Origin of the sequence: Oceanibium sediminis, assembly GCF_003265325.1 — a bacterium.
Taxonomy (GTDB): domain Bacteria; phylum Pseudomonadota; class Alphaproteobacteria; order Rhodobacterales; family Rhodobacteraceae; genus Halovulum; species Halovulum sediminis.
The window spans coordinates 228,857-341,599 of sequence record NZ_QGNX01000003.1 but is presented as its reverse complement, the minus strand read 5'-3'; the positions used below and the strand labels follow the sequence as shown (position 1 = coordinate 341,599).

Sequence of the window (112,743 nt, the reverse complement as noted above, 5' to 3'; positions counted from 1 at the left end):
TGCCTCGGCCTCCTGCCAGCGGCGGAACAGAAGCAGCCCCTCGGCCTGACGCAGGGCCGCGCCGATCTCGCGATAGCGCGCCGCCTGCCGCGCCTGGCGTTCAAGCTGCGACAGCTGCGCGCGCAGGGCTTCCAGCACATCCTCCACCCGGGCGAGGTTCGTCTCCGTCCCCTTCAGCTTCAGCTCCGCCTCGTGCCGGCGCTGGTACAGCCCCGAGATCCCCGCCGCTTCCTCCAAAATACGGCGCCGCGCCTTCGGCTTGGCGTTGATCAACTCGGAGATCTGCCCCTGACGCACCAGTGCGGGGCTATGCGCCCCGGTGGAGGCGTCGGCGAACAGCATCTGCACGTCGCGCGCCCGCGCCTCCTTGCCGTTGGTCTTGTAGGCACTGCCCGCGTCCCGCGTGATGCGGCGCACGATTTCCAGCGTGTCCTGGTCGTTGAACCCGGCGGGGGCCAGCCGGTCCCGGTTGTCCAGATGCAGCGTGACTTCCGCGTAGTTCCGCGCCGGGCGCGAGAATGCGCCGTTGAAGATCACGTCCTCCATCCCGCCGCCGCGCATCGCCGAGGGGCGGTTTTCCCCCATCACCCAGCGCAGCGCTTCGAGCAGGTTGGACTTGCCGCAGCCATTGGGACCGACGACGCCCGTCAGCCCTTGCGCGATCACCAGTTCCGTGGGATCGACAAAGCTCTTGAAGCCGAGAAGTCGCAATTTCGTAAACTGCATGGACCTGCTGACCGCCTAGGGGGACCGATTCCGGACTATCGCGAAGGTTCCGGCACCTGTGGGCCTTGAGTCAAGCCTGTAACCACTAGGATTGGGGTCTTGAGCGGAGTTTTCCACAAGATAAACGATTTTCGACGCAAAACTCGACAGGGCCGCACGCCGTGCCATATGGCTGGCGAAGACCGAGAGGAAACGAATTCATGACTGACACCCTTCGCCTTCTGGGCATCTCCGGCTCGTTGCGCGCGGCTTCGACCAACACGCAACTTGTGCATGAGTGCGTCCGCGCCTTCGGCCCCTGCGACTTCACATTCGGCGATATCCGCTTCCCGCTGTACGACCGGGACCTCGAGGACGCCAAAGGAATCCCCGCAGCGGTGCAGAAGCTGGCCGAACAGGCGCTGGCGTCCGATGCGATCGTGATCTCGACGCCGGAGTACAACAAGAACCTGCCCGGGGTGCTGAAGAACGCGCTCGACTGGCTGAGCCGGACGAAACCGGCCCCGCTGTCGGGCAAACCGATGGCGATCGTGTCCGCCGCCGCCGGGCGCGCGGGGGGCGAGCGGTCGCAATTCTCGCTGCGCCACTGCCTGACGCCGTTCCGCCCGCGCATCCTGCAAGGGCCGGAAGTGATGATCGCGGCCAGCGGCAGCGCCTTCGACGACGACGGGCAGTTGAAGGACGCGAAATCCTTCGAGTTCCTGACCACGCTGATGCAGGACCTGCGCGACGAGGTGATCGCCCGGGCCGGATAACTCGGGCGCGATAACTCAGGCGGGATAGGCGGGCGCGCCCTGCAGGTGATGGGCGACGGTGAAGCTGTCGGGGATGTCCGCCCCGGCACCCTGCAGCATGTCGGCCATCACCTCGCCCACCAGCGGGGCCAGCCCGAAGCCGATCTTGAACCCGCCGAGCGCGGCGAAGACACCGTCGCAGCCGGGCACCGAGCCCAGCATGGGATCCCGCCGCCGCGCCTTGGGGCGCACGGCGGCCCAACGCTCCAGCACGGGCGCGGCGCGCAAGTCGGGCACAAGGCGGCCGGCGGTTTCCATCAGGTGGTCGAGCTGCGCGTCCGTCCCCTCGCCCTGCCCGTAGGCGGGCTCGGAGGTGGACCCGACCGCCACGCTTTCCGGCCCATGGGCGATCACGTAAACGCCGTCGTCAAACAGGATCGGCGCGGCGTCCGGCAGCGTCGCGCGCAGCAGCGCCGCCTGTCCCTTTACCCCAGAGCCGAGCGTCCGGCCCAGACGCTGGCCCAGCAGCTCCAACCCGCCAAGCCCCGCCGCCAGCACGATCCGGGGCGCGTGAAGCGCGCCGTCGGCGGTGACGACCCGCCCCGGCTCGACCGCGCTCACGCCGGTCTGGGGGCGGATCGTGGCCCCCGCCCGGGCTGCCGCCAGGGTCAGCGCGTGACACGCGCGGCGGGGAAACAGTTGCGCGGACAGGGTCTCATGCACCATCGCGGACACGTCCTCACCCGCGCTGACCCAGGGCGCGCTGTCGGCGGGAACCACTCGCCACGCCGCCCGCCCCTGCCAGAGCGTCGCGGCCTGCTCTGCGCGGGCGGCGGCAAGCGCCTCGGCCTCCGGCCCGCGCAGGGGCAGGAGCCGGCCGAGCGCGCGATAGCCGGTCGGCTCGCCGCTCTCGGCCTCCACCCCGGTCCAGTAGTCGCGCGCCATGAGCAGGGATTTCAGCTGGAACTCCTTCTTGGGGTTCCAGTTGTCGGGCACATGCGGGCTGAGCGCGCCGACCACCCCGCCCGAGGCCCCCGCGCCGGGGCTTGCCTGGTCGACCACGGTGACGGCAAGGCCGCGCAGCGCCGCCGCGCGCGCGACCGCCAGCCCGAAGACGCCCGCGCCGACGACGATCACATCCCCGGCGTTGCGATTTGCGATTGTCAAACGGCCCCGCCTTCCTATGCTCTCAGCCCCCGGGGCGCCGTGCCGACGCCCCGCCAGGAGACGGCTTAGCATGCAAGAGCGCCCATCGCCCAGCCTTCTGTGGTCCGATGACACCACCCCCGTGGCCGAGGCCTTCGACGACCCCTATTTCGCCTTCGGCGACGGGGCGGCGGAATCCTCCCATGTGTTCCTGGACGGCAACGGGCTACCGGACCGGGCGCGCGCGGGTTTCAGCATTGCCGAACTGGGCTTCGGCACCGGCTTGAACCTGATCGTGGCCGCGCGCGCCTGCGCGGGCGTCTGCGCCACCTCCGGCGGGCGGATGCGCTTCACCAGTTTCGAGGCGTTCCCGATGCGCAGCCCCGACATGGCCCGCGCGTTGTCGCGCTGGCCCGACCTCGGGCCCTGGGCCGAGCCGCTGGTGGAGCATATCGAACAGGGGCGCGAGGTCTTCCCCCTCGGGCCCTTCGACGTGCGCCTTGTGATCGGCGACGCGCGCGACACGCTGCCCGCCTGGCCCGGCAAGGCGGATGCGTGGTTCCTTGACGGCTTCAGCCCCGCGCGCAACCCCGAGCTTTGGGGCGAGGCGCTGATGCAGGCCGTCGCCGACCACACGACTCCCGGCGGCACCTTCGCCACCTACACGGCCGCGGGCCACGTGCGCCGCGCCCTGGCCACGGCCGGGTTCGAGGTGCAGCGCACGCCCGGTTTCGGGCGCAAGCGTCACATGAGCCGCGGGCAGCTCAGCGGGGTTTGAGCGCCTCGCCAAGGCCGATGGGTCCGGCGCGCCCGTTGATACGCGCGCGGTAGACGTGCAGGCTTTCCATGACGCGCATCACGTAGTTGCGGGTTTCGCGGAAGGGCATGTGCTCGATCCAGTCGATCGGATCGACGCCGGGGCGGCGCGGATCGCCGTAAAGCTCGATCCAGCGCTCGGGGCGGCCCGGCCCGGCGTTGTAGGCCGCCGCGGCCAGCAGGATCGATCCGTCGAAACGCTCGAGCATGTCGGCCAGGTACTGGCTGCCGAGCTGACCGTTGTAGGAGGGGTCCGAGGTCAGCCGCCCCTGCTCGTACGGAAGGCCGAGCTGACCGGCCACCCGTTCGGCGGTGGCCGGCATCACCTGCATCAGCCCGCGCGCGCCCGCCGGGGAAATCGCCCTCGGGTTCAGCTCGCTTTCCTGGCGGGCGATGGACATGGCCAGTTCGGGGGGGATCGCCGTCACCTCGCGGGCGAGCGCGGTCACGGGGTAGTAGGCATCCGGGTAGATGACGCCATCCTCGACCACGCGCTTGGCGATCTTCACCGCCGCCGCGGTCTGCCCGATGTCCAGCGCATGCGCCGCCAGCGCCGCGCTGTCCTGGGGGGACAGGCTTTCCTGCACGTGCAGAAGGAACCGCAGCGCGGTCACCGTGTCGCCCGCCGCTTGCAAGAGTTCCGCCGCGCGGACCGGGGTGCGCTGGCGCAGCGCGCGGGGCACGCCCGGCAGCGCGCCGCTGGTCACGATGCTCTGATCCACCGGCAGGCCGATCCTTTCGGCCGCCAGCTGCCCGTAGAAGGTAGTCTGGAACGTGCCCCCGAAGCCGTAGGCGGCGCGCGCCTCGGCCTGGTTGCCAAGGCGCTCATGCGCCCGCCCCAGCCAATAGCCAGCCCGCCCGAGCGAGATCGGCGTTTCGACCGCGTGGCGGAAATTCTCGAAGTGACGCAGGGCGCGACCGGGGTCCTCAAGATAGGTCAACGCGAGGTAGCCCGAAAGCCATTCCAGATCGGCGTAGTTCGCGCCTTCGCTCAGGTAGTGCCGCGAGGCGATCTCGTAGGCATTGCGCGGCCTCCCGTCGCGCATCGCGCGCCGCGCGATGGCCCGCCGGCTGGAGGCCCAGGCCTCGGGCCGCCCCAACGACGCGGCAGAGGTGGAGCGTTCGCGCAGCAGGCTTTCCGCATCGTCCCAGCGGTCCTTGGCAAGGCGCCAGCGGAACCGGTCGTGGGCGACGCCGGGATCGTCGGCGCGCGACGCCGGGATCGCCGCGATCAGCGCATCGACCCCATTCGCCCTGTCGCTGAGCGCGATCCGCGCGCGGGCCACCGCCGCGTCGGCGGGGCCGAGCAGATCCAGCATCTCTTTCGCGGCGCTGGTGCGCCCCTCCCAGAGCAGGTTGTCGGCGCGCACTGCATGATGGGCGCGCAGGCTCTCAGCGTATTCCCGGCGATAGAAGGCGCGGTCGGACTCGCTCATCGCGATGTCACGCCAGGCGCGGACGCGTTCCGCCGCGCCCGCCTCGCCCCCGAGGGCCGCGGACAGCAGCAGCGCCCCGCGCCCGGACTGCGGCGGGATGGCGGCGAAGAAGGCGCGCACCTCGGCTGGGGGCAGTCCTGCGGGCATCTGCGCCTCGGCCCGGCGCTGCAACAGCGGAAGACCGGGCCAATCGGCGTTGCGGCGAAGGAAATCGACGTATTCGCGCCACGGGGCATCGCCTGCCCGCAGCTTGTGCCAGGTGATGATGTCCGCGGCGATCGGGTCCCCCGATTCCGCGGCAAGGGCCTCGGCGCGCTCGAAGTTGCTGGCGTAGACATAGGTCAGCGCCTCGGTCAGCTTGTCCGCCTGGAACGCCTGCGCCAGCGGGGCCATGGCAAGCCCGGCAAGGGTGGTCAGCGTGAAGATCAGGCGCGGCAGCGCGCGGCCGGGTCGCGCCCGGCGCAGGGGCTTGGTCATGGACTGTGCTGTGTCGTTCGATGGTGGTGGCCGAAGGTGGCACAGAAATCGGATTCTTTGAAGCCGCCGCCGGGGCATCGGCGGCGCTCCGCGCCCGGGCGTGACCGCGCCGCCGCACCCCGCGCCCGCCGCTCTGAAATCGGCCGCCGGGCACGCCGGGGGCCGCCGCCGGCCCTTGAACGGCGGGAATTTCGCCGCTAGGGTCGCGCCGCAGTTTTCAGGGCAAGACGCCCGCCACTTTCATCAAAGGACAGCGACCATGTTCCAGGGTTCCATCCCCGCGCTCATCACCCCGTTTCTGAATGGCAACGTGGATGAGAAAGCGCTGAAAAAACTGGTCGACTGGCACGTGGAAGAAGGCAGCACGGGCATCGTCGCCGCCGGCACCACCGCGGAAAGCCCGACCCTCAGCCACGCCGAGCACCGCCAGTGCATCGAGCTGATCGTCAAGCAGGCCGCCGGGCGCGTGCCGGTGATCGCGGGTGCAGGCTCCAACAGCACCACCGAGTCCATCGGCCTGATCCAGTTCGCCGAAAAGGTGGGCGCTGACGCCGCCTTGGTGGTGACGCCCTATTACAACAAGCCGAACCAGCGCGGGCTCTACCAGCATTTCAAGACGCTGCATGACGCCTGCGAGTTGCCGATCATCATCTACAACATCCCCGGCCGCTCGGTCATCGACATGACGCCCGAAACCATGGGTGAGCTGGCGAAACTGCCGCGCATCATCGGCGTGAAGGACGCGACGGGCGACGTCACCCGCGTTTCCGACCAGCGCGCGACCTGCGGCAAAGACTTCATCCAGCTCTCGGGCGAGGATGGCTCGGCGCTCGGCTTCAACGCCCATGGCGGGGTTGGCTGCATCTCGGTCACGGCGAACATCGCGCCGCGCCTTTGTGCGGAATTCCAGGCCGCGACGCTGCGGGGCGACTACGCCGCCGCGCTGGAGTTGCAGGATCGGCTGATGCCCCTGCACCGCGCCGCCTTTGTCGAGCCGAACCCCTGCCCGACCAAGTACGCCCTGTCCCGCCTTGGCAAATGCACCGAGGAGGTGCGCTCGCCCCTGGTCGGGATCACGGACGAGACGCGCGCGCAGATGGATGCGGCCCTCGCCCATGCCGGGCTGATCAGCTGACCGCCCATGGTCAGCGTCTATGACCTGAAGCCACGCTTTCAGGCGCTGCTGCGCCCGCTCTGCCTTTCGCTGGCCGGGCGCGGCATCACCGCCAACCAGGTCACCGTCGCCGCCTTCGTCCTCAGCCTGTTGCACGGGCTGTGGATCGCCAGCGGCGTGTGGACGATGCTGGCCCTGCTGACGCTGCCCGTCACGCTGTTCCTGCGCATGGCGCTGAACGCCATCGACGGGATGCTGGCGCGGGAGTTCAACCAGAAATCCCGCCTTGGCGCGCTGCTGAACGAGCTGGGCGACATCGCCGCCGACGCCGCCCTCTACCTGCCGCTGATCTGGGTGGCGGGCATGCCCCAGGTGCTGCTGGCCAGCGTCGTGATCCTTGGCCTGCTGGTCGAGGTGGCGGCCATCCTCGGCCCGATGATCGGGGCCAGCCGCCGCTATGACGGGCCCTTCGGCAAAAGCGACCGGGCGCTGTTCTTCAGCCTGTTCGCGGTGCTGGTCGCAACCGGCGTGCTGCAAGGACCGCTGATCACCGCCGCGCTGGCGCTGGGGCTACTGCTCGGCGCCGCCTGCCTCGCACAGCGGATGCGCCGGGCCCTGGCCGAAGCGCCGGGGGACACCCCGTGAGCTGGCTGGAGCGTATCGCCCCCGCCCCCGTCGGCCCCGCGCTGGCAGTGATCTTTGCCGTGCTGATCGCGGCCAGCGTGCTGGTCGCCATCATCGCGCGGCGTCGCCCCTGTGCAAGCAGCGACGAGTTGGCGCTGCGGGTGCGTTCGTGGTGGTTCATGATCTCGATCTTCGCGCTGGCGATCGTGCTTTCGCCCGTGGTGTCGACCGTTTTCCTCGGCTTCGTGTCGTTCCTGGCGTTCAAGGAGTTCATCTCTCTCATCCCGACGCGGCGGGTGGACCGGGTGGTTCTGTTCTTCGCCTACCTGTCGATCCCCGCGCAGTTCACCTTCGCGCACCTGGACTGGTACGGGATGTTCGTTGTCTTCATCCCGGTCTGGGGCGTGCTGTTCCTGGCCATGCTGATGGTGCTGCGCGGGCAGACCGACGGGTTCCTGCGCGCCATCGGCACCTACAGCTGGGGCCTTCTGATCACCGTCTTCGCGTTGAGCCATACGGCCATGCTGCTGGCGGGCGGTCAGGCGTGGAACCCCGGCGGGGGCGGCGCGGGGCTGCTGCTGTTCCTGGTGGGGCTGACGCAGTTCAACGACGTGGCGCAATTCACCTGGGGCAAGCTGCTGGGCCGGCGCAAGATCATCCCCGCCGTCAGCCCCGGCAAGACGGTCGAGGGGTTCCTCGGCGGCGTCGCCACCACGGCGCTGGTCGCCGCGCTGGTCGGCCCTTACCTCACCGGCATGGATTGGCCTTGGTCCCTTGTCGCGGGCGCGATGATCGCCGTGGCGGGTTTCGTGGGGGACGTGACGATCTCCGCCCTGAAGCGGGACCTCGGGGTGAAGGACTCCGGCGGGCTGATCCCGGGGCACGGCGGCATCCTCGACCGGGTGGACAGCCTGACCTACACCGCGCCGGTGTTCCTGCATTTCTACCGCTTCTTCTTCGTGGGCTGAGATGGTACGCCTGCTTCGCCTCGGCTTTTTCGCCCTGATCGTCCGCCCGCTGCTGATGCTGGTGCTCGGCACCAACATCCGCCACCGCGAGCGCCTGCCCGCCAAGGGACCGGCGATCATCGTGGCCAACCACAACTCGCACCTCGATACGCTGGCGCTGATGGCGATGTTCCCGCTGAAGCGGCTGGACGACCTGCGCCCCGTCGCGGCGGTGGACTACTTCGACAAGGGCGGCGCGCTGGCCTGGTTCGCGAAACACATCATCGGCATCATCGGCGTGCGCCGCGGCCAGGGCGGAGAGGGCAACCCCCTCGCCCCGGCCGAGGCGGCGCTGGACGCGGGCCGCATCCTGATCCTGTTCCCCGAGGGCACGCGGGGCGAGCCCGAGCGCCTTGCCCGCTTCAAGAAAGGCGTTGCCCACCTGGCCAAGGCCCGCCCCGATACACCGGTGACCCCTGTGATGCTGCACGGCTTCGGCAAGGCCCTGCCCAAGGGCACGATCCTTTTCGTGCCCTTCAACTGCGACGTGTTCGTGGGCGAGGCCTTCCGCACAGACGGCACCGTGGACGGGTTCATGACCCGCATGGAAAGCGCCTTCGAGACCCTGACGGCCGAGGCCGGCCCGGCGGGCTGGGACTGACCGCCGCCCCCACCCCGTGCGTTACGCCTCGGGGCGGACGGGCTGGGTATCCCCCTCCATCTCGATCCGGGCCAGCCGTTCCCCGGCGATGGTTTGCTCGAAGGCGGCCAGGCGCTTGTAGATCGACATCAGCTCGACGATCGTAGACCAGTTGTGCACGAGGAACTGGAAGCTGTCCTCCACCCGGCCGAAAGCGCGCAGGATTTGCTGCATCACGCCCAGCGTGAAGCCCGCGGTGACGATCGTGGGGCCCAGCGCGATATAGGGCACCATCACCCCGAACTGCAGGTAGCCATAGCGCGCAATGTCGAAATAGAGGTAGTTGATATACAGCCGAAAGTAGTTCTTGCGCACGTTGCCGTAGAGCTCGTTCAGCGTGGGCGGGGCGGAACGCTCGGCATTGTCCTCGCCCAGCACCAGCTCTTTCCGATAAGCCGCCTCGACCCGCTGGTTGCGGAACTCCAGCCCCGGCAGGCGGATGCCCGCAAGGGCCAAGGCCGTGGTGCCGAACACCGACCAGAGGATCGCGGTGAAGACCAACGCCTGGCTGACCTCCCCGATCACGGGCAGTTCCTTCACGTGCACCGACAGCCCCCACAGGATCGGCAGGAAGGCGATCAGCGTCATGATCGCGTCGATGAAGCGGGTGCCCAGCCCCTCCATGATGCGCGCGAAACGCATGGTATCTTCCTGCACCCGCTGGGAAGCGCCCTCGATATGGCGCACGTCCTGCCACATGCCGACGTAGCGGTCGTTCATCGCGGTGCGCCAGCGGAAGACGTAATGCGCCACGAAGAAGTTGTTCAGCACCGCCACGATGATGGCGATCATCACGATGGTCAGGAAAGTGATGAGCTGGGCGTAATACTCGTCCGGCGTCACCGCCGCCGCGTCGCCCAGTGCGACCTGGATCAGGTCATAGAACGTGCCGAACCATTCGTTGATCATCACGTCGATCTGCACCTGGAACCAGACCGTGAAGATGATCAGCGCCGAGCCGGCGATCGACCAGCGCGCCCATGTATGCGCGCTGTAGCGCATCCAGAACGCAACGAAGGCCAGGTAGGACAGGATCATGTACTGCCAGAACCAGATTTCCTGCGCACGCTCGCTGGCGGCGGCGAAGGCGGCGGCGGCCTCCTCGCTGGCGCCCTCGGCCAGGTCTGCGGGAAAGCCCGCCCCGACCAGGTTGCCGAGGGACATGTAAGGGCCCCAGTCCGCGGCGCCGATGAACCACATGGCGATACAGAACACGGCCCACCCCAGGGCCGAGAGAAAGAACAGGCGGGGGTTCGGAAAGAAGGACTCAAACACGCGTCGCACGCTCCTCTGGCAATGTGGTCAGACGATCTAACGCGCAATTTGGGGCCAACGCCAGCGGCGCAAAATGAAATCGCTGTCATGAAGCCGCCACGCACAGCGTCTGGACAGCCCCGCCCCGCCTGATTACATGCCATGCATGGCCAAAGCACCGAACCCCAACGCCCGCACCGTCGCCGAGAACCGCAAGGCGCGCTACAACTACGCGATCGAGGATGACCTCGAATGCGGCATCGTGCTTGAAGGCTCGGAAGTGAAGTCGCTCCGGCGCGGCAACGCGCAGATCACCGAGAGCTACGCCGAGGTGAAGGACGGAGAGCTCTGGCTCATCAACGCCCATATCGAGGGCTACGACAAGGCCAAGACCTTCGGCCACGAGGAACGCCGCCCCCGCAAGCTGCTGGTCAACAAGCGCGAGCTGTCCAAACTCTGGCAGGGCGTCGGGCGCGAAGGCATGACCCTTGTGCCGCTCAGCCTGTATTTCAACGGGCGCGGCATCGCCAAACTGAAGCTCGGCCTTGCCAAGGGCAAGAAGCAGGCCGACAAGCGCGAGACCGTCAAGCAGCGCGACTGGAACCGCCAGAAGCAGCGGCTTCTGCGCGATCGGGGCTAGGGCATGGCGCGCAAGCGGCGCGGATCGGGCAAGCCCACGATCATGGATGTCGCCCGCGAGGCCGGGGTCAGCGCCATCACCGTCAGCCGCGCCTTGCGCACGCCCAAGCAAGTCTCCGACAAGACGCGGACCAAGGTGGACAGCGCGATCCGCGCGCTTGGCTACACCCCAGATCCGGCGGCGAAGGCACTTGCCTCGCACCGCTCGGACATCATCGGGGTGATCCTGCCCTCGGTCACGAACTCCGTCTTCCAGGACACGCTGCGCGGCATCTACGAGGTGGCCGAAACCGCGCCCTACCGCGTGCAGCTGGGCAACACCCAGTACTCCGCTGCCGAGGAGGAGCGCCTGCTGCGCGGGCTGCTCAGCCAGCGCCCAGCGGGGCTGATCCTGACCGGGGTGGACCAGTCCGCCAGCACCGCCGGGCTGCTGCGGGGGGCGGATTTTCCCATCGTGCAGATTACGGAAATCGGCCCTGCCCCGTTCGACATGATGGTCGGCTTTTCCCATTCGCAGGCGGCGCAGCTTGCGGCGGAACACCTGGTCGCGGCGGGCTATCGGCGCATCGCCTTCCTTGGCGCACGGCGGGATGCGCGCTCCACCCGGCGGCTGTCGGGCTTTCGCGCGGTGCTGGAGGCGCACGGGCTCTACGACCCGGGCCGGGTGCTGTTTTCCGAGCAGCCCTCCTCCGTGCCGCTGGGCGCGGCGCAACTGGGCGAGTTGCTGGACATGGACCCGAAGGCGGACGCGGTGCTCTGCAACAACGATGACCTGGCGCTGGGGGCGCTGTTCGAATGCCAGCGGAGCGGCATCGACGTGCCCAACGCCTTCGGCATCTGCGGGTTCAACGATATCGACACGATGGCCGTGACGCACCCCGCGCTCACCTCCGTGCGCACCCCCCGGCGGGAGATCGGGCGCCAGGCGATGACCATGATGCTGGCGCGGCTGGCGGGCGAGGACCCGGGGCCGACCACGCGCAACCTGGGCGTGGACCTGATGCCGCGCGCCAGCACCGCGCGGGCCGCCTGACGGCCCGTCCGCTCAACGCCGCGCTCAGGGAATGGATTTGAAGCTGTTGCGCAAGGCCTCGGACCACGCTTCGGACATCGCCTGGTAGGTGGGGTCGTTCGCCTCGATCCGGGTTTCCTCGATGATCGAGCAGGTGTCGGCGCGAGTGATGACCAGGTCCAGCGGCAGCCCGACGCTGAGGTTCGAGCGCAGGGTCGAATCCATCGACAGGATCGCCGCCTTGCGCGCATCCTCCAGCGAGGTTTCGGGCGTCACCACCCGGTCGAGGATCGGCTTGCCGTACTTGTGCTCGCCGATCTGCATGTAGGGCGTGTCTTCGGTCGCCTCGATGAAATTGCCCTCGGGATAGAGCATGAACAGGCGTTGCGCCCCGCCCTTTCGCTGCCCGCCCACGATCATGGAGGCAGTGGCGTGCTGGCTCATCCGCTCGACCTTGGCAGAGATATCCGCGGTCACGTCGGACAGTACCCGGCCCACGATTTCGGCCACGCCCAGCATCGTCGGGGCGGCCAGGATGTTGTCGGGGTGATTGCTGTCTTCCTGCTCGATCGCCTCGCGCAGCTTCGCGATCACGGTCTGGGTCACCGAAAGCGAGCCCGCCGTCTGGATCACCACCAGCTTCTCGCCCGGCTCGGCGAAGACGAACAGCTTGCGATAGGTCGATATGTTGTCGACACCCGCATTGGTGCGCGTGTCGCTGAGGAAAACCATGCCTTCGTTCAGAAGCAGGCCGACGCAGTATGTCATTGAGCCTCCAGCGGGCGGCCCGTTTATTGCTGCGCCGCCACAGAGACGGATATATCCAACGATTCGTCGCCCGAGCCAAGCGAAATCCCCCGGATCGGGGCAGCATCTTGTGCGTCCATTCCAGAGCAGACCCTGATGTAGCGGTCATCCGGGCAGCATTGGTTGGTGGCGTCAAAGCCCACCCAGCCCAGGTCCGCGACATGGATTTCGGCCCAGGCGTGGCTGGCCTCATGGGAGTTGCCCTCGGCGTCGGCGAAAAGGTAGCCGGTGACGTAGCGCGCCGGCATTCCTAGGATCCGCGCCAGCGTGATCAGCACATGGGTCTGGTCCTGGCAGACGCCCCGGCCTTGCTCCTCGACCTCGGCGGCGGTCATGTCCGCATGGGTCGAGCCGGGCACGTAGGCGATCTCTTCCGCGACAATCCCCATCAGGTCATGGGCCCCCTCAAGCGTACCCGCCTTGCGGGACGAAACACGCTGGGCCAGGGCGCGCAGCCCGATGCCCGGCGCGGTGGTCCAGGTGCTGCGCAGGTAGACGCGGGGCGCCACCACTTCCTTGTGCTTCATCAGGATCCCCGAAGTGTCCTCAGTGGTCACGCTGCCTTTCACGCGGATCGCGATTTCCGACACCGGACCGGGTAGCGTCATAAGGCACACGTTGTCCCCTGCGCCATCGCGGAACCCCGCGCCGAAGCTGGCCCCGTCGACCGAGACATCCCAGTCCGAAACGCTCTGCCCCCCGTTGGAGGCAGGCGTCAGCTTGTGGCTTTGCACCACCCGCATGCGGGGCGATTCAAAGCGGTAGGTGGAGGTATGTTCAACAGTGATCTGCATGGTTTATACCTTTCCGAACAGGTAGCTTTCGGCGATCGCATGGCTGATGGCGGCATTCTTGCGGATGAAGTCGTTCAGGAACTCGTGCAGTCCGTCCTCGATGATCTCTCCGATATCGGCCGCCTTTAGGTCCGCCAGCAGCTCTCCCGCGGTCTGACGCGCCACGGACGGGACGCCCTGCAGGTCGGCCAGCTCGCCCAGCGCATCCTCCGCCTCGTTCACGCAGTGGATCAGCGCGCGCGGGCAGGACCGGTTGAGAATCAGGAAATGCGCGATGTTGCGCGGCGTGTACTCCCCCCCGTAAGTCCAGTGATAGGAGCGGTGCGCCGACAGCGCGCGCAGCAGGGACGTCCACTGGTAGCTGTCCACGCCGCCGCCGACCATGTCGATCGTGGGCAGAAGGACGTAGTATTTCACGTCCAGCAGCCGTGCGGTGTTGTCCGCCCGCTCAAGCATGTAGCCCAGCTCGAAGAAGTTGTAGCCCTCGTTCTCCAGCTGGGTGTTGACGAAGGAGCCACGCACCTGCGCGGAGTGTCCCCGCGTCCACTCGCAGATCCGCGGCAGCGTCAACTCGGAACGCGCCGTGCGCTCAAGCTCGGTGAATTGCAGGTAGGCCTGGTTCAACGCCTCCCACACCTCGGTCGTGACGGCGGTTCGCACGGCGCGGGCGTTGTTGCGCGCCGCGGTCAGGCAGCTTTTTATGCTGGAGGGGTTGGAGGCGTCGAACACCAGGTGGCTGACGGCGCTGTGCTCCACCGGCTCGCCGTATTTCTCGACGAAGCCCGCGTTGGTGCCAGAGGCCGCCAGGATAGAGCCCCATTCCGAGCCGAGCCCGCCGTCCGCAGTCGGAATCATCTGCATGCGGTAGCCCATCTCCAGCAGGCGGGCCATGGAATCGGCGCGCTCCATGTAGCGGGCGGTCCAGTACAGGTTTTCTGCGGTTCTGCTCAGCATGTCATTCTCCCGACACGACCCAGGTGTCCTTCACCCCGCCGCCCTGGCTTGAATTGACCACCAGCGAACCTTCGCGCATCGCCACCCGCGTCAGGCCGCCGGGCGTCAGGTGGATGTCCTTGCCGACAAGGCAGTAGGGGCGCAGGTCCACGTGGCGCGGGGCAAGCCCGCTGTCCACGAAGGTGGGGCTGGTGGACAGGGCCAGCGTCGGCTGGGCGATGAAGTCGGCCGGGTCCGCCTTGATCCGGCTGGCGTAGGCGGCGATTTCCTCCTTGGTGGCGGCGGGGCCGACCAGCATGCCGTAACCGCCCGAGCCGTGCACTTCCTTGACCACCAGGTCCTTGAGGTTTTCCAGCACGTATTTCAGCGAGTCCGCATCCCCGCAGCGCCATGTCGGCACGTTCTGCAGGATCGGCTCCTCGCCCAGGTAGAAGCGGATCATCTCGGGCACGTAGGTGTAGATCGCCTTGTCGTCGGCCACCCCGGCGCCGGGGGCCGAGCAGATCTGCACCCCGCCCGAGCGGTAGACGTTCATCAGCCCCGGCACGCCTAGCATGCTGTCGGGGCGGAAGCACAGCGGGTCGATGAAGGCATCGTCGATGCGGCGGTAGATCACGTCCACCCGCTGCGGGCCCCTGGTGGTGCGCATGTAGACGAAGTCGCCATCTACGAACAGGTCCTGCCCCTCGACAAGTTCCGCGCCCATCTGGTCGGCCAGGAAGGAATGCTCGTAATAGGCCGAGTTGAACGAGCCAGGCGTAAGCACCACCACCGTCGGCGCGCCCTCGCATTTCGCCGGCGCGACCGAGGCCAAAGTGCGGCGTAGCGCGCGGGGGTAGTCATCTACCGGCAGCACGCGGGCGGTGCGGAACAGGTCCGGGTTCAGCCGCATCATGATCTCGCGGTTTTCCAGCATGTAGGACACACCGGACGGGGTGCGGCAGTTGTCCTCCAGCACGAAGAACTCGTCCACGCCGGTGCGCACCAGGTCGATGCCGACGACGTGGCTGTAGACGCCGCGCGCGGGATCCACCCCGATGACGGAGGGTTCGTAGGCTTCGTTGCGATAGACCAGTTCGCCGGGGATGCGGCCCGCGCGGATGATCTCGCGCCGGTGATAGACATCCCAGAGGAAGGCGTTCAGCGCGCGGGCGCGTTGCTTGATGCCGCGCTCCAGCTTGCGCCATTCGCGTTCGGTGAAGACGCGGGGCATCATGTCGAACGGGATCAGGCGCTCGGTCGATCCCTCCGACTCGGAATAGACGGCGAAAGTGATGCCGATGCGGCGGAAGATCGTCTCGGCTTCCGCACGCTTGATGCGGAATTCGTCCTGCGAGTGACTGTCGATCCAGGCCTGCAGATGCTTGTAGGGGACACGGACTTCGCCCCCATCCATCATCTCATTGAAGAAATCCATATGCTTTTCCCTGTTTCGAACAAGGTTTCAGGTTTGACCGGTTTTCGCAACAGTCCAAGGCTGCCGCGTGGTGTGCCCAGGGAAAGCAACGCACTGAACGGCTGTTCAGTTCCGTGCGTAAACATCATCGTATCGGATGATGTCGTCCTCCCCCAGGTAGTCGCCGGACTGCACCTCGATCAGGACCAGCGGGTCCGGGGTCGGGTTGTGCAGCCGGTGTTTCGCCCCCAGCGGGACATAGATGGACTGGTTTTCGCACAGGCGGCGGACGTCTTCATCCACCGTCACCTCCGCCTCGCCCGCGACGACGACCCAGTGCTCTGCCCGGTGGCGGTGACTTTGCAGGCTGAGCAACCCGCCGGGGTTGACGATGATGCGCTTGACCTGGAAGCGCGGGCCCAGCGCCAGTTGCTCGTAAGAGCCCCAGGGGCGGAAGATCTTCTTGTGCTCGCTGGCCTCCACCCGGTCCGCCGCCTTCAGCTGGCCGAGCAACTCCTTCACCGATTCCGTGCGGTGCCGGTCGGTCACCAGCACCGCGTCGCCGGTCGCCACGACCACCACGTCGCGCAGGCCCGACACCGCTACAACCGGCCCCTCGGAGTGGATGTAGCTGCTCTCGCTGTCGTGCAGGAACACGTCGCCCCGGGTCACGTTGCCCGCCTCGTCCTGGTCCCGGACGGCCCAGACCGACGTCCACGAACCGAGGTCGGACCAGGCGAAATCCACTGGCAGGACGGCGGCGAATTCCGTGTGCTCCATCACCGCGTAGTCGATCGACAGGTCCGGGCAGGCCAGCAGCGCCTGTTCGGGCAGGCGAAGGAAATCGAGGTCCGCCTCCATGCCGGCGTGCGCGGCGCGCGCGGCCGCCATCACGGCGGGGGCGTGACGTTCCATCTCGGCGATCATCAGCGCGGCGGGGGCGGCGAAGATCCCGGCGTTCCAGTAGTGCCCTCCCTCGGCCAGGAAACTGGCGGCAGTGGCCTTGTCCGGCTTTTCGCGGAACGCAGCGACTCGCGCCGCATCGCCCGCCAAGGGCGCGCCGCGCTTGATGTAGCCGTAGCCGGTATGCGGCGAATCCGGCGTAATCCCGAAGGTGACGATATGCCCTTCCGAGGCAATCCCCGCCGCTGCGCGCGCCGCGTCGCGGAACGCCCGGGCGTCGGGCAGGTGATGGTCTGCGGGGATCAGCAGCATCACCGTATCCTCGACTTCCTCCGCCGCCAGAAGGGAGGCCAGCGCGGCGGGAAAGGCGGTGTTTCGCGCCAGCGGCTCCAGCACGATGCGCCCCGCATGGCCGCTTTCGCGCAGCTGCTCGGCCACCAAGAAGCGCTGCGCCTCGGCGCAGATGACGGTCAGGCGATCCCCCAGCGGCGCGACCCGGTCCAGCGTGGTGCGCAGCATGGTCTGCTCACCGTGAAGTTTCAGGAACTGCTTGGGATGGGAGGGGCGTGACACAGGCCACAGGCGCGATCCACTGCCCCCGGACAGCACGACGGGGAGTATCCGGTTCAAGGGGCTTCGATCCTTGTTGGTTTATTCGGCCTTGATACTGGCGTCTTTCGCCGCGCGGGAAAAGGCCAAATGCCGTAAAGGGTTCACCCCGGACCGGACCGGGGCATGTTTGCACGGCGAAACGCCACGACTGCGCGAAATTTGCCCAGATCCGAAAGGTTTGGCGCCTTCGCGCCCTCAGCCCTGCGCGGAGGCCCCGCTGCGCGTCCGGCACGGGCCGAAGACGGCGGCCAGCGCCAAGACCAGCCCCGAGACGGTGGCGATCATGCCCGCCGCGGATACCGCGTTGCTGCCGCCGAGCCAGAGCGGCCCGTAGCCGGCCAGAATGAACCCCAGAACGGCGGACAGGATCGCGAACCCCACGCTCCAGGCGATCTGCATTTCCAGGCGGTCGGTCATCAGCCGCGCCGCCGCCGGCGGGCAGATGAACATCGCGATCACGATGATCGAGCCCACCGCGTCGAACGCCGCCACCGCCGCCACGGCGGACACCACGACCAGCGCGATGCCCAGCGTCGCGGTGGGAATGCCCAGCGTGCGCGCAAACCCCTCATCGAAGGTCGAGATCTTCAGCGGCCGCCAGAAGATCAGCGTGAATGCCGCCACCCCGAGGCAGACCGCCGCGATCCGGCCCAGTTCGGGCGGCAGCCCCGCCAGCGCCACCGGATCCCAGAGCGAGGACCAGCCCGTCGCGTCCAGCCAGATCAGGCTTTCCAGGTTGCCGTAAAGCGCATGTTCCACGTCCAGATGCACGGAGGAAGTATCGCTCTGCTCAAGCGCCAGCACCCCGGCGGCGAACATCGCCGTGAAGACGACGCCCATCGCCGCGCCCGGCTCGATCCGGCCCAGGCGACGGACCGCCTCGATCAGCACCACGGCGACCACGGCGGCCCCCGCCGCGCCGATCAGCATCGGCCAGGCCGAAACCACTCCCGTCACCAGGAAGGCGGCCACGATCCCGGGCAGCACCACGTGGCTGATCGCGTCCCCAATCAGGGCCTGGCGGCGCAGCACCAGGAAATTGCCCGGCAAGGCGCAGGTCACCGCCGAGAGTACGCTAATCAGCAGCGGCGACAGGGTCAGCGCGACGAATTCCGCGGTGTTCATGGCTTGACCCCTTTCGGCAGGCCGATCCTTCGGTCGATCTCGGCCACCTGGTCGGGGGTGAGCACGGTCTCGATCTCGCGCAGCCCGTCGTAGAGCGAGGCGGCGACCTCATGCGCCTCCATCGAGCGCAGGACGGTCCAGCGGCGCTCATCGCGCAGGGCCTTCGCGGCGCGGGCGCGCCCGCCGTCGGTCGGCACGCCGTCGGCGCGCACCAATCCCGCGCGGCGCAGAAGGCGCAGCGTCAGGGGTTCGTAGATCGGCTGTTCCTGCGCCAGCGCCAGCAGGCCCTGGCGCATGTGCACCGCGGCCTGGAACCGCCGGTGGCGCAGGAACGAGGAAAGCACGCCCCGCCCCGGCGACAGCATCAGCGACGCCGCGAAGCCCGCGAAGGCCACGAGCACGATGATCGGCCCCGTCGGCAGGTCGGGCGCGGTGGCAGAGATGGCCGCGCCGACATACCCCGCCATGCCGCCAAGCCCGCCCGCGATCATCACCACGTGGTCCGAGCGGTCCGACCAGAACCGCGCGGTGACAGGCGGGATGATGAGCAGCGCCACGATCAGGATCAGCCCGACGATTTTCAGCCCGACGACGGTGACCGCCAGGACCAGCGTCATCATCAGTAGGTCCGTGCGCCGCGTGTCGATGCCGGTGGTTTCGGCAAAGCCGGGATCGAAGGCGACCAGGATCATCGGGCGGCGCAACAGGATCACCAGCCCGAGCGTGATCAAGCCGCCGACCGCGATCACGACAGCGTCGGAATAGAGCATCCCGGCGGTGGAGCCGAGCAGGAAGCTTTCCAGCCCCGCGGCACGGCCCGCGGGGATCGTTTGAATCACCGTCAGCAGCACGATGCCGAAACCGAAGAACACCGACAGCACCGCGCCGATGGCCGCATCCTCACCCAGCCGCGTGGCCCGGCTCAACCATTGCACCAGCCACAGGCCCAGCAGCGCGGTCAGCGCCGAGCCCGCCAGCAGCCCCGGCAGCCAGCGCCCGTCCCCGCCCAGCAGCACCATCAGGATGAAGGCCAGCCCGACGCCCGGCAGCGTCGCGTGGCTGATCGCATCGCTGACCAGCGCGCGTTTGCGCAGGAACAGGAAGGTTCCCGTCACCCCGGCGGCGACCCCCAGTAGCGCCGCGCCGATCGCCACCAGCGTGGCGTTGTAGCCGAGTTGTAGGGTGAGCGCGTCAAGCAGCATAGAGTGGCCCGTCAGGCCCCGGCCAGCGACAGCTGGTCGATCTGCGCCGTGGCCAGCCGCCCGCCGTAGGCCTCTTGCAGGTATTCTGGCACGAAAGCCTCGTCTACAGGACCCTCGGCGATCTTGCGCACGTTCATCAGCACCACCCGCTCGAAGTAGTCGCGCACCGTGGACAGGTCGTGGTGCACCGCGACCACCGTGCGCCCCTCGTCCCGCAGGGTTTTCAGCACCGCGATGATCGCCTTCTCGGTCGCGGCGTCGACCCCGGCGAAGGGCTCGTCTAGCAGGTACAGGTCCGCCCCCTGCGCCAGCGCGCGCGCTAGGAAGACGCGCTGCTGCTGGCCACCGGAAAGCTGGCCGATCTGGCGGGTGGCGAAACCGTCCATGTCCACCCGCTCCAGCGCCGCCATGGCGCGCGCCTTGTGCGCCGCGCCGATCCGGCCGAGCAGGCCAAGCTCTCGGTACAGGCCCATGGTCACCACGTCGATCACGCGGGTCGGAAAGTCCCAGTCAACGGAGGCGCGCTGCGGCACGTAGGCGATACGCCCCCGCGCCTCGGCCAGGGGTTTGCCAAAGACGGTGACGCTGCCCGACAAGGGCTTCACGATGCCGAGGGCCGCCTTCAGCAGCGTCGATTTCCCCGCGCCGTTGGGCCCGATGATCGCTGTCATCGCGCCCGCCGTCACGGTCATGTCCACGGAAAAGACCGCCGGTTTCTCGCCGTAGGACACGGTCAGCCCCCGGATCGCCAGCGGGCTGTGCGCCAGTGCCGCCATCTCTGGCCCGAGGCGCGCGCCGTCCGCACTTGCAAGTGTCAGGTTCATCGCTGTGCCTCCCTAGAATCCGACGCTCAGGCGGCCCAGCCGCCCACGGTCCGGCGGCGTGCCGCCAAGGGCCGCCGCGATCGTCGTCACGTTGTGATCGATCATGCCGAGGTAGCTGCCCTCGTAACTGCCAGCCGGACCCATGGCGTCGGAATACAGTTCTCCGCCGACGCGCACCTCGTGCCCGCGAGCAGCGGCCCCTTCGATCAGGGCGCGGATGTTGCGGTCAGAGACCGAGCTTTCCACGAAGACCGCCCCGATCCGGCGCGCGACCAGCAGCTCGACCAGCTCGGCGATCCGCGCGAGGCCCGCCTCGGACTCGGTCGAGATACCCTGGATGCCCAAAACCTCGAAGTCATAGGCCACGCCGAAATAGCGGAACGCGTCATGTGCGGTGACAAGCACGCGGCGCTCGGCCGGGACGCCGCTGAGCGCGTCCTGCGAATAGTCGTGCAGCGCGACCAGATCCTGCTGGAAGGTTTCGGCGCGCGACGCGATCCCCTCGGCCGCATCGGGTACGAGGGCGCTGAGCGCCTCGGTGATTTCCGCGCTGGCCAGCGACCACAGGCGCGGGTCCATCCAGATATGCGGGTCCTTGCGGGCCGCGTAATCCTCATGCCCGAGCAAGCGGTCCTTCGGCACCGTTTCCGCCACCGCGCGCACCGGCTGCCGGTCTGCGAGGCGCAGCAGGAACTCCTCCATCTGCGCTTCCAGGTAAAGCCCGTGCCACAGCACCAGGTCGGCCCGGGTCAGCGCCAGGATATCCGTGCGCGTCTGGCGATAGGCATGCGGATCGACCCCCGCCCCCATCAGCGCGCGCACCTCGACCGCCGCGCCGCCGATGACGCTGGCAGTATCCCCGATCATCCCCGTCGTCGCCACCACCTGCGCCACCGGCCCGGCCGCCCGAAGCGGCGTTGCGAAAGCGCTAAGCGCCGGAACACAGCCGGCCCCGAGAAGGCTGGCCAGCATCCTGCGGCGGGTCGGCGTCTGAGCGGTCATTCGGGACGGTCCTTTGCGTTTCGGGCGGTCGGTCGTCCGCCTGGGGAAGTCGGTCGGTCGTCTTTCATGTAGGGCGCCGGGGCCCTGTTGCAATTGCTTATGCGAACGATTTGCAACTGTCAATGTTATTGCGAACGACTTGCAACAGCGTCTTGCGCGTGACGAGCGACCGGCTGTACAGTCGCGCCATGAGCAATACCGCGATCAAACACCTGCGTGACATGGAAGACGCCCTGCGTGCCGACGGCATGCGGATCACCCGCCAGCGCGTGGCGATTCTGTCCGTCCTGGCAGAGGCGAACGACCACCCCGACGCGGATGAGGTGCATCGCCGCACCAAACAGGTGGATCCCTCCGTCTCCCTCGCCACGGTCTACCGCACCCTGTCGGTGCTTGAGAACCACGGCGTCGTCCACCGCCTGACCTTCGAAGGCGGCGGCGCACGGTTCGAGACGGCGGACGCGCCGCACCACGATCACATCATCGACGTGGATACCGGCGCGGTGGTCGAGTTCCACTCGGACAAGATCGAAAGGCTCCAGGCCGAGATCGCGGCAGAGCTGGGCTATGACGTCGTGCACCACAAGCTTGAGCTGTACTGCCGCAAGCGCTGAGCAAAGGCGCGCGCCGCTCCGGCATTGGCGTGCCACGCCGGTGATTGCCCACGGGCCGCGCGGGGATTAGACAGGGCCCGCGCGCCGATCCCGCGCGCGATGGCTGAAGGCCCCCGCATGGACTATGACGCAATCATCCTCGGCGCCGGTGGCGCGGGCCTGATGGCCGCGGCCACCGCGGGACAGGCCGGGGCGCGGGTGCTGGTGATCGATCACGCCGACAAGCCGGGAAAGAAGATCCTGATCTCAGGCGGGGGGCGGTGCAATTTCACCAACATGGGCGTGGAGCCGGAATGCTTCCTGTCCAACAACCCCCATTTCGCGAAATCCGCGCTCAGCCGCTACACGCAGTGGGATTTCCTCGCACTCGTGGAAAAGCACGGCATCGCCTGGCACGAAAAGACGCTGGGCCAGCTGTTTTGCGACGGCTCCGCCAGGCAGATCGTGGCCATACTGCTGGACGAATGCGCCAGTGGCGGCGTCGATATCCGCCTGTCCACCGGGATCGGCGACTTTGCCCACCGCGACGGGCGTTTCTACGTGGCGGGCGCGTCCGCTCCGCGGCTGGTGATCGCCACCGGCGGTCCCTCGATCCCAAAGATGGGGGCCAGCGGCGTCGCCTATGACATCGCGCGCCGCTTCGGCCTTGGCGTCGTGACGCCGCGCCCGGCCCTTGTGCCGCTGACCCTGGGTGAGGACGACAAGCTGTTCCGCACGATCTCAGGCGTGGCGTGCCCTTCGATCGCGCGGGTCGGTGGTGTTGCGTTCGAGGAAGCGGCGCTGTTCACCCATCGCGGGCTGTCCGGCCCGGCGATACTGCAAGTCTCCTCCTACTGGTCGCCGGGGGATGCGGTGACGCTGACAGTGCTGAAGGACGCCGCCGACTACCTGCGCGCTGCCAAGCGGGACATGCCGCGCAGCCACCTGAAGGCGGCGCTGGGCCAGGCCCTGCCGAACCGCCTGGCAGAGGCGCTGGCGACCCGCATCGGCATCACCCGCGAGCTTGGCAACGTGCCCGACGCGGAACTGCTCCGCGCGGCAGAGGTTCTGGAAGCGCTGACCTTCCACCCCAACGGCACCGAGGGCTACGCCAAGGCGGAGGTGACCGCGGGCGGTATCGACACTGCCGAGTTGTCTTCGCGCACCATGGAGGCCCGCGCCTGCCCCGGCCTTTACGCCATTGGCGAGGCGGTGGACGTGACCGGCTGGCTGGGTGGGTACAACTTCCAATGGGCCTGGTCCTCGGGCGTGGCGGCGGGCAACGCCATCGCCGAGGCCGTGCGCAAGGGCTGAGCGGGGGCGTCTCCAGCCACCGGCACAGCGGCAGCGCGAAAAACCTTTGGCCAAAACAAGGACCTGACCTAGAAAGGACCGACACGGGCGGCCAGCCCCCCGCGCGCCAAACGGCGCTGAACGCAGCAGATCGGACCGCAATGTCCCTGACCCTCAAACAGCTTCGCTACTTCGTCGCCGCCGCCAACCAGGCCTCGGTCAGCAAGGCCGCGCAGGCGCTGTCGATTTCCCAGAGCGCGGTGACGGAGGCGATCAAGGAACTGGAATCCTACCTCGGCGTGCAGCTGTTCATCCGCCAGCCCCGCGGCATGACGATCACCCCCGAAGGCCAGCAGTTCCTGCGTCACGCGATCTCCATCCTGGCCGAGGTCGCCAACGCCACCCGCGTCGCCTCGGCCGGGGCGCATCGGGTCACGGGGCGGCTGAACCTCGGGGTGACCTCGCTCACCGCGGGCTACGTGCTGTCGGACGTGCTGTCGCGCTACCGGCGGCTGAACCCGGATGTCGATGTCACCGCGGTCGAGGATACGGCCGAATACCTGGAACACCTGATCATCGGGGGCGAGCTGGACGTCGCGGTGATGGTCACCAGCAACCTGCGCAACGCCCAGGCCCTGCAATCGGAGATCCTGGAAGTGTCGTCCTTCCGGCTGTGGCTGCCGATCGATCACCCGCTGAACCGCCAGCAAAGCATCGCCCTGTCCGATGTCGCGGACGAACAGCTTATCGTTCTGGACGTGGACGAAATGGAGCAGGAGGCGGTCAAACTCCTGTCCGCCTTCGGAAAACGCCCCCGTATCGCCTTTCGCACCCGCTCGGTCGAGGCGGTGCGCTCGCTGGTCGCCACCGGCGCGGGCGTGGCGCTGCTGCCCGACCTCGTTTACCGGCCCTGGTCGCTGGAGGGTGACCGGATCCACAGCCGCGACGTGTCCGGCACCCTGCCGGTGGTGCAGGTGGGCCTGATCTGGCGGCGCGGCTCGGCGATTTCAGACGCCGCGCGCGAGTTCGTAGCCGTGGCGCAGGCCCAGCACGAGGTGAAGCAGCGCTAGGGTTTTCGTTCGGAAAAACCGATACCGACCGTTCTGATAATTGAATTTGCGATAATCCCGATTCCTCCGCATCCTTGAACCCGAAGCGCACCAATGCGCCAATTTGGGGAGAGTCCGATGAAATCCGTCCTGAAGTCCTGTACTGCCCTCACACTCGCCGTCGGTATGGCGGTGACCCCGGCCATGGCCCAGATGATGACCGAGATCGGCGAAGGCGAAGGCGCGCTGAACATCGTCGCCTGGCCCGGCTATATCGAGCGGGGCGAGACGATGGCCGAGTTCGACTGGGTCACCGGTTTCGAGGAAGCCACCGGCTGCATGGTCAACGTCAAGACCGCCAACACCTCGGACGAGATGGTGGCGCTGATGAACGAGGGCGGCTTCGACCTCGTGACAGCGTCGGGCGACGCCTCGCTCAGGATGATCGCGGGCAAGCGGGTGCAGCCGGTGAACATCTCGCTCATCCCGAGCTGGGACACCATCGATGACCGCCTGAAGGAAGCGCCCTGGTACTACGTGGACGGGCAGCACTACGGCGTGCCCTACATGTGGGGCCCGAACGTGCTGATGTACAACACCGAGGTTTTCGGCGACAGCCCGCCCACCTCCTGGAACGTGGTGTTCGAGCCGATGAACCTGCCCGACGGGCAGCCGAACGAGGGGCGCGTGCAGGCCTATGACGGGCCGATCCACATCGCCGACGCCGCGCTCTACCTGATGACGCACCAACCCGAGCTTGGCATCGAAAGCCCCTACGAGCTGAACCAGGACCAGTACGATGCCGCGCTGAACCTGTTGCGGACGCAGCGCACGCTGGTCAGCCGCTACTGGCATGACGCCTTCATCCAGATCGACGACTTCAAGAACGAGGGCATGGCCGCCTCCGGCTCCTGGCCGTTCCAGGTCAACCTGCTGAAAGGCGACGGCGCGCCCATCGCCAGCGTCATCCCCGAAGAGGGCGCGACAGGCTGGGCCGACACCACGATGATGCATGTGGACGCGGAAAACCCGAACTGCTCCTACATGTGGATGGAGCACACGCTCACCTCGAACCTGATGTCGGACCTGTCGGTCTGGTTCGGCGCGAACCCCGCCGTGCCCGCCGCCTGCACCGACGGGCGCGGCATGCAGACCGCCGAGGGCTGCACCACCAACGGTTTCGACGATTTCGAGCGGATCAGCTTCTGGCAGACCCCGGTGAGCAGCTGCGAAAGCCAGGGCGAGTGCGTGCCCTACTATCGCTGGGTATCCGACTACATCGGCGTGATCGGCGGCCGCTGATCCAGACCAATGGGCCCGCCCCGCGCCTTTGGCGCGCGCGGCGGGCCGCTACCGGGAAGTTCCATGACAACAGCAGTCGCCTTTCGCAAGGTCTCGCGCCATTACGGCCCCGTGCGCGCCGTGGATGCCGTCAACCTGGAGGTCGCAGAAGGCGAATTCTTCGCCATGCTGGGGCCGTCGGGGTCGGGCAAGACCACCTGCCTGCGCCTGATCGCGGGGTTCGAGAAACCCACCGCGGGCGAGATCGAGATCTTCGGCAAGCCCTCCGCCACGGTACCGCCCTACCGCCGGCCGGTGAACACCGTGTTCCAGGATTACGCGCTGTTTCCCCACCTGAACGTGCGCGACAACGTCGCCTACGGGCTGATGATCGCGGGCATGGGCAAGGCGGAACGCCATGCCGCCGCCGATGCGGCGCTGGAGATGGTGGCGATGCCCGGCTACGCCGAGCGCAAGCCCTCGGCCCTGTCGGGCGGGCAGCGGCAACGCGTGGCGCTGGCCCGCGCGCTGGTCAACAAGCCCAAGGTGCTGCTGCTGGACGAACCCCTGGGCGCGCTTGACCTGAAGCTGCGCGAGCAGATGCAGGTGGAGCTGAAGGGCCTGCAACGCCAGCTCGGCATCACCTTCGTCTTCGTCACCCACGACCAGGGCGAGGCGCTGTCCATGGCCGACCGCGTCGCCGTCTTCAGCGAGGGGCGCATCCAGCAGGTCGGCCGCCCCGAGGATATCTATGACCGCCCCGAAACCCCCTTCGTGGCGGATTTCGTCGGCTCCTCCAACGTGCTGCCCCCCGAGATGGTCGCGCGGCTGACCGGGCGAAAGGCCCACGCCAGCCTGCGCCCCGAGGCGGTGCACCTGCAATCCGAAGGCGGGCTGGAAGCCCGCGTCACCGGGCAGGCCTTCCTTGGCGCGGTGACGCGGCTGACGCTGGACGTGGCGGGCACGCCCCTGTCCGCGCTGCTGCAAAAGGGCCAGCCCGTCCCCGCCACCGGGGACAGCGTGCGCATCGGCTGGGACGAGGACGCGCTGCACCTGATGGAGCGCGGCAATGGCTGACACGGCCCACAGCGGCACGCCTGCGCGGCCCGGCCCAATGGGCCGGATGTCGGACCTGTTGTGGCGCCGCCCGGGCCTGCTGATCCTGCTGCTGATCTTGCCACCTGCGCTGTGGCTCGGGGTCATCTACCTCGGCGCGCTGTTCGCGCTGCTGGCGCAAAGCTTCTTCTCCATTGACCCGTTTTCCGGGCTGATCAGCTACGAGCTGACCCTCAGCACCTATGGAGAGCTGTTCCGCGCGTCCAACATGGACATCATCCTGCGCACCGTCGCCATGGCGGCCAGCGTCACGGCAGCGGCGGCGATCATCGGCTTTCCGGTGGCCTACTACGCGGCCCGCTACGCGCGGGGCCGCTGGAAGGCGCTGTTCTACCTGGGCGTCATGCTGCCCCTGTGGTCGAGCTACCTGGTCAAGGTCTATTCCTGGAAGCTGATCCTGGCCAAGGAGGGCATCCTCAGCTGGCTGTTCGAGACGCTGCACCTGACCTGGCTGCTGGAAGCCTACCTGTCGCTGCCGGTTGTCGGGGGAAACTCGCTTTCGGTCAGCTGGACGGGCACGTTCCTGGTGTTCCTCTATGTCTGGCTGCCGTTCATGATCCTGCCGATCCAGGCCGCGTTGGAGCGTGTGCCGCGCTCCATGCTCGAAGCCTCCGGCGACCTCGGCGCGCGCCCGGCGCAGACGTTTCGCCACGTGCTGCTGCCGCTGGCGCTGCCCGGCGTGGTGGCGGGGTCGATCTTCACCTTCTCGCTGACGCTGGGGGACTACATCATTCCCCAGATCGTGGGCACCTCCGCACGGATGATCGGGCAGGCCGTCTACCAGTTCCAGGGCACGGCGGGGAACATCCCGCTGGCCGCCGCCTTCGCGGTCGTGCCGATCCTGATCATGGGCGTCTACCTGTATGTCGCCCGTCGCATGGGGGCATTCGATGCACTCTGAGCGCGCCTCCCTCGGGTTGAAAATCGCGGCCGCCGCCGGGCTGCTGTTCATGCACCTGCCGATCCTGCTGATCTTCGCCTATGCCTTCACGACTGAGGACAAAAGCTACCAATGGCCGCCCCCCGGTCTGACGCTGAAGTGGTTCGGCGTCACCTGGGCGCGCCCCGACGTCTGGGAGGCATTGTCCCTTTCCCTGCGCGTCGCGGCGATTTCCACGGTGATCGCGCTGATCCTCGGCACGCTGTGCGCAGCCGCGGTGGCGCGCACCCGCTTCTTCGGGCGCGAGGCGATATCGCTGCTGGTGATCCTGCCGATCGCCCTGCCGGGCATCATCACCGGGATTTCGCTGCGCTCGGCCTTCAACCTAGCGGACATTCCGTTCAGCTTCTGGACCATCGTGCTGGGCCACGCGACCTTCTGCGTGGTGGTCGTCTACAACAACGCCGTAGCGCGGTTCCGGCGCACCAGCGGCAGCCTGGTCGAAGCCTCGATGGACCTGGGCGCGAACGCGTTCCAGACCTTCCGCTACGTGATCCTGCCCAATATCTCCACAGCACTTCTGGCGGGCGGGATGCTGGCCTTCGCGCTCAGCTTCGACGAGGTGATCGTGACCACCTTCACCGCCGGGCAGCAGCAGACCCTGCCGATCTGGATGCTCGAAGAACTGGTCCGCCCCCGCCAGCGGCCCGTCACCAACGTGGTGGCGATGGTCGTGGTGCTCGTGACGTTCCTGCCGATCCTCGGCGCCTATTACCTCACCCGCGGCACCGACACGGTCGCCGGCCAGGGCAAGTGACAAAAGGGAGAGACCCATGCAAACCAACATGCTCATCGGCGGCGCGTTCGAGACCGGGACCGACACGGCGGAAAACGTGCTCAACCCCCGCACCGGCGAGGTGATCCTGCAAATGCCCGAGGCCGACCCCGGCCAGATCGAGCGCGCGGTCAGCGCCGCCCGCGCCGCCTTCAAGGGCTGGTCGAAGACCACCCCGGGTGAGCGTTCCGCCCTGCTGCTGGCAATCGCCGACGCGGTCGAGGCGAACCTGGACGAACTGGCCCGGCTGGAGGCGCTGAACTGCGGCAAGCCCATCAACGAGGTCCGGAACGAGGAAATCCCCGCCGTCGCCGATTGCTTCCGCTTCTTTGCCGGGGCGGTGCGCAACATGCACGGGCCGGTGGCGGGCAACTACCTGGCCGGGCACACCAGCATGATCCGGCGCGATCCCATCGGCGTTGTCGCCTCCATCGCGCCGTGGAACTACCCGCTGATGATGATGGCCTGGAAGCTGGCCCCTGCCCTTGCGGGCGGCAACACGGTGGTGATGAAGCCGTCGGAACAGACACCGCTGACCGCGCTGGCCTTTGCGAAGATCCTGGCCGACATCCTGCCCGAAGGCGTGGTCAACGTGATCGTCGGACAGGGCGGCAGTGTCGGCAACACGCTGATCAACCACGCGGGCGTCGACATGATCTCCATTACCGGGGACGTGGCGACGGGGAAAAAGGTGCTTATGGCCGCCTCGAAAAGCGTGAAGCGCACCCACCTGGAACTGGGCGGCAAGGCCCCGGTGATCGTGCTGGACGACGCGGACCTTGGCCGCGTGGTGGAGGGGCTGAAGGCCTTCAGCTTCTACAACGCCGGGCAGGATTGCACCGCCGCCTGCCGCGTCTACGCGGGCGCGGGGATCTACGACAAGCTGGTGGCGGAACTGACCGACGCGGCGGCCAGCATCGTCTATGCCAATGCGGACGACACGTTGAACGAGATCCCGCCCCTGATCTCCCCCCGCCAGCGTGACCGGGTGGACAGTTTCGTGCAGCGCGCCGCCGAGCAGAAGCATATCGAGATCACGACCGGCGGCGCCCAGCACGACGGCGCGGGCTACTACTACAAGCCCACCGTCGTGGCAGGCGCGCTCCAGTCGGACGAGATCGTGCAGCGTGAGGTCTTCGGTCCCGTCGTCTCCGTCACCCGCTTCACGGATGATGATCCGGTGGTGGACTGGGCGAACGACAGCCAGTACGGGCTGGCCTCATCGGTGTGGACCAGCGACATCGGCAAGGCGATGGAATACTCGGCGGCACTGCAATACGGCTGCACCTGGATCAACACGCATTTCATGCTGACCACGGAAATGCCCCACGGCGGGCTGAAGCAGTCCGGCTATGGCAAGGACATGTCCATCTATGCGCTGGAGGACTACACCGCCGTGCGCCACGTGATGATCGCCCACTGATCGCCCACCGATCGCGGTACAGGCCGGCCCCCCAACCGGCCTGCACAGGGCCGCCCGTCCGGGTTCCGCACCCGGACGGGCGGCAAACAGACTCAGGCGCGCCAGTTCAGCACGCGCTTTTCCACCAGTCCGATCAGTCCGCTGACTGTTACCCCCAGCACCGACAGGATGGTGACCCCGGCGAACAAACGCTCAAGGTCATAAAGCGAACCCGCCTGAAGAATGTAGGACCCGACGCCATGGGTCGCGCCCAGCATTTCTGCGGCAACCAGCAGGATGATCCCGATCGCCAGGCTGATCCGCAACCCCGACAGGATGCCGGGCATCGCGCCGGGCAGCACGATCTTGCGCACGATGGACAGCCAGGACAGGCCGAAGCTTTGGCCCATGCGGATCAGTGTGCGGTCCACGTTGTCCACCGCGCCATAGGTCGCCACCACCGTGGGCGTGAAGGTGCCCAGCGCGATCAGCGCGTATTTCGAACCTTCGTCGATGCCGAACCAGATCACGAACAGCGGCAGCAGGGCGATCTTCGGGATCGGGAACAGCGCCGCCACCAAGGGCACCAGCCCCGCGCGGATCAGCGAGAACAGCCCGATCAGGATACCGATGCCCACCCCGGCGGACACGCCGATGGCCGAGCCGACGCTCAGCCGCACCAGCGAAACCGACAGATGCTCCCAGAGCGCGCCGGAGCGGTAGAGCTCGCCAAAGGTCGCCAGCACGTCCGAGGGGCGTGGCAGCGTCAGCGCGGAAATCCAACCCGCGCGCGTGCCCCATTCGACCAGCGCGATCAGCACCACGAACACCCCGAGCCCGACGAAGCGCACCGGGCGGGGGCGGAAACCGCCGCCCCGGAAGGGGACGGCGCGGCTTTTCTCGGGCATTGTCACCTCAGTCATCGAGCAGCTCCTCATCGGCGGCGCGGGCTTCGTCGCGCATGACCTCCCACAGGTGTTTCTGGTGACGCTCCAGCTCCGGGTTGCCGAGGCCGCGTTCCGCGAGCGGGGTGTCGATCTGGACGATCTCGCGAATACGCCCCGGACGGCGCGAGAGCACCACGACCTGGTGGCCAAGGCGCACTGCCTCGGACAGGTTGTGCGTCACGTAAAGCGCCGTGAACGGCTCCCGCGACCAGAGCGAAACGAGGTCGTCCATCAGCAATTCGCGGGTCTGCGCATCCAGCGCGGACAACGGCTCGTCCATCAGCATCACGGCGGGGTTCACCGCCAGCGCGCGGGCGATGGCCACGCGCTGCTTCATGCCGCCCGACAACTGGCGCGGCAGGGCGCGGGCGAAATCCGTCAGCCGCGTGCGTGCCAGCACGTCCGCCACGATTTCCTTCGCACGCTCACGGCGGATGCGGTGATCCTCCAGCACGACGCGGATGTTGCCCTCCACGGTGCGCCAGGGCAGCAGAGCGAAATCCTGGAACACGAAGGTCAGCGGGTTCAGGCACCCCTCCGGCGGGGCGCCGACCTGCAACACCTCGCCCCGGTCCGGGCGTTCCAGCCCGCCGACCATGCGAAGCAGGGTGGACTTGCCGCAGCCCGACGGGCCAACAAGGCAGACGATCTGCCCCGAAGGCACCGTCAGGGAGATGTCCGAGAGCACCTCGGTCGTGCCATAGCTGTGGCTCAGGCCGCGCAGGGACAGGTACATGTGGCCCGCTTCCTTCTTGCTTTTCAGGGGGATGGAAGGGCCGGGGCGGACAAACCCGCCGCCCCGGCGCCGGGTATCACACCGACTCTACGTAGCTGCTGTCGACCACCGTTTCGAAAGCGATGTCCTGGTCCACCAGGTCCTCGGCCTTGAACCAGTCCAGCTGGTCCTTCAGCGAGGCGACGTTCAGCGCCGCGTTCGGGGTCAGCCGCATCGCGCCGTTGATGATCGAGGGCGCGGCCTTCTCATACTCGCGGTCGGTATAGACGTACTGGTGGATCAGGCGCACCATCTCGTCACGGGCGGCGTCGCCTTCAGTGGCATCGACCATGGAGGCGTTGAAATCCGCCACCCCGCGCGAGAAGGCGGAGAGGAAGCTTTCGGTCATCGCCCGCTCGTTCGCCGCGTTCCCGGAAGAGGTGAACACCGTCGTCACCTGGTAGTCGGGGATGTAATCGGCCACGTCGCCGACGATATGGACATCCCCCGACCCTGCCAGCGCCAGTGCGATATGGGGCACGATGGACCAGCCATCGACCTGCCCCGAGCGCAGCGAGCTAATGATGTTACCCACGCTCTGCAGCGGGATGAACTCCAGGTCGATCCCCTCGGCCTTAGCCATTTTCGAGCCCATGTAGTGGAAGGACGAGCCGGCCTGCGAAATCGCGAAGCGACGCCCGGCCAGGGCGGCGGGCGTGGTCACCCCGTCCTGGAAGGCGGCGTCCGATACCAGGTACTTCTGGCCGGTGATGCCGGGTTCTTCCTGCAGGGCCCCGCCGATCACCTTGACCGCCCCGCGATCCGCGAGCGAGATCAGCGCCCCGGTCATCGCGGTGATGCCAAAATCAACGTCGCCCGAGGCGATCGCCACCGCCATCGGCTGCGCGGCGTCAAAGAAGCGCAGCTCCACGTTCAGACCGGCATCGGCGAAATAGCCACGGTCCAGCGCCACGTAGCTGCCCGCATGGCTGGTCAGGCGCAGGGCGCCGACCACCAGCGGCGTGTTGGCAATCGCCGGGGCCGCCAGCCCCGTCGCGGCAGCCGCGGCCCCGCCCATCGCCGCCAGGGCGTGTCGTCTGTTCATAAGCATTCCGGTTCTCCCTTTTTTACCGTCCTTGGGTGCAGTGTCGTCTTCGTTCAGCCGCCGTGGGCCGTTTCGCATGGCAGCAGGTCGCTCAGGATTGCGGCGCGCAAAAGTTCGCGCGCCAGCGCCGTGTCCCGCTCAAGCACCGCCGCCAGCAGCGCGTCCTGGCGCTTGTGGCGGGCCACGAAATCCAGCCGCCCTTCGCGCAGGGCGGCCAGCAGGAAGCGGCGGGACTGGTCGTAAAGCTGCTTTTGTAGGGCGATCATGCGCGGTGAGCGGCAGGCCGAGATCAGCGCCGCGTGGAACGCGCGCAACGCCTCGTCCCATTCCAGCGCCACCTCGTCCGCCGGGGCCTGCTGCACGGCCTGCTCGGCCCGGTAAAGCGCATGGCGCGCGGCCACCACCGTGCCTTCCCAGGCCACGTCGCCCGCGGCCATGGCCCAGCCAAGGCCCATGCACTCGATCTCGGCGCGCAGGCGGATGGTGTCGATCAGGTCGTCCTCCGTGGCCGAGGCGACGCGAAAGCCCCGCTGCGCCTCGGCCGCGACCAGCCCCTCGGAACTGAGCACGCGCAGCGCCTCGCGCAGGGAATGGTTCGAGCCGCCGTAGCGCATCTTCAGCTCGGCCAGCTTCAGCTTCATGTCCGGGGCGAGCACCCCGAACGAGATGTCGCGCCGCAGCGCATTGCCCAGCAGCGCCACGATGGTCTCATCATCGCTGGATTTCCGGCCGAAGATCGACATTGTCGTCCCTTTGCAAAATGTTGGACATTTACGCTGTCTATCGAACGCTTTTGTCAAGCCGTTTCCACCCCCGCCGGGCGTGTCACGACACCCGCGTGGGGGGCTTCATTCCACGGACAGCTCGATGATCTCGGTCGTGGTCTGCGCCTGGCGGGCGCGGGCGTAGTCGCCCCGCAACTCGTCCCGGATCGCGCGGATCGCCCCCCGCGCGCGGGTCATGGACCTGACCCGCGCATCGTTTTCCGCCGCGAAGCCGAGCATCAGCGCCTCGCAGATCTCGGTGAACACGTATTCCTCCACCAGGTTGGAGACGAGGCGCGCAAGCGGCAGCGTGGTCATCGGCGCGTCGGGCAGGGAACGCCGTTCGAAGCGGCGGAAGTCGAAGGGCATCAGCTGGCGCATCGTCAGGCCATGGCGCACACTGTCCGGATCACCGTGCAGGATGCTGACGCGCGCGAACCTGCCCCCGCCCAGAAGCCGGAACACCGCATCGACGACCCGGCTCGCCAGAGCCGGCACCTCGGGCGGGTGGAAGGCCATGTTCGCACTCCAGACCGGGGTGACGCCCCGGCTTTCAAAGGCGGAAACACAGCGCTGCCCGATCAGCAGGAAACGATCCCCCTCGGGCGCGCCCCCCTGCCCGAGGACGGACTCCACGACCCGTTCGTTATAGGCGCCGCAAAACCCCTGCGCCGCCCCGAGCACGATGTGCAGATGCTCCGCCCCCTCTGCCCCGGCCTGCGTGTGCGGCGCGCCGGGCAGAAGCGACAGCGCATCGGCCATGGCGCGCGCCACCGTCTGTTCCTGCGCGCGGATCGCGTCGAGGTGGCGACGCGCCTCCTGCACGTGGGCCGCCGCGATGGCGCGCATGGCCACCACGACGCCCGAGATCTGTTCGACGTGGCCGATCCGTTCCTTGATGGCGTCGGGGCGGCGCATCAGCCCGCCCCCGCGCTGCCGCTGTCGCCACCACGCCCCAGCGCATGGCGCACGCAGCCCAGAAGGTCCGCGCGCTGATCGTCGCTCAACTTCGCCGGGTAAGCGCCGAGCGTGGCCAGCGCGGTTTCGCTGTCGATGGCCCCCGGCAGCCGGGCCTTCAGGGCGGGAAACGCTTCCAGCGGCACGTCGTCGAGCAACCCCTCGCCCAGCGCGGTGAGCAGGGCGATCTGGTCGATGGCGCGCAGGGGCGCGTAGCGGGCCTGTTGCAGCAGCGCGCCGATCCGTTCGCCATGGGCGATACGTTTCCTCAGGCTTGCGTCCGCGAAGCCCCCGAAGCGTGAGAACATCCGCAGCTCAAGATACTGCGCATAGTCCAGCCGCACCCTTCCGGCGACGGATTTCAGCGCCCCGGGCTGGGCCTTGCCCCCGACCCGGCTGACGCTGAGCCCGACATCCACCGCCGGGCGCTGGTTCCCGGCAAACAGCTTGGTGGACAGCACGATCTGCCCGTCCGAGATCGAGATCAGGTTCGTCGGGATATAGGCGGACAGGTCGCCCGCCTCGATCTCGGCAATCGGCAGCGCGGTGAGCGAGCCGCCGCCAAGCGCGGGCGACAGTTTCGCCGATCGTTCCAGCAGGCGGGCGTGCAGAAAGAAGATATCGCCGGGATACGCCTCCCGCCCCGGGGGCTGGCGGGCCAGAAGCGACAGTTCGCGGTGCGTCGCGGCGTGTTTCGTCAGGTCGTCGTAGACGATCAGCGCATGGCCACCCGCGTCGCGGAAATGCTCGGCGATGGTGGTCGCGGCGAAGGGGGCCAACCAGCGCAGGCCCGGTTCCGCCGTCGCCGGGGCCACGACGAAGATGCAGCGGCTGATGTCGCCCTTTTCGCGGACCGCGTCGATCACGCGGGCCACCGCGCTGGCGCGCTGGCCGATGGCGACATAGACGCAGATGACGTCGCTGTCCTTCTGGTTGATGATCGTATCCAGCGCGATGGCGGTCTTGCCCGTGGCCCGGTCACCGATGATCAACTCGCGCTGACCCCGCCCGATGGCGAAGAGCGCATCGACGACCAGCAGCCCGGTTTCCAAGGGCTCGGTGACGAAATCGCGCTCGATGATCGCCGGGGCGGGTTGTTCGGCCAGCCCGTAGTCCGTGGCGGCAATCGCCTCGCCCCCGTCCAGCGGCCGCCCCAGCGGGTCGACGACACGCCCAAGCAGCCCTTCGCCGAGCGGAACGCTGGCCAGTTGGCGCGTGCGCCGCACCGCGGCCCCCGCCTCGATCGCATCGCCGGGGTCCAGTAGCACGGCCTGCAGCACCTCCGGCTCCAGCGTCAGGACGAAGCCGCGCCGCCCCTGCCCGAAGTCCAGGATCTCGCCCAGGCGCGCCGCGCCGAGGCCGGAGACACGGGCCAGCCCGTCGGCGATCCGCGTGACGCGGCCCAGCGCCTCGGACTCGGTGCCGAGGCGGACGTCATCGACGATCTGCTCAAGCCGGCGGAGCGCGGCATCGCCGACGGGCTGTTCGGGGTCAGATCCGGTCATCGCGCACCAGCGCCTCCGCGATACGCTCAAGATCGTGGCTCAGCGAATTGTGGATGACGCCATGGCGTCCGCGCAGCTCAAGCCCGGCAATCAGGGCCGCGTCGGGATCGACCGGCACCGCGCCCGTCGTGTCGAGCGTGGCGCGGATCGCCGCCATCGCCTCTGCCAACTCCGCCGCGTCAAGGGGGCGCGGCGTGACTAGGCGCAGGTGGTCCGCATCCGCGTTCAGCGCCTGGCGTTGTTCGCTGTCCAGCGCCTCCAGCGCGGCCCTGAGGCGGGCGGCATAGCCGCTGACGCGCGCGTCGTCGGGCAGATTGGCCAGCAGCCGCCGGGTGATCGCCACGGCCAGCTCACTCGCGCGCGCGGCGCGGGCCTTGCGCTCTGTTTCCGCATGGTGGGCGGCATCGTCACGGGCGGCGCGCCGGATGTCGGCGGCGGTCTTGTGCGCGGCGTCGAGGATGTCCTTCTTCTGCTGCTCAGCTTCCTTGCGGGCGGCCTCCAGCACCTCCAGCCGGGCCGAAGCGGTCTTGTCCTGCTCCGTCTTCGCGGCGGCCTCGGCCACGACGGCGGCCTGTTTCGCCTTTTCCGCTTCGGCCAGCGCCTGGCTTGTCGCCTCCTGCCGGTCGGCGATGATCCGCGCCACGGGGCGGAACAGGAAGCGGCTGAGAAGCCACATCAGGACGAGGACGTTGATCCCCTGGAACGCGAATGCCCACCAGTCGAAGTGCATGGCCAATGGCCCCCGTCACAAGGTGTAGGGGTTGGCGAACAGCAGCAGCAGCGCGATGACGAGGCAGTAGATCGCCATCGTCTCGATCATGGCGAGCCCGACGAACAGCGTGCGCGAGATGGTGCCGGCCGCCTCGGGCTGGCGGGCGATCGCATCCATCGCCGCCGCCACGGCGCGCCCTTCCGCCAGCGCCGGCCCGATCGCCCCGAAGGAGACCGCCAGCGCGGCGCAGACGATGCTGGCGATTTGCAGATAGTCCATGGTTCAGCTTCCTTTCCCTGTGTCTTGCGTTTTCCCCGGCGGCGCGCCGCCCTCGCCCACCGCCGCCGCGATGAAGACGGTGGATAGCACTGCGAAGATGTAGGCCTGCACCGCGCCCGTCAGCAGATCGAGCGCCATCAGCGGGATCGGCACCAGCAGCCCGGCCAGCGACAGGACGATGCCGATGACGAAGACCCCGCTCATCACGTTGCCGAACAGGCGTACCATCAGCGAGAACGTGCGCGTGATCTGCTCTACGAGGTTCAGCGGGATCATCACCCAGCTCGGCTCGGCGAACGTCTTGAGGTAGCCGAGCACGCCGTTCGCGCGAATCCCGTAATAGATCGTGGCGGCAAAGACGACGCTGGCCAGCGCGGCGTCGGTTTCAAGGTGCGCCGTGGGCGGCTCGACCCCCGGCACCAGCGACGCCCAGTTCGCCGACAGGATCAGGATGAACAGCGTTCCGACCAGCACCCGGTAGGGCGCCGGGTCGTGCTGGATCGCCGCCCTGATCTGCCCATCAAGCGTCGTGACCAGCAGTTCCAGCACTGTCTGCGCCGGGCCCGCATCGACGCGCAGCCGCCGCGTCAGCAGGAAAGCCGCGGCGCAAAGCACGGCCATGATCGCCCATGTGACGACGACCATCTGCGCCACCGGGACCGGGCCCAGCGCGAAGGCGGTTTCCGACGCGAGGGGCGAGCCGTTCATGACGCCCCCTGCGCGCGGGCCAACACGCGCCTGCGCCCCAGCAGCACGCCGCCCGCCCCCGCGATCAGCGGCACCGCGCCAAGCAGCGCCAGCCCGCCGAGCAGGGCGGCCAGCGCCACCAGCCGCAGGAGTTGAAGTAGCACCGCCGAAGGCCGGCCCGCCACGATCCCCCGCGCGACGGTTTCGAGCGTTCGGAAATGCGCAACGCCCCCGGCATAGCCGAGCAGCAGCGCACCGAACGTCAGCAGGGGCCATGGCCCGGAAAGGGCGGCAGGCAGGAATGTTAGCGTATCAGTCATCTTTCCCCGCTCATTGGTCGTGCATCCATCGAAACGCCAGCCACAGGCCCAGCGCGGCCCCCGCCACGGTCAGCGCCGCGGTTAGGGTGATCCCCGTCCCGAGGATCCGGTCAAGCCAGCCGCCGCCCAGAACGCCGAACATCACCGGCACCACGATCATCCACCCCAGCACCCCGATCTGCCCGAAGCGCCGCCCGAGCGACGGCTCGGGGTCGTCCTCAAGCTGGCGGGAGCGGCGCGCGGCCTGCCGCGCCGTATCGCCGAGGGGGTGCTTTTCGGGGTCCTCGCTCATTCGAATGCTCCGTCCAGCACCGATTCTTCGGTCAGCCCGGCGTCCTTTGCGATATGCAGCATGATCTGGCGCACCGCGCGTGCGTGCAGCCGCGCCTGCCCGCTGCGCGCCGCCCGCGCGGCCTCCTCTTTGCGTTGCAACTCGGCCTGCACGCCGTGTTCAAGACGGGCGAGATCCCCGCCCAGCACCCCCTCGCGGCAGGCGATGCGGATGTCGCCGCCCCGCGCGACCGTCAGCACCCCGCCGAGCAGGGTGCAGAAGGACCAGCCCCCCGCCCCGCTCCGCCAACGCACGACGCTGGTGCGCAGGACGCTCAGCAGCGGCAGGTGGCCGGGCAGGATGCCGAACGCGCCGCTTTCATCCTCTGCCCTGAAGGAGCGGATGTCCTCGGCGTGGAAGATGACCTCAAGCGGGGTGGAGATCGTCAGCGTCAGCGGGGCGCTCATGACACCGCCCCCTCGCGGCGTTCGACGCCGCCTGTGCTGCCGGTCTTGGCGCGCGCGGCGTGCTTTTCGCGCGCCTCCTCCAGCGTGCCGATCATATAGAGGTCGCCCTCGTCCCAGTCGTCGCAGCCGCCGTTCAGGATCTCGCGGCAGCCCGCGATGGTGTCCTTCAGGGCAACGCTGCGCCCCTGCTGCCCGGAAAACGCCGCGGCCACGAAGAATGGCTGCGTCAGGAAGCGTTGCAGGCGGCGCGCACGGCCGACGGACAGGCGTTCCTCCCGGCCCAGTTCCTCGACGCCGAGCAGGGCAATGACGTCCTTCAGCTCGATGTAATGCTCGATCACCTCGCGCACCCGGCCCGCCACCTCGGCGTGTTCGGGGCCGACCACCAGCGGGTCCAGCAAGACGGAGGTCGTCGCGATCGGGTCGATGGCGGGATAGATCCCCTCGGACGCCAACTGGCGCGACAGAACCACCATGCTGTCCACGTGGCTGCTGATCGCGCCCACGGCCGGGTCGGTGAAGTCATCCGCCGGGACATAGACCGCCTCTATCGCCGTCACGGATGCGGCCCCGAGCGAGGCGATCCGCTCCTGCAGGTCCGCCACCTCCGTCTCCAGCGTCGGCTGGTAGCCCACGCGCGAAGGCTTGCGCCCGAGCAGCCCCGACACCTCGGCCCCCGCCTGGACGAAGCGGAACACATTGTCCATCAGCAGCAGCACGTTGCGCGCCTGCTCGTCGCGGAAATACTCGGCGATGGTCATGGCGGTCAGCGGTACACGCCAGCGGGTGCCGGGGGGTTCGTTCATCTGGCCATAGACCAGCACCGTCTGGTCCAGCACGCCGGTCGCGCGCATTTCGTTCAGCATTTCATGGCCTTCGCGGCACCGCTCACCCACGCCGGCAAAGACCGAGATTCCGTCATAGCCCGCCACCATGGCGTGGATCAGTTCCATCACCAGGACCGTCTTGCCCACGCCCGCGCCGCCGAACATCGCCGCCTTGCCGCCCTGCGCCAGCGGCGCGAGCAGGTCGATCACCTTGATGCCCGTCTCGAACAACGCGCTCGAGCCGCTCTGCTCGGACATCGCCGGCGCGGCGTGGTGGATGGCGCGGCGCGGAATGTCGGGGGGAAAGGGGGGGCCGTCGTCCGCGGCGTCGCCCATCATGTTGACGAGCCGCCCGAGGACACCGTTGCCCACCGGGGCCATCACCGGCTGGCCGGTCCTGTTCGCGACCGCACCGCGCCACAGGCCCTGCGTCGGCTGCAAGGCGATCGCGCGCACGGTGCGTTCATCGAGGTGGCCCTGCACCTCTGCCGCGACGGTGAGGCCATCACCGCTGACGAGGATCGCCTCGTTCACCTCGGGCAGGGGCGGCTGGAAGGCGATGTCGAGCACCGGGCCGCGCACCGCGACGACCCGGCCGGGCGCGGCGGCGTCCTGCGCCTCTTGCGTGGCGGCATCGCCGGTCATCGCGCCCCCCGGGTGACATCCGGCACCGGCTGCGGCGCGGGGACGGAGCGGGCGGGCGCATGGCTGCGCGGATCATGCATCTGCCTTTGCTCCTTCTGACACGCCCTTGTCCGTCCACCCCGCCGGGGCGTGCCATCGTCGCGCCCGTCACGGGCCCGGGTCTTGAGCAATATCAATCGCGCGCACCTGGGTTCGGCGGCGCGGCACGGCGCGCTAGTCCCCGGTCCGCTCCGTCTCGGGGCTGGCGCTGACGGTGACATGCGCGGGCCGGATCAGACGCGGACCGATGGCGAAACCGGGCCGGTGCAGGAAAAGCACGTGGCCCGGGCGGGCCTCGTCGGTTTCGTGAAGCTGCATCGCTTCGTGCACCGAAGGATCGAACGGCGTGTCCCGCGGTTCGATCATCCGCACGCCGAGCGCCTTCAGCCCGGTTTCGAAAGCCGCCTTGATGTTCTTCAAGCCCTCGATATGGGCGCACATCCGGGGACTGTCGGCCTCGGGATGGCCGCGCGCCGACTCGAGGCCGAGGGCCAGGGCGTCGAACGCGGGGGCCAGCGCCTCGATAGCCATGGCGATGCCGTGTTCGCGCCCGTCCGCGCGGGCAGCGTCGGCGCGTTTGCGCGCGTTTTCCGCGTCGGCCATGGCGCGCTTCCACCTGTCCGTCAGGCGGGCGAGTTCGGCGCTCAGGTCTTCCCCGGACGTTGCCTCCTCCTGCGGATCGCCGCTGGACGCGCCGGTTGCGGCCCCAGCCTTGCCGGGATCCGGCGGGTCATCCTGCGTGTTCTGCGAGTTCGCCATTCCCCCCTCCTTCATCGGAATGCGACCCGCCCCCCACCCGCCGGGCCGGAGCCGGGCAATGACAGGGCGGGCGGCTGAAAGCGCGAAAGGACGGTGGCCGGATCGCCCCGGCCACCGGATGCGTCAGGCTGCCTTGACCGGGATGCGCTTGACCTTCGCCTGCGCCTCGGCCGTTTTTGGCAGGGTCACCGTCAGCACCCCGTTCTTGAAGACCGCGTCGGCCTTGTCGGTATCGAGCCCGGCGGGCAGCGGCACGGTGCGATAGAAGGCACCGTAAGAGCGTTCGGACATGTAGACGCCCTTGCGCTCGTCCTCATGCTCGATCTTCTTTTCGCCCCGGATCGTCATCGCATCCCCCGAGAGGGAGATGTCGATGTCCTCCTCGCTCATGCCCGGCAGCTCCACCGTGACTTCCACGTTGCCTTCGGTTTCGGTCACGTCGGTGCTGGGTCCGAACATGCCCAGTTCGGCGCGGTGTTCGCCCCAGCCGTTTTCGACCCTTTGCCAGAAATCCTCGAAGACGTGGTTGATGTCGCGTTGCAGGGACGCCAGCGGGTTGCCCGCCCGGCCCTCTTCACCGGTGGCGGGCCTGTCCTTGCCGCGGCCCCAGGGAATAAGATCGCTGATCTGCATGATTGGCTTCTCCTCCATTTCGCGTTGATCGGTGGGAAAGGCGGGTCAGGCCGCCTTGACCGAGATTTTCCGCGGCTGCGCTTCAGCCGAGCGCGGCAGCTCCAGCCTGAGCACACCGTTACGGAAGTCGGCGTTGATCCTGGACTGGTCGACGTCGTCCGACAGGGTGAACACGCGGAGGTAGTCGCCTTCGCGGTATTCGGACGACAGCCGGCGATAGCCTTCTGGGACTTCGGGTTTCACCCGGCCCTGAAGCGTCAGCACCTGCCGCTCGAGCGTCACCTCGACATCTTCGGGCGCCACGCCCGGCATGTCGGCGATGATGATCGTCGCATCCCCCTGTTCGAAGATATCGACGGCAGGGGTGAACGTGGGCCCCGCGCCCCCGGCCTCGCCATTACCGCGCGCGACGTCGGGTCCGGCCTGCGGTGCAAGTTCCTGTGCCATGGGTTCCTCCTTTCTGCTGGGGTTTCAGGCTGCTTTGATCTGGATGCGCCTCGGCTTGTCGTCCTCGGGGCGCTGCATTTCGACGGACAGCACGCCGTTCTCGAAGCGGGCCTCGATCCGGTCTGGATCGACGCGGAACGGCAGGTCGATCGAGCGCAGGAAGGTTCCGCCCGCGCGTTCCCGTCGATGCCAGACGATGCCCTCGCCCTCTTCCTCGGCGGGATAGGTTCCGCGGATGGAGACCATCCTGTCCTTGACGGTCAGTTCGATGTCATCCTCGCTCAGGCCCGGCAGTTCAGCGGTCATCACGATGCTGTCCTGCCCGGCCCAGAAGTTGACCGGCGGATAGGTGGCGGGCCGGGTCGGTGTCCGGGTGCCGTCGAACAGCCGGTTCATCGCGGCTTGCATCCGGCGCATGTCCGCGAACGGATCGAGGGCGCCGAAGGATGGAAAGGTTGTCGGTCTCATTGCAATCCTCCTTTTCACAACTGGGTTGGCCACGGGCCCGTCCGGGTTCGGCGCAGCAAGGGGTATGGCCCCGAAAGGGTCCGGACAGGCGTATTCGGTGTGGGAGGTGGTCCGGGATCGTCACCAGGCGCGGAACGCTGAACGATCATGCAGGCGGGCCGGTCCAGTGCAGCGACGACCGCCTGTATGGTAGTCAGAGCGATGGCCGCAAAACGCCTGCCACCTGTCATTCCACTACCCGGAGATCCGGTATTCGCACCTCCTGGCATTGAGTTGGGAAACGGCGGCGCGCCTTTCAAGATCCGCACACCCGCTGGTTGCGCGGCGCAGGGGATCATCCCGACCACCCCGGCGGCGGGGCGCTCATACCCCCGGCGCGGGAAGGATCGGCAAAGGTCACCGCACGGTTTTCCATGGTCGAAAGCCTATCTGGCCCGGACCCGCCCCGGTTTGAGGAATCTCAAGCCCGCGCCGCGTTCCGGCCCGCATATTGCCCTCATCGGCGGGATCCCGCCGGGCGCGAGCGCCAGCAGAGCCGGATTGACCTGCGTCAACACCGGGCCAGCGCATTTCGGCCAGACCTCGGGTGACGGATAACCACCTTCCGGAACGGAGGGGCCCGATCCATGATCGATCGCGACCGCATCAAGGACCATGTCCACCGGCTCAACCCCGCGCCCCGCCCGCCGGGCGACGCCGGGGGGTGCGACCTGCCCGAACGCCTGCGCCCCACGGCCGCCATGCTCGGGCCGATGCCACGCCAGGCGCTGGCCGCGCTGGCGGATCTTGGCCTGAACGACAGCGAAATCGGGCGCTATCACGGCCTGCCGCCGAAGCGTGTGTCGGCCCTGCGCCGGCATTGGCGGATCGACCGCGCGACCTGATGCGCCGTCACTTGACCGTCAGGATGCACCCTTCGCCGTGATGCAGCACCTTCTGGGACACGCTGCCAAGGACCGCGCCGCGGATCGTGCCGAGGCCCCGCGAGCCGATCACGATCATGTCCACCGCATGTTCCTTCGCCGCGTCGAGGATTTCCTCCGCCCGGTCGCCGACGCGCACGTGGGTGGAAACCTCCCTAACCTCCAGCTCCCGCGCACGGTTTTCCGCCCGCGAGAGGATTTCCTCACCCATCGCGGTGATGACGCGCGCGGTCTGCTGATCGTCGAGGGTGGTTTCCAGCAGGTCGAACCGCTCACCCGCGATAAGCGATAGCTGCGGTATGGCGGTCGTGCGGGCCTTGTCGATGATGTGCTCGACCTCGGCCATGCGCATCAGCTCCTTCGGGGGGCTGCCATGCATCAGCACGTGAACGATGAACAGCGCCGCGTCGAGGTTGAGTGCCAGCTCCGACGCCACGTCCAGCGCGCGCTGCGCGTTTTCCGAACCGTCAACGGCGAGAAGGATTTTGTCGATCACTGAGAGCCTCCTTTCGGGGTGGGGTCTCGCGCAGGGAACGCCTGCGAGAGGCGGCAGCGGTAATCCGGCCCGCAACGGGGTCGGACGCCCGCCACTGGCCGGCGTGATGCTGCGCGGCCTGTTCGGGCGGCAGGTAGAGGTAGTCCCGCGTCAGCGGCACGGCGTCGACTTCCCGCGACAGCTGGTACTGGAACACCGCCTGCGTGCCGTGGCGGAACGTCTGTTCGCTGGCGGCAAGGTAGAAGCGCCACATCCGAACGAAGCGCGCATCGTAGAGCGCGCGCACCTCGTCCGCGTGCTGCTCGAAACGCTCGTACCAGTGGTGCAGCGTATAGGCGTAGTGCAGGCGCCAGCACTCGATGTCCGCGGCCCAGAGGCGGGCCCGCTCAACCGCGCTCATCGCTTCCGAGACAGTGGGGATATAGCCGCCGGGAAAGATGTACTTGGCCATCCACGGGTTGGTCCCCTGCGGCGGCGCGGTCCAGCCGATGGTATGGACCAGGGCGATCCCGTCCGGGGACAGCAACTCGCGGATGGTGCGGAAATACTGCGTGAAATGGCGCGGCCCGACATGTTCGAACATGCCGACAGAGACGATCCTGTCGAAGGTCCCCTGCACGTTGCGATAGTCGCACAGCCGGAACTCCACCTGGTCGGACAGCCCCTCTGCCTTCGCGCGCTCTGTCGCGTAGGCGTGCTGCTCGCGCGACAGGGTGATGCCGACGACGCGCGCACAGTGGTCGCGCGCAAGGCTCAGCGCCAGCCCGCCCCAGCCGCAGCCGATGTCGAGCACCCGCATCCCCGGCTCGATCAGCAGCTTGCGCGCGATATGCGCCTTCTTGTCGGCCTGCGCCTGTTCCAGCGTCTCGTGGGGATCGGTGAAATAGGCGCAGGAGTATTGCCGGTCCGTGTCGAGAAACAGGTCATAAAGCTCGCCCGACAGGTCGTAGTGATGTGAAACGTTGCGCCGGGCGCGCGACAACACGTTGTTCTGCGCCACGCCCCGCAACCCCGAGCGTAGCCCCAGAATGATCTTCTGCCACCAGACCCTGTCCTGCAGCGTGCTGCGGTGGACATTGTGAAGGAGCATCGCGAGAAAGCCCTGCAGATCGTCGCCGTCGACGGTCAGGGACTCGTTCATATACGCCTCTCCCAGCGCCAGTTCGGGGTTGAGCGAAAGCCTGCGCAGGGTTGCGGCATCGTGGATTCGCGCGGTCAGCGGCGGGCCGGAGCCGTCGCCGTAGTCGCGCGACGTGCCATCGGGCATCACCACGTGCAGCGCGCCCTTGCGCAAGACTCCGCGCAGCATTCTGTCGAAGGCATTTTTCCAGAACTCATTCATGGCAACCCCCCGTTTCCGGCAGCGCGCGGTCGTCCCCGCCCGGCCAGAGCAGGCGACCCCCGCCATGCGCCCCGGACGTCGCCGGGCGCTCGCCTAGCAGAAACCCTTGATATGGCATGTCAAAGCCTCCGAATTGTCACTCGCGCCCCGAAAATATCCCTCTGCCGGGGTTGCCGCCTGACAAAGATCAAGGACAGGTCGATTGCACCGGCCGGGCCGGTTCGGGGCCTGTCCGGGGCTGGCTGGGGCCCTGCACCGATTGATCTGCCTCAACCGGCCGGTCGGATTCTGGTCCAGACTGGCGCCAGAGTCACAGTCCTCAGGCCGCCCGGGGACAGGTCGGAAGCCAGTGCGGTCGATGCGTTGCGATCCGCACTCTCGCGCTGAAGCGCCACCCCGATGGGAGATCACGCCTCATGAACACGAAACCGCTTGAGCCGAAGCAACAGCGCGCGCGCGCCGGTGCAAGCCCGCCGCCCGGTCCCTGCGACGTGCTGGTCTTCGTGGACGAGCAGCAGAAGGAGTCGCAGGCTATCCGCCACGCCGCCAAGATCGCCGCCGCCTTCGACGGCAAGGTCGTGCTGGTGCATGTCCTGGCGCGGCCGTCGGACGGCAACGGGCCGGTCGATCCGGTGGACTGGGATATCCGGAAGCAGAAATCCCTGACATGGCTCGGCAAGCTGGCGCGCAGCTTCTCGGACAAGGACACCGCCGTGAAAAGCGAGGTCCGCCTACTCGAGGGTCATTGCATCGGCCAGATCCTCGCCACGATGGACGACCGCCAGGACGACATCGCGGCGGCGTTCAGGCCGCGCCATACCCCGGACTGGCAGTTGAGCAAGACCGCCTGCGGCGTCCTGCGCTCACGCAGTGCCGCGATCCTGATGATCCCCGAGGACGCCCCCCTGCCGAGCGACAACCGCTATCACCGGATCCTGGTCCCGCTGGACGGCTCCGCCCGGGCAGAGGCGGCCCTGCCCACGGCGACGATGCTGGCCAGCGCCGAGAATGCCGAGTTGCTCTTGTGCTATGTCCCGCCCGAACCCGGCGTGACCGAGTTCGGCGTCAGGGACCAGGAAGCCGAGCGCCTGCACAGCCTGGTCATGGAGCGCAACGAGCAGGGCGGCAAGGCCCACCTGACGCGGATCAGGAACAGCCTGGCGCAGAGCGGGCTGAAGGTCGCGATCAAGATCGCCGGCGGCACAGATCCGCGCCGGTCGCTGATCGATATCGTCGCGCAGGAATCCGTGGATGTGCTGGTGATGGCGACCCATGGCCAAAGCGGCCACGGCGATGTGCCGGCCGGCGACGTCGCCCGCCATATCCTCGACCGCTCGGAAATCCCGGTTCTGATGGTGCGCCACCGCCGAGGGCGGCCGGGTTCGCATGCCTACCGCGGTGTCGCGTCAACCGGGGTGAGGCAACCGGTCGGCACTGACTGATGGACGACGCGCCGGGCACATCCCCTGACGCCCCGGATCGCCTGGCAAGCGCGGCGCTCGACCATGAGCTCGACCCGCATCCGCCGGACCTGCTGGACATCTACCGCGCGCTGCCCGCCCTCGGCGACTGGTTCGAGGATGTGCGGGCCTGGTGCGCCGATCCCCCCGCCAGCAGCGAGCGGTCGGCGGATTGGATCCTGGACAACGACTACCAGATCAGGCGCGCCCTGCGCCGCCTGGTCGAGGGGCTGCCGCGCCCCTTCTATGCCCAGCTGCCCGCACTGGCCGGGCCGAAAGGCGCGCGCAGGCCCCGCGCCTTCGCGCTGGCGCAGGTTCTGTACGACTTGCTTCAGCCGCAGATAACCCTGTCAGCCCTGACCCGCCTTGTCGCGGACTACCAGCGCCAGGCCCCCCTGACCAACGCGGAACTTTGGGCGCTGCCCCTGCTGCTGCGCCTCGTCGCGTTGGAGCGCCTGATACAGGCGGTCGGGCAGCTCGACGCCGCTCTGCTGCCTCCGGTGACGCTGAGCACGGAAAATCCCGCCCCCGAAAGGCCCGACGTCACCGAACAGATCGCCGGGTCGATCACCAACCTGATCGCCATCGACGGGATCAAATGGGCGGATTTCGTGGACCGGAGCAGTTGCATCGAAGCGGCGCTGAAGCACGATCCCGCCGGCGTCTACGCGGCGATGACCTTCAACACCCGCGACCGCTACCGCAAGGCGGTGGAGAGGCTGGCGCAGCGCTGCGCCGCCACGGAACCCGACATCGCCGCGAAGGCGGTGGACCTGTCGCGAAACGAGGATCCCGCCGGCGCTAGCGCCCATGTCGGCTACTGGCTCATCGGGGCGGGGCTGCCCCGGCTGGAAAGCGCGCTTGGGGCCCGTGTACCGCCGCTGCTGGCCTTGCAACGCCTCCTCGGGCGGTATCGCGGCTGGCTTTACGCCGCCGGGCTGTCGACGCTTGTCCTGGCGGCGATCGCTGTGTCGGTCACCTACCTCTGGATGCTGGGTGCGACGCCGCTGCAATGGGCCGCCGGGATCGCGCTGACGCTGCTGCCCGCGACCGTGCCCAGCGTCTGGGTCGGCCACTGGCTGATCACCCGGCTCAGCCGCCCGAGGGTGCTGCCCGAACTCGACTTCTCCGAGGCGATCTCCCCCGAACACGCCGCCGCCATCGTCCTGCCGGTGATCATCGCAACCGAGGAAGAGGCGACAAGGGTCACCGAGAAGCTGGAGATGCTCTACCTCGCCAACCGCGACCCGGCGCTGCGCTTCGTGATCCTGTCCGACCCCGCAGACGCCACAGCCGAGCATATGCCCGGCGACACACGGATCCGGGCCGCCCTGCGCACCAGGATCGAGGCGCTGAACCGACGCCATGCCGAAGGCGGCGACGGGCCCTTCCTGCTGCTGCATCGCGCGCGCCGCTACAATCCCTGCGAAGGCGTCTGGATGGCCTGGGAACGCAAGCGCGGCAAGCTGGAGCAGTTCAACCGCGCCGTCCTTGACGGGGAAAGCGACGCCTTCGATTTGATGGTGGGGCCGGTCGGCGACCTCGGGCGGATCCGCTACGCGATCACGCTGGACGCCGATACGCAGATGCCCCCCGGCTCGGCCGCGCGGCTCGTGGGGATCATCGCGCATCCGCTGAACCAGCCGGTGATCGACCCGGAAAGCGGGTTGGTCACACAGGGGCACGCCATCGTGCAGCCCCGGATCGAGATCCTGCCGAAACTCGGCAAGGGCACGCATTTCGCCCATCTCTATGGCGGGGACACGGCTGTCGACATCTACAGCCGGGCGGTTTCGGACGTCTACCAGGACCTGTTCGGCACCGGCATCTACGTCGGCAAGGGGATCTACGACATCTCCGCCATGCAGCGCTGCATGGCCGGGCGGATCCCCGAGAACCACATCCTCAGCCACGACCTGTTCGAGGGGCTGCACGGGCGCGCCGGGCTGGCCAGCAACATCGTGCTCTACGAGGACCTGCCCGCCACCTACCCCGAGTTCGCCATGCGCCAGCACCGCTGGATGCGCGGCGACTGGCAACTCGCCCCGTGGCTCGGACGGCGGGTGCTGGGGGGCGATAACGGGCGGGCGCGCACGCCCCTGTCCCCGCTGGACCGCTGGAAGATGCTCGACAACCTGCGCCGCAGCCTGATGCCGCCCGCACTTCTGCTGTTCTTCCTCGGGGCGTGGCTGGCGCTGCCGGGCAGTGCCATCGTGTGGACCGTCCTCGCCCTGGCCGCGCCCGGCAGCTACCTGATCGGAGAGCTGTTCGCCATCGCCACCGGCGGCATCCGGCGCGGCGCGCTCGGCAATGCGGTGCACAAGATCCGGGCGACGGGCGGGCGCTGGTTCCTGTCCATCGTCTTCCTGGTCAGCGACACGCTGATCGCGCTCGACGCGATCCTGCGCACGCTCTGGCGGATGTTCGTCAGCGGCCAGAAGCGGCTGGAATGGACCTCGGCCGCGCATGCTGCCGCGCAGGCGGAAGGACAGGGCATCCGCGGCGCGTCCTGGCGGCTGATGTGGCCGTCTTCGGCGCTTGCGCTGATGCTGGCGCTCTACCTCGTGTTCTTCGACCTGTCCCGGTTCTGGCCCGCCGCCCCGGTGCTGTTCCTGTGGCTGATCGCGCCCGAAATCTCGACCTGGAGCGCGCGGCCGCGGTATTTCCGCAGCGAAACCCTGGACGCGGCGCAGCGCGCCTTCCTCAAGCTGGTGGCGCGGCGTACCTGGCATTTCTTTGAAATTTTCGTCGGCCCGGACGACAACTGGCTGCCGCCCGACAACTACCAGTTCGGCCACCGCGAGGAGGTGGCCCACCGCACGTCCCCCACCAATATCGGGATGTTCCTCGTCTCGGCCTTGGCGGCGCGTGACCTGGGCTTCATCACCACCACCGACCTGCTGGCGCGCTGCCGCAACACGCTGGACACCCTTGGCCGGCTGAAAAGCTATCGCGGCCATATCCTGAACTGGTACGACACCCAGACGCTGACGCCGCTGGAACCGCAGTACGTCTCGACCGTGGACAGCGGCAACCTCGCGGTCTCGCTGGTCACGCTGAAACAGGGCTGCCTTGAGCTGGCCGCGCAGCCCGCGATCGGGCGCGGGTGCTTCGGCTGCCTTTCCACCACGCTTGACCTGCTGCTGATCGCCCTGCGGCAGGTTCCCGGGCACAAGGACAGCCCGCTCACAGGGACGGAGCAGGCGATCCGCGCCGAGATCGACCGGGCCAGGGCATCCTCGCTCAACTGGATCGACAGCCTTTCCGCGCTCGGCGGCCCGCTCTGGCAGGAGCTGGAGACCCGCGCCCATGACACCATCGCCGCTCTCGACGACCCCGCCGACAAGGAGGTCGGCGAGATCACCACCTGGCTGGACCGCTATCATCACGACCTGCACGCGATCCTGCGCGATATCGACACCTACATGCCCTGGCTGCATGTAATCGCCGACGCCCCGCCCGAGGCCAGCGTCGTCGCAGGTGCAATTGCCGAGGCGATCCAGACAACCGACACCCCGGACGTGCCCGCCGCGATCGATGCGTGGAAAGCGGCCCACCCCGCCCCCGGGCCAGAGGAAAAACGCTGGCTCAGCCAGTTGCAGCAGGCGGCGCATGACGGGCTCACCCGCCAGGAAGAGCTGCGCGACGCGCTGGAAAAGCTGGCCGACACCGCCGGGAAGATGGCCTACGGCATGGACTTCGCCTTCCTCTTCGATCCCGGCGTGCGGCTGTTTTCCATCGGCTACAACCAGAGCCTCGGCCAGATGGACCCCAGCCACTACGACCTGCTCGCGACCGAGGCGCGCCTGGCCAGCTATTTCGCCATCGCCAAGCACGACGCGCCCATCGAGCACTGGTTCGCCTTCACCCGGCCGATCACCCGGCTTCAGGGCAAGCCGTCGATCCTGTCCTGGAACGGGTCGATGTTCGAATACCTGATGCCGCCGCTTTTCCTGCCTAGCTACCGCGACACGCTGCTCGGCGAAAGCGAGCTGACGGCGGTGGATTTTCAGCGTGAGTACGCCCGCGCGCGGGGCGTGCCATGGGGGATCTCGGAATCCGCTTTTGGCACGACGGACGCGGACGGGATCTTCCAGTACCGCGCCTTCGGCGTGCCCGGCCTCGGCATCCGCCGGGGCCTGACCGAGGACCTGGTCGTCGCGCCCTACGGCTCGGCGCTGGCGCTTTGCGGCTGGCCGGATTCAGCGGTGCGCAACCTGCAAAAGCTCGACGCGCTTGGCGCGCTGACCAGCTACGGCTTCATCGAGGCGCTGGACTTCACCCCCGACCGCGCCCCGCCCGGCCGGGATTTCGTGCCGGTCACGACCTACATGGCACACCACCAGGGGATGCTTCAGACCGCCGTCGCCAACGCCCTGCTCGACGACATCATGGTGCGCCGCTTCCTGCGCGAAAAGCCGGTGCAGGCGATGGAGCTTCTGTTGCAGGAGCGTGTGCCCTGGGACATCCCACTGGAACGGGGCCGTGCGGACGAATCCTGGGAGCTTCCGCCAGAGCCGCACCCCGCCCCCGAAATCCAGCCCTGGGTGCCCTCGGCGGATTTCATCGTGCCGCAGGTGCACGTCCTCGGCAACGGCAGCATGTCCACGCTGATGACCGAAAGCGGCGGCGGCGGGATCAGCTGGAAGGAAACCGCCCTGACCCGCTGGTGGCCCGACCCCACCTGCCCGACGCATGGCATGTGGATGTACCTTCGGGATGTGCAAAGCGGCGACTTGTGGTCGCTCGGTGCCGCACCGATGGGCCGGGTCGACAGCGACGACGGCACGTCTGAAGTGAAATGCGTCTTTCACCAGCATATGGTCGAACTACTGCGCCGCCACGACGGGATCGTCGCGCGCATGGATGTCACCATCGCCCCCTTCGACGACGTGGAAATCCGGCGCGTCACCCTTGTGAACGAGGGGGACGAGGACAGGACGCTGGACCTGACCAACTACGCCGAGGTGGTCCTCGCGCCGCCTCTCGACGATGAGCGGCACCCCGCCTTCAGCAAGCTGTTCGTGCACAGCACCTTCCTGGAGGACGAAAACGCGCTTCTGTTCACCCGCCGCCCGCGCCGGCCCGAAACGCGGCCCCCCGTCCTGCTGCACAAGCTGGTCACCGACCGCCCCGACGCGGCGATCCGGTCGTGGGAAACCGACCGGCACGCCTTTCTTGGCCGCAATCGCGGCGCCGACTCCCCCGAGGGCCTGCACGACGGGCTGAGCGAAACCGCGGGCTGGACGCTGGACCCGGTGATCGCGCTGCAACTGCGGGTGCGCCTGAAGCCAATGGAACCGCGCGAGATCTTCTTCCTCACCATCGCCGGCCCGTCGCGGGGCGAGGTGGTGCGCGTGGCGCGCCGCTATCCCGCCGGCACCATCGCGCGGACGTTCCGGGAATCGCAGTTCGAGGCGCGCCGCGCGGTCCAGCGCCTCGGGCTCGACCCCGCGCAGCTGCCTGCACTGCAACTCCTGTCGTCGCTGCTCGTCCATGTGAACCGGACCTTCCGCACCCCGCCACCCGAGGACAGCGTAGAAGGGGGCAGCCAGCCGGACCTGTGGCGGTTCGGCATCTCGGGCGATTTTCCGATCCTGGTCCTCAAGCTGTCCGGGCGGGACGAGTCGCCACTGCTCGACGTGCTGCTGCGCGGCCACCGCCTGTGGCGCCAGGCGGGCTTGCGCGCGGACCTGGTCATCCTGCGCGATGCGGCCACCAGCTACGAAGAGCCCTTGCGCGAAAAGGTCCTGTCGATCCTGGGCGACACCAACGCCACCGCCCTGCTCGGGATGCGCGGCGGGGTCCACCTGCTCGCCGGGGACCAGATGACGCCGCAGTTGCGCCGCGGCGTCGAGGCGGCGGCCCATGTCGTGCTGGAGGACGAGGACAGGCCCCTGCGCGACATGCTGGACCGGGTCCTGCAACGGGCGAACCAGTCGCCCCCCTTCGTGCCGGGCCCCGCGCCCGAATACGCGCCTGTGGCGGCGGTGGAACGCCCGCACACCCTTCTGTTCGACAATGAACTCGGCGGGTTCGACCCCGACACCGGCGATTACCTGATCCACCTGCCCCCCGGCCGGCGCACCCCCGCGCCCTGGTGCAACATCCTTGCGAACGAGAGTTTCGGATGCCTGGTCAGCGAGGCGGGCTTCGGCACCACCTGGGCGCTCAACAGCGGCGAGCATCGCCTGACCCCCTGGTCCAACGATCCCGTGACGGACACCCCCGGCGAGGCGCTCTACCTCAGGGATGAGGCCAATGCCGACCTCTGGACCACGACGCCCGCACCGATGGGGCAAAGCGCCGCCTGCCTGGTCCGCCATGGTGCGGGGGTGACGGAATGGCGGCAGAACAGCCACGGGCTGGAACAGACGCTGCAGGTCTTCGTGCCCGTCGATGAGCCGGTCAAGCTGGTGCGCCTGAGGCTTGCGAACCGCTCGGGACAGGCGCGGCGGATTTCTGCGACCTACTATGCCGAATGGCTGCTGGGCGCGCTTGGCAGCGTGGCGCGCCCGCATACGCGCGCCGACTACGATCCGGGGCTTGAGACGATCATCGCGCAGAACGCCTGGAACCCGGAATTCGCGGGGCGGGTCGCGTTTCTGACCGCGACGCTCAGCCCGCACAGCGTTACCGGGGACCGGCACGACTTCCTCGGGCGCAATGGAAGCGTCAGCGCGCCCGAGGGCTTGCGCCGCTGGGACCTTGGCGGGCGCTTCGCGGACGGGGGCGACGCCTGCGCCGCTTACCAGGTTCACCTCGACCTGTCGGTTGACGACACCGCCGAGGTGGTCTTCGCCCTGGGCGAGGTCGAGGGTATCGACGCCCTCGCCCCCGCTGTCGCCCCCTGGAAGGAGCGCGACGCCGCCGAACACGCCCTAAGCGCCCTGCGCGCGCACTGGGCACGGATACTGGGCGCCGTGTCCGTCAAAACCCCCGATCCGGCGTTCGATTTGATGCTGAACCGCTGGCTGCCCTACCAGAACCGGGCCTGCCGGATCATGGCGCGCGCCGGTTTCTACCAGGCCGGGGGCGCCTACGGGTTCCGCGACCAGTTGCAGGACGTGCTCGCCCTTCTGCCGGGCGATCCGGGGCGTGCGCGCCAGCACATCCTGGAAGCCGCCCACCACCAGTTCGAGGCGGGCGACGTGCTGCACTGGTGGCACCCCCCCGCCGGGCGGGGCGTGCGCACCCGCTGCTCGGACGACTACCTCTGGCTGGCCTACGTGACGGCGCGCTATGTCGAGGCGACCGGCAACACCGGCGTCCTTGACACGCCGATCCCGTTCCTGAGCGCCCCCGAGCTGCGCCCCGAGGAGCACGACCGCTACGCGCTGTTCGACACAGGCGCGACGGGCAGCCTCTATGACCACTGCGCCCGGGCGCTGGACCTGATGATGGTGACGGGCGCACATGGGCTGCCGCTGATCGGCACGGGCGACTGGAATGACGGGATGGATCGCGTGGGCGACGCGGGCAGCGGCGAAAGCGTCTGGCTGGCGTGGTTCCAGATCGCCACCGTGGGCCTGTTCGCCCCGCTGGCGCGGGACGCGGGCCGCCCCGACGACGCCGAGCGCTGGGAAACCCACGCCCGCAAGCTGGAACAAGCACTTTCGGATCAGGCGTGGGACGGGGAATGGTACCTCCGCGCCTTCGATGACGACGGGCAGCCTTGGGGCGCCTCGCGCAACGAGGAATGCCGCATCGACCTGATCGCGCAGGCCTGGTCCGTGTTGTCCGGCCTGCCCGCGGACGCGCGCGCGCGTGCCGCGCTGAACGCGGCCGAGGCGGAGCTGGTCGATCCGAAGGCGCGGCTGATCCGGCTGCTGACACCGCCCTTCGACAAGACGGACCGCGATCCGGGCTATATCCACGCCTACCCCCCCGGCATCCGGGAAAACGGCGGCCAGTACACCCACGCCGCCGCCTGGCTCGGGGCGGCCCACGCCGCCCTTGGGGATGGCGAGCGCGCGTGGCGGGTGTTCGACCTCATCAACCCGATCCGGCGCAGCGCCAGCCTGCCCGACGCCACGCATTACCGGCGCGAGCCCTATGTGCTGCCCGGCGACGTGTCCGGCGTCGGCGAGCAGACCGGGCGCGGCGGCTGGTCGTGGTACACCGGCTCCGCCGGCTGGGCCTTTCAGCTTGGGCTTTCGGGAATCCTCGGCATCTCGCCACGGCCCGGCGCCGTGCACATCGCGCCCTGCCTGCCAAGGAAATGGGGCGGCGCGCGGGTGCGCCTGTCGGGCGCGAACGGCTGCCTCGACATCACCATCGAGGACCCCGAGCGTGTCGGCCACGGGACCGTGCGCATCTCGCGCGACGGCAAACCCATGACAGGCGAACAGGTCCCCTACCCCGGCCCGGGCCGGACCAGCGCTGTGCTGGTGCGGCTGGAGCCCTGAAGCAGCGGACGCCCCCCAAAGCCGCCCCAGCCTCAGCGCAGGTAGCGCTCCATCACGATCCGCTCGTAGCCGTTGTCGATGCGCCGGTCGGTTTCCTGCAATCCCTTGCCACGGAAATAGGCCAGGTTCTCGAAGTTCTGTGCGTTGGAATGAAAGATCAGCCGCCGGCAATGGGCGCGCAGTCCCTGCCGGTCCACGTGATCCAGCAGCATCCGACCCGCACCCTTGCGCCGCGCGCGGGCCGCAAGGGCCAGCGCCTCGACATGCACATCCGGGCCGTCGATCCAGTAGCACACGAATCCCCGGACCGCGTTTTCCACGACGTAAACGGAGATATGTTCGGCATCGACCATATCCCGATAGTCCGCTGACATCGGCTCCCTCGGGCCGCTGACGCGGTTCGCATAAGGGGCGAACTGAGTTTGCGCCAGATAGCGGATCTGCTGCAAATCAGATAGCCGGGCGTGACGGATCATACGCGGAATCCCTTGTACTTTAATCTTTATCATGCCAATTCGCGGCGCTCTGCGCTACAGGGAAGCATCATGGCACCGTCCAGACAGAAGAAACCCACATGGGTCGTCGACAAGGAACGCGCCCGCGGCCCCCGCGGGCCTGAGCGCGTATGGCTGTTCGGCATCCACGCCGTGCGGGACGCGCTGCTGAACCCCGCCCGTGAGCGGCACCGCCTGATTGTCACCCTGAACGCCCAGAACCGGCTGGAGGACGCGATCGCCGCAGCCGGGATCACGCCCGAGGTGGTGGACCCGCGCAAATTTTCCGCGCCGATCGATCCGCAGTCGGTGCACCAGGGCGCCGCGCTCGAAGTGTCGCCGCTGGACTGGGGCTCCGTCTCCGAGGTTTGCGCGCCGGGGGATCAGGCCGCGCGCGTGTTGCTGCTGGACCGCGTCACCGACCCGCACAACATCGGCGCGATCCTGCGCTCGGCCGAGGTATTTGGCGCGCGCGCGGTGATCGCGCCGCACCGCCACTCCGCGCCGGAAACCGGGGCGCTGGCGAAAACCGCCTCCGGCGCGTTGGAACGCCAGCCCTATTTGCGGGTGCCGAACCTTGCCAACGCCATGGGGGCGCTGCACCAGATGGGCTACATGATCGTCGGGCTGGACGGCACGGCGGAACAGGACCTGGACGCCGCCCTTGCCGATACCGGCGGCATCCCCGTAGCGCTGGTGCTCGGGGCCGAGGGGCCGGGGATGCGCGAGTTGACCACCAAGAACTGCGACCGGCTTGCGCGGATCCCCGCCGCCGCCGATTTCGGCTCGCTCAACGTCTCGAACGCCGCCGCCGTCGCCCTATATGCTGCCCGTCGGCGATAGCGCCGCCACCCCCGCAACCTGGCCGAGGCGCAATGCCGGACCTGACGAAAATCGCCACGTGCTGCTATTGTGGAACCCGGACCGTGCTGCGCCTGGCGGGCAAGGTGCAGCATGAACTGGCCTGCTCGGCCTGCGGCGCGCGGCTACACACGATGAAGGCGCTGCCCGTGTCGACCGCCGCAAAGCCGAAGGCCCGCTCACCACAACGCCCCGCGCCGCACCGGCCCGCCCCGCGCCAGCACAAGCCCCAGGGCAAGCGGCGCAGCCCCCTCAAACGCTTTGCCGACCTGTTCGAGGACATCCTGGACGAGGTCGAGGATATTTTCGACTGAATCCGCCCCGCCGATGCGCTATGCTCGCCTCCGAGCAGTCACAACGAACGGGCAATCCAATGACCCTTCCTACCCGCCGCCACGCGCTGGCGCTGATCGGCCTTCTTGCCGCCGCTCCGGCGCTCGGTTTCCAGGAACCGGTGTTCCTGAACGGCATGGGCATCGCCATCGCCGGCTATGACCCCGTCACCTACCACGAAAACCAGGAGGCGCGGCGCGGGTCTATCGAGAACGAGCTGGAAACAGACGACGGGCTCTGGTGGTTCGTCAGCGAAGAACACCGCGCGCTGTTCGAGGCAAACCCCGAGAAATACACCCCAGCCTTCGGCGGCTATGACGCCCAAGGCATCGCGAAAGGGTTCAAGCGCCGCTCGGACCCGACGGTCTGGGTTATGATCGACGACCGCATTTACCTGCACTACTCGATTCCCGACCAGAACCTCTGGGCCAAGGACATTCGCGGCAATATCGCCCTTGGAAACGAGAACTGGGAACATTTGCGTGATCAGTGAGCGATCCGGCCCCCCGGCGGCTTGCAACAGGGCAATCGGACCCTAAATCCTATGTCAGCGAGTGCGAGATGGTAACGACGCACTCGGCTTTTTGTCCCTCGTTCCATACCTCGACCCGGGCCATCGGCCCGGGTTTTTTTGTCGCCCTTCGGGGCAAATCCGGTCCAGGGCCGCACATGCGTCAGAAAACCCAGTGCAAAATCGCCCGATATCGCACTAGGATCGCCCAATGAGCGAGGCACCGAACTATTCCGACACCCATCTGCGCACCATCCTTGGGCGTACAAGGACAATTGCGCTCGTAGGCGTGTCGCCGAACCCGGTGCGCCCCTCGAACTACGTGGCGCGCTATCTGTCCACGCGCGGCTACCGGGTGATCCCGGTCAACCCGGGGCACGTAGGCAAAACGATGTTCGGCGCGCCCATCGTCGAAAGCCTGTCGGCCATCCCCGCGTCCGAGGGGCCGATTCACATGGTCGACATCTTCCGCCGCGCCGAGCACGCCGGCGCCGTGGTGGACGAGGCGCTCACCGTGCTGTTGCCGCGCGGATTGCAGACCATCTGGATGCAGATCGGCGTGATCGATACCGAAGCCGCGAAACGCGCCGAAGAAAAGGGCGTGGACGTGGTGATGGACCGTTGCCCCAAGCTCGAGCACCAGCGCCTGCACGGAGAGTTGCGCAAAGCCGGCTTCAACACCGGCCGCATAAGCGCCCGCCTGCCGCGCTGAGTCCCCCGTCCGGGGACAGATTTCCCCGCCATCGCGCCGCCGCGCGAATGGGCATCCTTCAATGCCCGGCGCGCGCTGAATTCCCGCCTTTCCACCCATCCAGCCCGTTGCCCTTGGCAAACCCCACGCATACTGTGCGCGCGATCAGGAAAAAAACGGGGGGACTTCCCATGAGCGACACAAAATCCTACGGCTTCGACACCTTGCAGATCCACGCCGGATCCCAGCCCGACCCGACCACCGGGGCGCGTCAGACGCCGATCTACCAAACCACGTCCTACGTGTTCCGCGATGCCGAGCATGCCGCGGCGCTCTTCAACCTGCAGGAAGTGGGCTACATCTATTCCCGCCTGACCAACCCCACCGTCGCCGTGCTCCAGGAGCGGGTGGCGACGCTTGAGGGCGGCGTCGGCGCAGTCGGCTGCTCGTCCGGGCATGCAGCGCAGATCATGTCGCTGTTCCCGCTGATGCGTCCGGGCGACAACATCATCACCTCGAACCGCCTGTACGGCGGCACCGTCACCCAGTTCAGCCAGACCATCAAGCGTTTCGGCTGGTCGGCCACCTTCGTGGACATCGACGACACCGCCGCGATCGAGGCGGCCGCCGACGAGAACACCAAGGCCATCTTCTGCGAAAGCATCGCCAACCCCGGCGGGCACGTGGCCGACATCGCCGCGGTGGCCGCGGTGGCCAACAAGCTGCAGGTGCCGCTGATCGTGGACAACACCTCCGCCACGCCCTACCTCTGCCGCCCGATCGAGCAGGGCGCGCATCTCGTCGTGCATTCGACCACCAAGTACCTGACCGGCAACGGCACCGTCACCGGGGGCGTCGTGGTGGACTCCGGCAATTTCGACTGGACGGCGGCGGGCAAGCACCCCTCCATGACCGAGCCGGAGCCTGCCTATCACGGCCTGAAGTTCCACGAGACCTTCGGCCCGATGGCCTTCACCTTCCACAGCATCGCCATCGGCCTGCGTGACCTTGGCATGACCATGGCGCCGCAGTCCGCGTTCCAGACGCTGCTCGGGATCGAGACGCTGAGCCTGCGCATGCAGCGCCACGTCGAAAACGCCCAGAAGATCGCGACCTGGCTGGAAAACGACCCGCGCGTCGATTTCGTGACCTATGCGGGGCTGCCCTCCTCACCCTATGCAGAGCGGGTGGCGAAAGCCTATCCGCGCGGTGCGGGCGCGCTGTTCACCTTCGCGGTGAAGGGCGGCTACGAGGCTTGCGTGAAGCTGGTCGACAGTGTCGAGATCTTCAGCCACGTCGCGAACCTCGGGGATACCCGCTCGCTGATCATCCACTCCGCCTCGACCACCCACCGCCAGCTGACGCCCGAGCAGCAGGAAGCGGCGGGAGCGGCCCCGAACGTGGTGCGCCTGTCGATCGGAATCGAGGATCCCGAGGACCTGATCCGCGACCTCGACCAGGCGCTCAGCGCCGCAACCGCCTGAGGCGGCGGCACGATCCCGCGACAAGGGGGCGGAGGCCTGCCGCCGCCCCCTTTCCTGCGCAATCCCTATGGCGTCCGGGCGGTCCGGATACTATGTTTGGGAAAGATCCCGCGCCGCTGACCGGCGCCGGACCAAAGCGGACCGCCAGTACATGACAGACACCCTCAGCCCCGCCGCAGACCACCCCGGATTCGCGCTCGACCTGTCGCGCGAGGGCGCGGCGCTGCTCAGCCGGACGGATGGTGGCTGGTCGGAAATCGCCCGCGAGCCGTTGCAACTGGGCAGCGTCGGCACCAGCATGGCCGCCTTGCGCACCGCCGCGGGCGCGGGGCCCGAGCCGCTGGCGGTGGAACTCTGGCTGCCGGAAGGGCAGATCGCCATCCGCGCCATCGAAACCGGCGGCGTGCCGCCGGTGCCCGCGATGATCGAACAGGCCTTCGCCGATGCCGCGCCCGACGGGCTGGCGGGCGTCCTGCTCGAAGGGCCGCCGCGCCAGGCCGGGCCGCTGTTCATCGCCGCGGGCCTGCCCCGCACGGTGATGGAGGAAGCGATCGCCTTCGTTGCGCCCCACGGGTTCCACGTGCACGCGCTGACCACCGCCGAGCCACCCGCGGGCTTGGATCATGCGCCCGTGTTCATCGCGGAAGCGGCGGCAAAACCGGCGGCCCTGCCCCGGCCCCGCGTGCTGGCGGCGGCCGCGGCCGCCGCCCTGCTGCTCGGCGCGGCCTTCGTGACGGGCATGGTCACCCGCGACGGGCAGGACACCGCGATCAGCGTCACCGACCAGGTGCGCCAGACCAGTATCGCGCCGGACCTCGGCAATGCGCTGCCCATGGGCTTTGAGCCCGCGCGCAGCCCGATCCTGGTGCGCAGCGGCCCCGACGCTCCGCGCGCTACCCAGGTTGCTGAGCCGGTCTTCGCCGCGCCCGATCGCCCCGCGCCACCCGCCTCCGCGCAGGCCGAGATCGCGGTGCTGATGCCGCCGCTCGAAACCTCCACCGACCCCGGCGCCGCGCGGGCGGACACTGCCCCGGTGCGCGGCGCGATCCCCGGCGCGCCCCTGCTGGCCAGCGGCGGCCTGCCCGAGGCGCTTGGCGCGCCAGTGCAAACGGCAGTGCTGCTGCCGCCCAGCCCGGCCGGTTTCGCCCCCGCCCCCGAGGTGACGCGCTCCAGCGCCACGCCCGCCTTCGCGGCGCTGCCCATGCTGCTCGCCTCCAGCGCCGCTGCCGCGCCTGTACCCGCGCCGGACCTTGCCGCCGTACGCAGCCGCCCCGAAGGGCCGGCGCCGCTGGCCCCGGACCTCGACCTGACCTTCATCACCCCGACGGCCAGCGCCGGCCCGCCGGACACGCCGGGCACCCTGAGCGGCGCGCCCGACGGCGCAACGCCGCAAGCCCCCGAACTTGCCACCCGTGGCGCGGCCGACCTGCCCGACCAGCCCCCCGCCCGGCTGAAGATTGTCGCCGCGCGCCCCGCGCTGGTTCCCCCCCTGCGCCCCCGCGCGGAGGGTGAGCCGCAGCCGGAGACCCCGCCGCTGGCCGAGGCCGAAGAACAACAACCCGGCGAAGGGGCCGAGAGCCCCACGGCAACCGCCGAAGCCGGCGCGGCGGAAACCGAAGTGCGCGTCATCGCCGCGCGCCCCGACATCATGCCCCCCATACGCCCGGAAACTGAGGCCGAGCCCGAGGCCGGGATCGCGCCCGAAGACGGTCAAGCCGGGGACGCAGGGCAAAACACGGATACCGGCGAAGACGGCGATGACACCCCCGACGTACGCGTGATCGCCGCGCGGCCCGACGTGATGCCACCCCTGCGCCCCCGTGACGACACGGCCCCGGACTCTGCGCCCGAAACCGTGGACGCCGGGGAAACCAGCGTCATCGCCGCCCTCATCGACGAGGCCGGAGAGGCAGACCTCAGCCCCTCGGAGAACGCGCTCACGCGCCGCGCGCCGCCCCGCCCGCGCCCCGATGCGATGGAGCGCGCGGAACGCGACCGCCTCGCCGCCGAGGAAGAGCGCCTGGCGATGCTGCAACCCTCGGAAAATGCGCTGAGCCGCTCCAACGCGCCCAGGAAGCGCCCCGCCGCGCTGGCCGGACCGCGCGTCGCCAGCCTTGCCGCGCCCAGCGACACGCCCGCGCGCACGCCGGAACCGGAAGGCACCAGCACGGCGCGCCGCTCTGCGCCGCCGCTGCCGACCTCTGCCTCGGTCGCGCGCGCGGCGACGATCGAGAACGCCCTGCCGATGCGCCAGATCGCCCTGATCGGGGTTTATGGCAAATCGGGCAACCGCCATGCGTTGCTGCGCCTGACCAACGGAAGTTTCGTGAAGGTCGCGCCAGGCGACAGCGTCGGCGGCTTCAGCGTCTCGGCGATCAGTTCGGACGCGATCCGCCTGCGCAAGGGCGGGCGGGACACGCTTCTGGTGATACCGGAATAGGCGCTAACGCCCGGTGCGCGCGCGAAACGCGGCCCAGGCTTCCGGCGTGTCCAGGTCGCAAACCGCCGCCTCGCCGGGCAGGACGACGTCGCGCAGGTAACTCTCGCCCTCGCGCAGGATGTCGCGCGCGCCGCGATCCCCTTTCAGCTCCCGCAGGCTTTCAAAGAACCGCCGCCCGAACAGAACCGGGTGGCCCGGCGCGCCCTGACCTGAGGTGGCCCGGCAGATCTCGGCCCCGGAGTCGTCGCGCCAGGTGCTTATCAGGGCGTCATAGGCGTGCGCCGTCACCTCGGGCATGTCGGCCAGCGCGACGATCACCGCGCCGGTATCCGGGGCAAGGCCCGCCACGCCCCGGCGCAGGCTGGCGGCCATGCCCTCGGCTGCGTCCGGCACCTCGACCAGGTCCACGTCTACGCCCCGCAGCGCCGCCGCGCGTTCCGAGGCGTCAGGGGGCAGCATCACCAGCACGCGCCGCGCCCCCGAGGCCACCGCCTGTTCCGCCGCAAGGCGCAGCAGGGGCGCCCCGTCTACCGGCTCAAGCAGCTTGTCCGCGCCGCCCATGCGCCGTGCGGAGCCGGCGGCCAGCAGGATGATGTCCACCGGCGCGGGCCCCTCGGGCAAGGGGCGCACGGCGCGGGGCTGCGGGCGCACCGGAATTTCCTTCAGCAACCCGCCGACGCCCATCGCCGCGATATCGCCCGAGGTTACCGGAACACGCGCCACCAGCCGCTCCAGCACCCAGTCCGCGCCGTTCAGCGCGGGCGAGCGTGCACACCCCGGCAAGCCAAGCACCGCGCGCCCGTCCACGTCGCCCAGGAACAGCAGGTTGCCCGGATCGACCGGCATGCCAAACCGCTCCAGCCGCCCGCCCGCGGCGACCAGCCCTGCCGGGCAGACATCCGCCGCGTCCGAGGTGGCCGAGGCACCAAGCACCAGCACCAGCGGCGCGGAACTATCCTTCAGCGCAGCGCCCACCGCCTCCGTCGTGTGATCCACCGTGCGCACCCCGCTCAGCGCCACGCCAAGCCCGTTCAGCCGCGCCTCCACCGTGCGCCGGCCCTTGTCGAGCAGTTTCTGCGCGAAACCGGGGGTGCGGGTCAGGATCAGTTCCGCCTCACGCAGGGTAAGGGGGTGCAGGGCGATGGTCCCCGCGTTGCCCAACAGCGCCTCGGCCCGCGCCACGGCCGCTTCTGGCACCGCGTAGGGAATGATCTTCACCGTGGCGACCAGGCTCGTTTCCGCCACCCGCGCAAAGGCGGGCACCGTGGCCAACGTGATCCCCGGATCGATGGCGTTCAGCGCATCGACCAGCCCCCGGTCGAGCGTGATGACACCGGGGCGCGTTGCTTCCAGATTGACACGGCCGGTGAAGGGCTCGGTCACGTGCAGGTGCTCCGCGCGGCCCGCCAGCGCGGCGGCGATGCGCGCGGCGGCGCGATCCTCGTCAAGGTCGCCATCCTCAAGCCGCGCAACGGTCACCTCTTCATGCCCCTCCGCCGCGAGCAGTTCGAGCGCGGCTTGGTCCAGCCGCGTACCCTTGCGCAAGCGCCCGCCTTTCAGGGTCAGGGAATGGGCCAGAATGCCCCCCTCCGCCTGGTCCAGGGGCACCGCGCCGAAGATCATGGGCGCGACTCCGGGCGGCGCAGGCGCTCGGTGATCTGGCCCATGATCGAGAGCGCAATCTCAGCCGGGGTGGCCGCGCCGATGTCCAGCCCAACGGGCGCGTGGATGCGCTTCAGCGTCGCGTCGGGAACGCCCGCCTCCTGCATCCGGGCAACCCGTTTCGCATGGGTGCGCGTCGAGCCGAGACAGCCGAGGTAGAACACCTCGCTGTCCAGCGCGGCGCGGATCGCCGGATCGTCCAGCTTCGGGTCATGGGTCAGCGTCACAACGGCGGTGCGCGCGTCAAGGCCGATCTCAGCCAGCGCCTCGTCCGGCCAGTCGTGCAGGATCCGCTCGCCCGGGAAACGCGCGGCGGAGCCGAACGCCTCGCGCGGGTCGACCAGCACCGGATCATAGCCGCTCAGCCGCGCCATCTGTACGAGCGGCTGGGCGATATGCACCGCACCGACGATCACCATGCGCAGGGGCGGATTGTGGACGGACAGGAACCAGTCCCCCTCGAACCCCGACTTGTCGGAATGGAACCGCGCCGCCGCCGCCTCGCTCAGCGGGTCCGCCGCGCCCTTGTGGATCAAGCGGCGTTCCCATGTGGTGGGGTTCACGGCGTAGATCACCGGCTCACGCGCCGCGCGGGCCGCGACCAGCGCCTCCAGCAGCGCCTCGTCCGGGCCCTGGCCGACGCCCACCGGCTCCACCATCACCCGGATGCGCCCGCCACAGGCCAAGCCGACGGCGAACGCCTCGTCATCGCTGACGCCGAACTCCAGCAGGCGGGGCGTGCCGTCTTCCAGCGCGTCAAGCGCCTCGGCCACCACCGCCCCCTCGACGCAGCCGCCGGAGACGGAGCCCGTCATCTCGCCCACCGCGCCGATCGCCAGCATCGCGCCGGTGGGGCGCGGGGCGGAGCCCCAAGTCTCGATCACGCTGGCCAGCGCCACCGGCGCGCCGCGCCGCAGCTGCTCCAGCGCCGCCTCGGGCACCGCATCATGTTGGATCGCCTGCGCCATGGTCCCCTCCGCTCTGTGCTGGGTTAAGACATAAGGTGCGGGCGGGGGCGGCGAAAGGGGGGCTCAGGTCGCCAGCATCCGCATCAGCCGCGCCTTTTCGCCCGCATCGTCAGCCTTGGTCAGCGCCGCCGACAGCGCCTCCAGCGAGGCGACGGAATGCCCGGCGCGGAAACTGTCGCAATGGGGCAGCAGCGCGCGCACGCCGCGCGCCTTCGGCTGAAACCCGTCCCAGCGCAGCAAGGGGTTGATCCAGATCAGCTTTTTCGCGGACAGGTGCATCCGCTCGGCCTCCGCCTCCAGCAGGGCGGGGTCCTCGCGGTCCAGCCCGTCGGTGATCAGCAGGACGACCGCGCCCTGCCCCAGCACCCGGCGCGACCAGTCGCGGTTGAACGCGTGCAGGCAGGCCCCGATCCGCGTGCCCCCCTCCCAGTCCTGCGCCTCCGCCCCGGCGGCGGCCAGCGCGGCATCCACGTCGCGCGCCTGCAAATGCCGGGTGATGTTGGTCAGCCGCGTGCCGAAGGTGAAGGCATGCACCTTCGCCCAGCCCGCGCCCTTGGCGTTCGCGGCGGCATGCAGGAAATGCAGCAGCATCCGGCTGTAGGCCGACATCGAGCCCGAGATATCGCAGATCGCCACCAGGTTCGGATACCGCACCCGCCGCGCACGCCGCTGCAACATGCGCACATCCCCGCCCGAGCGCAGCGCGGCGCGCATCGTGCCGCGCCAGTCCGCCACCTGCCCCCGCGCCGAGGCCCGCGTGCGGCGGGTCGCGATGGGCTTCACCGGCAGGGACAGCCGCGCGATGGCACGCCGGGCCTGCGCCGCCTCCTCTGCGGTCATCTGCTCGAAATCGGTCTGGCGCAGCCGCTCTTCCAGCGAAAAGGACAGGCTGGCGTCGAACTCGACCTCCTCTTCCTGAACCTCCGGCGCTTCGGGGCGCTCTGGCACCTCCTGGTCCAGCAACGCCTCGGCGGCGCGCCGTTCCGCCGCGCGGGGGGCGGGGGGCGGGTTCGCGCCGCGCACCATGGGCGAGAGCAGCGCCATCATGTGCTCCAGGAACTGCGGGTCGCGCCAGTACAGGCGAAAGATCTGGGCAAAGACCTCACGATGCTCGGGGCGGGAGCAGAAACACGCCTCCAGCGTGGCGTAGAAGTCGCGCTTGCGGGTGAAGCCGGCCACCTCCACCGCGCGGATCGCATCCACCACGCGCCCCGGCCCGACGGGCAGGCCCGCGCGGCGCAGGGCGCGGGCGAAATGGGTGATGTTCTCGGCCAGCCGCCCATCCTCGGGCACCGGCAAGTCTGCTGCGTCCGCCATTCCCGGCCCCCTCAGGGATTCGGACGGGTCAAGGATCGCCGCAGGCGACCCCGGCCTCGCCGGGGCATGTCCTTGACGCGTCCGAATCCCGACCAACCCTTGCACTGGCGCCTTGAGGGGCGGATCGCCCCCTCAAGCGCCTCCCCAGCAAATCCGCGAAGCCGCCACAGGCGCAACTCCGGCCCACCCATCCCCGCCCCCGGGGCGCGGCGGGCGGGCGGGTGGGGCCGTGCCCCGGGGGCGCGCGCCAGGGGCGCGCTCATACCGGCTCCAGCGCGGCGTTCGCATCGCCCAGCAACCGCTTGATTTCCGAGCCCTGCAGTTTCGCGATATCGTCCTGGTATTTCAGCAACGCGCCCAGCGTGTCCGCGATTACCGCCGGGCTCATCTCCACCGTGTCCAGCGCGACCAGGCATTTCGCCCAGTCGATGGTTTCCGCCACGCCCGGCTTCTTGAACAGGTCCTCCTTGCGCAGCCGCTGCACGAAAGCCACGACCTGCCGGCTCAACTCTTCCCGCGCCTCGGGGGCGCGGGACTGCACGATCTGCATCTCCCGCTCGAAACCGGGGTAGTCGACCCAGTGATACAGGCAGCGCCGCTTCAGCGCGTCATGCACCTCCCGCGTGCGGTTGGAGGTCAGGATCACGATCGGCGGCTCCGGCGCGCGGATCGTGCCAAGCTCGGGGATCGTCACCTGGAAATCGCTCAGCGCCTCCAGCAGGAACGCCTCGAAGGGCTCGTCGGTGCGGTCCAGCTCGTCGATCAGCAGCACGGGCGCACCACCATCCTGCGGGCTCATCGCCTCAAGCAGGGGACGGCGGATCAGGAAACGGTCGGAAAAGACCTCGTCCGTCAGCGTCTCGCGGTCGGTGCCCTCCACCGCCTCGGCGGTGCGGATCGCCACCATCTGTGCTGCGAAATTCCACTCGTAAACGGCCGAGGACGCGTCCAGCCCCTCATAGCACTGCAACCGGATCAGCCGTCGGCCCAGTGCGGCGGCCAGGGTCTTGGCGATCTCGGTCTTGCCGACGCCGGCCTCGCCCTCAAGGAACAGGGGCCGGCCAAGCTTCAGCGCCAGGAACACTACCGTGGACAGGCCCCGGGACGAAACATAGCCCGATCCGGCGAGCAGGGCTTCGGTGGCGTCGATGCTTTCGGGCAGGCGTGTCACGGGGCGGCGCTCCTCTTTCACTCGATTCCACATGACGGGGCGGCGGGGCCAAGGTCAACCCCGCGCCCCTTGGGCAGGCTCAAACCAACAGCAGCCCTGCCAGCCCGAGGAAGACGAAGAAGCCCACCACGTCCGTCACCGTGGTCACGAAGGTGCCCGAGGCAAGCGCGGGATCCGCCCCGGCCTTTTCCAGTGCAATCGGGATCAGGATGCCCGCCAGCCCCGCCACCAGCAGGTTCACCACCATCGCCACCGCCAGCACCACCCCCAGCATGGGCGAGCCGAACCAGATCACGCCCACGATGCCGATCACCACCGCGAAAGCGATGCCGTTGCCAAGCCCCACCAGCGCCTCGCGCCGGATGATGCGCATGGCGTTGGCCCGGGTGATGTCGCGGGTCGCCAGAGCGCGCACCGCCACGGTCAGCGTCTGCGTCGCCGCGTTCCCCCCCATTGAGGCAATGATCGGCATTAGCACCGCCAGCGCCACGATGGCCTGGATCGTCGCCTCGAACAGGCCAATCACCACGCTCGCCAGGATCGCCGTCGCCAGGTTCACCGCCAGCCAAGGGAAACGCGCGCGCGCCGTGTCCCAGACGCTGTCGCTCAGTTCCTCGTCTCCAAGGCCGGCGAGGCGCTTCATGTCCTCCTCGGCCTCGTCCTCCAGGATCTCCATCGCGTCGTCGATGGTGATGACGCCGACAAGCCGCCCGTCGCCGTCCACCACCGGGGCAGAGATCAGGTGATACTGGTTGAAGGCATAGGCGACGTCCTCTTCCTTCTGGTCCACCGGGATCAGTTTGGGGTCGGTGTCGGCGATATCCAGCAGCTTCACCTCGCGCCGGTGGGCCATGATGGTGCCCAGCGGCACGGTGCCAACGACGTGGTGGCGCGCGTCCACCAGGATCACCTTGTAGAAATCCTCTGGCAGGTCCTCATGCGCGCGCATGTAGTCGATGGCCTCGCCCACGGTCCAATGCGGCGGGGCGGTCACCATCTCGCGGCTCATCAGGCGGCCGGCGGTGTCTTCCTCGTACTGGAGGCTGGCTTCGACGGCGACCCGGTCCGCATCGTCCAGGCTTTCGAGGATCTGGCTCTTTTGCGCCTCTTCCATGTCCTCGATCAGGTAGACGACGTCGTCGGTCTCCATCTCGGACACGGCGCTGGCCAGAAGGTCGTCGTCGATCAGCTCCAGGATCTGGTCGCGCACCCCCTCCTCGAGTTCGTAGAGGAACGAGCCGTCGAACCTGTCGCCCCAGACCCGGATCAGCGCTTCGCGCTCATTCGCGCTGATCTGCTCCAGAAGGTCGGCTAGGTCGGCCCCGTGCAACCGCTCCAGCAGTTCCACCAGGCGGTCCTTGTCGCCCGCCTCCACGGCGGCGAGGATCGCCTCGACAAGGGCGGCGTTCAGCTCATAGGCGTCCTCCCGCTCCGGGTCGCTTTCGAAACGCTCCTCCGGACCGGTTCCCGTATCGGACATCAGCTCTCCCTTTCCCTGGACGCCGCGGCGGGTCATAAGACCCGGTAAAGGCGCAGAACGCCCCCCGCTTATTGCGCCCTAGGGATATAGAACGATGACAGCGATGCAACAGACACTTCACCTAGGCCAGACCCTCAGCTTTGACGGCAACCCGTTCCACGACGGTTTCGCCGCCGCCCGGCACGAGGCGGACGGCGCCGTGCTGGTCGAAGACGGGCGGATCCAGGCCGTGGGCCCCGCGGCGGCACTGAAAGCGGCCCACCCCGAGGCGGCGCGCATCGACCACGGCGATCACCTGATCCTGCCCGGTTTCATCGACGCGCATGCCCATTATTCCCAGACCGCGATCATCGCGAGTTGGGGCAAACGGCTGATCGACTGGCTGAACACCTATACCTTCCCCGAGGAAATGCGCTTCGCCGATCCGGCCTACGCCACCGCCGTGGCCGAGACGTACCTCGACCTCAACCTCTCCAACGGGATCACCACGGCGGCGTGCTACTGTACCATCCACCCCGAAAGCGTGGACGCGCTGATGTCTGCGGCCGAAAGGCGCGGCATGGCAATGGTCGCGGGCAAGGTGATGATGGACCGCAACGCGCCAGAGGGGCTGCGTGACACGGCGCAGTCGGCCTATGACGACAGCAAGGCGCTGATCGAGCGCTGGCACGGCAAGGGGCGGCTTACCTACGCGATCACCCCGCGTTTCGCGCCCACCTCGACGCCGTCGCAACTGGCCGCCGCCGGGGCGCTGTTCGCCGAACACCCCGATTGCGCGATGCAGACCCACCTTTCCGAACAGCACGAGGAAATCGCCTGGGTGCAGGAGCTGTATCCGGAATCGCGCGACTACCTCGACGTCTACGAGTCCCACGGGCTGACCGGGCCGGGGGCGGTGATGGGCCACACGATCCACCTGTCGGACCGGGAATGGGACGCGCTGAAGGACAGCGGCAGCGGCATCGCGCATTGCCCCACCTCGAATACCTTCATCGGCTCGGGCCTGTTCGACATGAAGCGCGCGCAATCCCTGGGCATCTCCACGGGGCTGGCCACGGACGTGGGCGGCGGCTCCAGCTTCTCCATGCTGCGCACCATGGCGACCGCCTACGAGGTGTCGCAACTTCGCGGCACCGCGCTGCACCCGGCGGAACTGGTCTGGCTCGCCACCGCCGGCAGCGCCGAGGTCCTGCGGCTCGAGCATGACATCGGCCGCCTCGCGCCGGGACAGATGGCGGACATGATCACGCTCGACCTCGCCTCGACCCCGGTGATCGCCCAGCGCATGGGGCGCGCCAGCGACATTTGGGAAGCGCTTTTCGCCACCATCATGCTCGGCGACGACCGCGCCATCGCGAAAACCTACATCGCCGGCGCGCCCGCCTGACCCGTAACCGCCGGACACCCCGGCGATACCCCCTGGCGATTCGGGCCCGGGTCAAGGATCGCGGGCCTGCCCGCGACCACGCCGCAGGCGGGGCTCGTCCTTGACGCGGGGCCGACTCGCACGAACCCTCGTCCTGGCGCTCTGAGGGCAGACCTGCCCCTCAGACGCCTCCCCAGCATATACACCCCTTGCAAATCCACCCAGCGCCCGCGGCAGAGCGCCAAAGGCAAAGCCCGGGGGCTCGATGCCCCCGGGCTTTGCCCCACCCCCAACGGCAGGGGCCTAGTGCTGTGACTTGATGAACGTCCCGTTCTGCAAGTCGCGCATCGCCTGCATCAGCTCGGCGCGCGTGTTCATCACGATCGGCCCGTGCCAGGCCACCGGCTCCTGGATGGGGCGGCCGGACACCAGCAGGAAGCGCACCCCCTCGGGCCCCGCCTGCACCGAGATCTCGTCACCCCAGTCAAAGCGCACCAACGTGCGGTTGCCCGACATATCGCGGATGTTCAGTTCCTCGCCCGCGAACTCCTTCTCCACGCGCACGCCCACCGGCGCGCTCGCGTCCCGGAAGTTGCCCTGCCCGGCAAAGACATAGGCAAAGGCGTTCGCCCGCGTGTCCACCTTAAGCCGCCGCTTCACGTTCGGCGGGATCGAGACGTCGAGCATCATCGGGTTCGCCGCGATCCCGTCCACCGGGCCCTTCTTGCCCCAGAACTCGCCGGTGATCACCTTCACCCTCGTGCCGTCATCCTCGATCACATCGGGAATGTCGCTGCCGGTGATGTCCTGGTAACGCGGGTCCACCATCTTCTGCGCCGAGGGCAGGTTCGCCCACAGCTGGAAGCCGTGCATCTGGCCCTTGGCGTTCCCGCTCGGCATTTCCTGGTGCATGATCCCCGAGCCTGCGGTCATCCACTGGACCGAGCCGGGACCAAGGCGCCCGCGGTTGCCCAGGGAGTCGCCGTGCTCCACCTCGCCCTCAAGCACGTAGGTGATCGTCTCGATCCCCCGGTGGGGGTGCCAGGGGAACCCCTTCTTGTAGAGCGCCGGGTCGTCGTTGCGGAAATCGTCGAGCAGCAGGAACGGGTCGCTCTCGGCCGGGTCGCCGAAGCCGAAGACCCGATGCAGGTGCACCCCGGCACCCTCCATCGTCGGCTGCGCGAGGGTTTCTGACTTCACTGGACGGAAAGACATGACATGCCTCCTTTCAAGACCGTTTGAAGCACATATGGCCGTTTCGGCGCGCCGATCAAATGCCTTCGCCTACACAGACTGACGCCGTTTCAGAAACAACGCCTGTCTCACCCGGGCGAGGCAGCGTCGCTTTCAGCCCCGACAGGGGGCCGCGCAGCCGGCACCTTGGGGCGGATTCAAAAGACAGGACAATAACATGAAGACTGGATTCATCGGCCTCGGCAACGTCGGCGCGAAGCTCGCCGGGTCGCTGCTGCGCAACGGCACCCCCCTGATGGTGCGCGACCTGGACCGAAACGCCGCCGCCCCCCTTTTGGCCGCCGGGGCGACCTGGGCCGACAGCCCCGCCGCCATGGCCGCGGCCTGCGACGTGGTGATCACCTGCCTGCCCAGCCCCGCCGCCTCCGCCGCCGTGCTCGAAGAGCCGGGCGGGCTGCTCGAAACCCTTGGCCCCGGCAAGATCTGGGCCGAGATGTCCACCACCGACGCGGCCGAGGTGACGCGCCTTGGCGCCCTCGTCACCGCCACCGGCGCATCCGCCCTGGACTGCCCCGTTTCGGGCGGCTGCCACCGCGCGGCCACCGGCAACATCGCCATCTTCGCGGGGGGCGAGCGGGCGGCCTTCGACACCCTTCTGCCACTCCTGACCCGCATGGGCCGCCGCGTGCTGCACACCGGCCCGCTCGGCAGCGCCTCGACGCTGAAGGTGATAACCAACTACCTGGCCACCGCCAACCTGATCGCCGTGACCGAGGCGCTGACCGTCGCCGCCGCCACCGGCCAGGACCTCGCCACCGCATACGAGGCGATCCGCATCTCCTCGGGCAACAGCTTCGTGCACGAGACCGAAAGCCAGGTGATCCTGAACGGCTCACGCGACATCAGCTTCACCATGGACCTTGTCCTGAAGGACATCGGCCTGTTCCAGACCCTGGCCGAGCGCGCAAGCGTGCCCGTCGAACTGAACCCGAAGATGATCGAGATCTTCGAGGACGCCCAGGCCCGCTACGGCCCCCGCGAATGGTCCCCCAATATCATAAAGCGGTTGGAGGAGGCGACGGGCCTGACCGTCCTGGCCGAGGGTTTTCCGCCCGAACTGGTGGACGACGAACCCGAGGAACCGGGGGCAGAAGTGCGCCGCTGAGGGCGCTTTCAAGTGCAAAGGTCAGGCCCCGACCGCGGGCGGAGGGAAAAGCCCCCGCCCATGGGGCGGTCGGGGGCTGACCGGGGCAAACCCGGGTCGGTCCGGCGAGTCAGCGTGGGGGCCTATTTTATACCAAGCGAGGCCTTGTGGGCGAGCCATTCTTCATAAAAGCCTTCCATGTAATCGGCCTTTGACCAATGCGCCGGGGCTTTTACCCCGTCGGGCAGCTTGGTTTTCGTCTGATGACCGAAAGCTTCCGCCAATTGATTATCGATCTCCAATTGATCGAACTCGACCGTGGAAAGGTCGCACCAGAGCGCCGCACCTCGAAGTTCAGCGCCTATGATGTTCGCATCCCGCAAATCTGCCTTGCTCAAGTTTGCCCCTGTTAGCTGCGAAATGGCAAATACTGCCCCTTGCAACTGCGCGCCGACAAAGTTTGCCCCTTGTAAACGCGCAAAGGAAAGGTCTGCTCCCTGTAATTCCGCACTTGTCAGGTTAGCTCCTTGGAGCCGCGCTGAGCCAAAATCGGCTCCTTGCAACTGCGCATGTCTCAAGTTCGCTCCTTGCATCAGCACATTATACAAATGGGCTCCCTGTACTTTTGCACGGCTAAGGTTCGCCCCCCGTAATTTCGCGCCTTTCAGAAGCGCACCCTGAAGACGCGCCATAAATAGCTCCGCCTCTACAATGCCCTTATCATTCAAAACGATGCGCTGTAGGTTAGCGCCCGTAAGGTCCGGGCGATTTGTCCTATCATTTCGGTCTTTCGGCAATGCGTAGATCGGCCGTCGGTTCAGCACCGCCAGCGCCGCCTGTACATCTGCCTTATTCGCAGGTGCATCTGCTGGCACCGCCTTTTTCCAAGCTTCACCAACCGCACGCCCCCACTCCCCAAGGTCAGCGAAATCCTCCCGCTGGGGCAACTCCTCCTCCGCCAACTGCACCGGCTTCCCGCAATTCTCCCGTACATAAGCGCTCAGCGTTTCAATGATCGGCCCCGCGTCGCGCTTGCTGTCGTGCATCACCCGCTCAAGGGCATAGATCGCGCCCAGCCGCACCTCGATGTTGCGCTCCGTCTCCTTGACGCCGTCCTTTTCAACCACCTTGTCCGCGCCAAGCTGCTCCACCGCGCGGGTGAACAACTCCGTGTAATGGCTCTGCTGGTTGATATTGACCTGGCGGCTCTGCTCGACAACGCGCCAGATCACGAAGGGCGCGCCCAGAAACGCGACAAAGATCAGGGCGGCGGTCCGCGCCTTGCTGAAACGCGCTTCGCAATCCTCGGCGAGGTCGCAGTCCGCCCCCCAAGCCGTCCATATCTCCAAGCCCAGCACCGCAAGCCCGGCAACGAAACCAACCACGGCCACAAGAAACACAAGCGGGACCAGCACGGCGGCGATATCCGCGCAAACCCGGCGCACCTGCTCTGAAGCCAGCACCGCTTTCCAATCCCTCATCCCTCAAATCCCCTGAAACAATACTTTCGCAGCAATACCCCGAACCCTGCCCGGCCCCCGCCCGGCGCACAAGCCCTTCCCATGGCGCGCCGAACCCGTTAGACGCGATTCATGACAGATCCCGAAGAAGAGCCCATCGCCGTCCTCAGCGTCTCCGCCCCGCGCAGGGTGTTCTCGGCGCTGGTGCAGGGGGGGCTGGGGGTGCTGCTTATCAGTCTCGGGCTCAGCTTGCCCGAACCCTCGCTGGCCGCGACCGGCGCGCTGCTGATCTTCGGGCTCGGGGCGCTCTACCTCACCTACCGGATGTACCGCGCCACGGCGCGCGACATCATCCTGACCCGACAGGAATTGCGCGATAGCACCGGCGAACTGATCGCCCCGCTGGAGCAGATCGCCTCCGTCGACAAGGGGTTCTTCGCCTTCAAGCCCTCGAACGGCTTCTTGCTGCGCCTCGCGGAACCCGCGCCCCGCGCCTGGGTGCCCGGCGTGTGGTGGCGCATGGGCACGCGCGTGGGCATCGGCGGCGCGACCAACGGCAAGGCCGCGCGCGACATGGCCGACATCATCACCATCCTGAAGGCAGACCCGGATGCGGGCCGCCCACCAGCGGACGCCTGACCTCCAAAGTCCGAAAATATCCCGGGGAGCGCGAGGGGCTGGCCCCTCGCTCCTGCCGCTGCCCCGGTCCCGGACACCGGGCAGGCAGAGGAACCGCCTGCCGCCCCGCGGGGACGGCAGGCGCGCGCTTTTACAGGCCCTTGGACTGGTAGCTCAGCGCCACCCGCCCGATGGAGACGAGGTAGGCCGCCACCCGCAGGTCCGCCACGTCCTGGCGTTCGCGCCAGACCTCGCGCATCGCCTGGTAGGCGCCGCGCATCGTGTCATCCAGCCCCGAGCGGACAAGCTCCAGCTCGCCCGCGCCGCGCAGGTATTTCTTCTTGAAGTCGTCACTCAGCGTCCAGGGCACGTCGCGCTGCTTGGACAGGCGTTCCAGCTCGTCCACGATCAGCAGGTGGCGCGCCTCTTCCTGGCGGCGCTGCATGCGCCCGAAGCGGATGTGGCTCAGGTTCTTGACCCACTCGAAGTAGCTGACCGTCACCCCGCCCGCGTTGGCGTACATGTCGGGAATGATGATGCAGCCGTTGCCGCGCAGGATCTCGTCCGCGCCGGCGGTGACGGGGCCGTTCGCGGCCTCGATGATCATCTTGGCCTGGATCCGCTCGGCGTTGGACAGGTTGATGACCCCCTCCATCGCCGCCGGGATCAGAATATCGCAGGGATATTCCAGCACCTCGGCGCCCACGTCGACGAAGGTGCCCCCCTCGAAGCCGCGCACGCCGCCGGTTTCCGTGATGTGCAGCTTCAGAAGCTCGATGTTCAGGCCCTTTTCGTTGACCACCGCGCCGTCGCGCTCGATCACGCCGGTGATCAGCGCGCCGTCTTCCTCGGACAGGAACTTCGCGGCGTGGTAGCCCACGTTGCCGAGGCCCTGCACGATGATCCGCTTGCCGTCGAGCGTGCCGTCCATGCGCGCTTCCTTGACGTCCTCGTCATGGCGGAAGAATTCCTGCAGCGCGTATTGCACGCCGCGGCCCGTCGCCTCGGTCCGGCCCTGGATGCCGCCGGCATGGGTCGGCTTGCCGGTAACACAGGCGGCGGAGTTGATGTCGGTGGTGTTCATGCGCCGGAACTGGTCGGCGATCCAGGCCATCTCACGCTCGCCCGTGCCCATGTCCGGGGCGGGGACGTTCTGCGCGGGGTTGATCAGGTCGCGCTTGATCAGCTCATAGGCGAAGCGGCGGGTGATCATCTCCAGCTCGTGGGGCTCCCACTCGCGCGGGTCGATGCACAGCCCACCCTTGGAGCCGCCGAAAGGCGTTTCCACCAGCGCGCATTTGAACGTCATCAGCGCGGCCAGCGCCTCCACTTCGTCCTGGTTGACGGACGTCGCGTAGCGGATGCCCCCCTTCACCGGTTCCATGTGCTCGGAGTGGACCGAGCGGTAGCCCGTGAACGTGTGCAACTCACCCCGCAGACGGACCCCGAAGCGCACCGTATAGGTGGCGTTGCAGACGCGGATCTTCTCCTTGAGTCCGGGCGGTAGCTCCATCAGGTTGGCGGCCCGGTTGAACATCATGTCAACGGATTGACGGAACGACGGCTCATTCGCACGCTGCATTATTCTAGTCCCTCCACAGGAAACTGTTGTCGTTGCGCGGGCAGCCTAACAGCCCTGTTGCGCAACGGACAGGGGATTTCCTGCCCACTTGTCGCGATATCGGTTTCAGGTGCCGCGGGGCTTGGCGCGCCGGGTTGGCGGGGCGCTTGCAGGGTCTTCGGGCCATGGGTGGCGGGGGTAGCGCCCGCGCATGTCCTTGCGCACGTCGGCGTAGCTGCTGCGCCAGAATCCCGGCAAGTCCGAGGTGGTCTGGACAGGCTTTCCGCCGGGCGAGAGCAGCGTTATCTGCAACGGCACCCGGTCCGGTCCGACGACGGGGTGGCGGTCCAGGCCGAACAGCTCCTGCAGGCGCACCTCCACGGCCGGTTGCTCGCCGCTGTAGTCGATGCGCAGCGAACTGCCCGTGGGCGCGGTGAAGCGCGCGGGCACCGTGTCGCCCAGGGTGCGCGCGGCGAGTCCGAGCATCGCCTCCAGCGGCCCGTGCAGGTCCAGCGCGCGCACGTCCGAGAAGCTGCTCATGCCGCTCAGCCAGGGGGCCAGCCAGTCCTCCAGCCCCGCCAGCAGCGCCGCGTCGGACACGTCGGGCATTTCCGCGCCCAGTTTCGCGGCCCAGCCGATGCGCCCGCGCAGGGCGGTGGCGGGCTTGCTCCAGTTCAGCGCGGCAAGGCCAAGGTCGCGCACGCCCTCAAGGAAGGCGGGGATTCGTTCCGCATCCCCCGCGCCGGACCATGTGACGCTACGCAGCACCAGCGCGCCGAAGGCTTCCTCTTCCCGCGCCTCCACGGTGCGGGTGCGGCGCGACCAGCGGCACAGGCGGCGGGTTTCGATGCGCCCGGCGAAAAGGTCGCGCAGCTCCGCCTCGCTGACGGTCACGGTGCGGCGGATACGCGCCTCGCTGCGCACCCCGTCGAGGTCGAGCGCCACCAGCAGGCGCTGGGTGGCGAGCGGGTCATTGTCCGCCAGGTGCGCGCCGCTGCCCCCCGACAGCAGGTAGCGCGGCGCATCGCCCGCGCGGCGCAGGGCGATGCGGTCGGGATAGGCCAGCGCCGCCGCCGCACCGGGGGACAGGGCCGCCTCCGGCCCGGCGGCGCGGGCCAGGCGTTTTGCCTCGCGCGCGATATCGGAAAGGCGGCCCCGCTCCAGCCGGTAGGGATGCTCGGCCGCAAAGCGCTTGGGATCGCGCAGCGCCGCCAGCCGAAGGCCCAGGTCCGAAGGCGCGTTCGCCAGCGGATCGCGCGCCTCCAGCAGCGCGGCGATGGGCGCGGCGGACGGGCCGGCGGCCAGAAGCATCGCGGCCAGGCGCGGATGCGCGGGCACCTTGCCCATGGCCCGGCCAAGATCGCTGAGACGGCCCGAGGCATCCAGCGCGCCAAGGTCCTGAAGTAGGCTGCGCGCCGCCGCGTAGGCCCCCGGCGCGGGCTGGGTCAGGAACGGCAGCGCGGTGGGATCCGGCGCGCCCCAGAGGGCAAGGTCCAGCGCCAGCGGGACAAGGTCGGCCACCTCGATCTCTGCCGGGGGGAAGGCAGCCAGCGCGCCCTCCTCCCCCTTGGTCCAAAGGCGATAGCACACGCCCGGGCCGACGCGCCCCGCGCGGCCCTGCCGCTGGGTCGCCTCCGCACGGGTCACACGCTCGGTCACAAGGCGGCTCATGCCGGTGGCGGGGTCCAGCCGCGCGCGCCGCGCACGGCCCGCGTCCACCACCACCCGCACACCGGGCAATGTCAGCGAGGTTTCGGCGATCGCCGTCGCCAGCACCACCTTGCGCCGCCCCTGTGCCGGGGCCAGCGCGGCGCGCTGCGCGGCAAAGGGCAAGCCGCCGTGCAGGGGCAGCACCTCTGCCTTCGGCGACAGGCGGGCGGCCACCGCGCCGATTTCGCGCTGGCCGGGCAGAAACGCCAGGATGTCGCCCTCAGGCTCCTCAGCCGCGGCGCGGGCGATGAGGTCCGCCGCCGCCGCCTCGAACGCGCGCCCGGTCATGGTGCCGGGGCCGAGGGGCGTGTCCAGCCAGCGGGTTTCCACCGGAAACCCCTGCCCTTCCGAGGTGACGATCGGCGCGCCCAGCAGCGCCGCCACCGGCCCCGCGTCCAGCGTGGCCGACATCACGACCAGCGCCAGGTCGTCGCGCAGCGCGCCGCGGATTTCCTGCACCAGCGCCAGGCCCAGGTCCGCCTGCAAGGCGCGTTCGTGGAATTCGTCGAAGATGACGCAGCCGATCCCCTCCAGCGACGGGTCGGACTGGATCATCCGCGTCAGGATGCCTTCGGTGATCACCTCGATCCGCGCGCCGGGGCGGCTGTCGCCGCGCATCCGGTAGCCGACGTCGCCGCCCACCTCCTGCCCGCTCAACTGCGCAAGGCGCTCCGCCGCCGCGCGGGCCGCGACGCGGCGCGGCTCCAACATCAGGATGCGCCCCTCGATCCCGCCTGCCGCCAGCAGCGCCAGCGGTACTGTCGTGGTCTTGCCCGCGCCGGGCGGGGCCTGCAACACGCACAGGCGCGACTCGCGTACCGCCGCGCAGACCTGCCCCAGCACGGGGGCAATCGGCAGCCCCTTCGCCGCCGGGATCACCGTGCTGTCCTGATATGTGCCCTCTGGCCTGCCGCCCATCGCCGCCCCGCTTCGCTTTGCCCAAAGGGATAGGCAAGCGGCGCGCCGATGGCCAGAGCCGCCAGCGTACCGCCGTGCGGCTACTGGCGGCGGCGGACGACCGCGCGGCCGATGATGCTGTCCAGCTCGAAGCTTTCGACGACCATTCTGCCGCCCACCTCGCGGTAGGTGATGGTGAAGGGGAAATCCTTCTGCTCCGCAAGCTGCTTGGGCGAATAGCCCGCGACCCGGACATAGCGCCCGTCACAGGTGAACCGGTCCCCGGAGGGCTTGCGCTGCCCAAGATCCAGGCGGCTGCGCCGCTGCCCGTCGTAGACCAGGATCGAGCGTCCGCAGGCCTGGCCTGAGGGCATGTCCTGCAACATCGCCCAGGTGGCGCTGATCGGGTCCAGCGCGCCGCCTTGGTCAGAGGGGTCGATATCGCGGGCCCGCTCCTTGCGGGGCGGCCGCCAGTCGACCGAGGTGGGCACGCCGCCGTCGTAAAGAATCGTCACCTCGCGCCGGCGGCTGCTTTCCTGCACGCCGTCATAGCGCACGGGCTGCAAGCGCCCCGCCCCCAGCACCCGCCCGGAGGTGGTGCCCCCGTTGTAGAAATTGGTGATCGCGCCGACCAGCCCGCGCCCTTCCACCTGGCCCACGGCGGTATAGCGCCCGCCCTCGACGTTCACGGCGATTTCCAGCCGCGCCGCCTTCAGGCCGGCCAGGCTGACGTCATAGACCTGGCGCTGCTCTGCCGCAGCGGCCACACCGGCAGCCGCCAGCATCGCCGCACCGCCCAGCATCGCCCGACCACTGATGAACCGCCTGAATATTCGCATTTCTGCCCGCTCCCGCTGGTTTCGCCCCCGGCTTCTGGACAGCCGGGGCGTTTCGGTCAACATAGGGCCAAACCCTGCCACAGGGCAGATCCAATGCCCACACGCCCTCGTGAGGTTGATCACTTTGAGCGACACAATCGAAATACTTGCGGCTCAAGTCGCCTTTGGCAACCGCCGTGCCTTGGCCAAGGCGATCACGCTGATCGAATCCCGCCGCGCTGCCGACCGCACAAAGGCCGAATCCCTTCTGGCCGCCCTGCCGAAACCCGAAACGCCCGCGCTGCGCCTGGGGCTGTCGGGCACGCCGGGGGTGGGCAAATCCACCTTCATCGAAGCGCTTGGCCTCATGCTGGTCGAGGCGGGGCACAAGGTGGCCGTGCTGGCGGTGGACCCGTCCTCTGCCCGCTCGGGCGGCTCGATCCTCGGGGACAAGACCCGGATGGAGCAGCTGTCCCGCAGCCCGCAGGCATTCATCCGCCCCTCCCCCGCGCAGACCCAGCTTGGCGGCGTCGCGCGCCGCACCCGCGAGGCGATCCGCCTAGTCGAAGCGGCGGGCCATGACATCGTGCTGGTGGAAACCGTGGGCGTCGGCCAGTCCGAAACGCTGGTGGCGGAGATGACCGATATCTTCGTGCTGCTGCTCGCGCCCGCGGCGGGCGACGAGTTGCAGGGCGTGAAGCGCGGCATCATGGAAATGGCCGACGTGCTGCTGGTCAACAAGGCGGACGGCGCGCTGAAACCCCAGGCCGAGTCGACCCGCGCCGATTACGCCGGCGCGCTCGGCCTGATGCGCCCCCGCCCCGACGACCCCAAGGGCTACCCGGCCGCGCGCACCCTGTCCGCCCAGACGGGCGAGGGGCTGAGCGAAGCCTGGGACACGATCATGACGCTTGCCACCGCGCGGCTGTCGAGCGGCGCGCTGATCGCCCGCCGCGCCGAGCAGAACCGCACCTGGTTCCGCGAGGAGCTGACGGGACAGTTCCTCGACCATGTCCAAAACCTGCCAGCGATGAAAAGCGCCATCAGCGACATCGAGGCCAGCGTCGTCAGCGGCGCGCTGCCCCCCTCGGCCGCGGCGCGCAAGGTGATCGAAAGCGTGTTCGGCGAAACCGGCTGAGGCGCTGCCAGGGCACGGTCTGCGCCCCGGATGCGCCCGGATGCGCTCTCTGCGGGCCATTCCCCTTGACGCCCGCGCCAAAGCCCCCTAAAGACCGGGCTTCGAGATTTCGGGCACCCCTGCGGTCTGCCCCCTGCCCCCGTGGCTTCTGCAACACCCGTGCCCCCGCGGCACCTGATACGAACCCTGGCCCAAAGCCCTTTTAGGCCGATGAAACGAAGGACCCCGCCGATGGCCCGTCGCTGTGAACTGACCGGTAAAGGCGTAATGGTTGGCAACAATGTCAGCCACGCCAACAACAAGACCCGGCGCCGCTTTCTGCCGAACCTGAACGAAGTGACCATGATCAGCGATTCGCTGGGCCGGTCGTTCAAGTTCAAGATTTCCGCCGCAGCGCTGCGCACGGTGGATCACCGTGGCGGGCTGGACGCGTTCCTCGCCAAGGCGAAGGACGAAGACCTGTCGCCCCGCGCGCTGTCCGTGAAGAAAGAGATCGCCCGCGCCGCTGAAGCGTGAGCGACTGACCACAGGCCTGCCTCGGCGATCGCCGGCAGAAACCAAGGTCACCAATTTAAAACGGCCTCCACATCGGTGGGGGCCGTTTTCTTTTGTGCAGGTGGGCCGAGCGGACCCACCCCTCCGCTTGACGCGCTCAGTCCTCACAGTTTTCCGACACCGCCGCGCCCCAGGCCAGGTAGCGTTCCACGAATGCCGCGTTCGCCGGGCGGTCGCTGTCGGCCAGCTTCTGGAACACCTCCGGGTCGGCGATGATCTTCGCCGCCTGCACCTGCTCCTTCGGGCTGAGCATCAGCACCGCCAGGGCAGCGGCACACGAACAGCTCAGATCCCCGGGCGAGCGGTCGGAGGACAGGCACGCCTCCAACGCCGGACCGGCGGCCAGCGCGGGGCAAAAGCAAAGGTGAGGGGCAGGGTCAGGGCAAAGGTCAGGGTGCGCAATTCGGGAAGGCTTTCAAAGGCGGACTGTAACGGCCCGCACATTGCCACGGGCGGTCCGACGGGAACAAGGGACAACGAAATCTCAGCCGGATCCCGCCTTGGCATATGGGCGCTTCGCAGGCCCGGCGCGCAAACCCCGTCACCGAGTTCCGGCGTCATCCTGAAGCCGGACCCGGCGGCCGACCCCGACCGCCCAGCTGTCAGATATTGCAATCGGGTCAGATAGTTGTACGAGTGCGCCGAGCTGGAAATCCTCCGGCTTCGGCAGCAATGCCGTTTTGGACTAATGTCGCTTTGCCGTCTGGGTCAATCCAATCTGCACCGAAGCAGAACCTCTAATCTCGAAAGGAAAATGCGACATGACTGTTCGCCTTTGCAAAATCATCATGGTGCTGGGACTGGCGTTTTTCGCGTTCCTCGTGACCTTCAACAACGTCACGGATTACCAGTCGAACTTCAACTTCGTCCAACACGTACTGAGCATGGACACGACGTTTGAAGGCAACGCCGCCATGTACCGTGCGATCACCTCGCCGACCCTGTGGCACGCGGGCTACTGGATAATCATCCTGGGCGAAGGACTGACCTCTCTCGCCTTCCTGATCGCCGGCCTGAAGATGCTGTCCGCCCGCGGCGCCAGCGCGCAGGAGTTCCAGCGCGCGAAAAGCTGGACCGCAATCGGCGCCACGCTCGGGTTCCTGGTCTGGTTCGTCGGCTTCATGACGGTCGGTGCCGAATGGTTCCTGATGTGGCAGTCGCAAATCTGGAACGGGCAGCAGGCCGCATTCCGGTTCTACATCACCATTCTGGCCGTTCTCATCTTCGTCATGCAACGGGACGAAGACACGGTCTGATAATACCCTAGCGAAACTGCCCGCACCGGGTCGCCCTGCGGCGGTCCGGTGCGGCACATCGGCGACGCCCGACCTTGGGACAGGTGCAACGTCTTCACACGTCGCCCCCAAGCCGGGCACCCGCCACAAGCCCGGCCACCCAGGCGGGGACCGTTTCGCTCGCCGGGCCCAGGATCGCGCGTTGAAACGCCCCGGCGCGGGCGGAAGGTTCCAGGTTCAGCTCCACCGTTTCCGCCCCCGCCATCCGGGCCAGCTCCACGAAACCGGCCGCCGGGTACACCTCGCCCGAGGTGCCGATCGCGGCGAACAGATCCGCCTCGGCCAGCGCGTCCTCGATCCGCTCCATGTGGTAGGGCATTTCTCCGAACCAGACGACATCGGGGCGCAGGGCGGCGGCGTTGCAGGCGGTGCAGCGGTCCGCAACCCGCATCACCTCCGCCGCCATGGCCCGCGCCCCGCAGGCGGCGCAGAGGCTGCGGCGCAGCTCTCCGTGCATGTGGATCACGTCGCCTGAGCCTGCCTGCTCGTGCAGATCGTCGATGTTCTGGGTCACCAGCGTCAGGTCCACCGCTTCGCCCAGCACCGCAAGCGCCTTGTGCGCGGCATGGGGCGCAGCCCCGGCCAGGTTGGCGCGGCGCGCGTTGTAGAAGTCCAGCACCTTTGCGGGATCGGCGGCGAACCCCTCGGGTGTCGCCACTTCGGCCAGGTCGTATTGCGACCAGATCCCGCCACGGTCGCGAAACGTGCCAAGCCCGCTTTCCGCCGAGATCCCGGCCCCCGTCAGGACCACCACCTTTTGACGCATCATCCCCTGCCCTCGCATGTTATCCTGCCTCCAAACTATCGGAGGGACGAAGATGCGAACACCCCTGCACCTGTGGTTCGTCGGCGTGCTGGCGCTGGTATGGTACGGCTTCGGCGCGCTGGACTACGTGCTGACGCAGACCGCCAACCCCGACTACGTCGCCAACATGCCAGAGGGGATGCTGGCCCATATTCAGGCCTACCCCCGGTGGGTGGACGCGGTCTGGGCCCTGGCGGTCTGGCTGCCGGTGGCCGGAGCGCTGCTCATGCTGGTGAAAAGCCGGCTGGCGGCCACACTCTTCGGCCTCGACATTCCGCTGATCGTCGCGGCGGGGGTCTACAACTACCTTCTCGCCAGCCCGCCGCTGCAGGCGATTGCGGGCAATGGCATCATCGTGTTCTGGGCCGTGGTCCTGGTCATCGCGATCGGCCTGTGGCTTTACGCCCGGACCCAGGCGCAGCGCGGGGTGCTTGAATGACGCGGGTCCTGTTCGTCTGCCTCGGCAACATCTGCCGCTCGCCCGCTGCAGAGGCGGTGGTGCGCGCCAAGGCCGCCTCGGCCGGTGTTTCGCTGGACCTGGACAGTTGCGGCACCGGGGACTGGCACATCGGCAAGCCGCCCTACCCGCCGATGATCGCGGCGGCCGGGGCGCGGGGCTATGACCTCAGGCCTTTGCGCGCGCGCCGCCTGGTGCCGGGGGACCTGGACCGGTTTGACCATATCGTGGCGATGGACCGGGCGAACCTCGACGATATCCGCGCCATGGGGGACGGGCGCGCGCGGGTGTCCCTGATGATGGAGCACGCGCCGGACAAGGGACTGGACGAGGTGCCGGACCCGTATTTCACGGGGGACTACGACGAAGCGCTCGACCTGATCGAACGTGCAGCCGACGGGCTGATCGCCGTCCTGCGTTAACGTCGGCGCAGCGGCGCTCAGCGCCCCTCGAAGAAGCGCCGCGCGGCCTGCGCCCAGCCCTGCGGCAGCCCGTGGCCTCCGTCGTGCAGGCAGAATTTCACCGGCGCACCCGCGCAACCCGACCAGTCGCGGCACCAGAGCGCCTCTCTCAGGGTGATGTCATCAGGGCGACTGGTACAGCCGTTCGCGGCCCGGATCAGGGCGAGGCTCTCGAACACGTCGCCCTGGTGCCAGTCGCCGACGCCGCGCCCCTCAAGCGGGACGATCCGGTCAGAAAAGCCGTGGATCTGCAACAGCGGGACCGGGCCGCCCGGGCAGACCTCCGGCACGGGGCGGCGCAAGGCCCCCGCGACCGAGGCGACGCCCGCGAAGCGTTTCCCCGCGTAGCAGCCCATCATCCAGGCCATCGACCCGCCGGCGGAAAACCCCGTGGCATAGATCCGCGCCCGGTCCACGTTCAGCCGCGCTGCCACATCCTCCAGCACCGCAAGGGTGAAGGCGACATCGTCGCGCGCCCCGCCCCCCGGCCGCGCCGGCCAGGCCCGCGCGCCGTTCGCCCGCCGCGCCCCGTTCGGCCCGACGATCACGTACCCCTGGTCGAGAAACGCCCGCCCCAGCCCCGAGGAGCGAAAGATCGTCGCCCCCGAGGACCGGTAGCCGTGAAAGAACACCACGACCGGCATCGCACCGCCCCTGTCCCACCCCTCCGGCAGGCGCAGGTTGTACTCGCCGCCCGCGACCGCGCAGGGGGCATCCGGGCCACAGGGCGCGTCGGCGCGGGCAAGAAACGGGCTGAGCATGAGCAGCAGGCAGATCAGGTATCGGTGCATGAGCGCTGTCCGAATGGAGTCACGGCCCATGGTGCCCCAATTCCGCCCCGCTGCCCAGCCTCGGGCGCGGATGGACGTGCCACGCCCTTCAATCGGACCCCGCTCAGCGACGGACCGCGAAGCCGCCCGGCACGGGCCCCTCCGCCGCCTCGCACTCCACCTCCCTGACCTTGGCCGCCGGCGGCCCCCGCCACAAACGCTCCACCATGGCAGAGACTTGCGCGTCCTCTCCCGAAATCAGCGCGAGAACCGACCCGTCCGTGGCGTTGCAAACCCACCCCGACAGGCCCAACGCCTCCGCCTGCTGCTTCGTCCAGCCACGAAACCAGACGCCCTGAACCCGGCCGGTGATGCGGATGCGAAGGGTTGTGGTGGTCATGGAGAGCATCCCCTTTTTTTGAATATTATGTGACGCCTATGCCCCGCGGGCAATCGTTCTGCCCCGACGCATATGGATCGCGCCGGGATGAGATGCCTACCCTTAGCCGCCACCAAGTATCCGCACGAACCAGGCCAATAATGACCCGGCAGCCTTGATAGCTGTCGTGACCTTGGTCGCTTTGTCATAGTCTTCGCCCAACTTTTCGAGGCGACGCGACAACTCACCCAAGGCTTCCCAGCTTCGCGATACAAGCGCGCCACCACTATAGAGCGCGTCTAGCCGCTCCGCCGGATCGGCGGGGCCAAGGGCGCGCGCACTATCCGGCGCATCCCGGCCCGCGCGCAACACCTTGGCGCTGTCGATCAGGGCGGCCTTCATACCGCCCTTGGAGACATCAGCCACAGCGTCAAAGGCCTCTGCGATATCCTGCGTATCCTCGACTCGCAGTTCATCGATTCGCAGCTGCATCCGGGCGGAAACCGAGGCCCGCACCACGTCATCCGCCGCACGAATATCGTCCGCCCCGTTCACCAGCGCGCTACTCAGTGCGCCAACGCGGTCATCTCCCTGTATTTCACAGCGCTCCACCAACCCCCTCAGTTGCCCCGCTGACAACAGGAATTCATCATGCATCCACTGCGGATTGCCAGCGTACTGCCCGAACGCGTCATCCAGACGTTCGAATACCGGCGCGGCAAAGACATAGCTCTGAGGCAGTACACCGTCGGGCCGCATCTTGCGCATGGTATAGCGCACCCGCTCCAGCCCTGTCGAATAAAGCGCCGCGTTTGCCATTGGCACGGGGCGCGCGACAAGGAGTTGTGAATCTTCCTCTATTTCGACCGTCATCGCGTACGGGGTTCGCGCCTTTACATAGTCGGCTTCGATCCCTGCAATGATCTCGGCGATATGCCCCGCGCCCTTTTGCCACTCCCCTTCCGGGATCAGCGCCACGTCGCGCTGCAATGCCCAGTTCATGGGGCGGCCTCTAAGAACCCCGTCGTACCACGCGCGCCAGAACTGAAAGGCTTCACCCAAACCACTGTCTTCAGTATACGCCCAGATTGCATCCAACTGCGCTTCTGCCTTCGTCGGAACACTGATCCATACTGGCTTGGGCAGAACCGTTTGCGGATCAGAACGCGCGAGCAGTTCAATATCATGCCTCACGGCGTCCAACCGCTCGGCTGGCAGATAGGCCGTACCCCCAACGAGCCCCGCCAAATCGACCCCATCGCCGGACCTTTCCCGCGCCAGGACCAAACACTCGACCAAGTCCATCAGCGGACCGACACCGTTCGTCTGATCAGTAGGAATATTCACTTGGTCAAGGCGCCGCCGTATTTCATCGTCCGTAGAATGCCCGTAAACGGTTAGCAGCATTGCAAGGCGGAACGTGGTCAGAAGCGTTTGCTCGGCGTCGCTTCCGTCAGCGACACGTAAACCGGTGCCACTGCGATGGGCAACATCCGGCAACACCCGCAGACAGGACCTTGCCGCCAGAATTACTTTTTGCCGATGCGAGGCCGCATCAATGAAATCAGACGTTACCGTTTCGAATTCGACTCTGGTAATCGCCATTGACCAATCCCTTAAACCAAATCATATCCCAACCATGACCGACCTCGCACATATCCGCAATTTCTCCATCGTCGCGCATATCGACCATGGCAAATCCACGCTTGCCGACCGGCTGATCCAGTCAACCGGGACGGTGCTTGACCGTGACATGAAGGAACAGCTGCTCGACAGCATGGATATCGAGCGGGAACGCGGCATCACCATCAAGGCGCAGACCGTGCGCATCGACTACACGGCCAAGGACGGGGAAACCTATGTCCTGAACCTGATCGACACGCCGGGGCACGTGGACTTCGCTTACGAGGTCTCCCGCTCCATGCGCGCGGTCGAGGGCTCGCTGCTGGTGGTCGACGCCTCACAAGGGGTTGAGGCGCAGACGCTCGCGAACGTCTACCAGGCGATCGACGCCAACCATGAAATCGTGCCGGTGCTGAACAAGATCGACCTGCCCGCGGCCGAGCCCGAGCGCGTGAAGGAACAGATCGAGGACGTGATCGGGATCGACGCCTCGGAAGCGGTGGAAATCTCGGCCAAGACGGGGCTTGGCATTCCGGACGTGCTGGAAGCCATCGTCACCCGCCTGCCGTCGCCCAAGGGCGACCCCGACGCGCCGCTGAAGGCGATGCTGGTGGACAGCTGGTACGACGCCTACCTCGGTGTTGTCGTCCTGGTGCGCATCATTGACGGGCGGCTGAAAAAGGGCGACCGGATCAAGATGATGAACACCGGCGCGCTCTACCCCGTGGACCGGGTCGGCGTGTTCCGCCCGCCCATGGTGCTGGTGGATTCGCTGGGACCGGGGGAGATTGGCTTCCTCACCGCCTCCATCAAGCAGGTGCGCGACACCAAGGTGGGCGACACGATCACGCTTGAGAAGAAGGGCTGCGAAAAGCCGCTGCCGGGCTTCCAGCCCTCGGTTCCCGTGGTCTTCTGCGGGTTGTTCCCCGTGGACGCCGCCGAGTTCGAGGACCTGCGCAGCGCGATCGAGAAGCTGCAGCTGAACGACGCAAGCTTCTCGGCCGAGATGGAAACCTCAGCCGCGCTCGGCTTCGGCTTCCGCTGCGGGTTCCTCGGGCTACTTCACCTTGAGGTGATCCGCGACCGGCTGGAACGCGAGTACGACATCGACCTGATCACCACCGCGCCCTCGGTGATCTACCACGTCCACATGCGCGACGGAGAGGTGGTGGAACTGCACAACCCCGCCGACATGCCGGACCTGACCCATGTCGACCACGTGGAAGAACCGCGCATCAAGGCGACGATCCTGGTGCCGGACGAATACCTGGGCGACGTGCTGAAGCTCTGCCAGGACCGGCGCGGCGTGCAGATGGACCTGACCTACGCCGGCTCCCGCGCGATGGTGGTCTACGACCTGCCCCTGAACGAGGTGGTGTTCGACTTCTACGACCGCCTGAAATCCGTGACCAAGGGCTATGCCAGCTTCGACTACCAGATGATCGGCTATACCGAGGATCAGCTGGTCAAGATGCAGATTCTGGTGAACGACGAGCCGGTGGACGCCCTGTCCACCATGGTCCACCGCGCAAGGGCGGAGGCCCGCGGCCGCGCCATGGTGGAAAAGCTGAAGGAACTGATCCCCCAGCACATGTTCAAGATCCCGATCCAGGCCGCCGTCGGCGGGCGCATCATCGCGCGTGAGACACTGAGCGCCCTGCGCAAGGACGTGACGGCGAAATGCTACGGCGGTGACGTGACCCGGAAGAAGAAGCTGCTGGAAAAGCAGAAGGCGGGCAAGAAGAAGATGCGCCAGTTCGGCAAGGTCGAGATCCCGCAGGAAGCATTTATTAGCGCCTTGAAGATGGACAGCTAAGGCTGTCCATCTTCAAGGCGAGTGGGAGAAAGCTTTTGGCGCAAGCCAAACGCATGCCCACGGGGTGGGTATGCATGTGTGGCTTTGGCGGCTTTGAATTTAGATAAAATTTAGGGACTTATCCCTAAACTTATGCGGGCGCCATGATTTGAAATTTGACTAATCCTGCTTGCATACATACCGTCAAAATGTTTGACGGAGGATTTGATGCCAGACGAAGAAATCACGCACCCGCTGCCCGTACGGGATGCGGCGGATGTCCCAACATTTCTAGTCGACGGGATAAGAGGCATGGCTGTCCACGATGGGGTAGTCAGTTTGAATATGACACGGACGACATTCGGAACCCCAGGTGGAGAGGTAGAAGGGGCATTCGAGAACACCATATTCAGAATGGCATTGCCGTTCCCGGCGTTTATTCGATTTGCACAGTACTTCGAAGACCAACTTAAAAGACTGGAAAATGATGGTCACCTTACTAGGCTGACAGAAGAAACTACGGGAGGCGTAGATGACGGCTCCCCTTAGGACTGACTCATCAGGTTCGGGATCAGCGGAGATCCACGATTTTGATGCTACGCGACGAGTTCAAGCGAAAAGCCAGTATTACGGCGGCGGTTCAGGTGGCGGAGGGCCGACAGTGGATACACACACAAAAGACTATGTGGATGCCAATATGCGCGCTGTGAAGGCTGAAAACAGCGCAAACTTCGCGCGACTTGAGGCGAAAATTGATGGTATTACGCCTGGAGCGTCGTGGCAGCAGATTGCGGGCATTGCGGCGGTCACTCTCGGCATTGTCTTCTCTATTCTTGCATATGCGAGTGACCGTTTCGATGGCGGCATTTCCGCAAATGGCTTGCTCGACTCATATCGCCAAGAACAACAGCAACGCGATCAGTCTCAAGACGTGCGACTTGACCGCATTTTGAAAGCACTGGAGGCGCAAAGCGTCCAACCACAGGGACGCACGCAAGAAGGGCAAGATTGATAGCCCTATGGTAGAGCGTGAAGCGAAACCAGCGAGCAATTGAAGGGCGCGCATTCAGAACACCCCCACGGCCAGCACAAAGGCGCGCAATAAACGCGCACCCTACCCCCCCCAGAGCTGCGCATCTCCGGCGCGCGCGGTGGCGATTCGACGCCAGCTCAACACACTTTATCCCGGCTACCCCGATCAACCCCAACCACCGCACAAACCCCGGCCAATCGCCGCCGCGTGGGGGCGCGCCCCTCTCGGCGGATTGGCACTGCCAATCCGTCTGCCGGGCAACGGGCGATGCGCGGCGGGGCTGACGCCCCTTGATTCCGCACGCGCTACGACCCCCTCACTCCAACGAACGGATATAGGCGACCAGCGCCTCCACCTCGTCCGGGAACATCACTTCGGCGTAGAACGGCATCGACGCGTGGGCCGGTGGGGACCAGATGCGCGCGCGGATCTGGGCGTCATCCCTGTAGCGTGCGATCGCCCAGAAGCTGGGCGGGTAGTCCTTCATCACGCCGCTCTCGCCCACGCCGTGGCATTCCGAGCAGATCGTCTCGGCCAGTTCGCGGCCGCGCTCCACCGGGTCGACGGGTTGGGCGGCCAGCGGGCCGCCGGCCAGCAGCAGGCAAAGGGTCAATCGCATTCGCATCGGGCAGGTCTCCTATCCTGGGTCGGGGCTGCCCTTGGGCGGGCCCGGGCGCGTCGGGGGTGCCCTTTCGGGCAAGGCGCGCTCCACCAGAGCGTTTCCCCGATGCGCCTCACTCCTCCAACGATAGAATATACGCGACGAGGTCGTCCACCTCGTCGGGCCACAGCAGGGCGCTGAACTGGGGCATGCTGGCGTGCCAGGGCGGGAAGTAGATGCGGCTGCGGATCTGCTCAGCATCGCGGAAGATGGCGATGGCGGCGAAGCTGGGCGGGTACTCCTTGAACGCGCCGCCCCGCTCGATGTCGTGGCAGTCGGTGCAGTATTCCTCGGCCAGCGAGCGGCCGGCGGTCGGGTCGCCCTCGGACTGGGCGGTGGCCAGCGCCGGGGCAAGGACGAGGGTCAGCGCCAGCAGGCGGGCGGGGATCGGGCGGGTGATCGGTGTCATGGGGAACTCTCCTTCCTCTAGGTCAATCCGCGCCGCGCGCCGCGTCGGGGTGGTCTGCCATGAAGTGGCGCAGGGCCAGGAACAGCTGGCGGGCGTGGTCCAGATCGTCGCGGTGCAGCGCCTCGCGGATATCCTCGCAGATCATCGCCTGGATCTCGGCCGGGCCGCCGCGCCGGTTCAGCATGACGTTCGCCAGCGCCGCCGCGGGGGCCAGGTCCATGTGCTCATGCTCGCCGATGGCGGCCACTTCCTCGGCCGTCAGGTCGGTCATGCCGATGATGTCGTCGATGCTGATCACGGCGGTATCCTCGCTTCCCGCAGTACAGCACCGATCGCGGGGGGCCCGGTTGATCCGCGTCAATCGAGCAGGCACGGTGGGGGCGGCGGTTGATTCACATCAAGGCCGCTCAAGGGGAGGCACGCCATCCTCCCGTGAAAATGGAGGAGTGAATGTACCGCAAGATCATGGTCCCCGTGGACCTCGCCCATATCGAAGAGATGAGCAAATCGATCAAGGTCGCCCTGGATATGGCCAGGGATCACAAGGCCGAGGTGGTGTTCGTGGGTGTCACCGACACGTCCCCCGGCGCCAGCGCCCACTCGCCCGAGGAGTTCCGCGCAAAGCTGCACGGCCTTGCGGTCGTGGAATCCGCGATCGAGCATGTGAAGGTCAGTGACCACGTGGTGATTTCCCACGATCCGGGCGTCGAGTTGGCGCGCAAGCTTGTCGACTCGATCGACGATGTGGGCGCGGACCTGGTGGTGATGTCCACCCACAAGCCGGGCGGGATCGCGCATATGTTCTCACCCTCGAACGGGGGGTACGTGGCGACACATGCGAAGATCTCGGTCTACCTGGTGCGCTGACGGCGTGCGATACGCGGCGCGTGCGGGGCGGACAGCCCCATGAACCGCCCGTTTCTGATCCTGGTCGCGCTGATTGCCGCCTATGCCGCCTACGCGCAATACGGTGACCGCCTGCCGCGTGCAGGCGGCGGGGCGTTGCTGGACTCCGACGGGCGCGCCCCGCCTGCCGCACCGGCGATTGTCAGCGGCGGGGCCGAGGCGGCAGCGCAAAAGCTGGCCGACTGAGGGCGAAGCACGCCGCCACCTCCGCAGGTGGCGCTGCCTGGTGCTGGGTTCACAGGATGTAGGTTAGGCAACAACATATGCCATATTCTGGCCCCACTACCCCCTTATAAGGCGCATTCATCAGGAATTTGAATGGGCTGGCGCTGCCAGCGAACAGTAACGAGGCAGGTTGCGTACGGGACCAAGCGTTCGAGTTGTGTCGGTACACGTCCTTTTCGAAACGTCCCCCGGCTAGGGGGCGTTATTCTTTTGGCGGCACTGCGCACATAAAGGCCGACGGCCCCCCGGTGTTAGCGCGTCAGATCCCTCGCCCCGGCGACCGCCGCCTTGAGGCGCAGCACGTCGAAGCCGCCGAGAATACGATACCCCCGCGCGAACAGGGCCTTCGCGGCGGCGGCATCCGCCACCGGCCCACCGCCGAGCGCGACGCCATGGGCGGCCACCGCCGCCTCGATCCGGGCGAGGGCCGCGGTGAAACGGGGGGCGGCGAAATCGCCAAAGCAACCCAGGGCCGTGCTCAGGTCGTACTGCGCGACGACGAGGGCATCCACCCCCTCGACCGCGGCGATGTCCTCGATCTGCTCCACCGCCTCGGCGGTTTCGATCAGCAGGATCGTCACGATCCTGTCGCCGAAGGTGGCCGCGTAGTCCATCAGCGGCACGTCCCAGCGGGAATGGGCCAGGAACGCACCCCAACCGCGCACCCCTTCGGGCGGATAGCGGGTCATGGCGACACAGGCGCGCGCATCCTCGGCCGATCTGATCAGGGGGAAGACGATCCCCTCCGCCCCCATGTCGAGCGCGGGTTTGACGTGGGCTGTGTCGCATTCCACCACCCGCACGAGCGGCGCACAGTCCGTGCCCTTCGTGGCCGCGATCATCGCATGCAGGGCCTCGCGCCCGACGGCGCCGTGTTCCTGGTCGATCACCACGATATCCGCGCCTGCGGCGGCGATCGCCTGCGTGACGACCGGAGACGGAATCGTGTTGAATTCCATGCTCAGGCGCAGGGCGGGATCGGCGAGCTTTTCCTTCAGCTTCATGGCAGTCCCACGGCTCGGGTTGCACTCACACGTGTTCCTGCGCCGGATACGTCGGCGCAGGGCCTTGGGGCCCGGCGGGGGCCCTTTGTTCGCATGGCGTGCGCCGGATCAGATATTCTCACCGGCCAAGACGCGCAGCCGCTGGATCAGGCTAGAGGTGTCCCAGCGCCCGCCGCCCAGCGCCTGCACGTCGGCGTAGAATTGGTCCACCAGCGCGGCCACCGGTAATGAGACGCCGATCTCTTTCGCGGTGTCCAGCGAAATGCCCAGGTCCTTGCGCATCCAGTCCACCGCGAAACCGAACTCGAACTCGCCGTCCATCATCGTTTCCGCACGGTTGGACAACTGCCACGAGCCGCCCGCCCCCTGCGCGACCAGCGCGGCGACCGCCTTGGCGTCCAGCCCCGCGCGGTCCGCGAAATACAGCGCCTCCGAGATGCCCTGGACGATCCCCGCGATGCAGATCTGGTTCGCCATCTTGGTCAGCTGACCAGCGCCCGCGTCCCCGAACCGGATGGCGGCCTTGGCGTAGGCGTCGATCACCGGGTGGGCGGCGGCGAAATCCTCTTCCGATCCGCCGCACATGATGGCCAGTTGTCCGTTCTCGGCCCCGGCCTGCCCGCCCGAGACGGGGGCGTCAACGAAACCGAAGCCCTTGTCGCGCCCGGCCGCGGCGATTTCCCGCGCCACCTTGGCCGAGGCCGTCGTGTGGTCGACCAGGATCGCCCCGCTGTGCATGCCGGCGAAAGCGCCCTCGTCGCCGTAGATGACGGACCGCAGGTCGTCATCGTTGCCGACGCAGGACATCACGAAATCGCAGCCCTGCGCCGCCGCCGCCGGGGTTTCGGCATAGGCGCCGCCATGTTCCTTCGCCCAGGCCTCCGCCTTGGAGAGGGTGCGGTTGTAGACGGTCACCTCGTGGCCAGCCGCCTTCAGATGCCCCGCCATGGGATAGCCCATGACCCCCATGCCCAGAAATGCAACCTTCACCATCGCCTGTCCTCCCCTTGGCGCGCAGATGCGCTGTGCTTTCACGCGACATACCATGCGGGAAGGGCTTGCACAGCCCCCCGAACATCAGGGGGCTGCTTTCTTCAACGCATCCAGTCCCTTGCGGGCCGCCAGCAGCCCAGGATTCACCTCAAGGGCGCGCTGGAAATCAAGGCGCGCCAGCCCCCGTGCGCCAGCGGCGGAGCGCGCCCGCGCTCGGGCCAGGTGGCTTTCCGCCGCCGCGGGATGCGCCGCCTCCATCTGCTGCGCCCAGTCCACCGCTTGCACCGCATCGCCGCGATCGGCCTCGTAAGCGACGGCCTTTTCCAGCAGCTCGGGGCTGGCATCGCCCACCGTCGAGGCGAACAGCAGCGCGTAGAGCGCGCGGATCCTGCTGCAATCCCTGTCCGGATGCAGGCCATTCACAAGCCGGTTGACGATATGGGGCGGCACCGGCGCCACCTTGCCCAGCGCTATGGCCGCTGCCGCCGCCGCGTCGAAACGCTTCAGCCGCAGCAGCGCCAACATGCGAAAACGAAGCAGGACCGGGTCCGCAGGCGCACGCTTCAACACCCGCCCGAGGAAGGCGTCCGCTTGTTCGAGCTTGTCATGTTGCATCAGGAACGACGCCAGGCGCCGGCGCGGCGCCTCCAGCCCGGCGACGGCGTGGAAGTCCTTCGCCAGAAGGGCATCCATTTCCTCCTGCAGTCCATTTGCATGCAGCGCCTTGATAAGCGCGACCGTCGCGCGGGCGCGGTGCATCTGCCGCTCGTAGGGTTGCGCATTGTGATGCGTGCCATGGGCGTATTGCACCCGCGCAAGGCTGAGCGCGCAGGCCTCATGATGCGCGGCGTGCTCGTCCTGCCCCATTTCCCGGTAGAGGGACGCGAGCGCCAACTGGCGTTCGCTGTTGGTGGGTCGCCCGAGCAGCGACATCCGCGTCGCGTCCAACACCTCTTCCATGCTGCCGGTCTGCCTGAGGAACGCGGCATACTGGCTCCACATCACGACGTCCTTGTGAACCTCCAGACCCAGGTATTCCGCGGCATGGCAGCGCCCGATATGCGCGCATTGCGCCCCGAGAACGGCCACTTCCGAGGCCAGGCAGCCCGGCGCCTTGCTGGCGGCAATCGCCGCCTCGAAGGCGCGGCGCGCCCCGGCCGGGTCGCTCACCTTCAGCCGCTCGGCGATGAACAGGTGGTATCCGGCACGGTCCGGATGGACGGCGATTGCCGCCGCCATATGAGCCATGGCGGCCTCGGGCTTTGAATCGCGCAAGCACCAGGCCAGCAGGGCGTCGCAAGCCGCCTGGTACGCCGCGCCGACCCCGGCCCGGTAGCGCCGGATAAGCGGCGCGGCCTGCTCGGGCCGGCCGACCCCGTCGTAGCGCATGGCCACGACGGACAGGACGAAGTACAGCTGCGCGCCCTTTGCGCCGCGAAGCGCGCGTTCGCTGAATTGCGCCGCGACCTCAGCCTGCGCCGGGTCGAGCGAGGCCAGGTGCGAGCGGTGCACCCAGTAATGCGGCCCGCCCCGCGCCTCCGCCGCGGCGGGATCGCGGGGCTCCATCCGGCAATGCGCCGTCTGCTGGAACGCGTCGTCCGCATCCTCTTGCACCGGGGTTTCGATCCATCCCGCATCCGGTGAAGGGAAGGCCGCGTCCATGGCGCGGCGTAGGGCCGGGATCTCGGACAGGGGGGCGTCCTCCTCCGGGCTGTCGGTGCGCCGGGTGGTCGTGTTGTTGGAGACGTGAAGATCCCAGTCCGTGTTGATCGCCCGGAAATGACCGAAGGCGAAATCGGCGCTTTCCGCCATCGGCGCGGCCCCGATGACACGATGCGCCGTCCATTGAGCGTCGGCGGGCAGCTTGGCGGGCACCAGCGCCCACTTCGGCTCGCACATGGTGGGGAAACGCTCCGATGTGTCGCGCTGCGCGAAGGCCACGTGGCGCACGGCATCGGTGCGCCCGTCGGACACCGCCTCGACCCACAGCCCTAGCGCCTCAACATAGCCCGCGGGGGCCTCGGCCAGCACGTCGCACAGGCGCGCGCCGCTTTCGGAATAGATCAGCTCGTCGACATCGGCATTGATGACCATCGCCGCCTCGGGAAACAGGCGGCGGCGGGCATGCTCGAACATGCCGCGCTGGCAATAATCGCTCTCAGCCAGGTAAAGCGTTCCGGGCCTGCGGTGGTCGTTGGGTCCATAACGGAACGGCCAGTCGATGACGGCGAAGGCCTCGAGCCCCTCCACCCCGGCAAGCGCCTCGGCAATCTGCGCCCGGGTGGTCCGGGTGGAATCGTTATCATAGATCACCGCCGTGTCCGCGCCGTGCACCCGAACGTAGTACTGCGCCCAATCCCGGATCCAGGCCAGGTCGTTGTCCTTTGACAGGGTGAACACCACCTTGCGCCCGGCGAAATCCTCGCGGACCGAGGGTTGCGGCACGATCGACTGCTCCGCGACACCTGCAATGCGCAGGCGCAACGCCTCGCTGCCCTCGGGCACGCGGAAGCGCAGAAGGTCGTGCATGATTCGGGGGATTCGCTCGGGATCGATTCGCTGGCCCGAGGGTTCTGCGATCACCTCCCAGGAATAATCCTCGGCCAGGTTCAGCGCGGGGGGGCAGCTTGCCTCCCACACAAGGGGATCCTCGGTCCTGAAAAGATCGAAAAACAGGGTGGAGTCATCGAACCGCTCGTCGAAATCGCTGTAGCGCAACACCGGATCACGTACCGGGCGTCTACGCACTTCGGATGACTCGGACAGGGACCAAGACGACAGGCCTACTTCAATACACGTAGTACTCATTCAAAATCTTTCCGGCGCGACCAGCGCCTTGCACTAAATACACAACCAACCGCGCCAAACCCGGCACGGAACCCTTACGACACGCAGGCGTTGACAAGGCAAAACTTGCCAGCGCTTTATGGGCTCATGCCGAGCGTAGTCATAAAATATGTACAAATTGTGGAAGCAATCAATTACCGCCTTGGCCGGGTGGTGATGTATGTCATCTTTGCGATGATCGGCGTGCTGCTCTGGTCGTCGATTTCCAAGACGTTTTTCCTGCCATCGCTCTGGACGCTGGAGACCGCGCAGTTCCTGATGGTGGCCTACTACATCCTCGGCGGCCCCTACTCGATGCAGCTCGGCTCGAACGTGCGGATGGACCTGTTCTACGGCGAATGGACACCGCGCCAGAAAGCCTGGGTCGACGCCTTCACCATCTTCTTCCTGATCTTCTTCCTCGGCGTCCTGCTCTGGGGCGGCATCAATTCCACCGCCTACTCCCTGGAATACGCAGAGCGCAGCCCAACCGCCTGGCGCCCCTACATGTGGCCGATCAAGATCGTCATGATCGTCGGCATCTTCCTGATGCTGCTGCAGGCCACCGTCGAGTTCCTGCGCGACATCGCCCGGATCAGGGGACTCACTCTTTGATCACTTTGCTCCAAGAAATACTCCCGCCGGAGGCTCCCGTCGCGGCCCCGCGCGCCGCCGCCTGAAAGTCGCACCATGTCCTACGAGATGATCGCCGTCCTGATGTTCAGCTCTATGATGCTGATGCTCATGACCGGCCAGCGCGTGTTCGGAGCCATCGGCGCGGTGGCGGCGGCGGGGGCGGTGTTCCTCTACGGCACGGGGGGCGTGGACATCCCCTTCTCGGCCGCCATGAAGCTGATGAAATGGTATCCGCTGCTGACGCTGCCGATGTTCATCTTCATGGGCTACGTGCTGAGCGAAAGCCGCATCGCGGACGACCTCTACAAGATGTTCCACGTCTGGATGGGCCCGATCAACGGCGGGCTGGCCATCGGGACCATCGGGCTGATGGTACTGATCTCTGCGATGAACGGGCTGAGCGTGGCGGGCATGGCGATCGGCGCGACCATCGCCCTGCCGGAACTGCTCAAACGCGGCTATGACAAGCGGATGGTCACCGGGGTAATCCAGGCCGGATCCAGCCTCGGAATCCTGGTGCCGCCATCGGTGGTGCTGGTGCTCTACGCGATGATCGCGCGCCAGCCGGTGGGCCAGCTGTGGCTGGCGGGCGTGTTTCCGGGGCTGATGATGGCGGGGCTCTTCGTCATCTACATCTGGCTGCGCTGCCGCATCAATCCCGCCCTCGGCCCCGCCCTGCCGAAGGAGGAGCGCAACGTGCCGATGGCGGAAAAGCTGCGCCTTCTGCGCGCCGGTCTGCTGCCGCTGGCGATTTTCGCCACGATGATGGTGCCCTTCGTGAACGGCTGGACCTCGCTGGTGGAAAGCTCGGCCATCGGGGCGATGACGGCCTTCCTCGCGGCGGTGCTGAAACGCCGCATGACCCGCGAGGTGTTCGAGAATTCGGTCCGAAACACGCTTGGCATCAGCTGCATGTTCATGTGGATCATCCTTGCCGCGCTCGGCTTCGGCGCGGTGTTCGACGGGCTCGGGGCCGCGCGCGCGATCGAGGACCTGTTCGTCGACCAGCTGGGCCTGAACCCCTGGGTCATCCTGATCATGATGCAGCTCAGCTTCCTGATCATGGGCACCTTTCTAGACGATACCGCAATGCTGGTCATCGTGGCCCCGCTTTACGTGCCCCTGGTGCGGATCCTGGAATTCGACCTGATCTGGTACGGCGTGCTCTACACGATCACCACCCAGATCGCCTACATGACGCCGCCTTTCGGCTACAACCTGTTCCTGATGCGCGCCATGGCCCCGAAGGAGGTCACGCTCGGCGACATCTACCGTTCCATCGTGCCATTCGTCGGCATCATGATCCTTGCTTTGACGCTTGTGATGGCGTTCCCTGAGATTGCCTTGTGGCTGCCAAATTACGTTTACGGCAAATGAATTGAGGGCAATGAGAGCCTCCGCGAAAGGGGGCCGGTCCGAGCACCCAGTGAAACCGACAAGGAGATTCCGATGACAACCAGACGCAAGTTTCTGACCGCGGGGGCCGCCACGGGCGCCGCCGCGCTCGCCGCACCCGCCGTTCACGCGCAGGACCAGATCAAATGGCGCATGCAGACCTATGCCGGGCCGGCCCTGGCAGAGCATGTGATCAAGCCCGCGATCGACATGTTCAACAAGATCGCCGGCGACCGTATGCAGATCGAACTGTTCTTCGCCGACCAGCTGGTGCCCACGGGCGAATTGTTCCGCGCCATGCAGCGCGGCACCATCGACGCGGTGCAGTCGGATGACGATTCGATGGCCTCCCCGACCGAGGTGACGGTCTTCGGCGGCTACTTCCCCTTCGCCTCGCGCTACTCGCTCGACGTGCCGGTGCTGTTCAACCAGTACGGGCTGAAGGACATCTGGGAAGAGGAATACGCCAAGGTCGGGATCCAGCACATCTCGGCCGGGGCCTGGGATCCCTGCCACTTCGCTACCAAGGACCCGATCAACAGCCTCGCGGATCTTCAGGGCAAGCGGGTGTTCACCTTCCCCACCGCGGGGCGGTTCCTCAGCCAGTTCGGCGTTGTCCCCGTCACCCTGCCGTGGGAGGATATCGAGGTCGCGGTCCAGACCGGCGAACTGGACGGCGTCGCCTGGTCCGGCATCACCGAGGATTACACCGTCGGCTGGGCCGATGTGACCAACTACTTCCTGACCAACAACATCTCCGGCGCCTGGGCGGGGTCCTTCTTCGCCAACATGGACCGCTGGAACGAACTGCCAGAGGATCTGCAAACCCTGTTCCGGGTGTGCTGCGACCAATCCCACTACTACCGCCAGTGGTGGTACTGGGGCGGCGAGGCGTCCTTGCGCGTCAACGGCACCAAGATGCAGCTGACCACCATTCCGGACGCGGAATGGGCCACGGTCGAAGCCGCCGCCCGCGTTTTCTGGGACGAAATCGCCGCCGAGTCCGAGACGAAGGCGAAGGTCGTCAGCATCATCAAGCAGTACAACGCCGACATGGAAAAAGCCGGCCGGCCCTACCGCTACACCTGAGGTCAGGGCCCGCGCGGGGGCTGCGCCCGCAACCCCTTCGCGCTCATGACCGCGACCGGCCCCGCACGGGGCCGGTCTCCGCTAACTTCTCGTTCCCGCAGGTGACCCGATGACTGCCCCCCTGACCATAGAAGCCCTGAATGCCGCCGTCGCCGACGATGAAATCGACACGGTGATCATGGCCCAGACCGACATGCAGGGCCGCCTGATGGGCAAGCGATTCCACGCGCGCCACTTCCTCGACTCCGCCGTGCACGAAACCCATTCCTGCAACTACCTGCTGACCGTCGACATGGAAATGGAGCCGGTGGAGGGCTACAAGTCCGCCTCCTGGGCGCAGGGCTATGGCGACTACATGATGAAGCCGGACCTCTACACCCTGCGCCGCCTGCCCTGGGCGCCGGGCACGGCGCTGGTGCTCTGCGATGTCCTCGACCACGCCGGGAAAGAGGAAATCGCCATCTCGCCCCGCGCAATCCTGAAAAAGCAGCTCCGCCGCCTGTCCGAGCGTGGGCTGACCGCGATGATGGCTTCGGAACTGGAATTCTACCTTTTCGCGGAAAGCTTCGAACAGGCCCACGCCAAGGGCTATCGCGGCCTCACCCCGATCAGCGCCTACAACGAGGACTACCACATCTTCCAGACCGCCAAGGAAGAGGACGTGATGCGCACCCTGCGCAACGGGCTCTACGGTGCGGGCATCCCCGTCGAATGCTCCAAGGGCGAGGCATGGGCCGGGCAGGAAGAGATCAACGTGCGCTACGCCGATGCGCTGACCGCCGCCGACAACCACGTGCTGACCAAGCACGCCACGAAGGAAATCGCCTGGAACCAGGGGCGCGCCGTGACCTTCATGGCGAAATACGATTATGACGCCGCCGGCTCGTCGAGCCACATCCACCAGAGCCTCTGGTCGGTGGACGGCAAGACGCCCGCCTTCCTCGACAAGGACGGGCCGCTCGGCATGTCGGACATGATGAAATCCTACGTCGCGGGCCTGTTGACCCATGCGCCCGAGGTGACGCTGTTCCTGGCGCCCAACATCAACTCCTACAAGCGGTTCGTTGCGGGCACCTTCGCGCCGACAAAGGCGGTCTGGTCCCCCGACAACCGCACCGCCGGCTTCCGCCTGGTGGGCGAGCACAGCAAGGCCATAAGGATCGAGAACCGAATCGGTGGCGCGGACCTGAACCCCTACCTGGCCTTCGCCTCGCAGATCGCCGCCGGACTGGCCGGGATCGACGCCGGGCTTGAGCTGGAACCCGCCTTCGAGGGGGACGCCTACAGCGCTGAAAAGCTGCGCGAAATCCCCGCCACCCTGCGCGCGGCGGCGGCCCTGGCAGATGGCTCGGACATGCTGCGCGCGGCGATGGGCGACACGGTGGTTGACCACTACGTGCACGCCGCGCAATGGGAGCAGACGGAATACGACCGCCGCGTGACCGACTGGGAAGTCGGGCGCGGATTCGAGCGGGGCTGAGCAGCGCCGCCACGCCAATTTCAGGGGGCATCCATGACGACATTACAGTGCATTTCTCCGATCGATAGCAGCGTATTCGCCGAGCGGACCTGCGCGACCGCTCCCGAAGCGGGCGCGATGATCGCCCGCGCCCGCGCCGCGCAGAAGGCATGGGCCGCGCGCCCGCTGGAAGACCGCGTCGCCCTGGTGCGCGCCGGCGTCGCTGCCCTTGGCGCCATGGGGGACGAGGTGGTGACCGAGATCGCCCGGATGATGGGCCGCCCGGTGCGCTACGGAGGAGAGTTCGGCGGCGTGAACGAGCGTGCGTCCTACATGGCCGACATCGCGGCAGAGGCGCTGGCCCCCATCGTCGCCGAGGACTCCGCCAGCTTCGAGCGCCGGATCGAGCGTGAGCCCCACGGGTTGGTGCTGGTGATCGCGCCCTGGAACTACCCCTACCTGACCGCCATCAACACCGTCGCCCCGGCGCTGATCGCGGGCAACGCGGTGATCCTGAAACACGCCACGCAAACCCTGCTGGCGGGTGAGCGGATGGTCGCGGCCTTCACCTCTGCCGGGGTGCCTGCCGAGGTGTTCCAGAACATCTTCCTCGACCATACCACGACCGAGGATCTGCTGGCCGCGAAAGCCTTCGATTTCGTGAACTTCACCGGCTCGGTCGCGGCGGGGCGGCGGATCGAACGCGCCGCGGCGGGCACCTTCACGCCGCTGGGGCTGGAGCTGGGCGGCAAGGACCCCGGCTACGTGATGGAGGATGCGGACCTCGACGCCGCCGTCGAGACGCTGATCGACGGCGCGATGTTCAACTCCGGCCAGTGCTGCTGCGGGATCGAGCGGATTTATGTCCACGAAAGCCTGTTCGACGCCTTCGTCGAAAAGGCGGTGGCGCTGGTCAAGGGCTACAAGCTGGGCGATCCACTGGACCCCGACACCACGATCGGCCCCATGGCCAACGCCCGTTTCGCAGCACAGGTGCGCGCGCAGATCGACGCGGCGGTGGCCGCCGGGGCGACGGCCCATATCCCCACCTTCGCGGCGGATGACGTCGGTTGTTACCTGACGCCGCAGATCCTGACCGGCGTCGATCACTCGATGGAAGTCATGCGCGAGGAAAGCTTCGGCCCAGTCGTCGGTATCATGCCCGTCAGCTCGGACGCCGAGGCGATCAGCCTGATGAACGACAGCCCCTACGGGCTGACTGCCGCGCTCTGGACGACGGACGCGGCGCGCGCGGCGGTAATCGGCGCGCAGATCGATACAGGCACCGTGTTCATGAACCGCTGCGACTACCTTGACCCCGCGCTGTGCTGGACCGGCTGCAAGGACACCGGGCGCGGCGCGGCCCTGTCGGTGCTTGGTTTCCACGCGCTGACGCGCCCCAAATCCTATCACCTGAAGAAAGCCTGAGCCATGAGCCTGACCGCAAACTGGTCCTACCCCACCGCGATCCGCTTCGGCGCGGGGCGCATCGCCGAACTCGGCGCCGCCTGCATCGAGGCGGGCATCACCAACCCCTTGCTCGTCACCGACCGGGGCCTTGCCGCCCTGCCCGTGGCCCAGACCGCGCTGGACCAGATGGACGCCGCGGGCCTCGGCCGCGCGATCTTCTCGGAGGTGGACCCGAACCCCACCGACGTGAACATGGAGGCGGGGATCAAGGCCTATCGCGAGGGTGGCCACGACGGGGTGATCGCCTTCGGCGGCGGCTCGGGGCTGGACCTCGGCAAGATGGTCGCCTTCATGGCCGGGCAGACCCGGCCCGTCTGGGATTTCGAGGATGTGGGCGACTGGTGGACCCGTGCCAACGCCGACGCCATCGCGCCCATCGTGGCGGTGCCCACGACAGCGGGGACCGGCTCGGAAGTGGGGCGCGCCAGCGTGATCACGAATTCCGCCGACCACGTGAAGAAGGTGATCTTCCACCCCAAGGTCCTGCCCACGATCGTCATCATGGACCCCGAATTGACCGTCGGCATGCCCGCCCCGATCACCGCCGGGACGGGGATGGACGCGCTTGCCCATTGCCTCGAGGCGTATTGCTCGCCCTTCTTCCACCCCATGAGCCAGGGCATCGCGCTGGAGGGGATGCGCCTGTGCAAGGAATACCTGCCCCGCGCCTTCGCCGACGGCACAGATATCGAGGCCCGCGGCCAGATGATGGCCGCCGCCGCCATGGGCGCGGTGGCGTTCCAGAAGGGGCTGGGCGGAATCCACGCGATCAGCCACCCCGTTGGCGCGCTTTACAACACCCATCACGGCACCACCAACGCCGTGGTGATGCCCATGGTGCTGAGCATGAACCGCCCCGCGGTGGAGGAACGCCTGTCCCGCGCCGCCGACTATCTTGGCCTGAAAGGCGGCTTCGAGGGATTCCATGCCTACGTGCTGGAACTGCGTGAAACCCTTGGCATTCCGGCCAACCTGACCGCGCTCGGCGTCAGCGACCCGGACCTCGATACGCTTGTACGCATGGCGCTGGCCGATCCCACCGCCGGGGGCAACCCGGTTCCGATGACGAAGGAAAACACGCGCGCGCTGATCCAGGCCTGCCTGTGACATAAGGGGGGCAGTGCGCCCTGCCCCCTTGACCTTTGCCGCCCATACCTGTTGAACCCTGCCAACAGTTTTCCCCGCATGTCAGGCTGATTGATTAATGGACGACCAGAACAAGAACCTGATCCTCGCCACCGCGCTGAGCTTCCTCGTGATCCTCGTGTGGTTCGTGATGTTCCCGCCCCCCACGCCGCAGGACGCGCCACTGACCACGGTGGCCGAGGATGGTACCGTCGTGGCAACGCCCCCCGTCGCCGGCAGCGCAGAGATCGCCGCCCCGGGCGCTGAGCTGGCTGTGCCCGGCCAGGCGCGCGCCACGGCAATCGGCGAAACCGAGCGGGTGAAGATCGAAACGCCGCGAGTCGCGGGCAGCCTGTCGCTGACCGGCGGGCGGATCGACGACCTGCAACTGCTCGACTACCGCGTGTCGCTGGACGAGGGCGCGGACGTCGTCACCCTGCTGTCGCCCGCCGGATCCCCCAACGCCTATTACGCGCTGCACGGCTGGGTCGGCGCCGCCGGCCTGCCGCCTGAGGCAGTACCGGGGCCACGCACCCCCTGGCAGGTGGAAAGCGGTGAAACGCTTACCGCCGAGCAGCCCGTCACGCTGGTCTGGGACAACGGCGCTGGCCTGATCTTCCGCAAGAAGGTCTCGGTGGACGAGGATTACCTGTTCACCATCACCCAGTCGGTCGAAAATACCACGGACGCCGCCGTCCGCCTGTCGCCCTACGGTATCATCGCCCGCGAGGGTGAGCCCGAGCAGGAGAATTTTTTCGTCCTGCACGAGGGCCTTGTCCAGTTCGCCGACGGCGAGCTGATCGAGGAAGACTACGGCGACATGCGCGACTACGAAGCGAATGCCGCGGAACGTGGCACCGCAGAGCGCCGCGACGTGCTTGAGAACGGCTGGATCGGCTTCACCGATCACTACTGGATGACCACCCTGATGGCGAAACCGGGCACCGGTTTCACCGCCGTCGCCAAGCACCTGACCCAGGCCGACATCTACCAGACGGACATGCGCCTGCCCGCACTGGACGTGGCCCCTGGCCAGTCCGCCGAGGACGTCACCTATTTCTTCGCCGGTGCGAAGGAAGCCGAAGTGATCAGCGCTTACGAGGAAGACTTGGGCTTCGCGAAGTTCATCGATTCCATCGACTGGGGCTGGTTCTATTTCCTGACCAAGCCGATCTTCTGGGCGCTGCACTACCTGAACCTGTGGATCGGCAACATGGGCTTCGCGATCATCGGGCTGACGCTGGCGATCAAGGCGCTGCTGTTCCCGCTGGCCTACAAGTCCTACGTCTCGATGTCGAAGATGAAGAAGCTTCAGCCCGAGATGGAGAAGATCAAGGAGCGCGCCGGAGACGACCGCATGAAGCTCCAACAGGAGATGATGGCCCTCTACAAGAAGGAAAAGGTGAACCCCGCTTCGGGCTGTCTGCCGATCCTGTTGCAGATCCCGATCTTCTTCTCGCTCTACAAGGTGATCTTCGTGACGCTTGAGCTGCGCCACGCGCCCTTCATCGGCTGGGTGAAGGACCTTTCCGCGCCCGACCCGAGCTCGATCCTGAACCTGTTCGGCCTGCTGCCCTTCGGCGTGCCCGAGGCCGACAGCCTGTTCGCCATCTTCTCGATCGGGGTGCTGCCCATCCTGATGGGGATCACGATGTGGATGCAGCAGAAGCTGAACCCCGCGCCGACCGATCCGACGCAGGCCATGATCTTCGCCTGGCTGCCCTGGGTGTTCATGTTCATGCTGGGCACCTTCGCCTCTGGCCTGGTGCTGTACTGGACGGCGAACAACATCATCACCTTCACGCAGCAGTACCTGATCATGCGCACCCAAGGGGTGAAGCCGGATGTGTTCGGCAACATCAAGTCCGGGCTGAAACGCAAGAAAACGGCCGAGAAGAAGTAGCATGTTGCGCCTGGCCCAGCTTTTCCGCCACCCGGTCAAGGGCATCGGGGTGGAAACGCTGGACCGGGCCAGCGTGACCCAAGGCCGGTGCCTGCCGCTCGACAGGGCGTGGGCACTGGCGCATGAAGCCGCGAAACCGGGAACCGGCTGGCGCAACTGCGCCAACTTCATCCGGGGCGCGAAGTCCCCCGCGCTGATGGCCGTCACCGTGACCAGTGATGGCGCCATCCTGACCTTCCGCCACCCAGACCGGCCCGCGTTGCGCGTCGATCCCGACGCCGATCCGCAGGCGCTGATCGACTGGGTGCGCCCGCTCTGCAATCCGGGGCGCGCCGCCCCTTCGGACCTGGTGAAGGTGGACGGCACGGCAATGACGGATTCCGACTACCCGTCGATCTCCATCCTGAACCTCGCCTCCTTGCGGGCGCTGTCGGACAAGGCCGGGCAGCCGCTGGACCCGCGGCGGTTCCGGAGCAACCTGTGGTTCGACGGTGGCGGCCCCTGGCAGGAGTTCGAATGGATCGGCCAAACGATCCACGTCGCCGGCATCCCCTTCGAGGTGACCGAGCGGATCACCCGCTGCACCGCCACCATGGCCAGCCCGGAAAGCGGCAAGGTGGACGTGGACACCCTGCGCCTGCTTCAGGACGGCTGGGGCCACCGGGATTTCGGCGTCTACGCCATTGCCCGGGGCGACGGCACGATCCGCATTGGCGACGAGGTGACAGAATGACAGGCCCGGACCCCGACACGCTCCACCCCATGCAGAGCTACAAGGGCACCACCTTCCTGCCCCCGCTGGCCAAGGGCCGCGCGAACGTCGAGGTGGGCGCCTACAGCTACTATGACGACCGCGACCAGACCGGCGACTTCTTCGATCGCAACGTGCTGCACCACTACGACTTCATCGGCGACCGGCTGGTGATCGGCCCGTTCTGCGCGCTGGCCTACGGCGTGCAAATCCACATGAACGGCGGCACCCATGCGATGGGCGGGTTTTCGACCTTTCCATTCAACATCTTCGGCGGCGGCTGGGAAGCGGGCTTCGATGCCGCCACCTGGACGGCAGAGCACCGGGGCGACACGGTGATCGGCCCCGACGTCTGGATCGGGACCGAGGCGAAGCTGATGCCGGGGCTCACCATCGGCGCGGGGGCCATCGTGGCGGCGCATTCCGTCGTGACCCGCGATGTCGCGCCCTATACGGTGGTCGCCGGCAACCCGGCGCGCGCGGTGAAGCAGCGCTTCGACGCCGCCACCATTGAACGGCTGCTGGACATCGCCTGGTGGACCTGGCCGGTAGACAAGCTGGGCCGCAACCTCAACGCCATCCGTGGCGCCGACCTTTCCGCGCTGGAGACCGCGACATGATTCAATTCCCCATTGCCGAAGCCCCCGATCCCCTGGCCGAGGAAGCGGGCCGCAAGCTGTTCGCCGGCACCTCGGACTTCCTGAAAGGCGTCGTCGCGATGGACGGCCTGCCCCCGGCAGACCGGGTGGAGGTCTGTTTCGCGGGCCGCTCGAACGTCGGGAAATCGACGCTGATCAACGCACTGACCGGGCGCAAGGCGCTGGCGCGCGCCTCCAACACGCCGGGGCGGACGCAGGAAATCAACTACTTCACGCTGGGCGATCTCTACCTCGTGGACCTGCCGGGCTACGGCTATGCCAATGCGCCGGTGCCGGTGGTTGAGAAGTGGCAGCGGCTGCTGAAATCCTACCTCCAGGGCCGCGCGACCCTGCGCCGGGCCTTCCTGCTGATCGACAGCCGCCATGGCGTGAAAGCCGTGGACGAGGAGATCATGTCCCTGCTCGATACCGCCGCCGTCACCTACCAGGTGGTGCTGACCAAGGCGGACAAGCCCAAGAAGGGCGACATGGACAAGATGCTGGCGCAGGTGCGCGGCGCGCTCACCAAGCACCCCGCCGCTTATCCTGAGCTGATCCTGACGTCATCGGAAACCGGTGACGGGCTGCCGACGCTGCGCGCCACCATCGCCGGGATGAGCGACTGAGCCCCCCCCCGATCAGGGGACCCGCGGCAACAGGTAGGCGCTTGCAAAGCCCAGTTCCCGCGCCAGCGCCAATGCGTTCTGCTGCGCGGGCGTCGTGTCCAGCGGACCAAGGAAGATGCGGCGGCCAAGCCCCTCGGCCCCTTTCACGCGAACCGGGTAGCCGAGGCCCTGAAAAGCGCGCTGCAGCGCCGCCTCTGAGCTGTTGCTGGTCACCGTCGCGACATGCACGTAGCGCGGCGGCGCCGCGTTGTCGGCCACGGGGCGGGCGAAGGCGGACAGGTCGCGCCCATCAAGCACCGGCATCTCCGCCGGGGTGGTGGTGCATCCGAACTGGCGCAGCGCGTTGCGCGCCGCCGTCCTGTCGTTCGCCAGCCCGGCACCGGTCACCGTCGGCTGCAAGACGCCCATGGAAAACGTCGGCTCGAACATCGCCGCCCGGTCATAGGCCTGGAACCTGTCCCGGCATTGATCCGCGCGGCTGGCATCACTGCCGCCGGGAACGGGCGCGCAGGCGCCAAGCACAATGGCGAGGAGAAGTAGCTTAAGCTTCATACAACGCTCCTTTTGGAGGATGCGGTTTCCCTGTAGCGCGATCCTTGTCAAATAGGTAGAAACGAACGGATTTCAGCCCGAGGACCATGATAATGGAGGAATCTGCCGCAATGAACCGCGATTGGATCGCCACAGCACGCACGTTGAGCGAAGCGCTGCCCTATCTTCAGCGCTACGATGGCGCCACCGTGGTGATCAAGCTCGGCGGGCACGCCATGGGCGATGACGAGGCGCTGACACGTTTCGCGCGCGACATCGTGCTGATGAAACAGTGCAACGTGCACCCCGTGCTGGTGCATGGCGGCGGGCCGATGATCAACGCGATGCTCGACCGGCTGAACATCGAAAGCCATTTCATCGGCGGCAAGCGCGTCACCGACGCCGCCGCGATCGAGGTGGTGGAGATGGTCCTCTCCGGCTCGGTCAACCGCCGCATCGTGCAGGCGATCAACGCCCAGGGCGGCAAGGCCGTGGGGCTTTCGGGCAAGGACGCCTCGCTGATCCAGTGCGAAAAGGCCCTCGGCCCGAACGGCGAGGACTTGGGCTTCGTCGGCGCGCCCTCCAAGGTGAACCCGTCGGTGCTGCGCACCTTCCTCGACAGCGACCTGATCCCCGTCGTCGCGCCGCTCGGCACCGGCGCTGGGGGCGAGACCTATAACATCAACGGCGATACCGCCGCCGGGGCCATCGCCGCCGCGCTGCATGCGGACCGGCTGCTGCTGCTGACCGACGTGGCGGGCGTGAAGAACGCCGAAGGCAAGGTCATGACCCAGATGACGGCGGATGACGTGCACCAGATGACGCAAAGCGGCGTGATCGCGGGCGGCATGATCCCCAAGACGGAAACCGCGCTCGCCGCGCTTGAGGGCGGTGCGCGGGCGGTGGTCATCCTTGACGGGCGCGCGCCCCATGCCTGCCTGCTGGAACTGTTCACCGAGCATGGCGCGGGCTCGCTGATCCGGGGCTGAACGCCGATGCCCGGGGACCTGGACACGATCGCCGGCTCACAGGGGCTGGTCCCCCTCGGCCATGCCGCGCCGGAGGCGGGGCTGCCTGCGGGCACGGGTCACCTCGTGTTGCTGGGGCCGGACGGCGGCGCGTTCTGGGCGGTGTTTCGCGCCAGCCCGGAGTATGGCGACGGCGCCCCGGACCCGTTGGACCGCTGGTCCAGTCGGGTGCTCGGGGGAATCGCGGACAGGCTCGGCGGGGTGGCGCTGTTGCCCTTTGGCGGGCCACCCTGGCATCCCTTCATCGCCTGGGCGCTGGCGACGGGCCGCTGCTTCCCCTCCCCCGTCGGGCTGCTTGTGCATGACCGGTTCGGCCTGATGGTATCGTTCCGCGGCGCGATCGCCCTGCCCGGACCGCCGCCGCCCCAGCCTGACGGCGCGTCCCCCTGTGAGAGCTGCACGGACAAGCCCTGCCTGGTCGCCTGCCCGCCACGGGCGATGACCGGCGCGGGCTATGACGTGGCCGCCTGCCATGACTTCATCGACACCACGGCCGGGGCGGATTGCCTGTCCGGCTGCCTGGTGCGCCGCGCCTGCCCGGTCGGGCAGGGCTTGCGTCCGGAGGCACAATCGGCCTTTCATATGGCAGCCTTCCATCGGAGCAGACCATGAAGACCCTTATCCTGATGCGCCACGCCAAGGCGGCGCCCCAACAGCACGACCAGCCGGACATCGACCGCCCCCTTGCACAGCGTGGGACGAGCGACGCTAAGGCGATCGGCGACTGGATCCGCAAGAAGGGCCTGGTGCCCGATATCGCCATCGTTTCCTCGGCTGAGCGCACCCAGCAAACCTGGGAAGCTCTGGGGCTCGAGGCCGAGACGCCGATGAAGTCCGCGTCCGAACTCTATGACGCCGTGCCGTCGACCTATCTTGGAATACTGTCCCGGCTGGACTGCGACACCGTGCTGATGATCGGCCACAACCCGACCGTGGCAACGCTGGCCGAACACCTGCTGCGCGACGTGGATGTGCCGCTGGATCTGACCGCCTACCCCACCGGCGCGACCATGGCGATCGCCTTCGAGGGGGACACATGGGACTCCGCCGTCAAGCTGCCGGGCAAGCTGGTGCACTGGGCGATCCCGCGCGAACTGTTCGAACAGGACTGACGCGGCCACCCCTTCCAATTATCCAAGCAAGGGCCCTTTCCCGCCGGGCGAGGCGCGGGCGGGGCGCACGTGCGCCCCGCCTGTGATCAATGCGATCTGGAGGTCAGCCGATCAGGCGACTTCGACCAGCATGACCTCGAACGTCAGCGTCTTGCCGGCGAGCGGGTGGTTGGCGTCCAGCTCAAGGTGGGTGTCCGTCTTGTCCGACACGATCACCGGCACGGTCTGCCCTTCGGGCGTCTGCACGCTCAGCTGGCTGCCCGGCTCGGTCGGGATGTGATCGGGCACTGCCTCGAGCGGGACGGACTGGATCCGCGCGGCATCACGCTCTCCGTAGGCTTCCTCGGGGGGGATGGTGACTTCGCGGGTCTCTCCGACTTCCATGCCGACGACGCCGCGGTCTAGCCCGGGGATGATCTCTCCCGCGCCGATGGTGAATTCCAGCGGCTCACGGCCCTCGGAATTGTCGAACACGGTGCCGTCTTCCAGCTTGCCGGTGTAATGGATGCGCAGTTTGTCTCCTGCCTTGGCGGCTTGGCTCATGATTTCTTCCTGTGGTTGGGATGGGTTTTCCGAGGCCGCAGCATCGCGGGTTCTCGGTGGTCGGCTCTGGGTTCGCTGCGAAGCGGGGCTGCGCCGACGGTGCTCCAAGGTGGTATCAAAGCCCGCTTTGGTTTGCAAACGAGGCCCCCTGATGGCCACCACGCCAGCGAGGCGGGCGGCTGAGCGGGCATGCTCGCAGAACCTCATGGACCGCCCTGCGGGCATCCCCTGCCGGGCGGTGGCCGGCACACGAAACACCCTTCGAACCCGGCAAAATACGGGCGGGTCTGCAAGGCTGTGCAAGATTATTTCCGGAGCAGCTCTCACCACCTTTTAACTTCTGTTATCCATTTTATCGAGAAACCAGAAACTTCCCGGGGGCAGGGTTGAACCGGCAATTCCGTCTTTTTTTGCACAGCTGTGCAATTTCCGATTGACATGACCCCGCGGCATGCGGAGTGTTGTAAAAAACAAGCGCAATTCACCGCCAGCGGACGCCGGCGGCGATGAAATGCGAACAAACCCGGGGAGGGACACCAGATTACTGCGCGCACCATCGAGATGAAGAGCGGTCGTGAACCGCTGTCTCCCACCCCCTGCCAGACGGGTCCAAGATGACCGGGGCAAGGCAAACCGACCCTGCCGGGGCCGTCGCCGAGAGTCGGCTGAACCGCCTCAACTACAAGATTCGGACCGCCTGGCGCGAGCCAACGGCGATTATCGGCATCCTGCTGACGATCGTCTTCGCCTACCTGATCGTCGTTCCGATCGCCGCGCTTCTGTATGATTCGGTCGAAGTGCAGTTCGGCGACGAGCGGCGCGCCGGCGCGCCCGAGGGCGGGCTGACGACCTACTACTTCTCACGCGCGCTGTTCTCGCCGGTTGCGCAGGACCTGTTCTGGCAGCCGCTGTCGCACACGCTGAGCATCTCGGTCGGGGCGATCATCATCTCCCTGTCGGTCGGCGGCGTGCTGGCCTGGCTGCTGGGCCGGACCGACCTGTTCGCCCGCCGCTGGTTCGCGACCGCGCTGATCGTGCCCTACATGCTGCCGAGCTGGACCTTCGCCCTTGCCTGGCGCACGCTGTTCAAGAACCGCGAAGTGGGCGGGCAGATGGGCTGGTTCGAGGCGATGGGCTTCCCCCCGCCTGACTGGCTGGCCTATGGCCAGGTGCCGATCACCATCATCCTGGCGCTGCACTACACGCCCTTTGTCATCCTGCTGTTCGGCAACGCCCTGCGCCGCTTCGACAGCCAGTTGGAGGATAGCGCCCGCGTGCTGGGCGCGCCGCCGCGCACCGTCGCGCGTAAGATCATCCTGCCGCTGATGCTGCCCGCCCTGATGTCGGCCACCGTGCTGATCTTCGCGAAGTGCCTGGGCGAGTTCGGCGTGTCCTACGTCCTGGGCCTGCCGGTCGATTACGACGTGCTGGCGACGTCGCTGTTCCGCAGCATCTCGTCCCGCCAGCCCGGTGTTGCGGCGGTGATCGCCATCGCGATCATGGCGATCGGGATCATCTCGCTGCTGATCGACGCGCGCCTCGTGCGGGAAAGCCGCAAGTTCGTGACCGTCGGCGGCAAAGGCTCGATGGACCGCAAGAACGCTCTGGGCATCTTCCGCCTGCCCGCCACGGTTTTCGCTGGCCTCATCTTTCTCATCAGTGTCGGCCTGCCGTTGCTGGTGCTGACGATGTCCACGGTGATGCGGGTTCCAGGAAATTTCGCACTGAGTAACTTCACCTTGGACTACTGGATCGGCCAGGACCTCGAGTTCGTCGCTTTCCCGACGGGAATCCTTCTGACGCCCGACCTCTGGACCGCGGTCTGGAACACGCTGACGATCGTCGGCTTCGCGTCGGTCTGCTCCGGCATGATGGGGATCCTCGTCGGCTATGTCGTCGTCCGCTCGCAGGTCAAGGCGGTGTCCGTCTTCCTGCGGCAGGTCACCTTCTTCCCCTACCTGGTGCCGGGCATCGCCTTCGCTGCCGCCTACCTGTCGCTGTTCGCGGTGCCGCGCGGGCCGATCCCGGCCCTTTACGGCACCTCGCTGATCCT

The 112,743-nt window shown here is 67.6% G+C and carries 107 protein-coding genes (2 of these 107 only partly in view); 51 read left to right on the top strand and 56 right to left on the bottom strand.

The annotated features are described in order from the left end of the window. On the bottom strand, positions 1–726 hold the 5' portion of the coding sequence (smc, locus tag DJ029_RS10090) for a chromosome segregation protein SMC (protein ID WP_112322308.1). The gene continues 2,733 nt to the left of window position 1, outside the view; 726 of the gene's 3,459 nt are visible here — the first part of the coding sequence; it begins with the start codon at positions 724–726; its stop codon lies off the left edge, out of view. A gap of 200 nt (positions 727–926) precedes the next feature. Here smc and DJ029_RS10085 point away from each other — a divergent pair, with 200 nt between their 5' ends. Then, positions 927–1,481, top strand: a complete 555-nt coding sequence (locus tag DJ029_RS10085; RefSeq protein ID WP_112322307.1) for an NADPH-dependent FMN reductase — start codon at positions 927–929, stop codon at positions 1,479–1,481. Positions 1,482–1,496: 15 nt separating this feature from the next. Here DJ029_RS10085 and DJ029_RS10080 read toward each other — a convergent pair whose 3' ends face one another. Continuing rightward, complete coding sequence (locus tag DJ029_RS10080) at positions 1,497–2,627, bottom strand: NAD(P)/FAD-dependent oxidoreductase (protein WP_232823037.1); 1,131 nt, start codon at positions 2,625–2,627, stop codon at positions 1,497–1,499. A 70-nt stretch (positions 2,628–2,697) separates the two neighbouring features. Here DJ029_RS10080 and mnmC2 point away from each other — a divergent pair, with 70 nt between their 5' ends. Beyond that, positions 2,698–3,384, top strand: coding sequence for a tRNA (5-methylaminomethyl-2-thiouridine)(34)-methyltransferase MnmC2 (mnmC2, locus tag DJ029_RS10075; protein ID WP_112322305.1), 687 nt, complete (start codon positions 2,698–2,700; stop codon positions 3,382–3,384). On the opposite strand, the gene DJ029_RS10070 is transcribed toward mnmC2, so the two are convergent. After that, complete coding sequence (locus tag DJ029_RS10070; RefSeq protein WP_112322304.1) at positions 3,371–5,335, bottom strand: lytic transglycosylase domain-containing protein; 1,965 nt, start codon at positions 5,333–5,335, stop codon at positions 3,371–3,373. The two genes, mnmC2 and DJ029_RS10070, sit on opposite strands and share 14 nt — an antisense overlap. Positions 5,336–5,594: 259 nt before the next feature. Here DJ029_RS10070 and dapA point away from each other — a divergent pair, with 259 nt between their 5' ends. The 4 genes from dapA to DJ029_RS10050 are packed head-to-tail and all read left to right on the top strand — an operon-like array spanning position 5,595 to position 8,681. After that, a complete protein-coding gene (gene dapA, locus DJ029_RS10065; protein ID WP_112322303.1) occupies positions 5,595–6,470 on the top strand; it encodes a 4-hydroxy-tetrahydrodipicolinate synthase in 876 nt (291 codons plus the stop codon). A gap of 6 nt (positions 6,471–6,476) precedes the next feature. Beyond that, entirely contained in the window at positions 6,477–7,094 is a 618-nt protein-coding gene (locus DJ029_RS10060) for a CDP-alcohol phosphatidyltransferase family protein (protein ID WP_112322302.1), read from the top strand. Then, the gene (locus DJ029_RS10055; protein ID WP_112322301.1) at positions 7,091–8,041 is read left to right on the top strand and encodes a phosphatidate cytidylyltransferase; all 951 of its coding nucleotides are present in this window, start codon (positions 7,091–7,093) and stop codon (positions 8,039–8,041) included. Before DJ029_RS10060 ends, DJ029_RS10055 begins: the two co-directional genes overlap by 4 nt. 1 nt (position 8,042) lies before the next feature. Beyond that, on the top strand, positions 8,043–8,681 hold the full coding sequence (locus DJ029_RS10050; RefSeq protein ID WP_112322300.1) for a lysophospholipid acyltransferase family protein: 639 nt from the start codon (positions 8,043–8,045) through the stop codon (positions 8,679–8,681). A 21-nt stretch (positions 8,682–8,702) separates the two neighbouring features. Here DJ029_RS10050 and sbmA read toward each other — a convergent pair whose 3' ends face one another. Further along, positions 8,703–9,995, bottom strand: a complete 1,293-nt coding sequence (sbmA, locus tag DJ029_RS10045) for a peptide antibiotic transporter SbmA (protein WP_112322299.1) — start codon at positions 9,993–9,995, stop codon at positions 8,703–8,705. A gap of 145 nt (positions 9,996–10,140) precedes the next feature. Between sbmA and smpB the strand changes: the two genes are divergently transcribed. Both smpB and gntR read left to right on the top strand, forming a co-directional pair. Then, positions 10,141–10,614, top strand: a complete 474-nt coding sequence (gene smpB / locus DJ029_RS10040; RefSeq protein ID WP_112322298.1) for an SsrA-binding protein SmpB — start codon at positions 10,141–10,143, stop codon at positions 10,612–10,614. Between the two features lie 3 nt (positions 10,615–10,617). Next, on the top strand, positions 10,618–11,646 hold the full coding sequence (gene gntR / locus DJ029_RS10035) for an HTH-type transcriptional regulator GntR (RefSeq protein WP_112322297.1): 1,029 nt from the start codon (positions 10,618–10,620) through the stop codon (positions 11,644–11,646). Positions 11,647–11,670: 24 nt separating this feature from the next. Here gntR and DJ029_RS10030 read toward each other — a convergent pair whose 3' ends face one another. The 9 genes from DJ029_RS10030 to DJ029_RS09990 all read right to left on the bottom strand — a co-directional run bounded on the left by DJ029_RS10030 (position 11,671) and on the right by DJ029_RS09990 (position 21,244). Next, positions 11,671–12,393: a proteasome-type protease gene (locus DJ029_RS10030; RefSeq protein WP_112322296.1), complete on the bottom strand. Its 723-nt coding sequence runs from the start codon at positions 12,391–12,393 to the stop codon at positions 11,671–11,673. Positions 12,394–12,416: 23 nt separating this feature from the next. Continuing rightward, positions 12,417–13,226: a transglutaminase family protein gene (locus tag DJ029_RS10025; protein WP_112322295.1), complete on the bottom strand. Its 810-nt coding sequence runs from the start codon at positions 13,224–13,226 to the stop codon at positions 12,417–12,419. A 3-nt stretch (positions 13,227–13,229) separates the two neighbouring features. Beyond that, the gene (locus DJ029_RS10020) at positions 13,230–14,180 is read right to left on the bottom strand and encodes an alpha-E domain-containing protein (RefSeq protein WP_112322294.1); all 951 of its coding nucleotides are present in this window, start codon (positions 14,178–14,180) and stop codon (positions 13,230–13,232) included. A gap of 1 nt (position 14,181) precedes the next feature. Further along, positions 14,182–15,597, bottom strand: coding sequence for a circularly permuted type 2 ATP-grasp protein (locus DJ029_RS10015; protein WP_112322293.1), 1,416 nt, complete (start codon positions 15,595–15,597; stop codon positions 14,182–14,184). Between the two features lie 105 nt (positions 15,598–15,702). Further along, positions 15,703–17,109: a mannose-1-phosphate guanylyltransferase/mannose-6-phosphate isomerase gene (locus DJ029_RS10010; RefSeq protein ID WP_198671114.1), complete on the bottom strand. Its 1,407-nt coding sequence runs from the start codon at positions 17,107–17,109 to the stop codon at positions 15,703–15,705. Between the two features lie 177 nt (positions 17,110–17,286). Further along, the gene (locus DJ029_RS10005) at positions 17,287–18,216 is read right to left on the bottom strand and encodes a metal ABC transporter permease (RefSeq protein WP_112322292.1); all 930 of its coding nucleotides are present in this window, start codon (positions 18,214–18,216) and stop codon (positions 17,287–17,289) included. Further along, positions 18,213–19,418, bottom strand: a complete 1,206-nt coding sequence (locus tag DJ029_RS10000; RefSeq protein ID WP_112322291.1) for a metal ABC transporter permease — start codon at positions 19,416–19,418, stop codon at positions 18,213–18,215. Before DJ029_RS10000 ends, DJ029_RS10005 begins: the two co-directional genes overlap by 4 nt. Before the next feature lie 11 nt (positions 19,419–19,429). Next, positions 19,430–20,242, bottom strand: a complete 813-nt coding sequence (locus tag DJ029_RS09995; protein ID WP_112322290.1) for a metal ABC transporter ATP-binding protein — start codon at positions 20,240–20,242, stop codon at positions 19,430–19,432. A gap of 12 nt (positions 20,243–20,254) precedes the next feature. Beyond that, positions 20,255–21,244, bottom strand: a complete 990-nt coding sequence (locus tag DJ029_RS09990) for a metal ABC transporter solute-binding protein, Zn/Mn family (RefSeq protein ID WP_112322289.1) — start codon at positions 21,242–21,244, stop codon at positions 20,255–20,257. A 188-nt stretch (positions 21,245–21,432) separates the two neighbouring features. On the opposite strand from DJ029_RS09990, the gene DJ029_RS09985 reads away from it, so the two are divergent. The 8 genes from DJ029_RS09985 (at position 21,433) to DJ029_RS09950 (ending at position 29,714) form a co-directional block, all read left to right on the top strand. After that, positions 21,433–21,858 (top strand): Fur family transcriptional regulator, encoded by a 426-nt coding sequence (locus DJ029_RS09985; protein WP_112322288.1) that lies wholly within the window; start codon positions 21,433–21,435, stop codon positions 21,856–21,858. Between the two features lie 117 nt (positions 21,859–21,975). Beyond that, entirely contained in the window at positions 21,976–23,151 is a 1,176-nt protein-coding gene (locus DJ029_RS09980; protein ID WP_112322287.1) for a BaiN/RdsA family NAD(P)/FAD-dependent oxidoreductase, read from the top strand. Between the two features lie 140 nt (positions 23,152–23,291). Then, positions 23,292–24,200, top strand: a complete 909-nt coding sequence (locus DJ029_RS09975) for a LysR family transcriptional regulator (protein ID WP_112322286.1) — start codon at positions 23,292–23,294, stop codon at positions 24,198–24,200. 117 nt (positions 24,201–24,317) lie between these two features. After that, entirely contained in the window at positions 24,318–25,481 is a 1,164-nt protein-coding gene (locus DJ029_RS09970; RefSeq protein WP_112322285.1) for an ABC transporter substrate-binding protein, read from the top strand. Between the two features lie 63 nt (positions 25,482–25,544). Next, entirely contained in the window at positions 25,545–26,537 is a 993-nt protein-coding gene (locus tag DJ029_RS09965) for an ABC transporter ATP-binding protein (RefSeq protein ID WP_112322284.1), read from the top strand. After that, entirely contained in the window at positions 26,530–27,477 is a 948-nt protein-coding gene (locus tag DJ029_RS09960) for an ABC transporter permease (protein ID WP_112322283.1), read from the top strand. Before DJ029_RS09965 ends, DJ029_RS09960 begins: the two co-directional genes overlap by 8 nt. Further along, a complete protein-coding gene (locus tag DJ029_RS09955; RefSeq protein WP_112322282.1) occupies positions 27,467–28,273 on the top strand; it encodes an ABC transporter permease in 807 nt (268 codons plus the stop codon). Before DJ029_RS09960 ends, DJ029_RS09955 begins: the two co-directional genes overlap by 11 nt. Positions 28,274–28,289: 16 nt before the next feature. Next, positions 28,290–29,714 carry a gamma-aminobutyraldehyde dehydrogenase gene (locus DJ029_RS09950; RefSeq protein ID WP_112322281.1) on the top strand — a complete coding sequence of 475 codons (1,425 nt, stop codon included), beginning with the start codon at positions 28,290–28,292 and terminating at the stop codon, positions 29,712–29,714. A gap of 92 nt (positions 29,715–29,806) precedes the next feature. Here DJ029_RS09950 and DJ029_RS09945 read toward each other — a convergent pair whose 3' ends face one another. From DJ029_RS09945 to DJ029_RS09865, 17 genes are all read right to left on the bottom strand, one after another. Next, the gene (locus DJ029_RS09945; protein WP_112322280.1) at positions 29,807–30,616 is read right to left on the bottom strand and encodes an ABC transporter permease; all 810 of its coding nucleotides are present in this window, start codon (positions 30,614–30,616) and stop codon (positions 29,807–29,809) included. Continuing rightward, positions 30,609–31,376 carry an ABC transporter ATP-binding protein gene (locus DJ029_RS09940; protein ID WP_112322279.1) on the bottom strand — a complete coding sequence of 256 codons (768 nt, stop codon included), beginning with the start codon at positions 31,374–31,376 and terminating at the stop codon, positions 30,609–30,611. Before DJ029_RS09940 ends, DJ029_RS09945 begins: the two co-directional genes overlap by 8 nt. Before the next feature lie 76 nt (positions 31,377–31,452). Continuing rightward, complete coding sequence (locus DJ029_RS09935) at positions 31,453–32,466, bottom strand: ABC transporter substrate-binding protein (protein ID WP_112322278.1); 1,014 nt, start codon at positions 32,464–32,466, stop codon at positions 31,453–31,455. Positions 32,467–32,513: 47 nt separating this feature from the next. Then, positions 32,514–33,203: a GntR family transcriptional regulator gene (locus tag DJ029_RS09930; RefSeq protein ID WP_112322277.1), complete on the bottom strand. Its 690-nt coding sequence runs from the start codon at positions 33,201–33,203 to the stop codon at positions 32,514–32,516. Between the two features lie 105 nt (positions 33,204–33,308). Further along, entirely contained in the window at positions 33,309–34,142 is an 834-nt protein-coding gene (locus DJ029_RS09925) for a F0F1 ATP synthase subunit gamma (protein ID WP_112322276.1), read from the bottom strand. Beyond that, the gene (locus tag DJ029_RS09920) at positions 34,142–35,686 is read right to left on the bottom strand and encodes a F0F1 ATP synthase subunit alpha (RefSeq protein WP_112322275.1); all 1,545 of its coding nucleotides are present in this window, start codon (positions 35,684–35,686) and stop codon (positions 34,142–34,144) included. Before DJ029_RS09920 ends, DJ029_RS09925 begins: the two co-directional genes overlap by 1 nt. Next, positions 35,673–36,416 carry a F0F1 ATP synthase subunit B family protein gene (locus DJ029_RS09915; RefSeq protein ID WP_112322274.1) on the bottom strand — a complete coding sequence of 248 codons (744 nt, stop codon included), beginning with the start codon at positions 36,414–36,416 and terminating at the stop codon, positions 35,673–35,675. The genes DJ029_RS09920 and DJ029_RS09915 overlap by 14 nt, the downstream gene beginning before the upstream one ends. Before the next feature lie 15 nt (positions 36,417–36,431). After that, positions 36,432–36,677 carry a F0F1 ATP synthase subunit C gene (locus DJ029_RS09910; RefSeq protein ID WP_112322273.1) on the bottom strand — a complete coding sequence of 82 codons (246 nt, stop codon included), beginning with the start codon at positions 36,675–36,677 and terminating at the stop codon, positions 36,432–36,434. A gap of 3 nt (positions 36,678–36,680) precedes the next feature. Further along, positions 36,681–37,385 carry a F0F1 ATP synthase subunit A gene (locus DJ029_RS09905; RefSeq protein ID WP_112322272.1) on the bottom strand — a complete coding sequence of 235 codons (705 nt, stop codon included), beginning with the start codon at positions 37,383–37,385 and terminating at the stop codon, positions 36,681–36,683. Further along, entirely contained in the window at positions 37,382–37,684 is a 303-nt protein-coding gene (locus DJ029_RS09900) for a hypothetical protein (RefSeq protein ID WP_112322271.1), read from the bottom strand. The genes DJ029_RS09905 and DJ029_RS09900 overlap by 4 nt, the downstream gene beginning before the upstream one ends. Before the next feature lie 10 nt (positions 37,685–37,694). Beyond that, positions 37,695–37,976: an AtpZ/AtpI family protein gene (locus DJ029_RS09895; RefSeq protein ID WP_112322270.1), complete on the bottom strand. Its 282-nt coding sequence runs from the start codon at positions 37,974–37,976 to the stop codon at positions 37,695–37,697. After that, complete coding sequence (locus tag DJ029_RS09890) at positions 37,973–38,422, bottom strand: F0F1 ATP synthase subunit epsilon (protein WP_112322269.1); 450 nt, start codon at positions 38,420–38,422, stop codon at positions 37,973–37,975. Before DJ029_RS09890 ends, DJ029_RS09895 begins: the two co-directional genes overlap by 4 nt. Continuing rightward, positions 38,419–39,894 (bottom strand): F0F1 ATP synthase subunit beta, encoded by a 1,476-nt coding sequence (gene atpD, locus DJ029_RS09885; protein WP_112322268.1) that lies wholly within the window; start codon positions 39,892–39,894, stop codon positions 38,419–38,421. The genes DJ029_RS09890 and atpD overlap by 4 nt, the downstream gene beginning before the upstream one ends. Before the next feature lie 213 nt (positions 39,895–40,107). Further along, positions 40,108–40,692: a nucleotide exchange factor GrpE gene (locus DJ029_RS09880; protein WP_157966337.1), complete on the bottom strand. Its 585-nt coding sequence runs from the start codon at positions 40,690–40,692 to the stop codon at positions 40,108–40,110. 123 nt (positions 40,693–40,815) lie between these two features. Further along, entirely contained in the window at positions 40,816–41,325 is a 510-nt protein-coding gene (locus DJ029_RS09875; protein WP_112322539.1) for an Hsp20/alpha crystallin family protein, read from the bottom strand. Positions 41,326–41,370: 45 nt separating this feature from the next. After that, on the bottom strand, positions 41,371–41,772 hold the full coding sequence (locus tag DJ029_RS09870) for an Hsp20/alpha crystallin family protein (RefSeq protein WP_112322266.1): 402 nt from the start codon (positions 41,770–41,772) through the stop codon (positions 41,371–41,373). Between the two features lie 24 nt (positions 41,773–41,796). Next, positions 41,797–42,240 carry an Hsp20/alpha crystallin family protein gene (locus DJ029_RS09865; RefSeq protein WP_112322265.1) on the bottom strand — a complete coding sequence of 148 codons (444 nt, stop codon included), beginning with the start codon at positions 42,238–42,240 and terminating at the stop codon, positions 41,797–41,799. Positions 42,241–42,866: 626 nt separating this feature from the next. On the opposite strand from DJ029_RS09865, the gene DJ029_RS09860 reads away from it, so the two are divergent. Then, positions 42,867–43,124, top strand: a complete 258-nt coding sequence (locus tag DJ029_RS09860) for a hypothetical protein (protein WP_112322264.1) — start codon at positions 42,867–42,869, stop codon at positions 43,122–43,124. 7 nt (positions 43,125–43,131) lie between these two features. On the opposite strand, the gene DJ029_RS09855 is transcribed toward DJ029_RS09860, so the two are convergent. After that, positions 43,132–43,659 (bottom strand): universal stress protein, encoded by a 528-nt coding sequence (locus tag DJ029_RS09855; RefSeq protein WP_112322263.1) that lies wholly within the window; start codon positions 43,657–43,659, stop codon positions 43,132–43,134. Beyond that, positions 43,631–44,968, bottom strand: coding sequence for an SAM-dependent methyltransferase (locus tag DJ029_RS09850; RefSeq protein ID WP_232823036.1), 1,338 nt, complete (start codon positions 44,966–44,968; stop codon positions 43,631–43,633). Before DJ029_RS09850 ends, DJ029_RS09855 begins: the two co-directional genes overlap by 29 nt. 449 nt (positions 44,969–45,417) lie before the next feature. On the opposite strand from DJ029_RS09850, the gene DJ029_RS09845 reads away from it, so the two are divergent. Together DJ029_RS09845 and DJ029_RS09840 are read left to right on the top strand one after the other, a co-directional pair. Next, positions 45,418–46,443, top strand: coding sequence for a universal stress protein (locus tag DJ029_RS09845; RefSeq protein WP_112322261.1), 1,026 nt, complete (start codon positions 45,418–45,420; stop codon positions 46,441–46,443). Next, the gene (locus tag DJ029_RS09840; protein WP_112322260.1) at positions 46,443–54,869 is read left to right on the top strand and encodes a glycoside hydrolase family 94 protein; all 8,427 of its coding nucleotides are present in this window, start codon (positions 46,443–46,445) and stop codon (positions 54,867–54,869) included. Before DJ029_RS09845 ends, DJ029_RS09840 begins: the two co-directional genes overlap by 1 nt. Positions 54,870–54,901: 32 nt before the next feature. Here the strand turns inward: DJ029_RS09840 and DJ029_RS09835 are convergent, their stop codons facing one another. Then, positions 54,902–55,345, bottom strand: a complete 444-nt coding sequence (locus DJ029_RS09835) for a GNAT family N-acetyltransferase (RefSeq protein WP_157966336.1) — start codon at positions 55,343–55,345, stop codon at positions 54,902–54,904. Between the two features lie 69 nt (positions 55,346–55,414). Here DJ029_RS09835 and rlmB point away from each other — a divergent pair, with 69 nt between their 5' ends. From rlmB to DJ029_RS09805, 6 genes are all read left to right on the top strand, one after another. Beyond that, positions 55,415–56,206, top strand: a complete 792-nt coding sequence (gene rlmB / locus DJ029_RS09830) for a 23S rRNA (guanosine(2251)-2'-O)-methyltransferase RlmB (protein ID WP_112322258.1) — start codon at positions 55,415–55,417, stop codon at positions 56,204–56,206. Positions 56,207–56,289: 83 nt separating this feature from the next. Then, a complete protein-coding gene (locus DJ029_RS09825; protein ID WP_232823035.1) occupies positions 56,290–56,538 on the top strand; it encodes a hypothetical protein in 249 nt (82 codons plus the stop codon). A gap of 59 nt (positions 56,539–56,597) precedes the next feature. Then, positions 56,598–57,050, top strand: a complete 453-nt coding sequence (locus DJ029_RS09820) for a YHS domain-containing (seleno)protein (RefSeq protein WP_112322256.1) — start codon at positions 56,598–56,600, stop codon at positions 57,048–57,050. Between the two features lie 229 nt (positions 57,051–57,279). Further along, entirely contained in the window at positions 57,280–57,780 is a 501-nt protein-coding gene (locus DJ029_RS09815; RefSeq protein WP_112322255.1) for a CoA-binding protein, read from the top strand. A gap of 170 nt (positions 57,781–57,950) precedes the next feature. Then, entirely contained in the window at positions 57,951–59,243 is a 1,293-nt protein-coding gene (locus DJ029_RS09810) for an O-acetylhomoserine aminocarboxypropyltransferase/cysteine synthase family protein (RefSeq protein ID WP_112322254.1), read from the top strand. 151 nt (positions 59,244–59,394) lie between these two features. After that, a complete protein-coding gene (locus tag DJ029_RS09805) occupies positions 59,395–61,683 on the top strand; it encodes a flagellar biosynthesis protein FlhF (protein WP_112322253.1) in 2,289 nt (762 codons plus the stop codon). Positions 61,684–61,686: 3 nt separating this feature from the next. Here the strand turns inward: DJ029_RS09805 and DJ029_RS22475 are convergent, their stop codons facing one another. The 5 genes from DJ029_RS22475 to mgtE form a co-directional block, all read right to left on the bottom strand. Further along, positions 61,687–63,306, bottom strand: coding sequence for an NTP transferase domain-containing protein (locus tag DJ029_RS22475; RefSeq protein WP_112322252.1), 1,620 nt, complete (start codon positions 63,304–63,306; stop codon positions 61,687–61,689). After that, complete coding sequence (locus DJ029_RS09795) at positions 63,303–64,313, bottom strand: XdhC family protein (protein ID WP_112322251.1); 1,011 nt, start codon at positions 64,311–64,313, stop codon at positions 63,303–63,305. The genes DJ029_RS22475 and DJ029_RS09795 overlap by 4 nt, the downstream gene beginning before the upstream one ends. A gap of 63 nt (positions 64,314–64,376) precedes the next feature. Next, on the bottom strand, positions 64,377–65,630 hold the full coding sequence (locus DJ029_RS09790; protein ID WP_112322250.1) for a vWA domain-containing protein: 1,254 nt from the start codon (positions 65,628–65,630) through the stop codon (positions 64,377–64,379). Between the two features lie 259 nt (positions 65,631–65,889). Next, positions 65,890–66,801, bottom strand: coding sequence for an AAA family ATPase (locus tag DJ029_RS09785; RefSeq protein WP_232823034.1), 912 nt, complete (start codon positions 66,799–66,801; stop codon positions 65,890–65,892). Between the two features lie 79 nt (positions 66,802–66,880). Further along, entirely contained in the window at positions 66,881–68,281 is a 1,401-nt protein-coding gene (mgtE, locus tag DJ029_RS09780; RefSeq protein ID WP_112322248.1) for a magnesium transporter, read from the bottom strand. Between the two features lie 103 nt (positions 68,282–68,384). Here mgtE and guaD point away from each other — a divergent pair, with 103 nt between their 5' ends. Then, complete coding sequence (guaD, locus tag DJ029_RS09775; protein WP_112322247.1) at positions 68,385–69,668, top strand: guanine deaminase; 1,284 nt, start codon at positions 68,385–68,387, stop codon at positions 69,666–69,668. 282 nt (positions 69,669–69,950) lie between these two features. On the opposite strand, the gene DJ029_RS09770 is transcribed toward guaD, so the two are convergent. Continuing rightward, positions 69,951–70,862, bottom strand: coding sequence for a pirin family protein (locus DJ029_RS09770; protein ID WP_112322246.1), 912 nt, complete (start codon positions 70,860–70,862; stop codon positions 69,951–69,953). A gap of 196 nt (positions 70,863–71,058) precedes the next feature. On the opposite strand from DJ029_RS09770, the gene DJ029_RS09765 reads away from it, so the two are divergent. Continuing rightward, positions 71,059–72,006: an NAD(P)-dependent oxidoreductase gene (locus DJ029_RS09765; protein ID WP_112322245.1), complete on the top strand. Its 948-nt coding sequence runs from the start codon at positions 71,059–71,061 to the stop codon at positions 72,004–72,006. 122 nt (positions 72,007–72,128) lie between these two features. Here the strand turns inward: DJ029_RS09765 and DJ029_RS09760 are convergent, their stop codons facing one another. Continuing rightward, on the bottom strand, positions 72,129–73,466 hold the full coding sequence (locus DJ029_RS09760) for a pentapeptide repeat-containing protein (RefSeq protein ID WP_112322244.1): 1,338 nt from the start codon (positions 73,464–73,466) through the stop codon (positions 72,129–72,131). Positions 73,467–73,577: 111 nt separating this feature from the next. Here DJ029_RS09760 and DJ029_RS09755 point away from each other — a divergent pair, with 111 nt between their 5' ends. Next, positions 73,578–74,084, top strand: a complete 507-nt coding sequence (locus DJ029_RS09755; RefSeq protein WP_112322243.1) for a hypothetical protein — start codon at positions 73,578–73,580, stop codon at positions 74,082–74,084. 130 nt (positions 74,085–74,214) lie between these two features. Here the strand turns inward: DJ029_RS09755 and DJ029_RS09750 are convergent, their stop codons facing one another. The 3 genes from DJ029_RS09750 to DJ029_RS09740 all read right to left on the bottom strand — a co-directional run bounded on the left by DJ029_RS09750 (position 74,215) and on the right by DJ029_RS09740 (position 79,070). After that, positions 74,215–75,645: a Glu/Leu/Phe/Val family dehydrogenase gene (locus DJ029_RS09750; RefSeq protein WP_112322242.1), complete on the bottom strand. Its 1,431-nt coding sequence runs from the start codon at positions 75,643–75,645 to the stop codon at positions 74,215–74,217. Positions 75,646–75,750: 105 nt separating this feature from the next. After that, on the bottom strand, positions 75,751–78,252 hold the full coding sequence (gene hrpB / locus DJ029_RS09745; RefSeq protein WP_112322241.1) for an ATP-dependent helicase HrpB: 2,502 nt from the start codon (positions 78,250–78,252) through the stop codon (positions 75,751–75,753). 80 nt (positions 78,253–78,332) lie between these two features. After that, a complete protein-coding gene (locus tag DJ029_RS09740) occupies positions 78,333–79,070 on the bottom strand; it encodes a DUF3108 domain-containing protein (protein WP_157966335.1) in 738 nt (245 codons plus the stop codon). A 124-nt stretch (positions 79,071–79,194) separates the two neighbouring features. On the opposite strand from DJ029_RS09740, the gene meaB reads away from it, so the two are divergent. Beyond that, positions 79,195–80,187: a methylmalonyl Co-A mutase-associated GTPase MeaB gene (gene meaB / locus DJ029_RS09735; RefSeq protein WP_232823033.1), complete on the top strand. Its 993-nt coding sequence runs from the start codon at positions 79,195–79,197 to the stop codon at positions 80,185–80,187. Between the two features lie 231 nt (positions 80,188–80,418). After that, positions 80,419–80,703, top strand: coding sequence for a 50S ribosomal protein L28 (gene rpmB, locus DJ029_RS09730; protein ID WP_112322238.1), 285 nt, complete (start codon positions 80,419–80,421; stop codon positions 80,701–80,703). Positions 80,704–80,839: 136 nt separating this feature from the next. Here the strand turns inward: rpmB and DJ029_RS21735 are convergent, their stop codons facing one another. Continuing rightward, entirely contained in the window at positions 80,840–80,995 is a 156-nt protein-coding gene (locus DJ029_RS21735; protein ID WP_157966334.1) for a hypothetical protein, read from the bottom strand. A gap of 508 nt (positions 80,996–81,503) precedes the next feature. Between DJ029_RS21735 and DJ029_RS09725 the strand changes: the two genes are divergently transcribed. Beyond that, positions 81,504–81,998 carry a DUF2165 family protein gene (locus tag DJ029_RS09725; protein ID WP_112322237.1) on the top strand — a complete coding sequence of 165 codons (495 nt, stop codon included), beginning with the start codon at positions 81,504–81,506 and terminating at the stop codon, positions 81,996–81,998. Between the two features lie 94 nt (positions 81,999–82,092). Here DJ029_RS09725 and DJ029_RS09720 read toward each other — a convergent pair whose 3' ends face one another. Further along, the gene (locus DJ029_RS09720) at positions 82,093–82,803 is read right to left on the bottom strand and encodes an NAD-dependent deacylase (RefSeq protein ID WP_112322538.1); all 711 of its coding nucleotides are present in this window, start codon (positions 82,801–82,803) and stop codon (positions 82,093–82,095) included. A gap of 52 nt (positions 82,804–82,855) precedes the next feature. Here DJ029_RS09720 and DJ029_RS09715 point away from each other — a divergent pair, with 52 nt between their 5' ends. Then, the gene (locus DJ029_RS09715; protein ID WP_112322236.1) at positions 82,856–83,281 is read left to right on the top strand and encodes a hypothetical protein; all 426 of its coding nucleotides are present in this window, start codon (positions 82,856–82,858) and stop codon (positions 83,279–83,281) included. Beyond that, a complete protein-coding gene (locus tag DJ029_RS09710) occupies positions 83,278–83,721 on the top strand; it encodes a low molecular weight protein-tyrosine-phosphatase (RefSeq protein ID WP_112322235.1) in 444 nt (147 codons plus the stop codon). Before DJ029_RS09715 ends, DJ029_RS09710 begins: the two co-directional genes overlap by 4 nt. 17 nt (positions 83,722–83,738) lie before the next feature. On the opposite strand, the gene DJ029_RS09705 is transcribed toward DJ029_RS09710, so the two are convergent. From DJ029_RS09705 to DJ029_RS09695, 3 genes are all read right to left on the bottom strand, one after another. Beyond that, the gene (locus DJ029_RS09705) at positions 83,739–84,551 is read right to left on the bottom strand and encodes a CE1 family esterase (protein WP_157966333.1); all 813 of its coding nucleotides are present in this window, start codon (positions 84,549–84,551) and stop codon (positions 83,739–83,741) included. Between the two features lie 103 nt (positions 84,552–84,654). Continuing rightward, complete coding sequence (locus DJ029_RS09700; protein ID WP_198671112.1) at positions 84,655–84,930, bottom strand: acylphosphatase; 276 nt, start codon at positions 84,928–84,930, stop codon at positions 84,655–84,657. A 102-nt stretch (positions 84,931–85,032) separates the two neighbouring features. Continuing rightward, on the bottom strand, positions 85,033–86,514 hold the full coding sequence (locus tag DJ029_RS09695) for a hypothetical protein (protein WP_112322232.1): 1,482 nt from the start codon (positions 86,512–86,514) through the stop codon (positions 85,033–85,035). Positions 86,515–86,548: 34 nt separating this feature from the next. Between DJ029_RS09695 and lepA the strand changes: the two genes are divergently transcribed. Together lepA and DJ029_RS09685 are read left to right on the top strand one after the other, a co-directional pair. Then, positions 86,549–88,348, top strand: coding sequence for a translation elongation factor 4 (lepA, locus tag DJ029_RS09690; protein WP_112322231.1), 1,800 nt, complete (start codon positions 86,549–86,551; stop codon positions 88,346–88,348). Between the two features lie 511 nt (positions 88,349–88,859). Continuing rightward, positions 88,860–89,339, top strand: a complete 480-nt coding sequence (locus DJ029_RS09685; protein ID WP_157966332.1) for a hypothetical protein — start codon at positions 88,860–88,862, stop codon at positions 89,337–89,339. Between the two features lie 337 nt (positions 89,340–89,676). Here DJ029_RS09685 and DJ029_RS09680 read toward each other — a convergent pair whose 3' ends face one another. From DJ029_RS09680 to DJ029_RS09670, 3 genes are all read right to left on the bottom strand, one after another. After that, positions 89,677–89,985: a c-type cytochrome gene (locus DJ029_RS09680; protein ID WP_112322229.1), complete on the bottom strand. Its 309-nt coding sequence runs from the start codon at positions 89,983–89,985 to the stop codon at positions 89,677–89,679. Positions 89,986–90,094: 109 nt separating this feature from the next. After that, positions 90,095–90,430 carry a c-type cytochrome gene (locus tag DJ029_RS09675; RefSeq protein ID WP_112322228.1) on the bottom strand — a complete coding sequence of 112 codons (336 nt, stop codon included), beginning with the start codon at positions 90,428–90,430 and terminating at the stop codon, positions 90,095–90,097. A gap of 22 nt (positions 90,431–90,452) precedes the next feature. After that, complete coding sequence (locus DJ029_RS09670; protein ID WP_112322227.1) at positions 90,453–90,728, bottom strand: hypothetical protein; 276 nt, start codon at positions 90,726–90,728, stop codon at positions 90,453–90,455. 152 nt (positions 90,729–90,880) lie between these two features. Here DJ029_RS09670 and DJ029_RS09665 point away from each other — a divergent pair, with 152 nt between their 5' ends. Both DJ029_RS09665 and DJ029_RS09660 read left to right on the top strand, forming a co-directional pair. After that, on the top strand, positions 90,881–91,297 hold the full coding sequence (locus tag DJ029_RS09665) for a universal stress protein (protein WP_112322226.1): 417 nt from the start codon (positions 90,881–90,883) through the stop codon (positions 91,295–91,297). A 39-nt stretch (positions 91,298–91,336) separates the two neighbouring features. Further along, positions 91,337–91,522, top strand: a complete 186-nt coding sequence (locus DJ029_RS09660) for a hypothetical protein (RefSeq protein WP_112322225.1) — start codon at positions 91,337–91,339, stop codon at positions 91,520–91,522. Positions 91,523–91,812: 290 nt separating this feature from the next. On the opposite strand, the gene DJ029_RS09655 is transcribed toward DJ029_RS09660, so the two are convergent. From DJ029_RS09655 to DJ029_RS09645, 3 genes are all read right to left on the bottom strand, one after another. Next, positions 91,813–92,565 (bottom strand): HpcH/HpaI aldolase family protein, encoded by a 753-nt coding sequence (locus DJ029_RS09655; RefSeq protein WP_112322224.1) that lies wholly within the window; start codon positions 92,563–92,565, stop codon positions 91,813–91,815. A 108-nt stretch (positions 92,566–92,673) separates the two neighbouring features. Next, positions 92,674–93,558 (bottom strand): NAD(P)-dependent oxidoreductase, encoded by an 885-nt coding sequence (locus DJ029_RS09650; RefSeq protein WP_112322223.1) that lies wholly within the window; start codon positions 93,556–93,558, stop codon positions 92,674–92,676. An 84-nt stretch (positions 93,559–93,642) separates the two neighbouring features. Beyond that, positions 93,643–96,279 carry a tetratricopeptide repeat protein gene (locus tag DJ029_RS09645; protein ID WP_157966331.1) on the bottom strand — a complete coding sequence of 879 codons (2,637 nt, stop codon included), beginning with the start codon at positions 96,277–96,279 and terminating at the stop codon, positions 93,643–93,645. 213 nt (positions 96,280–96,492) lie between these two features. On the opposite strand from DJ029_RS09645, the gene DJ029_RS09640 reads away from it, so the two are divergent. The 10 genes from DJ029_RS09640 (at position 96,493) to yihA (ending at position 107,476) form a co-directional block, all read left to right on the top strand. Further along, a complete protein-coding gene (locus tag DJ029_RS09640) occupies positions 96,493–96,999 on the top strand; it encodes a TRAP transporter small permease subunit (protein WP_112322221.1) in 507 nt (168 codons plus the stop codon). 75 nt (positions 97,000–97,074) lie between these two features. Next, positions 97,075–98,397, top strand: coding sequence for a TRAP transporter large permease (locus DJ029_RS09635; protein WP_112322220.1), 1,323 nt, complete (start codon positions 97,075–97,077; stop codon positions 98,395–98,397). Positions 98,398–98,469: 72 nt separating this feature from the next. Beyond that, the gene (locus tag DJ029_RS09630; protein WP_112322219.1) at positions 98,470–99,504 is read left to right on the top strand and encodes a TRAP transporter substrate-binding protein; all 1,035 of its coding nucleotides are present in this window, start codon (positions 98,470–98,472) and stop codon (positions 99,502–99,504) included. A gap of 109 nt (positions 99,505–99,613) precedes the next feature. After that, positions 99,614–100,984 (top strand): glutamine synthetase family protein, encoded by a 1,371-nt coding sequence (locus tag DJ029_RS09625; RefSeq protein ID WP_112322218.1) that lies wholly within the window; start codon positions 99,614–99,616, stop codon positions 100,982–100,984. 33 nt (positions 100,985–101,017) lie between these two features. Further along, positions 101,018–102,391 (top strand): aldehyde dehydrogenase family protein, encoded by a 1,374-nt coding sequence (locus tag DJ029_RS09620; RefSeq protein WP_112322217.1) that lies wholly within the window; start codon positions 101,018–101,020, stop codon positions 102,389–102,391. A 3-nt stretch (positions 102,392–102,394) separates the two neighbouring features. Beyond that, positions 102,395–103,540, top strand: coding sequence for an iron-containing alcohol dehydrogenase (locus DJ029_RS09615; protein WP_112322216.1), 1,146 nt, complete (start codon positions 102,395–102,397; stop codon positions 103,538–103,540). 97 nt (positions 103,541–103,637) lie between these two features. Further along, positions 103,638–105,461 (top strand): membrane protein insertase YidC, encoded by a 1,824-nt coding sequence (yidC, locus tag DJ029_RS09610; RefSeq protein WP_112322215.1) that lies wholly within the window; start codon positions 103,638–103,640, stop codon positions 105,459–105,461. A gap of 1 nt (position 105,462) precedes the next feature. Continuing rightward, a complete protein-coding gene (locus DJ029_RS09605; protein WP_112322214.1) occupies positions 105,463–106,194 on the top strand; it encodes an MOSC domain-containing protein in 732 nt (243 codons plus the stop codon). Then, entirely contained in the window at positions 106,191–106,832 is a 642-nt protein-coding gene (locus DJ029_RS09600) for a CatB-related O-acetyltransferase (protein WP_112322213.1), read from the top strand. The genes DJ029_RS09605 and DJ029_RS09600 overlap by 4 nt, the downstream gene beginning before the upstream one ends. Then, positions 106,829–107,476 carry a ribosome biogenesis GTP-binding protein YihA/YsxC gene (gene yihA, locus DJ029_RS09595; RefSeq protein WP_112322212.1) on the top strand — a complete coding sequence of 216 codons (648 nt, stop codon included), beginning with the start codon at positions 106,829–106,831 and terminating at the stop codon, positions 107,474–107,476. Before DJ029_RS09600 ends, yihA begins: the two co-directional genes overlap by 4 nt. A gap of 12 nt (positions 107,477–107,488) precedes the next feature. On the opposite strand, the gene DJ029_RS09590 is transcribed toward yihA, so the two are convergent. Beyond that, a complete protein-coding gene (locus tag DJ029_RS09590; RefSeq protein ID WP_112322211.1) occupies positions 107,489–108,028 on the bottom strand; it encodes a hypothetical protein in 540 nt (179 codons plus the stop codon). Positions 108,029–108,138: 110 nt separating this feature from the next. Between DJ029_RS09590 and argB the strand changes: the two genes are divergently transcribed. Genes argB through DJ029_RS09575 form a run of 3 tightly spaced genes read left to right on the top strand, consistent with a single transcriptional unit; the run spans position 108,139 to position 110,147 of the window. Next, positions 108,139–108,996, top strand: a complete 858-nt coding sequence (gene argB, locus DJ029_RS09585) for an acetylglutamate kinase (protein WP_112322537.1) — start codon at positions 108,139–108,141, stop codon at positions 108,994–108,996. A 6-nt stretch (positions 108,997–109,002) separates the two neighbouring features. Beyond that, positions 109,003–109,647, top strand: a complete 645-nt coding sequence (locus DJ029_RS09580) for a ferredoxin (protein WP_232823032.1) — start codon at positions 109,003–109,005, stop codon at positions 109,645–109,647. Continuing rightward, entirely contained in the window at positions 109,644–110,147 is a 504-nt protein-coding gene (locus DJ029_RS09575; protein ID WP_112322210.1) for a SixA phosphatase family protein, read from the top strand. Before DJ029_RS09580 ends, DJ029_RS09575 begins: the two co-directional genes overlap by 4 nt. A gap of 111 nt (positions 110,148–110,258) precedes the next feature. Here DJ029_RS09575 and DJ029_RS09570 read toward each other — a convergent pair whose 3' ends face one another. Then, on the bottom strand, positions 110,259–110,690 hold the full coding sequence (locus tag DJ029_RS09570; protein WP_112322209.1) for an FKBP-type peptidyl-prolyl cis-trans isomerase: 432 nt from the start codon (positions 110,688–110,690) through the stop codon (positions 110,259–110,261). 614 nt (positions 110,691–111,304) lie between these two features. On the opposite strand from DJ029_RS09570, the gene DJ029_RS09565 reads away from it, so the two are divergent. Then, positions 111,305–112,743: the 5' portion of an ABC transporter permease gene (locus DJ029_RS09565; RefSeq protein ID WP_112322208.1), read on the top strand. It continues 397 nt past the right edge of the window; only the first 1,439 of its 1,836 coding nucleotides appear in the window; the start codon lies at positions 111,305–111,307; its stop codon lies off the right edge, out of view.

Bases quoted from the DNA above. Each gene is read 5' to 3' on its own strand.
- DJ029_RS10085 (WP_112322307.1), top strand. From the start codon at position 927: ATGACTGACACCCTTCGCCTTCTGGGCATCTCCGGCTCGTTGCGCGCG.
- mnmC2 (WP_112322305.1), top strand. From the start codon at position 2,698: ATGCAAGAGCGCCCATCGCCCAGCCTTCTGTGGTCCGATGACACCACC.
- DJ029_RS10070 (WP_112322304.1), bottom strand. From the start codon at position 5,335: ATGACCAAGCCCCTGCGCCGGGCGCGACCCGGCCGCGCGCTGCCGCGC.
- dapA (WP_112322303.1), top strand. From the start codon at position 5,595: ATGTTCCAGGGTTCCATCCCCGCGCTCATCACCCCGTTTCTGAATGGC.
- DJ029_RS10060 (WP_112322302.1), top strand. From the start codon at position 6,477: ATGGTCAGCGTCTATGACCTGAAGCCACGCTTTCAGGCGCTGCTGCGC.
- DJ029_RS10050 (WP_112322300.1), top strand. From the start codon at position 8,043: ATGGTACGCCTGCTTCGCCTCGGCTTTTTCGCCCTGATCGTCCGCCCG.
- smpB (WP_112322298.1), top strand. From the start codon at position 10,141: ATGGCCAAAGCACCGAACCCCAACGCCCGCACCGTCGCCGAGAACCGC.
- gntR (WP_112322297.1), top strand. From the start codon at position 10,618: ATGGCGCGCAAGCGGCGCGGATCGGGCAAGCCCACGATCATGGATGTC.
- DJ029_RS10030 (WP_112322296.1), bottom strand. From the start codon at position 12,393: ATGACATACTGCGTCGGCCTGCTTCTGAACGAAGGCATGGTTTTCCTC.
- DJ029_RS10025 (WP_112322295.1), bottom strand. From the start codon at position 13,226: ATGCAGATCACTGTTGAACATACCTCCACCTACCGCTTTGAATCGCCC.
- DJ029_RS10020 (WP_112322294.1), bottom strand. From the start codon at position 14,180: ATGCTGAGCAGAACCGCAGAAAACCTGTACTGGACCGCCCGCTACATG.
- DJ029_RS10015 (WP_112322293.1), bottom strand. From the start codon at position 15,597: ATGGATTTCTTCAATGAGATGATGGATGGGGGCGAAGTCCGTGTCCCC.
- DJ029_RS10005 (WP_112322292.1), bottom strand. From the start codon at position 18,216: ATGAACACCGCGGAATTCGTCGCGCTGACCCTGTCGCCGCTGCTGATT.
- DJ029_RS10000 (WP_112322291.1), bottom strand. From the start codon at position 19,418: ATGCTGCTTGACGCGCTCACCCTACAACTCGGCTACAACGCCACGCTG.
- DJ029_RS09995 (WP_112322290.1), bottom strand. From the start codon at position 20,242: ATGAACCTGACACTTGCAAGTGCGGACGGCGCGCGCCTCGGGCCAGAG.
- DJ029_RS09990 (WP_112322289.1), bottom strand. From the start codon at position 21,244: ATGACCGCTCAGACGCCGACCCGCCGCAGGATGCTGGCCAGCCTTCTC.
- DJ029_RS09985 (WP_112322288.1), top strand. From the start codon at position 21,433: ATGAGCAATACCGCGATCAAACACCTGCGTGACATGGAAGACGCCCTG.
- DJ029_RS09980 (WP_112322287.1), top strand. From the start codon at position 21,976: ATGGACTATGACGCAATCATCCTCGGCGCCGGTGGCGCGGGCCTGATG.
- DJ029_RS09975 (WP_112322286.1), top strand. From the start codon at position 23,292: ATGTCCCTGACCCTCAAACAGCTTCGCTACTTCGTCGCCGCCGCCAAC.
- DJ029_RS09970 (WP_112322285.1), top strand. From the start codon at position 24,318: ATGAAATCCGTCCTGAAGTCCTGTACTGCCCTCACACTCGCCGTCGGT.
- DJ029_RS09965 (WP_112322284.1), top strand. From the start codon at position 25,545: ATGACAACAGCAGTCGCCTTTCGCAAGGTCTCGCGCCATTACGGCCCC.
- DJ029_RS09960 (WP_112322283.1), top strand. From the start codon at position 26,530: ATGGCTGACACGGCCCACAGCGGCACGCCTGCGCGGCCCGGCCCAATG.
- DJ029_RS09955 (WP_112322282.1), top strand. From the start codon at position 27,467: ATGCACTCTGAGCGCGCCTCCCTCGGGTTGAAAATCGCGGCCGCCGCC.
- DJ029_RS09950 (WP_112322281.1), top strand. From the start codon at position 28,290: ATGCAAACCAACATGCTCATCGGCGGCGCGTTCGAGACCGGGACCGAC.
- DJ029_RS09945 (WP_112322280.1), bottom strand. From the start codon at position 30,616: ATGACTGAGGTGACAATGCCCGAGAAAAGCCGCGCCGTCCCCTTCCGG.
- DJ029_RS09940 (WP_112322279.1), bottom strand. From the start codon at position 31,376: ATGTACCTGTCCCTGCGCGGCCTGAGCCACAGCTATGGCACGACCGAG.
- DJ029_RS09935 (WP_112322278.1), bottom strand. From the start codon at position 32,466: ATGCTTATGAACAGACGACACGCCCTGGCGGCGATGGGCGGGGCCGCG.
- DJ029_RS09930 (WP_112322277.1), bottom strand. From the start codon at position 33,203: ATGTCGATCTTCGGCCGGAAATCCAGCGATGATGAGACCATCGTGGCG.
- DJ029_RS09925 (WP_112322276.1), bottom strand. From the start codon at position 34,142: ATGCGCCGCCCCGACGCCATCAAGGAACGGATCGGCCACGTCGAACAG.
- DJ029_RS09920 (WP_112322275.1), bottom strand. From the start codon at position 35,686: ATGACCGGATCTGACCCCGAACAGCCCGTCGGCGATGCCGCGCTCCGC.
- DJ029_RS09915 (WP_112322274.1), bottom strand. From the start codon at position 36,416: ATGCACTTCGACTGGTGGGCATTCGCGTTCCAGGGGATCAACGTCCTC.
- DJ029_RS09910 (WP_112322273.1), bottom strand. From the start codon at position 36,677: ATGGACTATCTGCAAATCGCCAGCATCGTCTGCGCCGCGCTGGCGGTC.
- DJ029_RS09905 (WP_112322272.1), bottom strand. From the start codon at position 37,385: ATGAACGGCTCGCCCCTCGCGTCGGAAACCGCCTTCGCGCTGGGCCCG.
- DJ029_RS09900 (WP_112322271.1), bottom strand. From the start codon at position 37,684: ATGACTGATACGCTAACATTCCTGCCTGCCGCCCTTTCCGGGCCATGG.
- DJ029_RS09895 (WP_112322270.1), bottom strand. From the start codon at position 37,976: ATGAGCGAGGACCCCGAAAAGCACCCCCTCGGCGATACGGCGCGGCAG.
- DJ029_RS09890 (WP_112322269.1), bottom strand. From the start codon at position 38,422: ATGAGCGCCCCGCTGACGCTGACGATCTCCACCCCGCTTGAGGTCATC.
- atpD (WP_112322268.1), bottom strand. From the start codon at position 39,894: ATGACCGGCGATGCCGCCACGCAAGAGGCGCAGGACGCCGCCGCGCCC.
- DJ029_RS09880 (WP_157966337.1), bottom strand. From the start codon at position 40,692: ATGGCGAACTCGCAGAACACGCAGGATGACCCGCCGGATCCCGGCAAG.
- DJ029_RS09875 (WP_112322539.1), bottom strand. From the start codon at position 41,325: ATGCAGATCAGCGATCTTATTCCCTGGGGCCGCGGCAAGGACAGGCCC.
- DJ029_RS09870 (WP_112322266.1), bottom strand. From the start codon at position 41,772: ATGGCACAGGAACTTGCACCGCAGGCCGGACCCGACGTCGCGCGCGGT.
- DJ029_RS09865 (WP_112322265.1), bottom strand. From the start codon at position 42,240: ATGAGACCGACAACCTTTCCATCCTTCGGCGCCCTCGATCCGTTCGCG.
- DJ029_RS09860 (WP_112322264.1), top strand. From the start codon at position 42,867: ATGATCGATCGCGACCGCATCAAGGACCATGTCCACCGGCTCAACCCC.
- DJ029_RS09850 (WP_232823036.1), bottom strand. From the start codon at position 44,968: ATGCTGCGCGGAGTCTTGCGCAAGGGCGCGCTGCACGTGGTGATGCCC.
- DJ029_RS09845 (WP_112322261.1), top strand. From the start codon at position 45,418: ATGAACACGAAACCGCTTGAGCCGAAGCAACAGCGCGCGCGCGCCGGT.
- DJ029_RS09840 (WP_112322260.1), top strand. From the start codon at position 46,443: ATGGACGACGCGCCGGGCACATCCCCTGACGCCCCGGATCGCCTGGCA.
- DJ029_RS09835 (WP_157966336.1), bottom strand. From the start codon at position 55,345: ATGATCCGTCACGCCCGGCTATCTGATTTGCAGCAGATCCGCTATCTG.
- rlmB (WP_112322258.1), top strand. From the start codon at position 55,415: ATGGCACCGTCCAGACAGAAGAAACCCACATGGGTCGTCGACAAGGAA.
- DJ029_RS09820 (WP_112322256.1), top strand. From the start codon at position 56,598: ATGACCCTTCCTACCCGCCGCCACGCGCTGGCGCTGATCGGCCTTCTT.
- DJ029_RS09815 (WP_112322255.1), top strand. From the start codon at position 57,280: ATGAGCGAGGCACCGAACTATTCCGACACCCATCTGCGCACCATCCTT.
- DJ029_RS09810 (WP_112322254.1), top strand. From the start codon at position 57,951: ATGAGCGACACAAAATCCTACGGCTTCGACACCTTGCAGATCCACGCC.
- DJ029_RS09805 (WP_112322253.1), top strand. From the start codon at position 59,395: ATGACAGACACCCTCAGCCCCGCCGCAGACCACCCCGGATTCGCGCTC.
- DJ029_RS22475 (WP_112322252.1), bottom strand. From the start codon at position 63,306: ATGATCTTCGGCGCGGTGCCCCTGGACCAGGCGGAGGGGGGCATTCTG.
- DJ029_RS09795 (WP_112322251.1), bottom strand. From the start codon at position 64,313: ATGGCGCAGGCGATCCAACATGATGCGGTGCCCGAGGCGGCGCTGGAG.
- DJ029_RS09790 (WP_112322250.1), bottom strand. From the start codon at position 65,630: ATGGCGGACGCAGCAGACTTGCCGGTGCCCGAGGATGGGCGGCTGGCC.
- mgtE (WP_112322248.1), bottom strand. From the start codon at position 68,281: ATGTCCGATACGGGAACCGGTCCGGAGGAGCGTTTCGAAAGCGACCCG.
- guaD (WP_112322247.1), top strand. From the start codon at position 68,385: ATGCAACAGACACTTCACCTAGGCCAGACCCTCAGCTTTGACGGCAAC.
- DJ029_RS09770 (WP_112322246.1), bottom strand. From the start codon at position 70,862: ATGTCTTTCCGTCCAGTGAAGTCAGAAACCCTCGCGCAGCCGACGATG.
- DJ029_RS09765 (WP_112322245.1), top strand. From the start codon at position 71,059: ATGAAGACTGGATTCATCGGCCTCGGCAACGTCGGCGCGAAGCTCGCC.
- DJ029_RS09760 (WP_112322244.1), bottom strand. From the start codon at position 73,466: ATGAGGGATTGGAAAGCGGTGCTGGCTTCAGAGCAGGTGCGCCGGGTT.
- DJ029_RS09755 (WP_112322243.1), top strand. From the start codon at position 73,578: ATGACAGATCCCGAAGAAGAGCCCATCGCCGTCCTCAGCGTCTCCGCC.
- DJ029_RS09750 (WP_112322242.1), bottom strand. From the start codon at position 75,645: ATGCAGCGTGCGAATGAGCCGTCGTTCCGTCAATCCGTTGACATGATG.
- hrpB (WP_112322241.1), bottom strand. From the start codon at position 78,252: ATGGGCGGCAGGCCAGAGGGCACATATCAGGACAGCACGGTGATCCCG.
- DJ029_RS09740 (WP_157966335.1), bottom strand. From the start codon at position 79,070: ATGCGAATATTCAGGCGGTTCATCAGTGGTCGGGCGATGCTGGGCGGT.
- rpmB (WP_112322238.1), top strand. From the start codon at position 80,419: ATGGCCCGTCGCTGTGAACTGACCGGTAAAGGCGTAATGGTTGGCAAC.
- DJ029_RS21735 (WP_157966334.1), bottom strand. From the start codon at position 80,995: ATGCTCAGCCCGAAGGAGCAGGTGCAGGCGGCGAAGATCATCGCCGAC.
- DJ029_RS09725 (WP_112322237.1), top strand. From the start codon at position 81,504: ATGACTGTTCGCCTTTGCAAAATCATCATGGTGCTGGGACTGGCGTTT.
- DJ029_RS09720 (WP_112322538.1), bottom strand. From the start codon at position 82,803: ATGCGTCAAAAGGTGGTGGTCCTGACGGGGGCCGGGATCTCGGCGGAA.
- DJ029_RS09715 (WP_112322236.1), top strand. From the start codon at position 82,856: ATGCGAACACCCCTGCACCTGTGGTTCGTCGGCGTGCTGGCGCTGGTA.
- DJ029_RS09710 (WP_112322235.1), top strand. From the start codon at position 83,278: ATGACGCGGGTCCTGTTCGTCTGCCTCGGCAACATCTGCCGCTCGCCC.
- DJ029_RS09705 (WP_157966333.1), bottom strand. From the start codon at position 84,551: ATGCACCGATACCTGATCTGCCTGCTGCTCATGCTCAGCCCGTTTCTT.
- DJ029_RS09700 (WP_198671112.1), bottom strand. From the start codon at position 84,930: ATGACCACCACAACCCTTCGCATCCGCATCACCGGCCGGGTTCAGGGC.
- DJ029_RS09695 (WP_112322232.1), bottom strand. From the start codon at position 86,514: ATGGCGATTACCAGAGTCGAATTCGAAACGGTAACGTCTGATTTCATT.
- lepA (WP_112322231.1), top strand. From the start codon at position 86,549: ATGACCGACCTCGCACATATCCGCAATTTCTCCATCGTCGCGCATATC.
- DJ029_RS09685 (WP_157966332.1), top strand. From the start codon at position 88,860: ATGACGGCTCCCCTTAGGACTGACTCATCAGGTTCGGGATCAGCGGAG.
- DJ029_RS09680 (WP_112322229.1), bottom strand. From the start codon at position 89,985: ATGCGAATGCGATTGACCCTTTGCCTGCTGCTGGCCGGCGGCCCGCTG.
- DJ029_RS09675 (WP_112322228.1), bottom strand. From the start codon at position 90,430: ATGACACCGATCACCCGCCCGATCCCCGCCCGCCTGCTGGCGCTGACC.
- DJ029_RS09665 (WP_112322226.1), top strand. From the start codon at position 90,881: ATGTACCGCAAGATCATGGTCCCCGTGGACCTCGCCCATATCGAAGAG.
- DJ029_RS09660 (WP_112322225.1), top strand. From the start codon at position 91,337: ATGAACCGCCCGTTTCTGATCCTGGTCGCGCTGATTGCCGCCTATGCC.
- DJ029_RS09655 (WP_112322224.1), bottom strand. From the start codon at position 92,565: ATGAAGCTGAAGGAAAAGCTCGCCGATCCCGCCCTGCGCCTGAGCATG.
- DJ029_RS09650 (WP_112322223.1), bottom strand. From the start codon at position 93,558: ATGGTGAAGGTTGCATTTCTGGGCATGGGGGTCATGGGCTATCCCATG.
- DJ029_RS09640 (WP_112322221.1), top strand. From the start codon at position 96,493: ATGCCGAGCGTAGTCATAAAATATGTACAAATTGTGGAAGCAATCAAT.
- DJ029_RS09635 (WP_112322220.1), top strand. From the start codon at position 97,075: ATGTCCTACGAGATGATCGCCGTCCTGATGTTCAGCTCTATGATGCTG.
- DJ029_RS09630 (WP_112322219.1), top strand. From the start codon at position 98,470: ATGACAACCAGACGCAAGTTTCTGACCGCGGGGGCCGCCACGGGCGCC.
- DJ029_RS09625 (WP_112322218.1), top strand. From the start codon at position 99,614: ATGACTGCCCCCCTGACCATAGAAGCCCTGAATGCCGCCGTCGCCGAC.
- DJ029_RS09620 (WP_112322217.1), top strand. From the start codon at position 101,018: ATGACGACATTACAGTGCATTTCTCCGATCGATAGCAGCGTATTCGCC.
- DJ029_RS09615 (WP_112322216.1), top strand. From the start codon at position 102,395: ATGAGCCTGACCGCAAACTGGTCCTACCCCACCGCGATCCGCTTCGGC.
- yidC (WP_112322215.1), top strand. From the start codon at position 103,638: ATGGACGACCAGAACAAGAACCTGATCCTCGCCACCGCGCTGAGCTTC.
- DJ029_RS09605 (WP_112322214.1), top strand. From the start codon at position 105,463: ATGTTGCGCCTGGCCCAGCTTTTCCGCCACCCGGTCAAGGGCATCGGG.
- DJ029_RS09600 (WP_112322213.1), top strand. From the start codon at position 106,191: ATGACAGGCCCGGACCCCGACACGCTCCACCCCATGCAGAGCTACAAG.
- yihA (WP_112322212.1), top strand. From the start codon at position 106,829: ATGATTCAATTCCCCATTGCCGAAGCCCCCGATCCCCTGGCCGAGGAA.
- DJ029_RS09590 (WP_112322211.1), bottom strand. From the start codon at position 108,028: ATGAAGCTTAAGCTACTTCTCCTCGCCATTGTGCTTGGCGCCTGCGCG.
- argB (WP_112322537.1), top strand. From the start codon at position 108,139: ATGAACCGCGATTGGATCGCCACAGCACGCACGTTGAGCGAAGCGCTG.
- DJ029_RS09580 (WP_232823032.1), top strand. From the start codon at position 109,003: ATGCCCGGGGACCTGGACACGATCGCCGGCTCACAGGGGCTGGTCCCC.
- DJ029_RS09575 (WP_112322210.1), top strand. From the start codon at position 109,644: ATGAAGACCCTTATCCTGATGCGCCACGCCAAGGCGGCGCCCCAACAG.
- DJ029_RS09570 (WP_112322209.1), bottom strand. From the start codon at position 110,690: ATGAGCCAAGCCGCCAAGGCAGGAGACAAACTGCGCATCCATTACACC.